The sequence below is a fragment of the Bradyrhizobium sp. 62B genome, assembly GCF_030272265.2.
GTDB lineage: Bacteria > Pseudomonadota > Alphaproteobacteria > Rhizobiales > Xanthobacteraceae > Bradyrhizobium.
Map to the genome: position 1 here is coordinate 5,161,579 of NZ_CP092841.2, position 110,584 is coordinate 5,272,162.

Genomic DNA, 110,584 nt, shown 5'->3' on the forward strand with positions numbered 1-110,584 from the left:
CGGCGAGGAGGTGGTGCTTGGCGTCGACGTCCGACTTCAACGCCTGCACTTGCGACAGCATACGATGAGGTGCAGCTCTACGCTTTCGACCTCCTGGCACTCGGCGGCGAGGATCTTCGGCAACTGCCCCTGACCATGCGCAAGACCAATCTATCGCGGCTGCTGCGCCGCCGGCCGGACGGCATGTTCGTCGCTCCGTTCGAGTCAGGCGAGATCGGTCCGGAGCTGTTTCACGCAGCGGTGCGCCGAGGCTTGGAGGGCCTCGTTTCCAAACGGCGCGATCGCCGTTATGGGGCTGGCCGCTCACAGGATTGGATCAAGGTCAAGAACCGCACGCACCCAGCGATGTCGTCGTCCAGGAAACCTTCTCCGCTCGTGATTAGATGGATAGAGATCACGCGCGGGGCATTGTTGCGAAATTCAGCCTTCTTATCGGTGGTAGACCGCCTGATCCGGAGGGCTGGGCATCGGAAGCCCATATTCGTGCGCGCGCTTGGCTGCCAACTTGCGATAGGACTGAGCTTGCGCGAGCAATTGATCCTTGAAGGTTGAGTCGATTTCACCGGCCGCCAGCCCTTCCAGTTGGACCGCGCGCTCAAGATATTCGGTAAGGAGCTTCACGCAATCAGTCCCCGCGAATTGCATTTGGATGCGGGCCACACGCAACAATCTCAGCGCGAAGCCTCGGTTCTTAACAGGTTTCCGATGGATGCAGGGGCGCCGGCATTCGGCTTAGCCAGCCAATTGTCTATCTGCGCTGCTTGCTCGGCCTGATGTACGCGCTTCATCAGGAGGTCGCGTTCGGTGCCCGGGGCCAGCTGATCAGCCGCTTCGCGAAATTAGGCGGCCTCTTCAATCAAACGGTCCTGGAACGTTTTTGCAGGCTTGATCCGAGTTCCGCTTTTTGACATTGCAGTCTCCCCATGAAACACCGCAAAATGATGCTGGCATCTTGACAGGGAACAATGACGAGGAACAAAGGTTCCTTTTGCAGGAACATACTTTGGACGGCGATGTCTCTGTCTGATCGTGTCATGTCAAATTTGGACGTGGTGCTGGAAGAAGTCTGCCGTGAGCTTCCGAGCGGTGGAGACCAGGAAGTTCGGAAGGTGATCGCGGAGCAGCTTTTGCACGCCGCCGAAGCGGGCCAACATTCTCTTGGAGAGCTACGCGCTATAGGGCTGCCCACCTTTGCAGCGGCGGCTAGGCGGTCGCAGCGCCATTAGCTACAAGGAAAAACCCATGGCATCCGTACTCTTGGTCGAGGACGAAGCTCTGATCCGAATGATGATCGCGGACATGCTAACGGAGCTTGGTCATAGCGTTGCGGGAGAGGCCCCCGATCTCACATCTGGACTGATGCTCGCCTCTGCACCGGGCGTCGATGCCGCAATCTTGGATCTGCAGCTCGGCAAAGATAGTTCTGAGCCCATTGCCATAGAGTTGGAAAAGCGCGGCATCCCATTTGCCTTTGCGAGCGGCTATGGGGCTGACGGCATGCCGCAGACCTTCAAGGATCATCCGGTTCTGCAAAAGCCCTTCCCAATGGACGAGCTTCAGCGCTGCATGGCGAAGCTGTTGGGCTAACAGCGTCCGGTAGTTTGCTCCAGGACACGGGCCAAGTCGTCTTCGGAGAATGGCGTTCGGATCAACGGAAATGCATCCCGGCGCCGTTCTCGACCGGAAAGCTGAAGCACTTTTAGGCTAGGCCGAAGTCGGGTTGCCCGTTCTGCTAACTCGTGCCCATCCATGACGGGCACATTGATGTCGGTGATCAGCATGGAAATTCCCTCATAACTTTTCAGCACGTCAGGAGCTTCGGCGCCGCTGTGTGCGCAGACTACTTCACACCCCAGGTCTTCGAGCATGCTTGCCATGACATCGGGGACATCAGCGTCATCATCAACAGCAAGTACCATGGAACGGGAACAGCTCTCACTGCCAAAGGTTCCCGAATCGCCCCTTTTTGGAACTTAACCTTCGCTGCGCTTGTCGATTATCGCCGCGCGGATCTTGGCCACTATCGGCGATGAGAACGCCGGCTCCGCCTAATGTTGGAAGGAGGCGCAAGGTGAACTCGTCGCGTAAAGAACGACTGCTTGAAGAGGGAGACAGTTGAGGGAATAGGCAGCTACTTCCCTACGGCCCCGTCCGACAGGCAACGCTGAAAAGAGCCCGACAAGCCGAAATAGCTGCACACATTGACTAGTGGCTTAGTTCGACCGGTTTGCAGCCGCCCAAAAAGAATGACCTTGCTCGCTCCAGTTGATCTACGATGCTTGAGCCGTTGAACATTTGACGACGATCGAGGCCTGCCCGAACCTATCGCCCACGCGCTGTGCGAGCCATAAGGGAACCACTAGCTATCTGAGGCGTTAAAAGTGGTTCGGTGGCCCAGCGGGGGAGCCGCCCTTCCCAACATGGTCTGACCCCTCGTTGGGTCGTTTCTCGCCCCGAGAGACGCTTTATGTCTAACGTCGAAGAATTTCCGCTCTCCGCCCGCCGCCAACCGACGGAGTTTGAGGCGCTGGTGGCTGCTGGCCAAACCGCGCTGGATGCCATCCCCGGCGCGGTTTACCTTTGCGACGCTGAGGGATGGTTGGTCGGTTATAATACCGAGGCGGTCAGACTATGGGGCCGGACCCCCGATCCCTCCCGGAAGGAACGTTTCTGCGGTTCGCACCAGCTATACCTCTTGGACGGCAGCCCTCTCGCCCATAGTGATTGTCCCATGGCCACCGCAGTCCAGTTGGGAACACCGACCCGGAACACCGAAGTCATAATGGGCCGACCGGATGGGTGTCGCTTTACAGCGTTGGTCAATATCCAGGCGTTGCGCGACCACTCAGGAGCCATCCAGGGCGCCATCAATTGCTTTCAGGACATCACAGAACGCAAGCGGATCGAAGAAGACGTCCGACAGAAGACTCAGGACCTAGAGGACTTTTTTGAGAATAGCGCGGTCGGCCTTCATATCGTTAGTAGTCAAGGCATCATCCTGCGCGCCAACAAGGCAGAGTTGGCGCTGCTCGGCTACAGCCCAGAGGAGTACATCGGCCGCCACATCGCAGAGTTTCATGCCGACGCGCCGGTGATCGGCGACATCCTTCAGCGTCTGTCGTGCGGCCAGCCGCTCGACCGTTATCCCGCACGGTTGAGGGCGCGTGATGGCTCATTGAAGCATGTCCTGATTACGTCAAACGGCCGGTTCGTGAACGGCAAGTTCGTGAACACGCGCTGCTTCACCGTAGATGTGACGGCCTTGCGACACGCCGATGAGGCAAGGCAAGCCAGTGATGCACGACTTGCGGCAACGTACGAGGCCGCCATGGTGGGCATATCCGAAGCGGACGAGAACGGCCGGCTCCTGCGGGTCAATAATTCTCTTTGTCGCATTACGGGGCGCTCACGCGAGGAACTGCTTGCAATGACCTTCCTCGACTACACCGATGAAGGTGACCGGACGAAGGACGCCGAGCTCTATGCGACTCAGGTGCGCGGCGAGATTGATAATTATACAATCCGGAAGACAACGTTGCGGCCTGATGGTTCTGTGCGGCATCTCGACATTTCGAGTTCATCGGTGCGCGATCCAAATGGTCGCTTTCTTTACGGCGTGCGTATTGCCCAAGACGTCACGGCTACCAAACAGTTGGAGGATCGTCTGCGCGAGGGCGAGCAGCGCATGCGCGATTTGCTTGAGGCGCTGCCGGCAGCGATCTACACCACCGATGCCGAGGGCCGTATCAACTTCTTCAATCGGGCCGCGGTGGAGATGGCGGGCAGAACTCCGCAGCCCGGCGACGAATGGTGCGTCACCTGGAAACTTTATTGGCCCGATGGCTCGCCTCTACCGCACGACCAATGTCCGATGGCGGTCGCGCTTCGTGAAAATCGTCCGATTCGTGGGGCCGAGGCAATCGCCGAACGTCCAGATGGCAGACGCGTGCCGTTCATTCCTTATCCGACTCCGCTGCGCGATGCGGAAGGAAAACTGGTCGGCGCCATCAACATGCTCGTCGACATCAGTGAGCGAAAGCAGGCAGAGAACGCACAAAAGGTGCTCATCGACGAATTGAATCACCGCGTCAAGAATACGCTTGCCACGGTGCAGTCCCTCGCGAGCCAGACCGCTCGCCATGCAGCCGATCTGCAGGAATTTCTGCCGACGTTCACAGGGCGGCTGATGGCCCTTGCTCGTGCTCATGACCTTCTCACGACCCGGCATTGGCAAAATGCGCCCTTGGAGCAACTGGTTCACGACATCGTCGCGCCGGTCTCCGGCGGACGGGTTTCCACAGCCGGGCCGCACGTCGATCTTGACGCGCGTATGGCGTTGAGTGTCACGATGGTTCTCAACGAGCTTTTGACCAATGCGGCCAAATACGGCTCATTGTCCGTGCCGGGCGGAACCGTCTCGCTCACCTGGAGGATCGTTGAGAGCGAACGGTCTCAATTCGTCCTACAATGCGAATGGATCGAACGCGGGGGTCCAACGGTTACGCCCCCCAAGCGGCGAGGATTCGGCACGCGGCTGATGGAACGTTGCGTCGAGCATGATCTTGCAGGCGAGTTCGATCTGCTGTTTGAGCCAGCGGGTACTCGGTGCCGCATCGTATTTCCGATCAGGCTGGCATCCGCCAATGTCTGAGGCGTCCGGCGCCAGGGTCCTCCTCGTTGAGGATGAAGGTTTGGTCGCTCTCATGATCGAAGACATGCTCGAGGAATTGGGCCTCAAGGTCGTTGCCTCTGCGGCTCATGTCAAAAAAGCATGCGACTTGGCGGCTACCGGCTCCTTTGATCTGGCGCTGTTGGATGTCAACTTAGCCGGAGAGTTTGTCTTCCCGGCGGCTCGCGTCCTTCGGGACCGCGGAATCCCCTTCCTGTTCAGCACGGGCTATGGCGCACCGCCCTTGGAGGACGAGTTCAAGGATGCGCCCGCGATTGGCAAGCCTTTCTCGGTAGACCAATTGAAGGAAAAACTGCTGACGCTTCTGTCGCTGCCTTGAGTAGATGGCAATCTAGAAGCGTTCAAACAGACAGAGGGTAAAGAATCCAAGCCATCACGGATGGATGAGGCCTGCGCGTTGTTGAGGAGCACGCCGCCGTGAACAGCAGGGCCGGTTCTGGACGGGGCTGCGAAGAAAGGAAACCCTTCAACGGAACGATATCGATGCGCTGATTCAGGGAATGCCCAAGGAAGGCTTGCGGGCGATTTGAGCAAGCGCCGGGCGCGCGGCGGTGATGGTGGCGAGAGCGGCTTCTACACGGCCCGCTTATTCCTAGGCTCTGCCAGAACCTCGATTTTCCTGCTCGGCGGCAAACCGTTCGAGATCACCGGTAGGCGATCCTCTTCGCTCTGCCGCACCTCCATTTCCAAGCCGGGATCGGCTTGCCTGGCACGCCATTCGATCCAGAGATGACCGGCCACCAACATCACGCCGGCGCAAAACAGCGCGAGGGCCGCGCTGACGAGATCACGATAATTATCCAACCACGAATCAAGCATAGGTGCAGACCGGCCGCTCAGGGAGCTCCGCATACCGCCCGCCTGCACGTAGCTAAAGTAGAATGGAGACGTCGCGGTTCAAGGGAGCCTGTGCGGCAGAGAAAGGCTTTCGCCGTGCGTGAGGGTGCGACGTCTTGGGAAATTCTCGCGCATTCATGCCGGAACATTCAGTCCGCTTTCAAATTTTAGAGGCATCACCGGCCTGAAAGCGTCCCTGATTGGGCTCAGCGGGTCAGGTTATCCGGTGGTTCTGACCATCTTGCTCCCCGGAGGATTTGGACATGAAGAAAGCCTGGACCCTAGTCGCGCCGCCTGCCAGCCCCGCCGCACGCGTGATCCTGCGCTCAATGCGTCAAGTCGCAGGGCGCGCCGGCTCTACCGCAACAACGTCGGTGAGGAGCGTACGATGTTAGCTATCTCGTCGCTTCCCGCGATTCATTCCGAACGACGGCTGTCCCGCTATCTGAATGAGGTCCGCCGATTTCCGCTGCTCGAAGCTAGGGACGAGATCGAATATGCGCGCCGCCTGCGTGATCGGGGCGACCCCGAGGCGGCCTACCGGCTGGTGACCAGCCATCTGCGGCTGGCGGCGAAATCGCGATCCAGTATCGCCGCTATGGCCTTGCCATCGCCGGCCTCATCTCCGAGGCCAATGTCGGCCTGATGTTGGCCGTCAAACGGTTCGATCCCGAAAGAGGCTTTCGGCTCGCAACTTATGCGACTTGGTGGATCAAAGCGGCCGTGCAGGAGTACATCCTCAGATCTTGGTCGCTGGTCAAGCTCGGCACCACCGCGGCGCAGAAGAAGCTGTTCTTCAACCTCCGCAAGCTGAAGAGCAGACTTGGTGTTCCGCATTGCACACGCTCCAAAACTTAACATGCCCGAATTCCCAAGGCGGGGAAAACCAGGTTAGAATAGACTTTCCCTTAAGGGGCAATTCATTTTCAACGCCGCAACCACCGCGCTTTTACGCGCCATTTTCGATGAAATCTGTGAAAGCGTCTCGCACCGCGAGATCGGGGCCCGTACCCACGTCCGAGTATCGGCCGAGGGCCTTAGGTAGGTTCGCCGCGACGCCCTCTCGCATGCGCCGACGATGTGGCGCTGATCGCAGGTGCTGGCGTGAACTTCCAGGTCACTGTTTTGAAGATCTTGGCGGCATACCCGGACGGGTTTGCCGTGACGGAAGACCTCAAGCGTGACATGGCTATCCTGGCGACGAGTGCCGCGACTGGACGGACAGGGCGAGGCGGCTCGCGGCCAAGGCGCCCGACCTGGACATCTGGTCACAAGGCCTGGTCGAGCGCCTAAGCGGGGGATGGAAGATCACAGCCAAAGGACGGGCAGTGCTCAAGGTCATGGAGGCCGCTCCAGCGACGTCGGAGACTGTCCACGTGCCTGCGGATGAAGATTCCATTGCGGCGTCCACACCGCCCGTTCCACCGCTGCGGTAGCTCGCCGATCGAGCCAACCGGCGCCGGGAGCGTCGCCGTGAGGCCCGTGAATGGGTAAGGGCGAACGCCTCCTGAGGAAGGTTGAACGAAAAAAGGTCGCCAGCGATGGCGGCTTGATAGTCCCGGCCCGTCGGTTGCCGTCCCAGCCCAAGCGTACCGCCGTTACCTTGTTTGCGGCCATGCCCCTCCGAGCTACCGAACACACTTTGATTTGGCTAGCGGGCCGCGGATGTATGCACGAGGCATTCTACCGAGCAGGCAAGGCCTAAATGTAGACCGGGGAGCCGAACCCGGGCGTGATGGCCAGCCGCGAACCGGTTTCGCTCGAATGACACCAAGTACCTCAAGCTAAACGGGGGGCCATTTCCGCCGAAGAGAGCACGTGCCGTACGATCGTGGTCGGCGCGGTCGTCCAAAAACTTGCCGCGGGCCTGCGATATTCCTACGTCATGGCGCGACAGTTCAGCGCGACATCGCTGGCGGCGACCCACGCCGGATCGTCCAGGGTTGCCGAATACTCCTTCCGCGGCTAGGCCTGGTCGGATCGAGATCCTGCGCCAGTCCTGCAGCGATCGGCGCTGCTTGTTCGCGTCAGCCGCAATCAGGCTCGCATCTCTCGGTGGCCAATTGCGCGCCCTGAAGTCAAATCCTTGGTTTGACCGCCGCATCATCGCCGGGCATCGATCGATGCGGTCCCGGGAGTGGGGCCGGCACTTTCAACAACTGGCCAGTATTGCAGGACCAAGACTTTCTATCGGGCGGGACTTCTCAGCGTGAGTCGGCTTATACCAAAGCAGAACTCGAGGGAGGCAAGGACAAGCTCAGCATCATCAGCAAGTCAGGCGACACGAGACCATATTCCACCCACTACTTTAGTTGCTCGCCTCTGTTTGCATGGCGACCTGCGCGCACTCGCATTGCTGCGTTTGTGACGGTAGGTGTAGCGTCGATGAAATCGCTCATTAGAAGCTAACAACAAAAACGGAGTGAAACGCAATGAAGTTCACAACTCAATTGCCACAGATCGCAGGTCTCCCGCGGTTCCTAGGGGCGTTCGCTCTGCTTGCTGCGACCACCGGCGCCGCGACGGCCGCGGATCTGATTAAGATCGGCGTGATCGCGGAGGCCCAGGCTATCGCCGGCGCTTCGATCCCACAGGCGGCTCAGCTCGCCGCCGAGGAAATAAATGCCGCAGGAGGCGTCGACGGGAGGACAATTCAGATCATCGGCTACGACAACCACTCCTCCTCGGCCGACTCGGTGCGAGCATTCCAGCGCGCGGTGAACGAGGACAAGGTCAATGCCGTCATCGCCAGCTATATAAGCGAGGTGGTACTGGCCCTGGAGCCCTGGGCCTCGCGCCTAAAGACGCCTTTCGTCACGCCAGGCGCGGCCTCCAATGAGATCAGCAAGAGCGTTCACGCCGACTACGAGAAGAACAAGTACACCTTCCACGGCTACCTGACCTCGGCGGCACTGGCGCTGTCGGTCTGCGACGCGGCCAAGGAGCTTCTCGTGGACAAGATGAAGATGAAGACGGCGGTTATCATGAGCGAAGACGCAGCTTGGACGAAGCCGCTTGACGTCGGCTACGAGGAATGCCTGCCCAAGGTCGGGCTGAAAGTGCTGGATCACATCCGCTTCTCGCCAGACACCACCGACTTCACGCCCATCTTCAACAAGATCGAAGGCTCCAAGCCCGACGTCATCATCACTGGCATTTCGCATGTCGGCGTGCAGCCGACGGTACAGTGGAAGAACCAGCAGGTTCCGATACCGATGTTCGGCATTGCCTCGCAGGCGACCAACGAGACGTTCGGCAAGGACACCAACCAGGCGGCTGAGGGCGTGCTTTACCAGGGCGTCTCCGGGCCGGGCGTAGCTGTGACGCCGAAATCGGTGCCGTTCGCGGAAAATTTCAAGAAGAAATTCGGCAACTATCCCTCCTATGCCGGCTACACCGCTTATGACGAAGTCTATTACATTGCAGACGCGGTGAAACGGGCCGGATCGACCGAGGCCGACAAGCTCGTCACCGCGCTGGAAGCGACAGATTGGGAAGGCACCATCGGCCGCGTCCAGTTCTACGGCAAGGACGATCCGTTCACGCACTCGATTAAATACGGCAAGGGCCTGATCACCGGCCTGATGCTGCAATGGCAGGACGGAAAGCAGAGCGCGGTCTGGCCTAAGGACGTCGCCAAGGTCGACATCAAGTTCCCGAGCTTCATCAAGCTCAGTAATTGATCGGCAGGGCTGCTCCCGGGAGCATTCCACATGCGGCGGACGCAGCACCTCCCTCACGGCGCGGCCGGACTGCCGCCATAGACCAGATTGCCAATCTCAGATGCGCGCATTCCAGATTCTGATTGATGGCTTCGCCATCAGTGCCCTCTACGCTCTCGGCGCCACCGGCTTCACCCTGATCTTCGGCGTTTCCGGCGTCCTCAACCTCTCTCACGGCGCTATCATGGTGGCCGCAGCGGTCGCTGCCTGGGCCGCCGCCAGCATTTTGGGCGTCGGTACTTATGCCGGCGCACTGATCGGAGTCGGCGTCGCGCTCATCACAGCGTTTGCCACCTACTTCGCGGTCGTGAAACCGATCCAGGATTCTCGGCGCATTCCCAACGAGGAAAAGGAGATCTTCGTCCTCACCGGCACGCTGCTCTGGGGCATCATGATCCAGGAGCTAATCGCCTATTTCTTCACCAACAACGCCAAGACGGTGCTGCCGATCGTCGAGGGTGTGGTCGATATCCTCGGCGTCCGCACCCCAAAGAACGAAATCTTCACTGCGATCGTCTGCTGCCTCGTCATCGCGCTGCTATGGCTGCTGGTGAATCGCACCCGCACCGGAAAGGCGGTCCTAGCGGCCTCGATGAACCCGCGCGGCGTCACTCTGCTCGGCCTCGAACTCACCAATATCTACATTGTGGTGTGGGCGATCTACGGCATCCTGGCCGGCATCGCCGGCGTGCTGCTCGGCATGTTCCTCGGCGTCAGTTCCTACAGCGTCGGTCCGCTGACGGCGAGCGCGTTCTCCATCGTCGTGCTCGGCGGCCTCGGCAGCGTTTCCGGCTCGCTGATCGCCGCCTTCGTGGTCGGTTTTCTCGAGACCTTGACGGCCTATCTGGTCTCGCCGGCCTACCGCACCATTCCGGCGCTGCTGCTCCTCGTGTTGGTCATGTACATCCGGCCTCAGGGTCTTCTGGGGAGGCGCTGAGATGTCCGGCTTTTTCACCTCGCGCCTGTTCGTTATCTCGCTGGCGCTGGTCGTGATCGCGGCAACCATGCCATTGTACGTCTCCGGCTACGTGCTTGGCCTCCTCACCGTCGCGTTCTATTTCGGCGTGTTCGCGATGGCCTGGGACCTGCTGTTCGGCTTCGCGGGCGAGGTCAATTTCGGTCCGACCTTCCTGATCGGCGTCGGCGCCTACACCGCCGGCATTCTGAACAACCAGTTCGGCTGGTCGGTCTATCTCTGCATCGTGATCGGCGCACTGGCTTCGGTCATCGCCGGTCTCGTGCTGGCATTGCCGGCCCTTCGAGTGCGCGGGCCCTATTTCGGCCTGACCACGCTGGTCGCGGTGCTGATGCTGCAGAACTTCATCGTGGTATTCGCCGACCTCACCGGAGGCGAAATCGGCCTCACCATTCCCGATGTCATCTCGATTGACGCCGGCGTCAACTACTGGATCGCGCTCGGCTTCATGACGATCTCGGCCGCGATCCTGTACGGTCTGTCGCAATCGCCGATCGGTCTCGTGCTGCAGGCCAGCGGCCAAGATCCGGTGCAAGCGGGCGCGCTCGGCTTCAACATCGTCAAGCACAAGCTCGCCGCCTTCATCGTCTCGGCGTTCTTCTCGGGGTTGTCGGGCGCGCTCCTAGTGTTCTACTTCGGCACCGCCTCGGTCGGCACCGTCGTCGACGTCGCGGTCGGCGTAAATGTCATCGTCTCAGCCGTGCTCGGCGGCCGGCGCACGGTGCTCGGCGCAGCGCTGGGCGCAATCTTCCTGATTGTTGCCGGCGAGTTTCTACGGCCTACCGGCGAACTCGCGACCCTCATCGTATCGGGGGTCGCCCTGCTCGTCGTGCTGTTCTTCCCCGGCGGCTTCCTCGGAGCGGCCCTCTCGCGGGAGGCGCGCTCGTGATGGATCGGATGGTTGAAAACCGACCCGTGCTGAAAGTACGCGGTCTGACCAAACGTTTCGGAGGCCTGACCGCCGTAAAGAATCTGGGTTTCGAGGTCAACGCCGGCGAGATCTTCGGCCTGATCGGGCCGAACGGTTCCGGCAAATCAACGGCCATGAAGAGCGTGATGGGGATCGAGCGCCCCACCGCGGGCGAGGTCGTGTTCGAGGGCCAGAACGTCGCCGGTCTGCCCGCGCACCAGATCGCGCGCAAGGGCTTCGGCATGGTGTTCCAGCACTCGCGGCCACTGAACCGGCAGACCGTGCTGGAAAACATCATGGTGGCGCTGCTGCCGGACAGCCTGTTCATGCTGTTTCCGGACAAAGCGCTGGTCGAGCGCGCCAAATGGATCGCCAATCGGGTGGGGCTTGGCAGCGTGATGACCCGGCGTCCGCCAACGCTGCCCTTCGCGGACCTCCGCCGGCTCGAGCTTGCCAAGGCCATCGCGCGCGATCCGAAAGTGGTGCTGGTCGACGAGCCCTTCGCGGGACTCACGCGTGCCGAGGTCGACGTCTTCTCGGAACTGATCCGCAGCTTCCGCGATGAGGGCCGCGCGGTGATGCTGGTCGACCACAACGTCAAGAGCGTCGCGGCGCTGGTCGACCGGGTGCTCGCGATGTATCTCGGGGAGGAGATCGTCACCGGCAAGGCCGATGACGTCATGAAGAATGAAACGGTGCGCCGAGTCTATCTCGGCGGCGCTATCGAGACCCATGCGCGGCCCGAGATCAGCTTCAAGGACAAGGTGCCGCTGCTGCAGATCGAGCATCTCAGCGTGCATTACGGCAAGGCGCAGGCGCTGGAAGACGTCTCGATCCACGTCCACGAGGGCGAGTTCGTCTCCGTCGTCGGCCTCAATGGTGCCGGAAAAACCACACTGTTCAACACCATTTCTGGTTTCTTGCCCTATAGCGGCGAAATTGTGCGTGGTGGCGAGAAGCTGCGCGGCACCAGCCCTGCAAAGATCGCCCGCAGCGGCCTCGTGCAGTGCCCGGAATCCCGTGAGCTATTCGGCGAGATGAGCGTGCGCGAAAATCTCGACCTCGGCGGCCAGCATCTTCCCGACGACAAACGCGCCGCGCAGCTCGCCTGGCTGTTCGAGCTGTTCCCGATCTTGAAGGAGCGTCAGGACCAGATGGCACAGACGCTGTCCGGTGGCGAACAGCAGATGCTGGCGATCGGCCGCGCGCTGATGATGCAGCCGCAGATCCTGATCCTCGACGAGCCGACGCTCGGCCTTGCCCCCGTGATCCTCGAGCAATTGTCGAAGGCGCTAGAGCGGATGCGGCGGACCACGTCAATCACGGTGCTGCTCGGCGAGCAGAACGTGACCTTCGCGCTTCCGCACGCCGACCGTGTCTACGTGCTCGAACATGCGCGGATCGTCTGGGAAGGCGATCCCAGCCGCTTCGCCGCTGAGGCCGGAGCCGACTTCCTGTAGCTCGCAAGTCTCAATAACGAACAGAAAGGGAAACGACCATGCGACCGTCGACAATGTTCAATTGCAGCGTTCTGACCTCCGCACTGGCGCTATGCCTTGGTTCGCCTGCCTTCGCGCAGTCGAACGCTCCGATCAAAATCGGTGTCATCGCCGAGGTACAGTCGATCGCCGGCGCCGCTACGCCGGGCGGCGCGCAGATCGCCGCCGACGAGATAAATGCCAAGGGCGGCGTTATGGGCCGCAAGATTGAAATCGTGACTTACGACAACAAAAGCTCGTCGGCCGACTCGGTGCGCGCCTTCCAGCGCGCGGCGAGCGAGGACAAGGTCTCGGCCGTGATCGCGAGCTACATCAGCGAGGTCGTGCTGGCGCTGGAGCCCTGGGCTGCCCGGTTGAAGATGCCGCTGATCACGCCGGGCGCCGCCTCGAACGAGATCACCAAGGCGATCCACAACGAATACGAGAAGAACAAGTACACCTTTCACGGCTATCTAACGTCGGCAGCCCAGGCCCAGCTGGTCTGCGACGCCGCAAAAGAGCTCCTAGTTGACCAGCTCAAGCTCAAGACCGTGGCCATCATGAGCGAGGACGCCGCTTGGACTAAGCCGCTCGATGTCGGCTACGAGGCCTGCCTGCCGAAGGCCGGGCTTAAGGTCGTAGAGCACGTCCGATTCTCGCCGGACACGACGGACTTCACGCCGATCTTCAACAACATGGAAGCGAAGAAGCCGGACGTAATCGTCACGGGCATCTCCCATGTCGGCGTGCAGCCGACCGTGCAGTGGAAGAACCAGCAGGTGCCGATCCCAATGTTCGGCATCAGCGCGCAGGCGCTGAGCCCAACCTTTTGGAAGGACACCAATGGTGCCGCCGACGGCGTGCCGTCGCTGGCAGTGGCAACGCCGGACGTTGCCGTGACCTCGAAGACAAAGCCGTTCGCGGCCGCTTTCAAGGCCAAGTACGGCGCGCCGCCGGCCTATACCGGCTACACCGCCTACGATGAGGTTTACATCATTGCCGAAGCAATCCAGCGTGCTGGCAGTACCGATCCTGACAAGATGGTAGCGGAGATGGAAAAGACCAACTTCGACGGCACGATCGGCCAGATCCAATTCTATGGCAAGGACGATGAGTTCACCCACGGCATCAAGTCCGGCCCGGGCACGGTGACAGGTCTGGTCTTCCAATGGCAGGACAGCAAGCAGGTCGTAGTCTGGCCGCAGAAGATCGCGGAAGGCAAGCTGAAGTTTCCGAACTTCGTGAAGCTGTCGCAGTAACCGTTTTCGGTCTCAGCAGGGCCCGTCGCCCACGGGCGGTGGGCCTTTTGCTTTGGCTGCGCCGCACTTCCTGCTGGCAATAGTGTAACAAGCCTAAACATCAATGTCTTTGATCACACGGCGGGTGCGGCGCAAGCTGGCCAACGTTCCGCTTGACTCCGCTGTCTTCCTTGTCGTCTGCCCCGCTGTCCAAAGGTATGCGCGGCGTTCGGGGATTGGCGATGGACTGCGCCTGCGCGGCGGCGAGCGCTTCCTGCGGCTTCTGTAGATGCGGCCGTTTTCGTGGACGGACAGCTCCGGCACAGCACGCTCGAGCTGATCGCGCGCGACGATCGCCTGCGGGAAGACTTCGCCAGTCTCCCATCGCCGTGGTCTTGTAGGCGGCGGGCGACACGGCGACGTCACCGGTCTTCATGCTCCATTCCGCCCCATGCATCGAGCATGCGTGCTGCGAATAGCGCCACTGCGTGGGCTCGGCTTCGATTTGTGGAGGTCGCGATCGACGAGCTGGGCTCGCAATTGGCGAGGTGCCTGGTCGAGAGGCCGGGATCCATGACGACCGCATCGGCTTCCTTTGCTTGATTGATCAGGCGGGCCAAATTCGATGGGTCGATCTCGCTGGTGCGGGTCCGGCGGCAGCCGATGATCATCGCTTCGGGCATAGCCATCCTGTGTTGGGAGACGTTGGATTTGCATGTCGATATATGAGAACTCTTTCCCCGGACCGCAGAGCGCCCAGTCCCGCCAAGAGGGCCCCGCTTGGCAATTCGACGCTTCCCGCGATGATCGACATGCGGCCGAGGGAATGCTTGTCCGGAGCGGTCAGTTGAGGACGCCCTCGCGCTCCGGGGGGCGCCACGAGATGCACTCTTCAGAACCAGCCCCGGTGGACTTACAGCCATTTCCGAGTCGTGTTCCATTACGGCTCAATTCGCGACGTCGGCCTTGGAATCGATCGCCCGAATGAGTCGTGGTCGGATACGTTGCCTGCTTCGGAACGCGGCCAGCAAGGCTTTCCAGTACCGCCCACTCTTCGGGGCGACCAACTAAGACTTCTCCCCAGAGAAACGGCGCGCCGTCAAGATGTCCGAGACACTACCGCGCCGTCTCTATACTGGCGCGGGTCATCATGGTGATCGTGATACTCTAAACCCAAGGGGCCAATAGCGGAAACCTGCGTGACGTATTCGCCCGACTTGGCCCAATGAAAATGCCAGGTCTCGCCGGGCAGCACCACGACGCTGCTAGGCGGATAAGCCTTCACCTTGTCGCCATCGAAACTCTCGCCAAGCCCGATGTAGAATACACCTGACATGACCGTGTAAATGCGGTCTTCCGGATGCTTGTGCGGCATCAGCTTGGTGCCACCGGGGACCTTCACCCGGACCACGTACGGTCCGGGTTCACTGGGGTGACCGACCATCACGGCGAGCTTCGCGCCTCGTGGAAACGCGGGGAACGGCTGCCATGCGATATCCTCGGGAAGGATCGCCCGAAACCTCTCTTCATCAGGCTGATGTTGGCGAGGCAGATCTTGACGGGTCATGGCAATACTCCCTGTGCTCGGTTAGGTCAGCTTGGCGTCGAGCGTGATGGCGGCGTTCAGCACCTTCGAGACTGGACAATTCTTCTTGGCCTCGCCAGCGATGCGGGCGAAGTCGGCCTCGCCGAGGTTCGGCACTTTCGCGCGCAGCGTCAGGGCCGACTTGCCGATCTTGAAGCCTTTGCCTTCGGGCTCGAGCGTAACGGCCGCTTCGGTCGAGAGCTCTCCTGGCGTGAAGCCCGCGAGCTGAAGGCCAAACGCGAGCGCCATGGTGAAGCAGCCTGCATGTGCCGCCGCGATCAATTCCTCGGGATTGGTGCCCTTCTCGTTCTCGAAGCGGGTCTTGAACGAATAAGGCGTTGCGGCGAGCACTCCGGATCCGCTCGACAATTGACCGGCGCCATCTCGGCCAGTGCCCTTCCAGACTGCTGTTGCCTTGCGGATCATCTGAGTTCTCCATGTTTGATTTCAGCACCGGCGCACGGTACCGAGGGACAGCGACATCGGCACGACCGCCTGTCCCCCTTCCAACCGGTTGCGCCGCGGCGATACTGTCAGCCACCGATCTGTCCGACGTGGAAGCCCAGCCGGTTCTCGACGTCGCCGGCGCGGTGGAAGCCGCGCGCCATCAGCGCCTTGATGCGGGTTTGGCTTGCGGGACGGCCGAGCGCGGCCAGGAACGCGTCCCACTCCGGTTTGATTTCGTCATCCGGCGGCAGGCTTGCGACGTCCACAAGACGCTTCGTTTCCGCGATGGCCTCCTTGTCGAACGAAGCGATGCGCATGGCCAGCGCCTCGACAAAGCCGTCAAGCTCGGCATCCCGCAACGACCGGTTCACATAGCCGTAACGTTCGGCGAGATCGCCGCGGATGTCGTCGGCGCTGAGCAAAACTTCGAGCGCGCGGCCGCGGCCCATCAGGCGCGGCAACCGCGCCATCGGCCCGCCGCCGGGCACCAGGCCCGCACCAACCTCCCATTGCGACAGGATCGCCTTTTCCCGGCTGGCAAAGCGCATATCGCTCGCGAGCGCCAGTTCGCTGCCGACGCCGGTCGCACGGCCCCTGATCGAGGCAATCGAAACGACCGGCGCGCGGCTGAGACGCACGAGCATGTCGGGCAGTGCCTGCAGGCCAGTCGGCCCAGGCGGGATACTAAGTGAATCCTCCAGGGGCGCGAGGAAGTCGTAATGCGTGATGAAGAAGCCTTCGACGGCGCTGTCGAACACCACGACCTTTACCTCAGGATCGGTCTCGATCGCCGTGACGACGTCGTCGAGAAGCGGAAGCTGCTGGGGGCCGAAGATATTGACCGGGGGCATGTCGAACGTGACACGCCAATACGACGGCAGCCGACGTTCCAAGCGGATTTGGCCAGTCGCGAAAGTGCGTTCGGGGCGGTTCATGATTGGATTCCTGATCTGTAGGAAATAAGGGAACGCGCGGAAGTGCGCGTCCCCGCAGGTCTCAGATGGACTGACGCAACGGTTGGAAAGCGGTGCGCATTTCCGCGCAGAACAATCCGGGCTGCTCCCAGGCCGCGAAATGGCCGCCCCTGTCGAGACGGTTGTAGTGCATCAGCTTCGGATAGGCCTTTTCGGTCCAGCTGCGCGGCGCGGCGTAAATCTCGTCCGGGAAGACGCTGACGGCGACCGGGATCTTGATGTGCTTAGGCTCGAAGAACACCAGCTTATTCTCCCAGTACAGCCGCGCGGACGACACCGCGGTATTGGTGAGCCAGTAGAGCGTGATGTTATCGATCACGTCGTCCCGCGACAGCCCTTCCGTCCTCCCGTCGAACACCCGAGCGATCATCGCAGCGCTGCGTGCATCATGGTCGAGCATCCAGGACGCGAGGCCCGCCGGCGAATCCACGAGGCCATAGAGCGTCTGGGGCCGGTTAGACATCTCAATCGCGTAGCCGAGGCCGTGCTTGTAGAAATCTTCAAGCTGGTCGAAGGCGGTGCGCTCGTCCGCCGAGAGGCCGGGCGGACGCGATCCGCCGGGTTGGAGCGCCTTGGCGATATCGTCGGGGACGGTAGCCGGCATGTTGGTGTGAATGCCGAGCAGCTCCGGCGGCGCAATTACTGCCATCTGCTCGGTGACGGCATTGCCCCAATCACCACCTTGCGCAACATAGCGGCGGTATCCGAGCCGCGTCATCAGCTCGATCCAGGCGCGCGCGATGCGCTGCGGATCCCAGCCCAGTTCCGTCGGCTTGCCGGAGAAGCCATGGCCTGGCAGCGAGGGGATCACTAGATCGAAGGCGTCTGCCGCCTTCGCGCCGTGGGCGGTGGGATCGGCCAGCGGTCCGATGATCTTCAGTTGCTCGATGATCGAGCCAGGCCAGCCATGCGTGACGATCATCGGCAGCGCATTCTCGTGCCGGGAGCGGACATGGATGAAGTGTATGTCTACGCCATCGATCTCGGTGACGAATTGCGGAAGCGCATTCAGCCGCGCTTCCACCTTGCGCCAGTCATAGTCGTGCTGCCAGTAGTGAACGAGCTGCTGCATCGTCGTCAGCTGCACACCCTGTGACTCGTCTGCAACAATCTCGCGATCGGGCCAGCGCGTCGCGGAGAGGCGACGACGGAGGTCACGCAGGTCCTCCTCGGAAACGTTCAAGCGGAACGGGCGGATCGCTCCGCCGGCAGCGGCTTTCGTCGGATGCAGCGGCAGCAGGCTTGCAACGCTAGCCGCAACCGCGGCCATGGCAGCTTGGCTCAGCAGTTGGCGGCGGTCGGGATTGAGGATGTCGGTGCGTGTCTCCGTATTCATCTTGGATCTCCTCTGTTTTTTGTCGGTCGGCGCCGTCGGCTTCGAAATCAACGTGCCGGGTTCGTGATGCACCGAGATTGGCGCAGGATCTGAATATTTGCTCGTTATGGGTTGTTAGGCTGCGTTAGCAGTTGCGTGTCTGAGCGATGAGAAGAGTGCGGCCAACGATGACAATGCAGGCGATAAAATGCGACACGGCGCGCGATAGCCAAGTCATCGCCTGCCGTGTCGACCGAAATCGGGAGGCACGTCAGCGTTTACTCAGGACGGCAGCGGCTGGCCAGCCTGCTCGCGAACGATGTAGTCGGCATACCAATCGGCCCAATTCTGGTCATGTCCGCCGGTCCGTTTCTCGTGCTCACCATGTGCCGCGGCCGCGCGCCGTACTGCGGCTGCGAGTTCTGTCGACGAAGCGAAATTCGTGCCCCCGCCTGCAATGCGCCCGGGCAATCGCGCGGTGACCTCCTGGAACAACCAGCCATTGCCATCGGGATCGCTGAACGAGGCGAACGAACTATAGCTGCCGCGTTTGGGATCGACGCCGCTGACCCTTACGGTGCCCGATAGATACGGCTCGTCCGGCCCGGCGTGAACATCGCCGCCACCATGGAATGGTTCGCTCACCGCGATGCCACGCTCGAGCAATTCCCGTCGTGCCGCCTCCAGATCGTGGACAATAAGGTACAGGCCTCGTGCCGAACCGGGTGCTGCGGCCGTCACTTTCGTGCCGAAGATCACCGAGCAGGCGGAGCCTGGGGGTGTGTACTGGATCACGCGCCAGTTGTCGCCGGAGGCAAAATCCGCGTCCAGTCGCCAGCCGAGGCGGGAGTAGAACGCCTTGGCGCGGTCGACATCGGACACGGGGATCACGACGACTTCGAGCTTCATATCACTGCCGCGTGATGGAAGAGGCCTATACGAAGACTTGGCGGCGGCTTCGCGGTCGATCTCAGTACTGACCATGTCGAACTCCCTGATGTGAGACGCGGGCTCGGGTCGATCCCGCCGTTTACACGAGCACACTTCGCGCAGACTGGGGACCATTGGGAGTTATGAGATGTTATGACTCGTCGCCGATCGCGGGTTGAGACCATCTTCACAGCGCTCGCAGGCAAACCTGCCGCCGCGCTCGCTCCTTTGGTGAGAGCGCTACCCAGCGGGCTCGCAGACCGGGGCTCCGCGCCGCAAGGGACTCTGAAGCCTTGATTTACGAGCATCTTGAAGGGGATATCACTATTCTGCATGCTCGCCACGTCATGATAACTATTAACACGGCCAGCGGCCTGCCCATGACAACTTCGGTAGCATCGTCGTGCCGACGCTTCGACGCACGCATTCGCTGCGGCTGACGGAAGGATGATTGCAGAGCACATGCTGATGGAGGTCGAGTCTTCGCCCTCTTCGAGTAGCGCCTGGAGAAGCCCGAGCGTCGGATAACACTCTCTCCCAACGCCTAACACTACATAACGAGCTAACAGACCCGGTTCAGTCCAGATTGCACTCACGAGCGGCGGACGACGTCAAGTGCTCGAACGAGAGATGGCTCTACGCTTCTCCACGGCGAGGAGCGCGTCATTCCACCTGCAATCAAGGGAAACGTGTCATGAAAATTTTGATGGTCATCACCTCGCACGACCAGCTCGGCAACACCGGACGCAAGACGGGCTTTTGGCTCGAAGAGCTTGCGGCCCCGTATTTCGTCTTCAAGGATGCGGGTGCGGAAATCACGCTCGCCTCGCCGAAGGGCGGCCGTCCGCCCCTAGACCCCGAACCCGGATTCCGCACCGACCTCACTCTGCGCTTTGAGGCGGATGCCGCCGCGCAGGCCCAGCTGAACGAGACGGTTCGCCTCGACAGCGTACGGCAGGAGGATTTCGACACCGTCTTCTATCCTGGCGGTCATGGCCCCATGTGGGACCTGGCCGAGGACAAGGGTTCGGTCAAGCTGATCGAATCCTTCCTAGCCGCCGGCAAGACCATTGCCGTGGTCTGCCATTCGACCGGAGCGCTGCGTCACGTCAAGACGCCGGACGGCAAGCCGCTGGTTCAGGGCAAGGAAGTCACCGGCTTCACCAATGGCGAGGAAGAGGCCGTAGGCCTCACCAAGGTGGTGCCGTTCCTTGTCGAGGACGAGATGCTCAAACTCGGCGCCGTCTTTTCGAAGACCGCGAACTGGGGCGTGCACGTTGTCGTCGACGGCCAGCTCATCACGGGGCAGAACCCGCATTCGTCGGGTGCGGCGGCGCAGACGCTCCTCGCCAGCCTGCAGGGCAAGCCGCTGGCGCACGCTTCGTAAATCCCGGCACGCTTTGACCTGAGAGGCGCTCGTGATTGCGCCTTTCAGTGCAGCTTACGAACGTCGTCTGCCGTGCGGCAGCTGCCGCCCGTAAAGGCGCCGGATTTGATGATCTGACAGTGGCTTAAAACAGGAGCGATCACATGAACTTCCCAGCCACGGTAGCCCTCTCGGCCGCCCTGGCCTGCACAACAATGCAGGCGTCGGCGGAAACTCTAGCGTCGAGCCGACGCTCGATCACCTATCACAGCGTCGATATCCAAGGCCTCAAGATCTTCTATCGTGAGGCCGGACCCGCGGACGCCCTCACCGTGATCCTGCTTCACGGCTTCCCGTCCTCGTCGCGGATGTGGGAGCCGCTGCTGCCCCTGCTCGCGGACAAGTATCACCTGATCGCGCCGGACTATCCCGGTTTCGGCAACAGCAGCGCACCGACGCCGTCGGATTTCAATTATACATTTGACAATATCGCGGGCGTGATGGGCGAGCTTACGAACAAGCTCGGCCTCACCAGCTACGTTCTGCTGATGCAAGACTACGGCGGCCCTGTTGGCTTCCGCATGGCACTCGCGCATCCCGAGCGCGTACGCGGCATCATCGTTCAGAACGCTGTTTCGCATGAGCAGGGACTGGGTCCACTCTGGGCGGCCCGGCGGAAGTATTGGGCCGACCCAACGCACGAGCTCGAGGCACTCAAGGCCAACTTCACCTCCTTGGAGGCGACACGCCAACGGCACCTCGGCACCAGCCCGCATCCGGAGCGATACGACCCTGATACATGGACGGATGAATACGCGTTTTTGACGCGTCCTGGGCAGCCCGAGATTCAAACCACCCTGTTCCTGGATTACCGCACCAACGTCGCGTCGTATCCGAAGTGGCAGGAGTGGCTGCGCACAGCGCGTCCGCCAACTCTGGTGGTCTGGGGCAAATACGATCCATCCTTCGCCGTCGCCGGCGCTGCAGCCTACCGCGACGATGTGCCCGACGCCGAGGTTCATTTCCTGGAGGCCGGCCATTTCGCACTCGACGAGGCGACGGACGAGATCGCCTCCCTCGTCCGTAACTTCCTTGCTCCGATCGACGGGCGCACGCGCTGAATACTGACAGGATGCGCCCGCACAATACCGCACACCAGACGACGACAACAGGAGCCAAACACATGTCCGACAACATCAATCGTGAACGCCGCCGCTTCTTCGGAGGCGCTGCCATGACCCTTGCGGCCGCCCAGCTTTCGTTGAGTGCGAAGGCCGCGGCCAAGCCGGCTAAGTCTGCCGGGCCGTCTGTCAAGACCGGGTCCAACACCTCGTTTGCGCCCTTGAAGCAGATCGAGGCCGGCCTCCTCAGCATCGGCTATGCCGAGGCGGGCCCCGCCGACGGTCCGCCCGTGATCCTGCTGCACGGCTGGCCCTACGACATCTACGCTTTCGTCGATGTGGCCCCGCTGCTCGCTGCCGCCGGGCGTCGCGTGATCATCCCCTATCTGCGTGGCTACGGAACTACCCGCTTCCTGTCGGAGGCGACGATGCGGAACGGACAGCCGTCGGCCATCGCGGCCGACATCGTCGCGCTGATGGATGCGCTCAAAATCGACAAGGCGACCATTGCCGGCTTCGACTGGGGTGCGCGCACGGCTAACATCATCGCCGCCCTGTGGCCGGAGCGGGTCAAGGCTACGGTCTCGGTGAGCGGCTATCTGATCGGCAGCCAGCAGGCCGGCAAGATGCCCCTGCCTCCCAAGGCCGAGCTGCAATGGTGGTACCAGTTCTATTTCGCGACCGAACGCGGCCGCGAGGGGTATGACAAGTATCGCCACGATTTCTCGAAGTTGATCTGGCAACTCGCGTCACCCCAGTGGCACTTCGACGATGCCACCTTCGATCGCAGCGCCCAGGCCTTCGACAATCCGGATCATGTGGCGATCGTGGTCCACAATTACCGCTGGCGGCTCGGCCTCGCCGATGGAGAGGCGCAATACGACGCGTACGAGGCGCGTCTGGCGCAGGCGCCCGTGATCGCCGTACCCACCATCACCATGGAGGGTGATGCCAACGGCGCACCGCATCCGGAGCCGTCGGCCTACGCCAAAAAGTTCTCCGGACGCTATTCGCACCGGACCATCAAGGGCGGCATCGGGCACAATCTGCCGCAGGAGGCGCCGAAGGCCTTTGCCGATGCGGTGCTGGACATCATGGCGGAAGCCTAGGCGCCGCGCTTCGACAACGGCACTTAACGACGCTTAACGGGCGGGCTGGTGCGCGTCGGGCTATTTCCAATCGGCAACACCGCGGATGTGAGAGGAAGAGTCGGATGATTCCGCTGCTGGCGAATGCGATCGAGGCCCATGGCGGCCTCGATCGATGGAATGCCCACAGTCTTCTCACCGCCACGATCGTGACGGGCGGCGATTTCTGGGCCTTGAAGGGTCTCGACCAGGACCAGGCGCCGCGAACGATGCGCATCGAGCTGCATCGCGAGCGCGCGTCGGTTGAGCCATTCGGCAAGCCCGGTCAGCGCACCGACTTCAGCCCGGAACGGATCGCCATTGTCGCTGCGGGAGAAAGGGTCGTGGCAGAGCGCAACAACCCGCGCGCTGCGTTCGCGGGACACGACATGCGGACGCACTGGGATCCGCTGCATCGCGCCTATTTCAACGGCTACGCGCTCTGGACCTACATGACCGCGCCTTTCCTGCTCGCGATGGACGGATTCGAGGTGCGCGAGATCGAACCGTGGCGCGAAGGCCCTGAAGTCTGGCGCGGATTGCGGGCCACTTATCCGGCGGCTATCGCCAGCCATAGCGACGAGCAGGACTTCTATTTCGGTCCTGATATGCTGATCCGCCGGCATGACTACCGAGTCGAGATCGCTGGCAATTTCGCGGCGGCTCATTACGTATCGGATCCCGTCAGCATCGACGGCATCATGATCCCGACGCGGCGGCGAGCCTATCTGCGCGGCGAGGATTTGGCGCCGATGCGCGACGAGCTGATGGTGTCAATCGACCTCTCGGAACTGCGATTTGACTGAGCGTTCTCAGGAAGCCTCGTCCAGCATGAGCCGCGCCGCTCTGAGATCGGCGGTCTCAAACCCTTCCGAGAACCGGGCCAGGGTTGCAGCGAGAGCGCGAAGCGAATTCTTCCTGCCGCGTTGCCGCGCCAACTGCACCAGCGACATTTCCGTCCGCAATTGCCAGGACAACGCGCCCTGCCGCTCCGCCAGTGCGAGCGACGCGGCGAGGCTCGCTCCCGCAGCATCGACAGCGCCGGTGCCCGCTTCGAGCTCACCGCGCCGCCGCAGGAGCTCCGGCATGTCAAAACCCCCGCCCCCCTGTTCGACCCGGTCGATCGTCTCGTGCAGGACCTGAAGCCCTTCTGGCAAGCGGCCAAGGGCCGCCAATCCTTGCGACAGGTCGGCAGCGAAGGCCGAGGCGTAGAGCTCGTAACGATCTGCATGCAGGCGCAGAAGCGCAGCCCGCATCAAATCGACGCCGCCAGTCACGTCGCCGCGGGCAATCATGGTCTGAGCACGAAATCCCGAGGCTACGGCTTCATAGGGCGCGAGCCCGTGCACATTCGCATGCGTTGCCAGGCGCCCCGTCATCGTCTCGACGGAGGCCCAGTCCCCGACCCAACCGAACACGGAAGCCGACCAGCACAGCGCGATGCAATGCATCACGACGTCGCGCGGCACCGCCGCGCCGATGAGCGGGCGGACGCAGTCGAGCGCCCGATCGGGAAAGCCGCGGAGCCACAACACCCGCGCGAGCGGAATCTGCGGGGTGCGTGAATAGGCGAAATGCCCGGGCTGCGTTCCGCGCAGCGCGGCATCATCCCGCACGCCTTCCTCGAGATGGGCCTGTGCCTCGGCCTGATTCCCGGCAAGATGATGGGACACTCCAAGAAGCGCCTTGCTGCCGGCGATGCCCGCGCTGTCGCCGATCAGCCGGGCAATCCGCTCGGCGCGGAGTGCGCTCGGCACCAGATGCCGGTAGTCTCCCGTACGGCGGTAGAACATGTTCAGTCGCGACAGCAGTCTGAACCCGTTTGCGTGGTCGTCCATCGCTTCAGCGATCTCCAACCCGCGCCGGAGCGCCCCCTCGGCCTGCTCGCTGTTGCGCTCGGTGAACATGAAGGCATGACCGAGCGTCGACTGGAGTTCGAGCTCCCATTTCCCGCCCTTTTCGGCGTCATCAAGCATCGCGAGCGCGCGGCCCGACCAGATGCGCGCCTCGTTCAGCAGATTGAGCTCGATGAACAACCTTGCGCAGCTGCCGGCAAGCGGCACGCGCAAAGAGGCGCCTTCATCGTTGGCATAGCTCCATTGCAGCGCCGCGCGGGCATCGGCGAGCAGGCTGGCGCGCTCCTGGAGGCGGGAGCCCTGATCGCGGCCCTGCTCCGCCATGCCGGCTTCGAGCGTCCGCTGGACATAGAAGGCGTGACGGCGCGCAATCACGTCCGCCTCGCCGCCGTCGGCCAGCTTCTGCATCGCGTAGGCGCGCGTGGCATCGAGCAGGCGATAGCGCCGCGAGGCACCGTCCGGCTGCGCCGACACCAGCGACTTGGCGACGAGCTGCTCCAGTGCGTCGACCTCTCGATCGCTCGGCGCGCCCTCCTCGGTCGCGACCACCATCGCAGCCTTGAGCGTGAAAGGGCCTGCGAAAATGGCAAGCCGCTGAAACACGATGCGCTCGCTTTCGCCGATCAAGCCGAAGCTCCAGTCAAGCGTTGCACCGAGCGTCTGTTGCCGGGGTGGCGCCGTACGCCGTCCGCGCCATTCGAGCTTGAGCCGGCTGTCCAGCAGCGCGGCCAGCTCGCGCAATCCGTGGACGCCGAGGCGCGCGGCAGCCAGCTCGATCGCCAGCGCGATGCCGTCGAGCTTGCCGCAGACTTCAGCAAGCACCTCCGCGTCCTCATCCGTGATATTTGCCCGATGCCCCGCCGCGGCAGCACGGTCGACGAACAACCGCGCGGCAGGATAGTCCAGCACTTCACCGGCGCTTAGGCTAACGCCTTGCGGCGGTCCCGGCAGCGGAACGAGTTCGAAGATCTGCTCGCCTTCGACCAGCAGCGACTCGCGACTGGTGGCGAGAATTGCGATGTCGGGCGCCTCGCGGTAGATGTTTTCCGCGAGGCGCGCGACCTCGTCGATCACGTGCTCACAACTGTCAAAGATCAGAAGCAGCCGCCGTCCCCGCAGGGAATTGATGATGCTGTCCGAGGGATCATCGTGATGCACCACGAGTCCCAATGCGGCCGCGACGGTGCTCGAGACCAGCGCGGCGTCTTTCAACGGACCGAATTCGAGAAAATGGACGCGGCCTTCGAACGTTCGCCACATGTCATGGGCGAGCGCGGTCGCGACGGTCGTCTTGCCGATGCCGCCGGGCCCTCGGAGCGTGACGAAGCGGTCGCTGAGCAGACGGGCGGACAGTTCGGCCACCACGTCGTCGCGCCCGATCATCCGGTCTAGCCGAGATGGCAGGCTGGGCGGGGGCGCTGCTTCGAGGGCACGCGATGCGGGCGCCGGATCAACGTTGGGTTCGCGGCGCTGCACGGGAGCGACGAAGCAATAACCGCGACTCGGAATGTTGGTGATGAAGCGGGCACCGTCCTTGCCGTCGCCGAGAACCTTGCGCAGTTCAGCGACATGCACCCGCAGGCTGATCTCCTCGACCGCCAGGCCCGCCCAAGCGTAGGCCAAAATCTCGTTCTTCGGCACCACTTCGCCGGCACGGCTGACGAGCAGGCGCAAAATATCCATCGCGCGGCTGCCGAGCTTGACCGGCGCGCCATCTCTCTCGAGCAACCGGGACCTCAGCGAAAACGGTCCGAACGAAACGGCGTCGAGATCCAGATTCAGTGGGGCGCCCTTGCCGGAGGAGCTATTTGCAGCCGAGAGCTCGTTCACATCTGCCCCATCTTGGCGACCACTGCATCCCAATGCGAGGCGCCCATTCTCTACGCCGGCAGCATACAAAGCTTATCGATCGAAAAGCGATCGAGGCCCTCTCCCCATATGCTACCGTTCTACGCAAATAATTGAAAAGCTGGAGAAAATCAAATCTCTGCGACGCGCGGCGCTCATTTTGAGCTCGCACACCGTCTGCCCCGTCCAAAACATCACACAGGGGCTTTTTTGTCCGGCTGTCGGCTATTTCCGGAGCAGGGAAGGTTTTGCCTTGATTTTGGCGGGCGCGTGAAATCTCTACCGGTCTTCAAGCGCGTCAGAGGCCAATCTCCCAGCATGCTGCCCCAAGAGCGAAAGGGCGTGCGCCAATATGCCTCGCCCCGTAGCCCTTCTGCCAGCAAGCACTGGGACTGCAGGCGCGCCGGGGTAATTGATGCGTCAAACCGGTGAACTACCAGATAATTGTTCTCAGCCCCGCCGGGAGACAGGCACGGCCCGCGGTCGCCAGGCGGGAACCTTGCCTCCCGGATGAGTAGAAATTTCCGATCTTGAATCCTAGAAGTCCGGTTACACCGACCGCTTTAGGATGTTGCTGTCGGCCGGCATCTTGCGCAGGCGCTTGCCAGTGGCAGCGAAGATCGCGTTGGCAATGGCTGGTACGATCAACGACGTGCCGGTTTCTCCCATCCCGCCTGGAGCCGCGAAGCTCTTGACGATATGGACATCGATGGCCGGCACTTCGTTCATGCGCATCATCTGGTAAGTGTCGAAGTTGGTCTGTTCGACGCGCCCATTCTTCAGCGTGATCTCACCATAAAGCGCTGCCGTCGCTCCGAAAACGATGCCACTCTGGACTTGCGCCTGCACCGTGTCGGGGTTAACGACCGTGCCGCAATCGATTGCGCACACCACCCGCACAACCCGCACATTGCCGTCCTTGGACACTTCGACCTCGACAACCTGTGCCATGTAGCTGCCGAATACAAATTGCAAGGCAACGCCTCGGCCCCGGCCTGTGGGCAAAGGATCTCCCCAGCTGGACTTTTCCGCGGCCAGATCGAGCACGGCCCTGGCGCGCGGATTGCGGTCGAGTAGCATCCGCCGGTACGCAACAGGGTCCTGCCGTGCTGCTGATGCAAGCTCGTCGACGAAGCTTTCGGTCACGAAAACATTGTGCGACGGCCCGACGCTGCGCCAGAACGCCGTCGGAATACCCGGAGGTTCCACGCGCACGAACTCTACGTGGAAGTTCGGCAGCTCGTACACGAGATCGATCGCGCCTTCGGTGGAGTCGGGATCAAGGCCGTCCTTGAAGGCCGGAGGTAGCCAGCGCGCGATCACCGAAGGACCGGCGAAGCGGTTCTTCCAGGCCACGGGCTTGCCCTGCTTGTCGAGCCCCGCGGAAATTCGGTCAAACCAATACGGTCGATACATATCATGCTGGATGTCTTCCTCCCGCGTCCATACGACCTTCACGGGACCATCGACGTGCTTGGCGATCTCGACAGCGCGGACCGCACCGTCGGCCTCCAGCCGGCGGCCAAACCCGCCGCCGATCAGATGATTGTGGACAATGACCTTCTCGGGCGGCAGACCAGCGGCCTCCGCCGCCATCCCCTGCACCCGCGCCACAGCCTGGCTGCCGATCCAGATCTCGCACTCATCCTTGCGAAGGTGCACGGTGCAATTCATGGGCTCCATCGTCGCGTGCGCCAGGAACGGAACCTGGTACATCGCGTCCACCTTGGTGACTGCACCCGCCAGCGCCTTGTCCACGTCACCGACGTTCTGGGCGACCGCGCCAGAACCAAGGGTAGCCTGCTCCAGCTCGCGAGCGATCTGCGTCGTGTCCACCCCCGAGTAAGGACCGTCGTCCCAATCTATGACGAGGGCCTTCAGGCCCTTCTTCGCCGCCCACATATGATCCGCCACGACAGCCACAGCATCATCGAGCCGGACGATCTGACGGACGCCGCGGACGGCTCTTGCGGCCCTATCGTCCAGACTCTTCAATCGGCCGCCAAACACCGGTGATTGCGCCAGCGTCGCTATCTTCACGTTCGGCGGGCGCGCGTCGATGCCGTAGCGGGCCGTCCCGTTGACCTTACCAGGCGCGTCGAGCCGCTTGGCGGACGTGCCGATCAGCTGAAAGTCTTCTGGCCGCTTCAGCGTCACCTTTTCCGGGACAGGCAGTAGCGCCGCATCAGCGGCAAGGTCCCCATATTTCAGTCGGCGACCTGTCGGCTCATGGATCACCTCGCCGTCGCGCGCGCAGCAGGCAGTCGGGTCAACGGCCCAACGCCGCGCGGCCGCGGCGACCAGCATGACCCGCGCTGTCGCGCCGGCCACTCGCAGCGGTTGCCAACCCCCGCGCATGGCATTTGAGTTTCCCGTGGCCTGCACGCCCAGCATCGGGTTGGCATAGAGCTTTTCATTCGGCGGCGCGTGCTCCAGATGCACTTGGGACAGGCTCACCTCGAGCTCCTCAGCGAGCAGCATCGGGATCGAGGTGTAGGTGCCCTGCCCCATTTCGACATAAGGCATGGTCAGGACGACCCGACCATTGCCGGCGATACGGATGAATGCGTTCGGAGTGAAGTCCTCCAGCGCCGCTGCCTTGGTTTGGCCGAATGGCAAGCTCAGACTCAGTATCAGACCGCCGCCAGCCGCGGCACTGCTGGAGAGGAAACTGCGACGCGACAGCTTGGTGTCGTTGGAGCGCGATGCAATACCGTCAAACATCATGTCACTCTCCCTTTGCGTTCGCTTGCGCAGCAAGCTTGATCGCCTCACGGATGCGCACGTAGGTCCCGCATCGGCAGATGTTTCCACTCATGGCTTCGTCAATGTCCGTATCGGTCGGATGCGGATTGCTGGCAAGTAACGCCGAAGCCGACATGATCTGACCTGATTGACAGTAGCCGCATTGGACGACCTCGTGGTCGAGCCAGGCCTTCTGAATGCTTGCGCCAGGCGCCGTCGCCCCGACGGCCTCAATCGTCGTGACAGTGGACTCTCCGATGCTATCGATCGAAGTGACGCATGACCTTGTGGCGACGCCATCGACATGCACCGTACAGGCGCCGCACAGCGCCGCGCCGCAGCCGAATTTCGTGCCGGTCATGCCGAGCACGTCGCGCAAGACCCACAGTAGCGGCGTATCGCCGTCTACATCGACGCTATGCCGGCTTCCGTTAATGCTGACCGTGAAGGCCATAGTGTCCTCTCATTTGTGTGAATGTATTTCCGAGATGCAGTTATCGACTGCGGCTACTCAGCCGCTGGCCGACCAAACTCGCTGCCGAGACTGCTGATGCGTTGCGGCTCGACCTCCTTGGTTCTGGGCGTTTGGGTGCTCGCCACGTAGTGCACATAGGTGCTTCCGACGATCAGTGCGGCCGTCGTCAAGGATCGTAGCGTCTTCACAAGATCCATCGTCCGAGCAGGCACGATCATGGCGGTATTTCGAGACGCGTCCGGCATGTTCATGACGATCTACTCCACGTTGGCGTTCTGCCGACCCGAGATCGAAATCGGCTGATTGCTGCGTCATGACCGTCGCGCAGCCGCGGGGAATTAGCTCGTTATGGGTTGTTAGACGCTGTTAGCTGTTGCGAGCAGTTCCGGCGGCTTTCTGGCCAACTGCGAGGCATGGCACCCCTCAGCCGCGCAAGGGCTAACGATCCATAACAACCCATAACGAGCAAAATCCGTCCGCCCGCTGCATTGTCGGTTTGAGACAAGTCGACGGCGCCCATGACGACGACCCCTGAAAGCCTCACCGCGGGTAGCCGAATGGGTCGTCAGGCCCTCGAACAAGACAAGCCTATAGCGCGCAGAGCAACCAGGAGACCGAAACATGACCACCAACCAGATCGTCGATTCCAGCTTCACGGCCATCATCAACGCACCAATCGAGAAGATCGATATTCCCTCCTGGTGCTTCAACCTCTCCGAGACCGAATATCAAGGCTGTTCGCCGGCACACATCGCGGCCGGCTTCACCACCGCACCTGACGGGCGACGGATGTCCATCAATGTCGAAATCATCGGCGGAAGCCTGATGGTGCAGCACTATGTCGAGACGCTGGGCGAGAAGGACCATCTTATCCTCGATTCGACCTCGGACGTCTTCACGCCGACCGGGCGGACCACCATCCATGTCACCTGGGAGTTGAGCGCCAGGGAAATCGAGCCCGGGAAGTGCGAATTCACCAACAGGGTGCGATCGAATGCGACGGACGAATTCATGACGTTCATCGGTAAGCAGGGGATTCCCTTCGACCTGTTCCGCTCTCAGCGCCAGCCTGCTTCGATCGCTCACAATCAAAGCGAAACGCCTCTTTTTGCAGCCAGCATCGAGCGAGCCGCCCTCAAGAAGAACTGAACACCAACCGCGGCTGCGTCGTGGCAACGGCGCGGCCGCTATGGAGAGCTTCCATGACTTACCCTTTGTTCGACAAGAGCGTCACCGGACTGCTGGTTATCGACCCTTACAACGACTTCATTTCCGAGGGAGGCAAGATCTGGCCGCGGATCAAGGCCGTTGCCGAAGCGAACAATTGCGTTCCGCACATGCAGCAGGTCCTGCATGCGGCGCGTGATGCCAAGGTTAGGGTTTTCTATGCCATGCATCACCGATACCGTGCGGGGGATTATGCCTCCTGGAAGTACATCGCACCCATCCAGCGAGCTGCATGGAAACGCCGTAGCTTTGAATTCAACACCTGGGGCGGCGAGTTCCGCGCTGAATTCGTTCCAGCCCCGGGCGACATCGTTGCGGACGAACACTGGTGCTCCAGCGGCTTTGCCAACACTGATTTAGACCTGCAACTCAAAAGGCACGGCATCCAACAACTCATCGTCATCGGATTGGTGGCGCATACGTGCGTCGAAGCGACCGTGCGCTTCGCCGCGGAGCTCGGATATGACGTCACCGTCGTCAAGGATGCGGTCGCCGACTACTCGGACGAGATGATGCGCGCCGCACTGGAAATCAACCTGCCGAATTATGCAAGCGCGATTGTGACCACAAAGGAGACCGTCGAAGCACTGTCCCCCACGCATGCGCCGGCGCTCGATCCGTCGGCATAAAGGTCCCATCCACATCCGTTCGCCCCTCGTAACAGCGTCTGCCGGACGACATGTATTCGCAGCCCGGCTGCCGGAGCGTAACTGAATAAACAAGCCAGCCGCTGCTGGCCCAGGTTCTCAAAGCCAACAAAAGGAGCACGTCATGGGTATCGAACAAAAGGTCGCCATCATCACTGGTGCATCGCAGGGCATCGGTGCCGCTTTAGTCCAGGGTTTTCGCGATCGCAACTACAGGATTGTTGCCACAGCGCGCACGATTAAGCCGTCGGGTGACGATAAGGTTCACGCCGTTGCCGGCGACATCGCCGAGCGGGGCACGGCCGAACGCGTGGTCGCGGGAGCCGTCGCCCGGTTTGGCCGCGTCGACACGCTGGTGAACAATGCCGGTATCTTCGTCGCAAAGCCGTTCACGCAGTACACCGCCGAGGACTATGCGGCGGTGATGGGCACTAACGTGGCGGGCTTCTTCAACATCACCCAGCTCGCCATCGCCGAGATGGAGAAGCAGCGTTCCGGCCACGTCGTGCAGATCACGACGACCCTCGTGGAGCAGGCCAACTCGAACGTTCCCTCGGTCCTGGCTTCGCTCAGCAAGGGCGGCTTAAGCGCCGCGACGAAATCGCTCGCGATCGAATACGCGAAGCGCGGGATCCGCGTGAACGCCGTGTCTCCCGGCATCATTAAGTCCCCAATGCACCCGGCCGAAACGCATGCCCAGCTCAGCGCCCTGCACCCGGTCGGCCACATGGGCGAGATGTCCGATATCGTTGAGGCCGTGCTCTATCTCGAAGGAGCCTCCTTCGTGACCGGCGAGATCCTGCATGTCGACGGCGGCCAGAGCGCCGGTCACTGAGCACGGGGAAACACGATGCCTATCGTCACCATTCAAGTGACCCGCGAGGGAACAACTCCGGGTACGGCGTCGATCACAGCCGATGAGAAGGCCGCACTGATAGAGGGGTCGAGCCAGCTCCTGCTCAACGTGCTCGGCAAGCCGCTCGATTCCACCTTCGTCGTGATCGAAGAAATCGACATTGATAACTGGGGCTGGGGCGGCCTCCCCGTGCAGGAATTCCGGCGTCGGCGCGGAGCCCAGATCGGATAGTCCGCGGGCCATCGTGCGCAGGAGGATGACATGACCAACGCGGATACGAAGCAACACGTCGACACCCGGCAGCATCCGCGGCCGGGATGGACATCACAGCAAACTACAAAGCGAACGTGGCGATATGCCGTGGCGGGATTGTCCGCTTCACTGGTTGGACTTGGCCTCGCCCGCTTTTCCTATACGCCGCTGATCCCGGCTCTGATCGCTGCGAAGTGGTTCAGCGCACCTGACGTTGTCTATCTCGGTGCTGCCAACCTTGCCGGCTATCTCGCCGGCGCGTTAGCGGCCCGCGCCGTTGCCGCCCGCATCGGCGCAGTCCGCGGGCTGAGGGCAATGATGCTGCTCGCCACGCTCTCCTTCTTTGCCAGCTCAACACCGGTCTCGTTCACCTGGTTCTTCGCCTGGCGCTTCCTGTCTGGCCTTACCGGCGGAATCATCATGGTGCTGGCGGCCTCGGTCATTCTGCCGCACACCTCACCTGGGAGGCGCGGCATCATCGGCGGCGTGATCTTTGCGGGCGTCGGGCTCGGCGTCGCCGCGTCGGGCTCGCTGGTGCCGCTGCTGCTCCAGCAGGGTTTGCAGAAAAGCTGGTATGGTCTCGGCGTGCTCTCGGCCGTGCTGACGCTCGTGAGCTGGTGGAACTGGCCCGCTGAGTCTAAGTCCGCTGCAGCGCCTTCGCATCACTCGAAGCACGATCGTGCCTCGCCCGCTGTCCGCGCCCTACTGGTCCAATACGGCCTCAATGCGGTGGCTCTGGTGCCGCACATGGTTTTCATCGTCGATTTCGTCGCGCGCGGCCTCGGGCAGGGCGTCGCGGCCGGCTCGCGCTATTGGGTGCTGTACGGCCTCGGCGCGATCGTCGGTCCGCTCGTCACCGGCCATCTCGGCGACCGATCGGGCTTCGGTCCGGCGCTTCGCTTAGCGTTCCTGATCGAGGCAGCCGCCGTTCTGCTCCCGACCGTCAGCAACGCTCCGATCTCGCTGATCGTCTCGAGCGTGGTGGTCGGCGGCTTCACGCCCGGTATCGTGCCGCTGGTGCTCGGACGCATCCATGAACTCATCCCGCACTCGACCGAACGGCAGCGGGCATGGAGCCACGTCACCACGAGTTTTGCGCTGTTCCAGGCAGTGGCGGCTTACGGCTTCTCCTGGATATATGCAAAGACTGGCGGGGACTATCTGGTGCTGTTCGGGTTGGGGGCTGCCGCCGTGGTGCTCGCCCTCGCCCTCGATTTCGCGATCGCGCTCACCACACGCGAAGCACAGTAACCCGTCAAGTTGACGCCGTTCACCCTGTGATCTCGCCGATCTAACGGAAGCCCGGAATCCCGGCTGCTTCCTCCAAAATGAGCTTCACTCGAACTGCCGATCTGACGGTCTGGAAAGGAAGTTTGGATTACGCCGCCCGCAGAACCTCTGCCGCGTAAAGAGCGGTGCCGGTGTGGTGCTTCGGGCCCAAATTAACGCCCTCAGCTCCCCGACTGCGGTAACAGTCCTTCGGAGCGCTCGCCGGTCCTGGGCAATTGGGCAGAAAGGGGGGTGGACCGATCGGATTTCATGGAGTGATCAAAATTGACCAGATTGTCGTGCGCCATCGTGAAATGCTCAGGCGATGGATACTTGGATAGAACACCTACGGTGCGCCCGTTGTGGCAAGACCGGCGACGCTGAGCTCATCGAGGTCAGTCAATTCAATAACGCCTTCCTCAAGGTCCCCGAGGGCTTCGAGGTCGTCACGAACAAGTTTGGTCGCACCTTCCACTGCGCAACCTGCGAAATACCAGTTGAGCCATAAAACTCTCAGGGCGAGATCAGTTCGCCACGCCCTTGAACAGTACGCCTATCCGCTAAGGATCGTCTGCTTCAACGCGATCGAGGGCTGGTCCCGCGATGCGACCTCGGACGTCGCGGACGCGTTGAGCGAGCGCATCGCCAACAGCGACGCCGAGGTCTCGCAGGCGCTGCAGGATTTTATCCAGGCCTACGGCACACGGCCATTCAACCTGCAGCTGGCGCTTCCGCTGCCGCTTCGCATCCTCGCGTGATGACGACTGAGGGCAAGCCGCTGCGCTGGACGCCGCGCGATGAGCGGGGACCATCTGGTCCGCTGTCCAGGCTGCGGGGAACTGATTGATATACGAGATCTTGCCGAGGCGCTCGAGGATCTGCACGGCGAGGAGATCGAGGAGGAAACCGTTGGCGCAATGAGGTTCTGCCCTGTGGCAACGCTCCACCGCCCGGCTGAAGCCTTTTGCGTTTCCGAATTTACCCTCGAGTCACATTTAGTATTGCCGGAACCGAATTTTTCGGGAAAACTCGGCAACGCCGGGGCTGATATTTCAATCCCGAACACGCATTTTAACCGGCAAGGGGCTGTCGCGAGACGGCCCCTTTCGCTTCTGACATTCGCAGAATTAAACACTCACGAGTCAAATGCGGACAGTACCGGTGGGTCTGCGAAAACCACACTGCAACCTGACGGATGCGAACGACCCCGACGACGTCCCAGAGATGCCGGACGGTTTTCGTTGAGGAGGCCAGCAGGACCTGACGGAGTCGCAATCCGGCGCTTGCCACACTATCTGGCAAGCATGCCCAACGCGTTCGAGTTCTGCCTGCCCACGGCCGCGAAGGTCGTGCCCGACGGCCCAGACTGGCTCCACGAAATCAAGTATGACGGCTATCGCCTGCGCGTCGAACGCAGCGGCAAGGACGTGCGGCTGCTGACCCGGAACGGGCACAACTGGACCAGCCGCTTCCCCTGGATCGTGGAGGCTGCGCTGAAGAACCGCGAGCAGCAATTCGTGGTCGACGGCGAAGCCGTGGTGCTCGGCGTCGACGGCGTCTCGGACTTCAATGCCCTGCACTCGCGCAAATGCGACCACGAGGTGCAGCTCTACGCCTTCGACATTCTCGCACTTGGCGGCGAAGACCGGCTGAACAGTCCTCCTCGGTCCAGCAATTTCGCAAAGAGTCGGCGCACGTCGGAAAGAAGCCGCACGTTCCTCGAACGAGGTCGATCGGGACGCTTGGATGAAGCTTGCGCGAGACTGGGAGGACTTGGCACTTGCTGCAGAACGAGGACAGATCTTCCGGAGGGGCTGAGACAAGCTTTCAAATACTAGGTCTTCTTGAGCGCCGAACTCGCTCGGATGATGCTCTCTTCGTGCAGATGTCATTAACGCAGCGAGCTACGACTGGAATAGCCAAGCTATCTGAAAAGAAAACAGGCCTGAACTCAGCGATGTTTGCCAATCTGGACGAGGTAAAGCTCGGTGAACTGAACACTACGCTCTTGGCATTTGCAAAGAATGTTCAGCTGGCCGCTGGGTTGCTGGCAATCGAAGCCGAGTAATCTTCAGACGTCGGAAAACACAAAGCCCTCGGCAGTCTCCCGCCGAGGGCTCTGAGGAACTCTCGGTGGCTTCCACCGAGAGCTCCAATTTTAGACCGAACTTACCAGTTGCGCTGAGCGCGGAGGAGCAGGGTGATGGTGTCCTGATCCTTGAGCTCGTACACAGCGGCCGGCTTGGCCGTCGTGCCGGCACCAGCGTAACCAACCGTACCGGAGTACTTCTGGTCGAGATGGGTCCAGTTCAGGTCAGCCGAGAACGTGAGGTTCTTGACCGGGGTCCAGCGGGTGATCACACCGACCTGCGCCACAGCGAAGTCAGGGTTACAACCGGTGACGCCGGCGAGGCCACCGAACACGCCGCCTGCACCGCCAGCGCCGCAAAGCGTGGTCTTGGCGAGCGAGCCGAACTGCGCCTGAGCGTAGGCACCGTACAGCGCGGTGTTCCAGTAGGGATCCCAGTTATGGGTGTATGCGCCGCGGAAGCCCCAGGTCTTCACAGTCTCCTGCGAGGAGCCGGTGACGAACACGGTGTCCGGAGCGATGGCGAAGCCGACGCTCTGGTAGGCAACGCCCGAGTTGCCGAACATCGAGTAGCTGCCGCCCGCCAGGTTCTGGAAGTTGTAGCGGGACGCGCCGTCGGTGTAGACGCCCGAAATGTTGATCACGTCACCCGCACCAGTCGGGATGTTCTTGATCGACAGAGCGAGCTGAACAGCCCAGCCCCACTTGTCGTCGGGGTGGCCAGTCGGCTCGGTGGCGCCGTAGTAGGCAACGTGGTTGTCGTGAGCAGCAACCGACGCCTGGAACAGACCCCAGGCCTGGTCGACGCGGACCATACCGACGAGGTTCGGCGAACGCGAGCCGCCGATGGCGTTGGAGCCATAGGAGCCGCCGATCATGCCAGCAGCCGAAGCGCCGGTCATGTTCAGGTTGCCGGCCTGATAGTAGGCCGTCGCGTCTTCAGCCGAGAACGACGCCGTCACGCCCTGACCGAAGTCAGCGGTGTAGGTGAACTGGTTGACACCAGTGACCGTGCCGGAACCGCCGACGAGGCTGTCGAAGTTGTTGCCGGGATAGTTGGTCCAGGGCGCGTCGAACTGCGACACGGCCTTACCCATGGTGAAGCCGGCGAACTGGATGAAGGCGTAGTACACGCCGAGCGAACCGCCCGAGGTATTGCCGTCGGTGGCGTTGATCGACGAACCAACGAGCGCCGGGGTGGCGCCGGAGGTGTTGAGCGCCAGCGTGCCGCTGTAGGCGGTGGCACCGGTCGCGCTGCCCGTGCCGGCGTAGTTGCCGGTGGTCCAGGAGAACACGCCGTCGAAGAAGGTACGGACGACGCCGTACTCGGTCGCGGTGCGCGTGTCGATGTTGAGATCTTCACGAGCGCGCATGGTGTAGTAGTTCGTCAGACGGTTGCGCGCGCCGTTGTTCGACGTCAGCTGACCGCTGAAGTCCGAGTTGGTGTTCAGCGCGACTTCAGCGCGCAGATAACCACCCAGCTTGATGCAGGTGTCGGTGCCCGGGATGTAGTAGAAACCCGCGCCGTACAGCGAGCAGATCTTCACGTATTCGACCGCCTTGGCCTTCACGGGGAGATCGGCTGCCTGCGCTCCGCCCACGGCGATCAGACCCGCCGCTGAGCCGAGCAAAAGGCTCTTAACCAACTTCATGTTAAACCTCCAAGTTGCTCTTCAGGGAAGGTCACTGACCGGACGGCCAATTCCCCAACCCCCTCTAAATCACCGCCTTGGCCCCCTTCGCGCCTTCGGACACACCCGCATGAACGCGAGGGACTTAAGCGAATGACCTAAACGGGACGACCTCGGGATGCCCCCCTCCGTCGCCCAGTCACCATGATCGATGCCCCACGCACACACAACAACAGAACAGCGCCAAACGGGCCCAATAAGCTTGTTTTCGGACAGGTGTTGCACAAAAATCACGCAGCAAGGCCTGGGCAATTCTTACTTAACCTATTGTTAGGTTTAACAATTCCACCACTCACAGCCGCGTGAGTGCTTCAGCGAAGAGCTGCCCTCTGCCGGGGGAACATGTGCTCTCAGTCGGCTTGAGGGTGGAATCGGTAAGCTCTCAGGCACGAATCGGGACACTGGATGGCGACGCAGCCATCTATTCTTGGGCCTAGGATCACCATGTCTAAAGCGAGCACCAAAAGGATCTCAGCGGCGCCAAGTTGGCTGGGCCTCACTCCAGACCGGTCGTCTTTCGTGTTCCTGCCGGATCGGGCCGAAATCGTGCGAAAGATCTTTCAACTCTCGACCGGCGGGATGGGCAGTTACGCCATCGCCAATTATCTTGATGAACTGAAGGTGCCGACCTTCACCGGATCCCTCAATTGGGACCATACCACCATTGACTCAATGCTCAGGAACCGGGCCACCTACGGTGAGTTCCAGCCGAAGTCTTTCGCCGCAGGCCATAAGAGGGGCATCCCGAGCGGCCCTCCCATTTCCAACTATTACCCTGCAGTCATAGACAAGGTCACGTTTGATGCTGCGCAGGTGGCACGTCAACAAAATCTGTCGCACCGCGGGCGCAAAGGGAATGATCTCGCCAATATCTTCGGTGACCTATGCTCGTGTGCCTATTGCGGCAGCAAAGTCATCTTCCATCGCATTTCGAATGTGCAGGTTTTGGTTTGCGAGCAGGTCTTCAACCACAGCGCCTGCAGCCGCACCGCCTGGACGTACAGAGATTTCGAAATCACCGTTCTGGCATTCTTGGCTCACCCGGCGTTAGTCGCCCAAGCAAGCGACGAACTGAAAGCTGCGCTGCTCGATCTTATCGAGGAGATCAAGGGCCTAGCTTCAGATCCAGAGCGACGTTTCGCTAGAAGAGTAAACATCACAGTCCTTGTGAAGCGAATTGTCGCTAGGCTCGTCGTCCACAGCGCGGGGGATCTGACGCGGCCGAGACAATCTTCGGCGCAGATCCGCAAGGACATCGCGGGAAGATTTCTCGAGATCCAGCTGCAAGCAGGGCCGTCTTACCCCTGCATCTCGGTAGCATGAGAAACTCAGAGACTTTCCCAAGGTTCTCGTGGAGCGCCAAGTCGGGCTCCGTGCCGTTACGCTTGAGGCGTTGCCGTGCGGGATTATGACCACATCATCGAGCAAGCCATGCCGACGATGCACAGGAACATCGCTGCGGTCGCGATCCAGCCCAACCAATAGACTGGCCCCGAAACCATGAGATCGCCCATGACCGACTTTCGCCTCACCAGCAGCATCATCACGGTCATGATCGGCGCCGCCAATATTCCATTGATGACGGCGCTCCAATAGAGCGCCTTTATCGGGTCGAGCGCCGTGAAGTTGAGACCAACGCCGAGCGCGACCGAAAGCGCGAGTACACTATAGAACGCGACGGCCTCCTTCGGCTTCCGCGACAGGCCGACCGGCCACTTGCGACCTTCTCCGATAGCGTAGGCCGTCGATCCGGCCAGCACCGGGATGGCAAGCAGGCCCGTTCCGATGATGCCGAGCGCAAAGATCAACTCAGCCATCGCGCCCGCGACGGGCCTCAAGGCTTCGGCCGCCTGGGCCGACGACTCGATGTCGGTCTTGCCGGACGCGTGCAACGTCGCCGCTGTAGTCATGATGATCGCGATCGCAATGACGTTCGACACTGCCATGCCGACGAGCGTGTCGATTCGGATCCTCTTGATCTCCTCGTCCTCCTTCTCCGGCTCGCGCTTAAGCGGCTTCTTGTCGGGATCGATCCGCTGCTCCTCCGCTTCCTGGGAGGACTGCCAGATGAACAGATAGGGCGAAATCGTCGTCCCAAGAATCGCGACTAAAGTCGTCAGAAAGGGCCCATTCCATTCGATCTTAGGAATCAGCAGTCCTTTCAGCGCCTCGCTCCAAGGCACCTTTGCGAGAAAAAGGGCGATGACATAGGCGAGCAAAACGAGCGTCAGCCATTTCAGGATCGCCACATAACGCTCATACTTGAAGAAGATCTGCGCGATGACAGAAATCGCGCCGAAGAAAACAACGTAAAGCGTGCCGGGTCCACCGATCAGAAGCTTGAGGGCATCGCCCATAGCCCCGAGGTCGGCGGCAACGTTGATCGTATTGGCAACGAAAAGCAGCACGATCATAGACCAGATGACGGGTGCGGGGAAATTTCGGCAGACGTTTCCGGCGATGCCGTGGCCCGTCACGCGGCCGATGCGGCCCGAGATCTCCTGGATCGCGGCCATCAACGGATAGGTGAACAACATGGTCCAACCAATGCCGAATCCTAGCTGGGCGCCCGCTTGGCTGTATGTGCCGATACCGGATGGATCGTCGTCGGAAGCGCCGGTGATGAGGCCGGGCCCCAAGCGCCGCAAGAAGCTGTCCTGATCCGGGTTCTCGACTGGCTTCTTGCGCGTTTTTCTGCTCGCCACCTCTTCGCTCCTCGTCGCTGCCATGGATCCGATTCCGGAACTCATAACGTCTGTGCAGGCCTCTTAGTTCGGAGTGTGCAGTTTTGACCACAGACCAAGTGGCATGGACGGCAAAGTTGACCACGTCCAAAACCTGCATCATGCTGTCATGGTTGGATGGATCCCATGCATCGCCTTTTGATTTTGCTTGGAGCATCACTGCTGTGTGGCGTCGCACTCGCTCAAGAGGACAAGAAGACCGACGACCTCAAGCCCGCTGATCCTGATACCGGCGAAAGCACCGTGCAGGAGACGACGCTGGGCTTGCTGCCCAACCCCTTCGAGAAACAGGGCATCAAGTTTGCGGTCACCTACATAGGCGAGGTTTTGGGGAATCCGTCCGGAGGCGCAAAACAGAGCGCCGTGTACGAGGATCGCATAAACTTCGCTTTCGACGCCGATCTCGAGAAGTTGGTAGGGCTTAAGCAGGTCACGTTCCACGCCAACGTCTTTCAGATAGACGGCGGCGGACTGTCCCGAGGTTCGCTGTTCAATTTCATGGACGTTAGCGGTATTGAGGCACTGCCGACGACCCGTCTCTATGAGGCTTGGTTCGAAAAGAAATGGGGCGAGAAGATCGCGTTCAGGGCGGGGCAGCTTGCCGCCGATACGGAATTCATGACGTCGAAGTACACGGACGTCTTCACGAACGCCTCTCTCGGTTGGCCGGCCGGTCTGTCGCTCAATCTCCCGAGCGGCGGTCCTTCGCCGCCGCTTGCCGCCATGGGAGCACGCCTGCGTGCCGTCTTGAGCGACAATCTCTCGGTGCTGGGCGCCGTATTCGACGGCAATGCGGCTGGCCCGGGCTTCAACGACCCGCAGCTACGCAATCGCTACGGCGTCAATTTCCGCGTGAATGATCCGCCTCTCGTTCTCTACGAAGCGCAATTGCAATGGAACGCGAAGAAGAGTGATCCCGGCCTCGACGGCAAGCTCAAGCTTGGCGGCTGGCGCCATTTCGGCAGCTTCACGGACCTGCGCTTCGATACGACAGGCCTTTCGCTGGCGGATCCAGCGAGTTCGGGAACGCCTGCCGGCATCGCAGGCGACTACGGCCTCTACGCCGTGTTCGAACAGAAGCTCTATCGCGTCGGCCGCGACGACGATCGCGGCATCGGCGTATTCGCTCGCGGGTCCTATGGACCGTCCGATCGCAATCTGATCGATATCTACGCCGACGGTGGCCTCGAGTTCATCGGGCTGTCCGACGCGCGTCCCCGGGACAAGTTCGGCATCGCGGCTGCTTACGCCCACGTGTCGCGTCGCGCGCAGGCACTTGATCGGGACTTCCAGTCGATCTCCGGGCTGCGATGGCCGCTGCGGACTTCAGAAGAGCTCCTGACGGCCGTCTACCAGTACGAAGTTCAAGCCGGTCTGACGATTCAGCCGAATGTCCAGTTCATCCGCCGTCCCGGTGGAGGCGCCACGGATCCCCTCGGGACATCGGCCGGGAGGCATCTCAAGAATGCGACCGTTGTCGGATTGCGGTCGGTCATCAAGTTCTGATAGTCTGTTTCGGCTGGGGGGCTCACCCAGAAATTCGGGAAAACTAGGCAGTGCTTGTACTGTTTTCCCGAACCCTTGTCATCATTCGCCGGGTTCTCGCATGCCGCATCTCTTATGCAGGCGAATTAGTAGGTCTGATTTCGTTCTACTGGCGTGTATTGGTAAGCGGCACACGCTGGGGTGTCCTGCTAGGACATTTGGTCGGGAAAGTGGATTTCGAATTGGTCGTTTTCGGTGTCACCAAATGCCAAGAGGGGTGCGGCTGGGTGAGCCCCGTCGCATAGAGCAAGTCGGCTCCCCCGAAGCATCGGATGTCCCACAACCTCTCGATTAGCCATTTGGAACCTTTGTTCCCTTTGGTACTTAAAAGCTTCGCATCACGGAGGTGAGTCGTGTCCGAGAGAAGGGAAACTGAGCCATCGTCGCCAGGGCGCCCGCCGCCCGGCCCGTCATGTCCGAAGTGCAATCTGCCTTCGCGCTACAGCATGTCCATCCTTGATATCAAGAGCGATAGATTGGTGCCGATTTATCGGTGCGACCAATGCCGCGAAGAAGTTTGGATGTAGAATAAGCCGCCCTGATCGCTTCATGACCGCCCTCACCCGCCGCCGCTCTGCCAATTCGCACCAAGAGAGCTGGGCGATCTACTTCGGCGACGTCCGGATCGGCCAGATCGGCATGCGCGCGGGGGTGCCGACCAGCGCACAACAATGGGCGTGGAGCCTCGGCTTCTATCCCAGCACCGACATCGGCAACCGAAGCCACGGCACCGCCGACACGTTCGAGCTCGCCCGCGATGCGTTCGATCGCGCATGGACGGAACTTGCGCCGACCATCACCGAGGCCGATTACGATCGCTGGCGCGAAGAACGCGACTTCACCGCATGGAAACAAAGGATGTGGGACATGAAGCTTCCGCTGCCGACCCAGGCAAGTGACGGCCACGCGCGCTGCTTCTGCGGCGATGCCATCGACATTTCCGGCATGCACGCGCACGTCGACAAGGGGGGCTGATGCTCCACAAGAGCGGCACCTATGTGAAACTGCTCACGCCGGGCGAGGATCTGCTGGCGAAATAGCACTTTGGCCTGTTGTTGCGGAACGACTTGTCGGGAGCAGCTTTTTACCGCCATGCCGAGATTCTTTTTCCACGTTACTCACGAACAAAAATACATCGACGACGAGGGCGAGGACCTCCCTGACAAGCACGCCGCTTGGAAGGAAGCGACCGTGACGGCCGGTCAGATGCTCCAGGGCATCGACGGTAAGCTAGCCCCCGGTCGGGACTGGCGAATGGAAGTCACCGACGAAGCGCAGAACAAGCTCTACGTTCTGCACATCCACGCCGAGAAGCCCGGCGCCTCTCGTTGATCTTTCCCAAGCACTATTCTGGAGGCCGCAGGCCGGGCGAGGTGATCCAGTCAGATAAGTGGGCGCCTGTTTCGGCAATCCGAGCCCTCTTAAGCAGGGCCTCGCGCTCTGGGCCTGCTGGTAACTCGCTGGCCTGTTCTTTGAGTTGGGCGGCCAGCTCTGCCATCCGTTGTTCGAGGGAGCGGGTTTGCTTCACTCTTCGGCGGTGCTGCGTCATGCCGATCCTCCCCAGGGCACTCACGCTCATAACGTTCCCGTCAAGGAACGGTTCCCAAGGCCATTAGGAACAGACACACTCGCTGATGCTTCTTCCTGTGCACCTGCCGGACAACAGGTGATCTCCTGTGGCGTGAGCGAGCCCCAGCCGTCCGGACAGCGGCTGGGGCTTTTTCGTTCGCGTTAGCTCACTTGATGCTTTCGCACTTCGCCAGGCTGCATGTTCAGCGCTGCGGCGTCATCTGCTCCCAGCTCTCGCCGAACCAGGCTGGCCGCCCACCCCTCAGGGATGACGTCGAGCACGGCGTCGATTGCTTTGTCCCGAGCGGTTGCGGCAAGCCAAATTTGGCGTTCGCCACTGTCAGTGATCACCCGGACAATATGCACGCGCTGCATCCTTCACCGTTTAATGCTCATGAGAGTTTTCCCGCTGCGCTTTCTCCGCCATGGCCATCCACTCTTCGCCCAGCTGCAGCCACGCTTCCTTGTCGGCAACACCAATCGCCCTCTGCGCCTCTTCAAGGCAGGCCTTCGCTTGGCGGAGGTATCTGTCAGCGTCATTGTCCATGAGCACCAAATGCAAGAGCAGGCCGAAGGTGCCTTAAAAAAACAACCGCGGGCGTGTTCTAGAACAGCGCCCGTGGCTGCGCCGCGACAGTCCGCACGAGTGGCGAGGAACTAAGCCGGCCGGCCCAGCTTGAATCCCGCCGGCTCGCCGCCGAGCTGGCCGAGCGGCCCCGACCGATATCCCCCGTAGCACCCCTGCGTGTCGGGGCCGTCTCTCCGCCTTTGTGTCGGAGTAAGCGTATGCGTTCCTCGCCCTCGATCGTGCCGGCCGACCGCCTCGACCGCGACATCTACCTGATCCTCGAGGATTTCGGCGCCCGTGCCGGCTGCACCTGGCGCGAGACCGACGAGGCCGATACGGACCTCGAGACCGTCCTAAGGGATATCCTGTCCGGCCAGTACGCCTATCCGCTAAGGATCGTCTGCTTCAACGCGATCGAGGGCTGGTCCCGCGATGCGACCTCGGACGTCGCGGACGCGTTGAGCGAGCGCATCGCCAACAGCGACGCCGAGGTCTCGCAGGCGCTGCAGGATTTTATCCAGGCCTACGGCACACGGCCATTCAATTTGCAGCTGGTGCTGCCGTTGCCGTTTCGCAGCGTCGCGTATGGCTGACGGTCGAGTTCCCGCGATCACCGGAGGTTAACCAGGCAAAACGTGCCAGCCGAGCCAGCGCTGCCGAGCAAGCGACAGAAAGCAAGCCCATCCAAAACACAGAGCGACCACGTGCGGCGCTGACGATCCGGATCGAACGTTTCCATGGGATTCACGCGGGATGTCCGGGGTCGACATCCTTCGGCGTCTTCTTCTCCCGCTGGGGCGTCATCTTCGTCGGACTTTCCCGTCCGGGGACCCCGCGGGGACCAAGCTGTTCACGCTGGATATCGTCTTCGGAGCGTTCGGGTTCAACGCCATTGATCGGCTTGTCGCGCATCATTCCATCCTCGCCTTGTCCTTCACGTCGCGGATCCAGTTCTCGGCCTCCTCCTTGGAGGTCACGATCTCCGGTTCATCGGGCAGCGCGATCGCGCTGAGCCTATTGAGTCGGCAAGCTGTTCCGCGGTACGCTTTTCCATTCTCGAGTCCTCGATCGCCTGCACGACGGCTTCGTCGTCGAGCACGTCCAGCAGCTGGTTGATGGTTTGCTCGCAATCTCTGGGGCCGGGCTCAACATGGCGGGCCAGAATGCCCTGAGCTTCCCGAAAGGCCTTCAGCACTCGTTTGTCCGGATCCATGACCGGTACTCCGCATACTCTGAGAGAAACGCAGCTATGAACGGCGCGTTCCTTTGCTCAGGCCCTTGAACGAGCTGGCCCGCAGAAGGCCTTCAGAGGTGATATCGCGGTACTCGATGTCCGCGTAGAACTTGGGCTCGACCCAGGTTGCCTTGGCTTTCTGATGGTCTTCGTCAGCTTCTGCTTCGGGCTAACGACGGTGTTGAGCGCCTTACGGATCTGCGCCGAGGTGGTTCGGCTCCATCCCGTGCCCACCTTGCCCATGTAGACAAGGTCTTTACCTTCCTTCTTGCCCAGATAGAGAGCTGCCACACCGGTCGGATCCTTGATGAAGCCGACCACAGGGAATTTGCCCTTCTGAACGACCTTGACCTTCTGCCAGGCCTCCACCCGATCCGATCGGTACGGTGCATCCACCCGCTTGGAGACGATGCCTTCGTAGTTCAACTTGCTGGTCGCCGCGAAGAGTGCCTGCCCCTCTCCCTCGTGGTGCACGCTATAAAGGATGGGATCGTTGAGGTGGTGTTCCTCGATCAGCTCCTTGAGCAGCCTCTTCCGTTTGGGAATCTTTGCGCAGGTCTACCTACCCTATTCACTACTCTCCAACGGGCCAAAGCATCCGGCGTTCCAGTTTTGGGGGCCGCTGAGCCCATTGGTGATCGTAGGTGCTGCGCTCTTTTGTTTCGGGTTGGCTTCGATCGATTGAGCGCCACGAGTTGGTCAGAGCCCATAGTTCACCAGCCGTAAGCACGCGCTCAAACAACTCGCCCTCAATGTTCACAAGTGAACCTGAGCTGGGCGTCGAACGCAGTATCATTGCCAGGCGTCGGAAGACCCAAAAGCCCCGCCCAGAGCAAACCAGACGTAATCTCATCCCGGTCGCCGTAGAGCATGATGCTCTCGGCCGCTTTCATGCCGGATTGTGCCCGCTCGAAGTCGCCAAATTTCGGATCGTTCGGTGTCCGCTGCCTGCGCCAGCGCCGATTCTTCAAGCTGATCTTAGCCCGCTTCTCGGCAATCGTGCGAAAGATCTTTCGACGGGCGGGATGGGCAGTTACACCATTGCAAATTATCTTGATGAACTGAAGGTGCCGACCTTCGCCGGATCCCTTAATTGGGACCATACCACCATTGACTCAATGCTGAGGAACCGAGCCACGTACGGTGAGTACCAGCCGAAGTCTTTCGCCGAAGGCCATAAGAGGCCATCCCGAGCGGCCCTCCCATCTCCAACTATTAGCCTGCAGTCATAGACAAGGCCACTTTTGATACTGCGCAGCTAGCACGCCAACAAAATCTGCCGCACCGCGGGCGCAAAGGAAATGATCTCGCCAATATCTTCGGTGACCTATACGTCCGCTGATCGGAGCGGCCCGGAAGCTTGTCCCTGATCGCCAAACCGACGCGATTGACCCAGAGCGGACTCTGGGAGACCGGTACGCAGCTCGCCTTTTGACCCGTCGCGGGCGACAGGCTTCGCCCGGCGCGCTTGCATGCAAGGCCCTCTTTCGCGCTAAGCAGCTACGCCGCTCGGCAAACAGCAGCCGAGTCGCCCGAAAGATTTTTTGCTCAGCCCCCTTGAACAGAAAATCACCCGCTCCTAGGTCGTTTTCCGCCCGGGGGCCGGTTCCGGACCCGGATTTTGGACATCGCTGAACCTATCAAGGAGGATGTGCATGCATTTCCGCCCGTTGCACGATCGTGTGCTCGTGCGCCGCATTGATGCCGAGGAGAAGACCGCCGGCGGCATCATCATTCCCGACACCGCAAAGGAGAAGCCGCAGCAGGGCGAAATCATCGCCGCCGGGTCAGGCGCGCGTAATGAGCAAGGCCAGCTCGTGCCGCTCGACGTCGAGGTCGGCGACTGGGTGCTGTTCGGAAAGTGGTCGGGCACCGAGGTCGAGATCGACGGCGAGGAGCTCTTGATCATGAAGGAAAGCGACCTTCTCGGCGTGGTCGAACAGGCCGGCGCGCTGAAGAAGGCGGCGTAACTGACAGTCATCGAACGGAAAGGAGTTTGCAACATGGCTGCCAAGGACGTGAAGTTCGCGACCGAAGCCCGCGAGCGCATGCTGCGGGGCGTCGACACACTGGCGAATGCGGTCAAGGTCACGCTCGGTCCGAAGGGACGCAACGTCGTCATCGAGAAATCGTTCGGCGCGCCGCGCATCACCAAGGATGGCGTCACCGTCGCCAAGGAGATCGAACTAGACGACAAATTCGAAAACATGGGCGCCCAGATGGTGCGCGAGGTCGCCTCAAAAACCAATGATCTCGCCGGCGACGGCACCACGACGGCGACCGTGTTAGCCCAGGCCATTGTCAAGGAAGGCACCAAGGCGGTGGCCGCCGGCATGAATCCGATGGACCTCAAGCGCGGCATAGACCTTGCCGTGGAGGCCATCGTGACCGACCTCAAATCGCACGCCAAGAAGGTCACCTCCAACGACGAAATCGCCCAGGTGGGCACCATCTCCGCTAATGGTGATACCGAGATCGGCCGCTTCCTCGCGGAGGCCATGCAGAAGGTCGGCAACGAGGGCGTGATTACGGTCGAGGAAGCCAAGAGCCTGCACACCGAGCTCGATGTGGTCGAAGGCATGCAGTTCGATCGCGGCTACGTCTCACCCTACTTCGTCACCAACGCGGAGAAGATGCGGGTCGAGCTCGAGGAGCCTTATGTGCTGCTTCACGAGAAGAAGCTGTCGGGTCTGCAGACGATGCTGCCGCTGCTCGAGCAGGTCGTGCAATCCGGCAAGCCGCTCCTGATCATCGCGGAGGAGGTCGAAGGCGAGGCGCTGGCGACGCTGGTCGTCAACCGCCTGCGCGGCGGCTTGAAGGTGGCCGCAGTCAAGGCGCCCGGCTTCGGCGATCGCCGCAAGGCGATGCTGGAGGACATCGCGATCCTCACCGGCGGCACCGTGATCTCCGAAGACCTCGGTATCAAGCTCGAGAACGTCACCGTGAAGATGCTTGGCCGTGCTAAGAAGGTCGTGATCGACAAGGAGAACACGACGATCGTGAACGGTGCCGGCGCCAAGAAGGACATCGAGGCGCGCAGCCAGCAGATCAGGGCGCAGATCGAGGAAACCACCTCGGACTATGACCGGGAGAAGCTGCAGGAGCGGCTGGCCAAGCTTGCCGGGGGCGTCGCGGTGATCCGGGTCGGTGGCGCGACCGAGGTTGAGGTCAAGGAGCGCAAGGACCGCGTGGACGACGCGCTGCATGCGACGCGGGCAGCCGTCGAGGAGGGCATCCTGCCCGGCGGCGGTGTGGCGCTGCTGCGCGCCGTCAAGGCGCTCGACGGGGTCAAGACCACCAATGCCGATCAGAAGGCGGGCGTGGACATCGTGCGTCGCGCGATCCAGGTGCCGGCCCGGCAGATTGTGCAGAATGCGGGCGAGGACGGCTCCGTCGTCGTCGGCAAGCTCCTCGAGAACGAGACCTATACGTGGGGCTTCAACGCGGCGACCGGGGAGTACCAGGACATGGTGCAGGCCGGCGTGATCGATCCCGCCAAGGTGGTGCGTACTGCCTTGCAGGACGCGGCCTCAGTCGCCTCGCTGCTCATCACGACCGAAGCGCTGGTGGCTGACAAGCCGAAAAAGACCGAAGCGGCGAACGCTCCTGCAATGGACTTCTGAGATGAACGAGCCCGGCGCTGCCGCCGGGCTCGCTTTCCCTTGTGTCACGACCACTGGATCCGTTTTCGAACGATTGGAGCATGGAGATGATCAAACATCTTACTTTCTCCGCTCGCGCGGAGAACAACCAAACGGGGCGGCACCTCGCGGCCTTGGCCGTTGCCGCCAGTCTCTCTCTCGTGCCCGTTGCGGGTTATGGCGCCGAGAATCTGGGTTCTGGAGCCAAGCCAGCAGACACTTTCGAAAGGTTGACGTTGCCTCCGATCCCATACCTGGACACGATGCCGTGGTCGGGGTGGGAGCGGACCAACGCCACCATCAAGGTGGATACGCTGCTCTCACCGGTTCTGGGGCCGTCGGGTATTCGTCTCGACGCGACCCCGCACGATCAAGGCCGGTCACTGCCGGCCATGAGCTGAAGCGTCGGAGCGGCCCGCGGGCCGCTCCGCTAGGACGAGCTCCGGCGCGAGCATCGCCGGAACACAACGGTGATCGGCCTCCTTGCTCGGAATGTTGAAGAGACTTCAAGCCAGGGAGACGGACTTTCCGCGCGGAGAGGCGCGCAGTTCGGCTGCGCCCGCCCGGGAGATCGCGACCGGCTCCGCTGCGGCCTCACGCAGCGAGATTGAGAAGCCGCGCCGCAATGGGCGCAGGAGCGCCAATTTTAGCGCCGACTTTTCGGCCGAGCGCATTGTCCCTGACATCTGCACCGGGTGCTGATCGGACTTTCGGCCGATCAGCGGTGCTCGTTCTCACGAGGTCGCGGCCGCGCGGGTCCGGCTCGGTCAAGAGCGCGCAGACATTTGCCTTGATCCGCTGCAGCGCGCGCTGCTCGATCTGCCGGATTCGCTCGCGCGAGATGCCGAACTGACCGGCAAGCTCTTCCAGCGTCTTTTGCTGCTCGTCGAGATGTCGTGCCCTGATGATGCTGCGCTCGCGTGGCGACAGCGCAGCAAGCGCCTCGGCGAGAGCAATCCTCTCTCGTTCGCGGTCACTCACCTCCACCAGAAAGCTCTCGGGATCGGGGGAGGGATCGACGAGGCGATCCTGCCACTCGCTTCCATCGGTGTCGGCGCTAAGCGGCACGTTGAGCGATATGTCGCCGCGCAGCCGGCCGTCCATCTCGATCACATCGCTCGCTCTCACCTTGAGGCTGCCGGCGATCTGCTTGAGCTGATCGGTACGCAGCTCACCATCCTCTGGGGCACCGAGTCTGCTCTTCAGCTTGCGGAGGTTGAAGAACAGCTTCTTCTGCGCAGCGGTGGTGCCGAGCTTGACCAGCGACCATGATCTCAAGATGTACTCCTGCACCGCCGCCTTGATCCACCAAGTCGCATAGGTCGCAAGCCGAAAGCCCATCTCGGGGTCGAACCGCTTGACGGCCAACATCAGCCCGACATTGGCTTCGGAAATGAGGTCGGCGATGGCGAGGCCATAGCGGCGATGCTGAAGCGCGATTTTTGCGGCCAGTCGCAGATGGCTGGTCACCAGCCGGTAGGCCGCCTCGGGGTCGCCGCGATCACGCAAGCGGCGCGCGTATTCGATTTCCTCCGGCGCCTCGAGCAATGGAAATCGATGGATCTCGTTCAAATAGCGGGACAGCCCGCGTTCGGAATGAATCGCGGGAAGCGAGGAGACAGGCAGCATCGCTCACTCCTCCTCGACATCATTTGCACAGAGCCGGAGCGCCCTGTTGCTTGAAGCGCTGGGCGCGGCTCGTCCTGCAGGCCGCGCAGTTTGGGCACAGGTCTTTCTCATGTCCAAATCTCCAGAGAGTAAGATGGTCAAAACCACCTGATCGCCTGACCCGTTGAGCCCAACCAGGCGCCCAAGCGCCTCAGGCCGGTGGTGCCCTTAGAATTTAATAAGGGGCTGAATGTTCCGGCGTGAATGAGCCGCAAGCAACGCCCTCTGGCTGTCCCTTGAACTGCAACGTCTTCGTTCTACCTTGATCCCTGCAGGCGGTTTGCGTGCACTCAGCGAGCAGCCGGACAGCACCCATGCTTGGTTTCGTGGGATGGACAATTATCGTGATCTCGTTAGCGCGGCCCTCACGCTGTTCTGCGCCGGCGTGATAATGGTCGCCGGTCACCTCTTCATCGAATGGCGCGCCAGGAATGGGGATTCCGGCCTGGAGATGGAGGCGCCCAAGAGCGAAAACCTCCTCCCTTTTCCGTTGATCTCGAATGGATCCCCCTCGAACAAGGAGATGATGGAACTTCCAGCCGAACTTCGGCGGAAGCGGGCCGCGTAGCCCGGGCTAGCCATGAGACATCGAGCGCCGACCGACTACAGATGAGGTCCGGCCGAACGGCCGGGCCTTATCTGAGGTCACCAGGGATATCAAAGGGGTAAGCGCGCGGATAATAGCGGACAGTCCGGTGGTACCAGGGTCCATAATAACGCTGGCGGTCCGTAGACCGGAGCGTAGTAGATCAGCGGGGCCGCAGCCGCGGCTAATGCTCCGGGATCGACGCGCCAGTTGCGATCGAGCCAGCTGCGCCAGGGGCCAATGCCGCCGCGCTTCGGCCAGTATTCCGCAAGCATCTGATAGCCGCCATGCATCCCATCAATGACGTCGCGATCGTCCCCGCGATCGTCCAGCAGATGGTCAATAAGGGATTGCCAGGAGGGCAGCCCCACCGCCATCGAAATGCCGGCGCCGACGAACAGGATTGCACAACGCCGCCTGATCGCAGCGGCCATGGTTTCGTGAGGCCGCTCCTCCGCTATGAGGTCCGCTGGTTGCTGGTTCATCTCACTTGAATGACCGGATCGGCGGCGCGTTCCTAAGCAGCCGTCATCCATCGAGGAAAGATCCGCCCTTCCCAGTCTGTGCCGCGAGGCGCACGATCAGCCGCCGGAGCTCGGCCTTGGGGACCACGCGGGCCGCTGTTTTGGCTGAAACCCAGATCGCCTCGCGTTCGCCCTTCTCGGGCCACCAGCGCTCCTGGCCATGCACCTTCATTGGAAACACCGCGACATTCATGGTCTGCTTGCGCTCGCCCTTGCGCTTGCGATGCTAAGCTACCCAACGCGCTTTGCGATCACACCGATGAGCCCGGCCTCCTCGTAGGCTTCGAGCGCAGCTGTACGGTGCGGCTCCGTATTGCGAATCAAGGAGCCCTTGGGGACACTCCACCTGCGTTTACGTCTCGTCGTGATCAGCATCACGTGAAGCTCGGATTTGTGCCGACGAAACGGCAGTGCGGCGAATTGCTTCTTGCCCATCAGGTATCTCCAACGGGTTGACAAGCAACGCCTAACCCTGTGGTTCCTGCAAAGAGAGCGGGCCCGGGTGCACCCATCAGAATTTCCGCTCCACCATTTTGAGGCGCAGCGCGGAAATGGCCTCGCCGGGATTGAGGCCTTTCGGGCAGGCTTTGGCGCAGTTGAGGATGGTATGGCATCGATAGATCCGGAAGGGGTCTTCGAGCCTGTCGAGGCGCTCACCGGTCGCCTCATCGCAGCTGTCCTTGATCCAGCGTGACGCCTGGATCAGGCTGCGGGACCGAGGAAGCGCTCGGAATTCCACCAATAGCTCGGACAGGATGTGGAGCAGCAGGCGCAAAGGATGCATTCGTACAGACCGTCCAGCCTGGCTCTGTCCTCATGGCTCTGTCGCCATTCCTTCTGCGGCGTCGGCGACGTCGTCTGTAGCCAGGGTTCGATCAAAGCAAGCTGTGCGTAGAAATTCGTCAGGTCCGACACCAGATCCTTCACCACCGGCTGATGCGGCAAGGGTAGCACGCGAAGCGGCTCACCGTCGGCAACGTCCTCGCTCATCGACTTCGTGCAAGCCAGCGTGTTTTGGCCGGCGATGTTCATCGAGCAGGTGCCACAGACGCCCTCGCGGCACGAGCGCCTGAGTCAGACTCGAGTCGATGTTGTTCTTGATCCAGATCAGTCGATCCAGGACCATCGGTCCGTGTCCACGAAGTAGGTATCGAGCCTGGGATTGCGGCCGTCATCGGGACTCCAGCGGTAAACGCGGAATTCACGCAGGGGCTTCCCCGGCGGCCTCGGCCCTACGCTCCCCTTTTCAAGGCGGGAGCCTTTCGGCAGCCTGAACTCGACCACAGTTCACCTCCGGCCCGTTAGAAGGCTTTCACGTCCGTCAAACTCAGACGGATCCGAAGCAGCGCAGCTGAAGCACATCGTCCAATGACAGCCCGAATAGAACAATACGGAAGGCGGGCGCCGTGGCGAGCACGAGCAGCAGCAGGAAGAGCGCGTAGACCAGCCCGGGCGGGGTTCTTTTAACGAGGCTGTAGACCGCCTTGCCCATGAACTTTCCCCTGCGCTCCGCGCACCAGACTGCCACCCATGACCAGCATCGCAGCTCCCCACAACAGAAAGCCGATATCCCAAAACACCCGCTGCGCTTCGGGCGCCGTCTCGTTAACCTGATGCAGCCGCAAAATCTGGTGATCGACGACGCCCTCGACCAGATTGAAGACGCCCCAACCGAGCAACATAGCGCCAAGACATTGCGCGTTCGACCAGTCAAATCCATCCTTCCGCGCCCGCTGCCACAGTAGGTAGAGGCCTGTGAGCAAGAGAACGTAGGCGGCGCTGTGGAATAGGCCGTCCCACAGCGTGTTGAGCCTGACGTTGTCGAGGGAGTTGAGAGGATACCAGCTACTCAACATATGATGCCATTGCAGCAGCTGGTGAAACACGATCCCATCGAAGAATGCGCCCAGCCCAAGCCCAAGGAGGATGCCTGCGGATGTCGGGAAGCGATTGGACTTCTCGTCTTGCATTTGATGCACTCACATAAAGGGCAAAAGATGCGGGGCAAGTCATCACGCTCTTCGGGCGTTCCTATGTTTTGCGCCTCTGCTTCGCTGATGCCCACGGATCGCAATCTGCACGCGCGGCGGCAATAACATGCGTTAACGCCGCGACTTCCCAAATACGGATCGCGATCGGATCTTTGGGAACAAAGGATGCGGCCAACGCGTCTGTTGCCCACATGTTGAAGGGGCAACATGGCGGGCCCCTTGGACGTCGCAGCACGCCCCGGCGGCTAACACCGGTGCCTACTTCAGCGGCCAAACAGAAGAGAGAGAGGTTGCCATGCCCTACGCCGTGTTCAAGGATGGTGAGAAGCTGAGCCGGACGTTCTCGACCAAACAGGAGACGCTCAAGAAGGCCGATGAGGCAGGGCCGAGCACGACGATGCGCGCCCCTTGCTTGAGGACGAGTTGAAGATCGAGCCGTGCGCTCCCGATCCTGAGCTTCACGATGACGCTGATCTCGATTGGATCCCGGCAAAGCCAACGCCGTGATATTCAACTGGTATCGCCGCAGCTCGTATCCGCTGGAACGACCGATTTCCTGGAGGGTTGGTCCCGCAGGCGAGAGCCCCTGCATTCCCATCCGAGTGAGGCAAAATGCCAAAGGCACCAAAGTCAGTCGAACATGATCCGAGAGAGACGCCGGCGGACGATCCGCGGCAGCAGACCGACATGCCTACGCACCGGCAAACCGACCGGCCCTGGCAGGGTAATCCAGAAAAGGATCAGATTGATCCAAACCGGCCTCCGATCGATCTCGAGAAATGGCAGAAATCGAATACCCATTAGCCGTCTCTAGCCAGCCGGTCCGAGCTTTCACGGATATCAATCAAGCGTGTGGATGACCGGCCGAAGCTCGCCCCCCTCGCCGATCTCAACGGTTGCAAGCGTGACCGGCAGCCTGAAGCGTCTCCGCCCGGCGCTGCCCGGATTGAGATAAAGGACGTCGTCGACCACCTTCACGCTCGCTCGGTGCGAGTGACCACAGATCACCGCAGTGATCCCGCTGGGCGCGGGCTTCGCGGCCAGCTCATTCAGATCATGCAATACATAAAAGCCATGTTCGCCGAGACGTACGGTCGTCGTCTCAGGATAATCGCGTGCCCAGGTGCCAACGTCGACATTGCCCCGGATGGCTGTCACCGGCGCTATCTGGCGCAACCCATCACATCGAGGATACGCGCGGCACCAATATCGCCGGCATGAATGATATGCGACGCGCCGGCGAGGCAGGGCGCCACCTCCGGCCTGAGCAGGCCATGCGTGTCCGAAATCACTCCAATCTTCAACGAGGCCCTCCTCTGGGCGGGCGGCAGATCCCGCGGGATTTGGAACCACCGTGACGCGCTTGCATTCAGCTTATCTAGCCGCAGTTCCCAATTGGGCAATAGCGGTGCGGCGGTAACCGCGCTCCCACGCGCTTGACCGGCCGATTCGGAAACGCAAAGCCGTCGACGTCGCAGCGACAGTCGGCAGGCCATCAAGACGAGATCACGAATGCTCGAAGATCTACAGGCCATCACGCAGCCCGGCGCGATCATCGCCGTCCTCCTCGTGCTGGCACTTATGGCAGCAGCCGACGCGGCCATCTTCATTGCGGCCAGGGGATGGCCGTTCTAGTCAGGCAGTCCGATGGTTGATGTTGGACATATCATCTTCCAAGGCTGGGCGCCGATCCTGCGAACCGCCATCGGCACGACCCTGACCTATGTCGCCCTCGTCATCATGCTCCGCGTCGCAGGCCCCGGACGCTTGCGAAATGGTACGCCTTCGACTTGATCGTCACCGTCGCGCTCGGCTCTACGTTCGCCAACCAATCATTGATCGGATTCTTCATCCTGATCGGTCTGCAATTCATCGTCGCCTTCTCGGTCGCGCACTGGAGCCAGTTGCGGGTCATAGTCAATCCGCAGCCGGCATTGCTCTTGCTTCGCGGAAAATTCGTTCACGATGCTATGCGCCGACAGCGCGTGGCCGAAGCAGACGTGCGGGCGGCTATTCGACACAAAGGCATTGACCGCGTTGAGGATGTCGGCGCGGTCGTGCTCGAGGCCGACGGCACGTTCAGCGTCATCAACCAGCTCGGATCCGGCGCCTCCGCGCTCGCCGATATCCCGGAGATGGGCGGCTCCAACTCCGCAAACCGCTCCGATGACGAATAGGAACCTTCATACGTTTGACCGGTTCGCCCTCCAACAGGGGAGCGCGGCGAACATCGATGCCTGTCCGGATGCGAACGGCTCTGGTGCCATTTGCGATGTTGCCGCTGGCCGCTTGCGCCGGCCGGCAGTCGGCGCTCGACCCGCAGGGACTTCAATCCAACCAGATCCTCCGGACTTTGTTCATCTTCCTAATTGTCGCAGCCGTGGTCTGGACCTCAGTCGTTGTCATGCTGGGCGTCGGGCTGCTGCGCCGGAAGCGCCATGCCGACCAGCCTCTTGCGCTGCACCAGGGCTTTGAGCGAACCAGCGGCCGCGTCGTCTTAGTGTTGGGGATCGCGACACTTGTCATCGTGCTCGGACTGTCGATCGTCAGCTATGCCGGTCAGCGTACCGTCTTCGCCAAGGATGAGCATGCGCTCACTCTCAAGATCATCGGGCATCAATGGTGGTGGGAAGTCCGCTACGAGGACGATAGCCCCGACAAGAGCTTCGTGACCGCGAACGAGATCCGGATTCCCACAGGCCTGCCGGTGAAAGTCGAGCTGGAATCCGCCGATGTGATCCACAGTTTTTGGGTGCCGAGCCTGACCGGAAAGATGGATCTGATCACCGGGCAGAAGAACGAGCTTCAATTCACGGCGAAAAATGCCGGCACCTATCGCGGCCAGTGTGCCGAGTTCTGCGGCCTTCAGCACGCCCATATGGCCTTCGCCGTCCTCGCGTTACCGTCCGATGAGTACGAGCGCTGGCGGGATCATGAAAACCGGAGCGCCACCAGCCCGGCGGACCCGCTCGGCAAGCAGGGCGAGCAGCTGTTTCGCGCAAGAGGCTGCGCACTCTGCCATACGATCCGCGGTACGCTCGCGGGCGGCCAGCTCGGCCCCGATCTCACGCATATCGGCAGCCGGACGACGATCGCAGCCGGAACGCTGCCGATGTCCTCGGCAACCCTCGGCGCCTGGATTGCCGACCCCCAGCACATCAAGCCCGGAAACAACATGCCGAAGATGCCGCTGCAGTCGAGCGAGCTGATCGCGATCATTCATTATCTGGAGCAGCTCAAGTGAACATGGTGGCCGAGCAACGCGGGCTGCGTGATGACGCGCTGAATGGCCTTCAGCTTTCGACGCGCATGGAAAGCATCTGGCGCACGCCATCCGGCTTTTTCGGCGCGCTAATGTCGGTGGACCACAAGGTCGTCGGTCGCCGCTACATCGTCACGGCATTCGCCTTCCTGCTGCTCGGCGGGCTTCTCGCGGTGCTCATGCGCGTCCAACTCGCCAAGCCCGAAAGCACGTTTCTGTCGGCCGACAAGTACAACCAGATCTTCACGATGCACGGCTCGACGATGATGTTCCTGTTCGCCGTGCCTGTCATGGAGGCCTTCGCCGTCTACCTCGTGCCGCTGATGGTCGGAACGCGCAACATTGCCTTCCCGCGCCTGAATGCCTTCAGCTACTGGATGTTTCTGTTCGGAGGCTGCTTCCTCTGGATTTCGTTTGCCCTTAACGTGGGACCCGATGTCGGCTGGTTCGCCTATGTCCCGCTGTCCTCGTTGCAGTACACGCCGACCAAACGGCCCGACGTCTGGGCGCAAATGATCACCTTCACCGAGGTGGCCGCGCTGGCGGTCTCGGTCGAGATCGTGGTGACCGTGTTTAAGCAGCGGGCGCCGGGCATGACGCTCGATCGTATCCCCCTCTTCGTCTGGGCGATGCTTGTCACGAGCTTCCTGGTCATGTTCGCGATGCCGTCCATCATGGTCGCGTCGACGTCGCTAATCCTCGACCGCCTCGTCAACACGCGCTTCTACGATTCCTCTTCCGGCGGGCATCCCCTGCTATGGCAGCATCTGTTCTGGTTTTTCGGCCATCCCGAGGTCTACATCATCTTCATCCCCGGCACCGGCATGGTCTCGGCGATCCTCGCGACGTTTGCCCGGCGTCCCGTCGTCGGCTACCCCGTAGTCATCCTCTCGCTGATCGCGACGGGCTTTTTGTCGTTCGGCCTGTGGGTGCACCATATGTTTGTCACGGGCTTGCCGCAGCTCGGCGCTGGCCTGTTCACGGCTTCCAGCATGCTGATCGCTGTGCCCAGCGGCTTGCAGATCTTCTGCTGGCTGGCGACGCTTTGGGACGGTCGGCCGGTCTACCGCACGCCGCTTCTGTTCGTGATTGGATTCATCGTGATCTTCGTCATGGGTGGATTGTCGGGCGTGATGGTCGCCTCGGTGCCGATCGACACCCAGGTGCATGACACCTATTTCGTCGTCGCCCATTTTCATTATGTTCTGATCGGCGGCGCCGTCTTCCCGCTGATCGGCGCTGTCTACTATTGGTTTCCCAAGATCACCGGCCGGATGCTGAGCGAGCGGCTCGGAGGCTGGAACTTCTGGCTGGCCTTTGTCGGCTTCAATGTCGCATTCTTCCCGATGCACATTCTCGGGCTGATCGGGATGCCGCGGCGTGTCTATACTTACACCGCGGACATGGATTGGGCGCATTTGAACCTGCTCTCGAGCGGCGGCGCTCTCATATTCGCGCTGAGCTTCGCGCTGCTGCTCGCCAACGTGATCCATAGCTTGCGGCGCGGCGCGCTTGCCGGCGACAACCCCTGGAACGCCTCGACGCTGGAATGGGCGACCGCCTCTCCCCCGCCCCCGCAGAACTTTGATCGCATTCCCGCCGTCAAGCACCGCGATCCCCTGTGGTTCGACAATGAAAGCTTGCCGGTGGTCGCAGGACTCAGCGCGGAGCGCCGCGAAGTGCTCTTGACGTCGCTGGCCGAAGCGGAGCCGCAAATTCGAGAGGCCTCGCCCGAACCGAGCATCTGGCCGCTGCTCACTGCGATCGCAACGACCGTATTCTTCGTTGGCTCGATCTTCACGCCCTGGGCTGTGCTGTGGGGGACGCCGCCGATGGCAATCGCCCTGATCGGCTGGTTCTGGCCAGCCGGCCACAAGGAGGACGAGGAGTGAGGCAAACCATCGTCCGCAATGTCGGCGACTTGCCGACCTATGGCTACGGTCCCCGAAGCGGTCCGTGGTGGGGCGCCATGGGTTTCATGGCGCTGGAAGGTATGGGCTTCGCTCTCGCCATTGGCGCCTATCTCTATCTCTACGCCGTCAATCCCACCTGGCCGATTGGCGCGACCCCGCCCGATCTCTGGCCGGGCACGGCCGAGACCATCATCTATCTCCTGAGCATCATCCCCAACGAAATGACCAACCGCGCGGCGCACCGGCAGGATCTTGCCAGGGTACGCACGGGCCTGGTCGTGATGTCGCTGATCGGCATCGCCCTGCTCGCGCTGCGCGGGTTCGAATTCGCCCATCTCAACACGCGCTGGGATAATTCCGCCTACGGATCGATCGTCTGGCTGATCCTCGGGCTGCACACGACCCATCTCGTCACCGATCTCGGCGATACCGTCGTGCTGACGGTGCTGATGTTCACGCGGCACGCAAAGCCACGCAGGTTCAGCGACGTCACCGACAACGTGTTCTACTGGAACTTCGTCGTGCTGGCCTGGCTGCCGCTCTACGCGCTGCTCGATTGGGTGCCCCGCCTATGACCGATAGCGAACAGCACACGAAACTACTCTATTGGGCGGGCGTCGCGCTCGGCCCCTTGGCCTGGGGCATCAACCTGCAGGGGATCTACGCGCTCGCTCATTTTTCATGCGAGACGACCAGGTTCAGCGCCGCGATCATGAGCGCGGTGCTCGCCGGCTCCGCCCTCGCGGGCACGGCAATATCCGCCCGTGCCGTCCGTCGTGGCGCCGGTGCCGAATGGCGCGATGCGCAAGGCGGCGGCCCTCGGACGTTCATGGCCTGGCTCGGCGTCGGCTCCGGCGTTCTGTTCGCGCTGGTCATCGCGAACCAGCTCGCGGCCTCGCTGATGATCAACCCATGCCTGCGCTGAGCTTCCTGGCAATCCTGCTCGGCCTGCTGGCAACGCCTGCGACAGCGCACGGCATCTCCGAGGTCGGCACGGGCTCGCTCTGGAGCTCTGATCCCTGGCTTCTAACGCCGCTCTACCTCGTCGGCATTTCCTTCTACATCGGCACGCAGCGGCTCTGGCGCCACGCCGGCGGCGGCCGCGGCGTCAGCTTCCGTCAGGTCGGCGCGTTCTGGACCGGATGGCTGGTCGTCGCGCTTGCCCTTACCTCGCCATTGCATTGGCTCGGCGAGCGACTGTTCACCGCGCATATGATCGAGCACGAGCTGCTCATGGTGGTCGGGGCACCACTGATGGCCTACGCTCGGATCAATGCGCCTATGCTGTGGAGCCTGCCTGCCTCGGTGCGGCCCGCGGCGGGCCGTCTTTTGAATCGGCCAATTGTGGCCCGGCCCTGGGCCGCCGTCAGTCACCCCGTCAGCGCGACCGCCCTGCACGGCCTGGCGCTCTGGGCCTGGCATGCCCCGCCGCTCTATGCGTGGGCACTCCAAAACACCGCCATTCACCGCCTCCAGCACATCAGCTTCTTTGCAACCGCGCTGCTGTTCTGGTGGGTGCTTTTCCACGGCCGCGGCGTCGGACGCAGCCTGCGGCTGCGGGACGGCATCGCCATTGGATGCCTATTCGTCACTGTCCTTCATTCCGGTGTGCTGGGAGCGCTCTTGACACTCTCAACTCGCACCTGGATTCCAGGCCAGGGCGCCCTTGCCAGCGAGTTCGACTTGTCTCCCCTGGAAGATCAGCAGCTCGCGGGCATTTTGATGTGGGTGCCCATGGGGATGCTCTACAACGGGGCTGCGCTGTTCTTCGCCTATCGGTGGCTCATCACGGTCCCTGCGCGCTCCCAGGTGCCGGCGGTTCGCCATGCCGGCTGAATGATTACGAGGAACGTAGGAACCGCAGGTGTGATGCAACGTTCGCCTGCTGACTTTCGACAATTTCGTGGAGGCCATATGGGCAAGCGAACCGTCGCGGCGACTGCCATCCTCGCAGCCGCCCTTGCGATGCCGCAAGGTGTGATCGCGCAGGACGAGCCGCGCCCGGGAATGTCATGTCCGGTCGACCATGATCAACTCGCCGACATTCTCAAGAAGAGCGTCAAGCCCGGCGGCGGCCCCAGCAATGGCGGCCTCGACAACAACGAATGGGCTGCCGTCGTCAATCGCCAGGGGGTGGTTTGCGCCGTCGCTTACAGCGGCAGCAAGGTCGACGATCAATGGCTCGGCAGCCGTGCGATCGCCGCCGAGAAGGCCAACACTGCGAATGCGTTCAGCCTGAAGGACAGGGCGATGGCGACCGCCAATCTCTACGCGGGTTCACAACCCGGCGGCTTTCTGTTCGGAGCGGCACTCAGCAATCCGCCCTCTCCGGAGGTCATCTATGCCGGCACACCCGACGAGTTCGGCACAGCAAAAGATCCGATGGTCGGCAAACCCGTTGGCGGCGTGATCGTGTTCGGCGGTGGGCTCGCGCTCTACGATGGCAGCGGCATCGCGGGTGCGCTCGGCGTCAGCGGCGACAGCTCGTGTGCGGACCACAACGTGGCTTGGCGCGTTCGCCACTTCCTCGGCCTCGATCATGTGCCGGCCGGCGTCAGCCCCAACATGAAGGACGCGATCATCTATGACATCGGACCGGACGGTAAAAGCCCCTCCGGCTTTGGTCATCCCAAGTGCAACGGCAAGGAGGATCAGATTGCCGTCGACCTCGGCGCCGGCGTATCGGGGAACGTTGTGAGATAGCTCCCGTCGCGACTAGGAACCAAGAACGCCTGCAACGTTTGTACGTTCGCAACCGGCCTGCAACGCGGCGAGGCCTCGTCAATGCCGTGGAGATCTTCACTTATGTTAAGTTCCGGCCTCAGGCAGTTGCTGTGGGGGGCATTGGGTGCGGTTTGCGCCTGCGGCGAATTGCTTTCGCCCGGGTTTGCCCAGACCGATCTCGCCAGTCGCATGAAGGATCCCGGCCAGTGGCCGATGGCGGCCCGCGATTACGGCAACACGCGCTACAGCGAACTCAATCAGATCAACGCCAGCAACGCCTCGCGCCTGCAGCTCGCCTGGACGTTTTCGGTCGGAGCCGATCGCGGCCAGGAGGCCGCCCCGTTGGTCGTCGACGGGACCATGTATGTGGTCAGTCCCTACGCCGGACCTTACCCAAATCGCGTATTCGCGCTGGATGCGACGACGGGGGAGCTGAAATGGTCCTACGCGCCGAAGCCTGAACCCGCCGCAGCGGGCGTTGCCTGTTGCGACGTCGTCAATCGCGGGCTCGCTTTCGACAACGGCAAGGTCTTCCTCAATACGCTGGACAATCATTCGGTTGCAATCGACGCCAAGACAGGCAAGGAGCTCTGGCACACGAAACTCGGCGAGATCAACAAGGGCGAGACCATCACGATGGCGCCCGTCGTCGTGAAGGGCAAGATTCTCATTGGCAACAGCGGCGGCGAGATGGGCGTGCGGGGCTGGGTCACCGCACTCGATGAGAACACCGGGGCCATCGCTTGGCGCGCCTACGCCACAGGCCCCGACAAGGACGTCTTGATCGGCGACGACTTCAAGCCGTTCTACGACAACCTCAAGGGCAAGGATCTCGGCATCAAGAGCTGGCCCGCCGACCGCTGGCAGGTCGGCGGCGGCACCATGTGGGGATGGATCTCCTACGATCCCGAGCTCAACATGATCTATTACGGCACCGCCAACCCCAGCCCGTGGAATGCGAACCAGCGCAGCGGCGACAATCTGTGGAGCACCACCATCTTCGCGCGGGACCCCGACAACGGCCATGCGAAATGGGCGTATCAAGTCAATCCGCACGATCTGTTCGACCATGACGAAATCAATGAGAACGTGCTGGTCGATCTCGAGCTGAATGGACAGCCGCGCAAGGTGCTGATCCACCCAGGCCGCAACGGCTACATGTACGTCATGGATCGGGCCACCGGCGAGGTGATCTCGGCAGATGCCTACGAATTCGTGAACGCCTATAAGGGCGTCGACCTCAAGACCGGCAAGATCATCCCGAATGAAGAGAAGACCCCTCTGGTCGGCAAGACGGTCGAGAACATCTGCCCCACGGCACCGGGCGCCAAGGACTGGCAGCCGTCCGCCTGGTCACCTCGCACCAAGCTTCTCTACGTTCCGCACCAGCATCTCTGCATGAACTTCAAGGCGTCGCAGGTCGGCTACATCGCCGGCACGCCCTATGTCGGCGCCGATGTCGATATGTATGCGGGCCCGGGAGGCCATCGCGGCGAGTTCATGGCGTGGGACCCGGTCGCTCGCAAGAAGGTCTGGGAGATCCACGAGAAGCTGCCGGTCTGGAGCGGGGCGCTGGTGACGGCCGGCGACGTCGCGTTTTATGGAACGATGGACCGCCTTTTCAAGGCAGTGGACGCGAAAACAGGCAAATTGCTCTGGCAGTTTCGCGCGGGCTCCGGGTTCATCGGCCAGCCGATCTCCTATCGGGGGTCCGATGGGCAGCAATACATCGCCATCCTCTCGGGTGTCGGCGGCTGGCCCGGCGCGGTGGCCAATGCAGAGGTCGATCAGCGCGTGCGCAACGGCGCGCTCGGCTTCACCGGTGCCATGCAGGACCTGCCATTCTACACGGCAGGCGGCAGTGAGCTTCTGGTGTTCAAGCTCAGTAGCACCAGCAATCAGGACGGCAGCCATGCGCCTCCGAAGTGATTGGGCCTCTCTTTCTGTTGCTCTCGTCCTTGCCGGCTGGGTCGGGATCGCGTCGCCGGCCGTCGCTGCCCCAAATGGTGAGCTACGTGTCTGCGCCGATCCGAACAATCTGCCATTTTCCAACGACACGGAAGCGGGCTTCGAGAACAAGCTCGCCTCGATGGTGGCCGAGGCGTTGGGGCGGTCGGTATCCTACACCTGGTGGGCACAGCGTCGGGGCTTCATCCGCAACACGCTCAAGGCCGAAAGATGCGATGTCGTGATGGGCGTGCCTGCCGGCTACGAACTCGTGGAGACTACAAAGCCCTATTACCGCTCGACCTACGTTTTCGTCAGCCGCCAGGGCGCGCATCTCGATCTCTCGTCGCTGCTCGATCCCCGCCTCCATCGCCTGACGATCGGCGTGCATCTCGTCGGCGATGACGGCAACAATCCGCCGCCGGCGCAGGTGCTTGGCCAGCTCGGCATTGTCGACAATGTCCGCGGGTACTCGATTTATGGCGACTATCGTCAGGCCGACCCGCCTGCACGCCTGATCGAAGCGGTCGAACACGGCAAGATCGACGTCGCCGCCGCCTGGGGTCCGCTGGGCGGCTATTTCGCCGCGCATTCCAAGGTGCCGCTGTCGGTCACCCCGATCCGGGACGGCGACCGCTTCGCACCCCAACAGTTCCAGTTCGCCATTTCGATGGGCGTTCGCAAGGGGGACCAAGCGCTACGCGACCAGCTGAACGCGTTCATCGACGCACATCGATCCGATATCGCTGCACTGCTGCGCAGCTACGGTGTGCCCCTGGTGGAGGAGCCCGTGACAGTTTCAGGAGGACCCGGCTGATGTCTGCAGTACCGCTGCGCACGAGCGTGTTATCGCTACTGCTGGCGGCGGTGCCGAACAGCGCCTTGCTTGCCCAGCAGACCCTGCCGCAGTCGCAGGAGGCGCAGATGCCGACGCTGGCGCCGCGGCCGAACTTTGGCGGCAGCGTCGGCAACGGCAGGCCGGGCGTATTCATGCAGGTGCCCTTGACTACGCTCTTCCCCGGCGCGCAGCCGGATGCGCCTGTAATCAAGAACCCGGTCCAGGGCGACCCCAATGCCGAGCAGCGCGGGATGACCTATTTCGTCAATTTCAATTGCGTCGGCTGCCACGCGCCGAATGGCGGCGGCGGCATGGGGCCGGCGCTGAGCAACAATCTCTTCACCTACGGCGCGCAGCCCGAAAACATCTATTTGTCGATCTACCAGGGACGGCCCAATGGCATGCCGGCCTGGGGCGGTGTGCTGCCCGACAGCGTGATCTGGGACCTCGTCACCTATATCGCCAAGATCAGCAACGAGCCGAGCCGGCAATGGGGCCGCACGTTCTCGGCGGACCCATTGTCGCCTGAGCTCGAGCAGGTTCCGAGCGAGCAGGTCTCGACGACCGACCCGTGGTCCGCCACCAAGTCCTTCAATTTCGGTCAAAAGCCCTGATTGAGGAGCGGAGCAGCCGATGATCAGTCCAATGATACGATTGCTGATCGGCTCGCTGCTCGCCATGACGGCTGCAGCTTGCGAGCCCGGTAAGGCGGCCGGCCCGGACAATTTTATGGGCGACGTACGTCGCGGCGCAGATCTCGTCAAGAATTACCATTGCGGCGGTTGCCATGACATTCCGGGCGTTGCCGGCGCCGACGGCAACGTCGGCCCTCCGCTGCATCGGATCGGCACGCGGACCTATATCGCAGGCTACATCCGAAACTCGCCGGACAACATGGCCGACTGGATCGAAGATCCGCAGCGTGCATTGCCCGGCAACGCCATGCCGAGAATGGGCATTTCGCAAAAGGACGCACGCGATATCGCGGCGTTTCTCTATACGCTGAAGTAGATCACATGAATCCCGCACCGCGCCCTGCAAACGTGTTCCGCGATGCGCCTTTGCTGGCCGTCACCATCGTGATGATCGCCATCATGGGATTGGGCCTCGTCGGGGGTGGTGCCTGGCTCGCGATGCTCGGAGGCTCCGTTTACTATCTCGTCGCCGGCATCATGCTGCTGCTCACGGCCTGGCTGCTGGTGCGACGTCGTGCCGAGGCTCTCTGGATCTACGCCGCGCTACTGCTTGGCACGATGGCGTGGGCGATCTGGGAAGCTGGCTTCGATTTCTGGTCACTGGCACCGCGAGGCGACATCCTTGTGCCACTCGGCGTCTGGCTGCTGTTGCCGTTCATAGCCCGACGTTTGGCGCCCAATTTGCGGGCCGCGCGCTGGGCGCTCGGGTTCGTCCTGGTCGTCGGGGCCGGCGTGCTCGGCGTCTCTCTGGCGCGCGATCGCCACGATCTAGCCGGCGCCATAGCGGAGAGCGAGACGACGGGCGCCATCGGCTCCGCGGATCAAGTTACGCCCACCGCGCGCGAGAATTGGACGGCACGCGCTACTTCTCGCTCGGCCAGATCACCACAACCAATGCGAAAGATCTCAAACTCGCGTGGGAATTCAGCACAGGGACCACAAGGGTCCTGACGACCCCGACGAGATCACGAGCCAGGCGACGCCGCTGAAGATCGGCGACCTGCTCTACACCTGTCGCCGCACCAGATCGTGTTCGCGCTCGACGCCAAGACCGGTCAGCTGCGCTGGAAATTCGACCCGCAGGTCCAGCACAACAAGACCTTCCAGCACATGACCTGCCGCGGTGTGTCCTATCACGGGAAGAAGCAGGGCGCGTTGACGGCCGACGGCACCCCAGCTCCAGGCGATTGTCCGGAACGCATCTTCGTGCCGACAAATGACGGCCGGATGTTTGCGCTGGACGCCCGCAGCGGAACGCCCTGCGTCAGCTTCGGTAACAAAGGCCAGATTGATCTCAAGGAGGGGAGCGAGATCCAGACGCTCGGCTTCTACGAGGGCACCTCGCCGCCCCTGGTGACCGACAAGGTCCTGATCGTGGGCGGCGCCGTCATCGACAATTATTCCGATCGCGTGCCGTCGGGCGTCATCCGCGGCTTCGACATCTATTCCGGACGACTGATCTGGGCCTTTGACGCCGGCAATTCCGATCCTAACGAGATGCCGTCGGCATCGCATCATTTCACAGCGGGATCCCTGAATTCGTGGAGCATCTCGGCCGCCGATGAAAAGCTGGGGCTCGTCTATGTCCCGCTCGGCTCGAGCTCGCCGGATATCTGGGGCGGCCGTTCGCCGGAGAAGGAGCGCTACGATTCAGCGTTGATCGCTCTGGATATCGCCACCGGAAAGCTGCGCTGGTCATTTCAGAACGTGCACCATGACCTCTGGGACATGGACATGCCCTCGCAGCCGAGCCTGGTCGATTTGCGTTCGAATGGCGGCACCACGCCGGCCGATCTACATTCTGGCAAAGACCGGCGACATTTTCGTGCTCGACCGCCGCGATGGCCATCAGCTGGTGCCTGCGCCTGAAAAACCTGTACCGCAGGGAGCTGCGCCCGGCGACCGATTGTCTTCCACCCAGCCCTTCTCGGAGTTGAGCTTCCGCCCGCCCGGCATGCTGACGGATGCGCAGATGTGGGGCAGCACGATGTTCGACCAGCTCGCCTGCCGCATCAAATTCAAGCGTCTGCGTTACGAAGGGCCGTTCACGCCACCCTCTGAGCAAGGCACGCTGGTCTTCCCCGGCGATTTCGGCATGTTCGAGTGGGGCGGCATCGCGAACGATCCTGGACGGCAGATTGCCATCGCCAATCCGCAGTCCATTCCGTTTATCTCCCGCCTCGTGCCGCGCGGAAAGGACAATCCAGCCGCGCCGAATGCGGCGCATCCCCCCGGCACCGAACTTGGCGTGCAGCCGATGTACGGCGCCCCCTATGGCGTCGATCTCGGCATCTTCCTGTCGCCGCTCGGCATACCCTGCCTCGCCCCGCCCTGGGGCAATATCGCCGCCGTCGACCTCAAGACCCACAAGGTGGTGTGGCAGCACCGCATCGGCACGATCCGCGACCAGGCGCCGCTCCCGCTGCCCTTCAAGCTCGGCGTTCCCATGCTGGGTGGCCCGATCGTGACCGCGAGTGGGGTCATTTTCATCACGGGGACGATGGACGACTACATCAGGGCGTTCGACGTTCGCGACGGCAGGCAGCTCTGGCAGGATCGCCTTCCCGCTGGGGGGCAATCCACGCCGATGACGTATGAGGCAGGTGGCAAACAATATGTCGTCACAGTCGATGGCGGCCACGGCTCGTTCGGCACGAAGCTCGGCGGCTACGTGCGGGCTTACGCGCTGCCTTGATCGGTCGGCGCGTCTATGTCCGGCGACGTCGGGTCCTGATCGGCCGGCGCGGGCGCGCCAGTGCTGAGGCCACGACGCCAGCACAGGCAGCGACCGCAAGGACAGCAATTCCTTTGCTGATGATCCCGGCGGGCGGAATCTGTTTCCGCACCAGCCAGCCTCCGTCGATCGACGTGCCCGGCGGCGATGCCTCGATCATGCTTCCCTTGCTGATCGGTGCGCGCCGCGCCCGCGACAGCAGGAACCGGAATGCGCTCCCCACCAGATCTTCGGTGAGTTTCGGCGCGATCGCATAGGCCATCTGACCCGCTCGGGCTGGCCAGCCGACAGCCACTTCATCGCGCGGCGTACGGACAAGGTTCAAAAAGGTCTGGGCAACGTCTGCTGATCGGATCGCTTCGATCGCTTTTCGGCGGGATGGTGGCCCCCGCGCCCTTCTTGATGGTAAGCTCTCTGATCCAATCAGGTGTCACAGCCACAGTCGGTAAGCAGCATTAACCCGACTCAGAGGAGACAATAGTTTCCCGGCAAGCCGCACGTCGTGACCCCGTCGGACTCAGCGGCAGCCGGAATGGCAGATCATTGGTATCGGCCTCTTCAATACCGGTCGACAGCTTGGCGGGCTTATCGGCGTCGCGGCCCTCCAAACCCTGATTGATCACAACATTGCAGGCAACGTAGCAGTGCTAGGGGCTAACCTGACGGCCGGCACTTTCGCTGTCGACGAGCGGCTGAAACTGACCGCTGCTATAATCGCTGGGAAAGGCATGGACGCGCTCGCCATGCAGGCATCGACTTTTCTTCTGGATGGTGCCCTCATTCGGCAATCAACAGTGATCGCCTTCGATACCGCCTTCAATGCGATCGCCCTGCTCTTTGTCATTGCAGCGCCGGTGCTGATCTCCCTCAAGGTCGCCCTGTCCAGGTACTCCAGGGAAGGCAAAGCGACGCGCGGCCATACAATCTAACACGACGGCCAGTCGCTCGCGATCAACGCGCGGCTTTGTCCGTAGCTCGTTCGCTGCAGACAGGCCTGCTTGTAACATCTTTTCAGAGACCAAGTACCGCATATCGGACGTGGAAGCCGATTTGGCATCCCGTGCAGGTATTGGTAATCTGGTTCGCATCATACCTGCCCATCCGGCGGAGACGAATGGAATCCTTTGTTGGAAAGCACGCTGAAGAGCTCGACCTGCACGCCCTTCGAGTGCTGGATGTCCTGTTTCGTGAACGCAGCATTACGCGCGCTGCGTCAGCGTTGAATACTCAACAGCCAGCGTTAAGCAAAACCTTGGCCCGGCTTCGACGCTACTTCGACGACCCGCTATTTGTCCGCGTGTCACTCCATATGGAGCCAACCGCGAAAGCCTTGGAGTTGGAGAAGCCGGTCCGCGCCGTGCTCGATGGCCTGCAACGATTGCGCAGCGAGCAAACCCGGTTTGAGGCGCCCGAATCCCGGCGTGTCTTCCGAGTGTTCACTCTCGATGCCGGAGTGATCGTGATCCTGCCTCCCATTATCAAGAACCTGCTCAGTTCCGCACCTGGAGTCCGGTTGCGCGCGGCTCAGGTTGGGTTACAAAATCTCCACCCCTCCCTGGAATCGGGGGACATCGATCTCGCGATCGGCGAGTTTCCGTTACTAATTCCTGGGATCCGCCGGCAGAAGCTGTTCTCAGGACAGCATATGTGCCTCTTCCAGAAGGATCATCCCCGCCTCCGCCAGACGCCATCGCTCGGTGAATTCATGGAGGAGCAGCATATATTCATTACTGCTGCGGGCACGGGTCATCCACACCAGGTCGCTGAACGATCGCTGGAACAGCAATTGCCAGCAAAGAACATCATTGCCCATGTGCCCACGTTCACTGCGGCAGCTATTCTCGCCAAGAGCACCAATGCAGTCGCAACCATGCCTGGCCCAGTGGCGGCAGTTCTCGCTCGTGAGCTGGACATGCAGTTAGCCAAACCTCCGCTCAAGTTACCAGCCTTCGAAATTGCCCAGTACTGGCACGAGCGCTTCGATCGGGACCCGGGCAATCAGTGGCTACGTACCGTCATCTATTCTCAATTCGGGGGAAAGCCACCGGCCCGGAAACGATAGAAGCTTATTTGCCACGGCGATGCGGACGGTACATCCAACGTCAGGTCTCGTTCCGATACTTTCAAAAGGCCCATTAGTCGATCCAACTCCACCCCACTCGTCAACGGCATTCCAGACCCCGGCCCCCCGTCCAAGGGTGCCGATTGCAGTGTTTCTCAGCCTTGCTGCGACGTTGCCCGACGGCCCATCTCGTGCCGTCGGGCTGCAGCAGACTTATATACGCGGATCAAGTACCGGCGCAGCCGGCTTGCGATCGCTACCCTGCCAAGCTTGTGCTGAATCCTGCGCACGCGCATAGGCCGTGGAAGACTGGTACTCGGTTTTGGCCGAGGATTTGACGTCGACGCCGCAGACTTGCCTTGCGAACTGAACGTATTCGCCATTGCCAGCAAACTCAGCACGTTGCATCGTCAACGCGCGGATCATCTGCAACGGCGTCCCGTTGAAATTCTCAAACATGAACAAGCGACCACCCCAGTCAGACAGGTACAGGTCACGGATCACACGACCAATCTTGAGCCGATCATGCGGCTCTCCATTCGGCCCCGTGTTAAGCCGCTTGAGCCAGGGACCGACCCGTGCATCCTGCCACTGTTTCTCTGTTGGAAACAGCAGAGCACTCCGCCCACACAAATCAAGCAGCTCGTGGATCAGCGCTGAAAAGTGCTCAAGATAGAACGCCCGGCCGAAATCATAGAGGAGAATGTTCGGCTTGTAGTGCCCGCCAGGCGTGAGAAAACCTAACTCCTCGGCGGCGACCACGTGAGCAATCATGGCTTGATGAAAACCGACGAATTTGGCGACGCGAACTTGTACCGGAGGGATCTTGCTCGTTCCGATATGTTCGGTGATGAGAATCGCTAATCCCGCCATCAGCTCGGCACGGACCATCTGCCGAATGATCGCATGATAGTGCAGCCAATCGAATACGCGCTGAGGGTACAGCTTTGCGTGATCCGGGTTTCCGATGTGGAAGACGTACTTCCAGGGAATGAAGACGTTGTCAAAAACGGTGATATTGTCGAGCTCGTCACCCGCGGCCGCCAACGGATGTTCAACCGAGTCCTCCTTTACGGTGCTCTCGCGGCATACCACTGTGACGCCCTTGGCGCTGACGGGGACCATCGCGTAGATAATCTGCTCGGCCGGAATTCCGGGACGGAAAAAGACACCGATGTGGATCCAGTCACCGAAGGCCGTTCCGGTACCAATGGCTTTAACGCCATCAACAACGATCCCCTCTTCGTCCGTTTTTATCAGGCGAAGCGCCGGCGATTTCGCCTGGGCGTCGGGCGATGAGCGATCGGCCTGTGGATCGACAAATTGGGGAGTGCAATTGAGATCGTGCTCCCTTGCAAACCGGAAGAAATCCACCGCGTTCTTTGCTAGGCCCCGCCCCTCGGCACCAATCGCCGCGTCCTCCCAAGGTTGCGGATCGTCAACATAGGTCAGAAGCGGATAATTGTTGGTATCAGGCAAGCGGGGGAACGATGTCCCGCCAATTTCTCGCATGACCGTCTCGTGATATTTTCGCTTGCGTCTTACCTCTTCCTTGTTCCGATGCCCGAACCACTGCATGGATCGCCGCTCTCCGTCTTCGTCGACGAACGTCATGACGTCCTGCAGATCGTTGCGGTGATGCAGGTCGTAGAATTCCGCGATTCGACGGGCATAATCGCGAGTCTTAGGGTGAGTGGCAACGTTGTCGATCTTTTCGTCTCCGACCCAGACGTTACGCCCGTCATTGAGTGCTTCGAGATATTGTGCGCCTGTTCGTAGCATTTCTTCTCCTATCGATTAGGTCACGTTTCGGATGGTTGCATAGCTGCGGCTGTGATAAATGAGAGGATCGCCTGGTATCGCGTGCAGGATGGCGAGCACCTCCGCGAAAATGACGCTATGGCTGCCTACGTCTCGGACATGAGCCACTCTACAGTCGAGCGCCACACGAGAGCTCTTGCAGTACGGCGCGCCAGTCGTGAGGATTCCCCAGTCTGCCTCGTTGAACCGGTCCGACATGGGCACCTTCCCGGCCCCGGAAAACAGCTGCGACAAGGCAATCTGGTCCGCAGACAAGCTGCTCACGCAGAGCACTCCGTTCGCTCTGATGATCGAGTTTGCAAAGCTTTTCCGATTTGAGCAGACCATCAGCGTTGGCGGGTCGTCTGTAATCGAGCATACGGCTGAGCATGTGAAACCCGCGATGCCATGCGCCCCGTTCGTTGCGACAATCGATACAGGAGTCGCCAGCTTAGAAAGTGCCTCGCGAAAATCGTCAGCTGACACATGGCCCGCGCAGGGACCTTCCGTCAGTCGCGCAGCGGCTAAGTCACTGGCCACAGTGTGGGTCTGCCCGAGCATTTTTCCTCTCCATGGTTTCCGGGCGCGGCTGGCCCCGCTCGGATGCATTTCTTAGAATTTTGTTGGCGAAGCCTCTCGCAACACGGTGCCGCCCGCCATCGGGCGCCGGGCTATTGGCAGTATTGCCCTGAAGGAATGGACGCCCCGCCGATTCTCGGGTCCGCTAGGAGGACCAAGTCTATCCGCCAGAATACTCAAGCCTGCTGTTATCGGAGCGGGCACACCGGCCGCGCTACCTTGCGCAACGCGCTGCGTTGATCGGCAGTGGAAGAGGAGAGCTACGATGCAGGATCCGCCAAATTGTCTCTTCCGGGATATCCGGGTTGAAGGACCTGCCCGGCCGCCGCTGGTCATGCAAATACGCAACAGCCTGCGTGCTGCAATTGAAAGCGGCGCTCTTCGGCCGGGTGCGAGACTACCGTCCTTGAGAGATCTGGCTGCGCAACTTGGCGTCGCGCGAGGAACAGTCGGGGCCGCATACGACGGGCTGCTCGAGGAGGGCTTAATTACTACGGCCGGCGCGGCCGGGACGTTTGTTTCGGACCGCCCGGCCAGAGCCGCGTCCTCCGCCAGCGTCACGATAGAACTTCCGGCGAACCCGATAGTCGGTGGTTTCGGCCTCCCGATCCTGCCGTTCCAGACCGGTGTACCTGCGCAGGACGCCTTTCCGGCCAAGCTCTGGGCTCGCATCCACGCTCGCGCAGTCCGGGCAGAGGCAAGTGCCCCTCCAAGCTACCCGGACCCTTGTGGGCACCATGAACTTAGACGGCAAGTCGCGACTTACCTCGGAATAGCCCGCGGCATCCGGTGCGTGCCGAACCAGATTATCATCACCAGCGGTTTTCGCGCTGGATTGGCGCTGGCACTTCTTGTTCTGGGCGCGCGCGGTCGAACCGCACTCATAGAAGATCCAGCCTTCCCTTTGATGAGAGTTGGATTGAAAGTGGCGGGCGTAGATGCGGTCGGGGTGCCTGTAGATCAACAAGGCATAGAAATCGGTGCCGCCACGCAGCGCTTTCCTGAGGCTTACCTTGCCGTCGTAACACCTGGCCAGCACGCACCAACAGGTGCCGTCATGTCTAGCAGAAGGCGGACCGATCTGCTGCAGTGGGCCCGCTCGGGCGATCGATGGATCATTGAGGACGACTACCTGAGCGAGCTTCAGCTGATCGGCCGGGTCGCGCCAGCGCTCGCATCAGAAGACGATCAGGGAAAAGTCATCCACATCGGCAGCTTCAGCAAGACCATGAAGCCCTCACTGGGCATCGGTTTCCTTGTCGCTCCCCCGAAGGTCGCCCCGAAGTTTGCAGAGGCTGCTGCCTGCTTTTTACCCTCACCTTCTATCGCCTCGCACATCGCGATGGCGCAATTCATCGCGGACGGCCACTATCTTCGGCATCTCAGGAAGATGAAGCGCCTGTACGGGATGCGGCTGAAGGCCCTGCTCGATGAAGTCAAGGATGAAGCCATAGATCCGGTCGCAGCGGGCCATGCGGTCCTGATACGCTGCGCGCCGGGGACCAGTGATATGGATGTGGCCCGCAGAGCCGCCGCATCCGGCCTGTCGCCGACGCCCTTGTCACCCTGGTTTGCTAATCCTGCAACGGCAGAACACGGCTTGATGCTAGGTGTGACGAATCTCCGGGAATCCTCTGCCAGACAATCCTGGCTCATGCTCAAGCCGCTCCTGAGAAGCTAACAGTCCCGTTTGTCGTGCAGGACATCCCTCTGCTCTTCGGAGATTGGCTTAGCGAAGAGAGTGCAGGTCGTCAGCCCAAGCGCCCCTCGTGTGAAAGCATGTCCCCTCGTCGCAGAATGATCCCCTGCGCCCTCTTGGTACAATAATTTTCCTACATCTTGGCACTATCGCCGCCAACACGGTTCGGTAAAAGCCGATTAGGCCGGAGCCCTGGCCTTCCGCACGCCAGCGGAACAATGCCGTCCACCAAGGATATTTGAATGAAGAGCCTCGCAGCACTTGCTGTAGGAGTAGCGCTGATCATTAGCAGCGCATCAGCCGACGACTCGCACCAGATCAAGACCGGTGGAGCTAACGTTTCACTCAATTCTGCCAGCGGAATTCCGAATCTTCCGGGGAAGTCGCTCAAGACGGTGCTGGTCAAGTATGAGCCCGGAGCTTCCTCACCGCCGCATACCCATGCAAAATCTGCTTTTATCCTTGCCTATGTGCTGGAAGGGGAAGTCACGATCGCCATCAATGGTCAACCCGCCCGCAACTATAGGCGCGGGGAATTCTGGACAGAGAACCCAGGAGACCATCATCAGGTAAGCGCTAACGCCAGCAAGACAAATCCCGCACAGATCCTGGCGATCTTTGTGGTCGATACTGCCGATACGGAGCTCACCATCTTCGCACGATAAATGCAGTCACTGATCACCTCCAAATTTGAAGGAACATCCAAATGAACCCCCGATCGAATATCTTCAAGTCCGCTCCTGACGTCGTGAAGGCTCTTATGGAAGTTGAAAAGACGCTGACAGCTGGCACAATCGAACCTCGCCTCGCGATGCTCATCAAGCTCCGCGCATCGCAGATCAACAGCTGCGCCTTCTGCGTCAACATGCATGTTAAGGAGGCGCTCAAGGCGGATACGAACATGCGGCTGCACATGCTAAGTGCGTGGCGTGAGTCGTCTCTCTTCTCGGAACGTGAGCGGGCAGCTCTGGCCTGGACCGAGGCGCTCACCAAAATTGCGGAAGCAGGTGCGCCCGATTCCGACTACGCAACGCTGCAAAGGCATTTCAGCGACCAGGAGATCAGCTATCTGACCCTTATGGTGGGTACAATCAATCTTTGGAATCGGACCCAGATAGGACTTCGTGCCGACCACCCTGTCGATGAGAGTGATCGTCCTGCACAGAAAGTCGCCTGACTCCCGAGCACTGTCGGCCCGACTATGTCGGGCCGGCCTTTTTAGTGCGAGGAAAGTTCGATGGGAGAGCGCCTGCTTCCAACTATAAGCCGTGCTGCTCTGGTTGCGGCACAACAAAATTACTTTGCGCTTCATACTAGCACCCGGGCTCATTGAGGCGCGGCAAAGCCTGATCGACCCGAGCGGCGCGTCGCCACCCAATGAGATTGTTTGGTCCTGTCGAAAACCCCGCTTTCGAGCCAACGACTGGTTAGACGCTTACGGTCAGAAGCGGACATCGGCCCACTCGACAATCCCTGTAAACCGTCGAAATTGACCCGAATGTATGGACCGGCTGCGTTTCGCAATAGAGATCGTGCGTGGGTTTCGGAAGTCGCTGATATGTATCCGGCCTGTTTGATCGGCTCGCGGGCCGTGGCCTTGATGGGAATACGCACGCATCGTTGGTCTTATTAGTGGACAGGTTGGCAAGCAACCATTTGGGTCACCAGACTCTGGATGCGTTCATTGATCCGTTCCATGCATCTCTCTGTCGCGAACTCGGGGTAGGGTTCAGATTGCGATCACTTCGTGATTTGGTGCGTCGAAGGTCTTCTCGTTGCGCAAGATGCTCCATGATATCCGCGCCAGCTTATTGGCCAGGGCCGTTGCCAGCTTGTTGCGGTGCAGCCGTGGAGCTGCGTTCTGCAGCCATGCTCCGAAGCTGAAGCGATTCCAATTATGCGGGCGCATCAGGATGACGTTTGCAGCCTGGATGAACAGGGTTCTGAGATACTTGCTTCCGCGCTTGGAGATGCGTCCCAGAATAGATCGGCCACCCGTACTGTACTGACGTGGCACGAGCCCAAGCCAAGCCAAAGTCTCGTCCGCGCTCGAATGCCTCACCAGTGCCAATGGCCGCCACGACGGCGGTCGAGATCAGCGGGCCGATGCCGGGGACGCTCATGAGGCGCTGGCAGTTGGCTTCCTTCTCGCCGATCTGGTCGATCTCGCTGGCAAGGGTCTCGATCCGCTCATCGATATGTATCCAGTCTTCGTAGAGACCTACGATCAGATCGCGCATTCGCGGCGATATCTGGTCCTGCCGATTCTCCAGGATTGCCAGAGCGAGTTCCGCAGAGCCGCCGCCCCAGTCCTGACCGCGATGCCTTGCTCGATCAGAAAGGCACGGATCTGATTGATGGTCGCCGTTCGCCGCGAGACCAGGCGGGAGCGAACCCGATGCAGAGCCTGGAGGTCGAGCTGGTCCTGTGTCTTCTCGCGTACCACGCGCAGGTTCGGCCGTAGGGCGGCCTCAGCAATAGCTTCGGCGTCGTTGTAGTCGTTCTTCTGTCCCTTCACGAACGGCTTCACATAGATCGCAGGGATGATCCTTGGCTGATGGCCAAGTTGGCGCAGCGCACGGCTGACAAAGTGCGCGCTGAGACAAGCCTCCATTGCCGACGATGCTGGGCGGCAGTAGTTTGAAGGCTTCAAGGAGCCCCAGTCTCTTGATCTTGCGACGGAAAGCGATCTTGCCGTCAGTGCCTAAACCGACGACGTGGAAGACTTCCTTGCCGATGTCGATGCCGATCGAGGCCAAAGGTTTGGTGGTCATGGGCTGCTTCTCCGGATGCTGCGGGGTAGTCTTTGCAGACTATCGCCGCGGGGGAAGCAGCCGGTCCAGCCCATTAACGGACGTTGTGGTTGCAGTTGTTCAATTAGTCCCGATTGGAAGAGTAACGATTGTTCTGCATCCACCATGCTGACTATCGCGCCGGATTTCGCCCTGCAATTGACGGCCAGGAGGCGCACCAAACGTGAGCCCATGCCTTGGGAGGGCTCGGGAGGGCAGCCTACCCCATCGTCCTCGACGACCAATTCGAGCCCGGAAGGCTGTCGGGACAAACTGATTTTGACCGTGCCTCCTCGATCTTCCGGAAAGGCATATTTGAAAGCATTGGTCGCAAGCTCATTGACGATCAGTCCCACCGAAACCGCATTGGACGAATTGACTTCTACCTTCGTCCGAATTGACCACGACGGCTATCGGGCGCACATCGCGAAGCATGTCGCCGAGCGTGCGGCAGAGATCTTCGAGATGGCCGCTCATCTCTACCGTGCCGCCATCCTTGTCGCCGCGTAGTCGCTCTTGTGCGCGGGCAATGACAGCAACTCGAGCCTGGGCATCAGACTAGGTGAGCCACACCGTACTTTCGCACCCTTGCCGAAGTACCTTTGAGTACGGACATACACGTTCGGTTTCCATGATCAGTTCGCGTGCAATCGTACGGTCGACGTCTGGAAGTGTGACCTCGGTATCAACCTTGAGCAGGAACAGACCATCAGACGGGTCTCTACCGAACGTCACACTGACCCGGATCGAGCAATCCCGTACCGGAATCCTATTCCGCGCCGCGATCAGATTCATCGCACCGTGAAAGCATGCAGCAAGACCAGCGGCAAACAGCTGCTCTGGATTCGTCCCCCCGCCGGTGCCGCCAAGCTCGCTTGGAAGTCGCAAATCAACGCAAAGCGCTCCGTCATCAGACTTCGCTACTCCTGACGCTCTTCCATGGCGTGCTTCACCGCCCGTCAGTCTCACCCAGCCGGTATAGAGCGGCTGAAATGCCTCCCCTGTGTACTTCTCGAGCAGACTGATCGGTGGTGTTTTGACAGAACTCATGACGGGCCCTTTCTAACCATATTGTCGATCACTTCCGTAATCACCAACAGATCCGGCAGGCGGCTGCCTGTGACCATCAAATGGCTCGCTGCTCAGAGCCGTAACGCTGACCAGAGCGACGACGCATCGCCGCTACGAAATTACGATAGTCGCGAGCCATGCTTTCCAAGATCTCTGATTGGAGAGGCACTTATGCGGACGGTTTAAAACACGATGACACTTGAGCCTCTGGTCGCCCTGTTCTCGACGTCTCTGTGAGCCTGAGCCAGTTGATCGAGCTTATAGATTTGACCGATCGGCACTTTGAGGCCGCTTTCCACTTTTGCGAAGAATGCCGCGGCGTACCGCAGGAGATCCTGTCTTTGGTGCGTGTAGTGAATGAACCGCGGACGAGTAAGATAGAGCGAGCCAAGCTGCGCCAGCTTCCCGACTTCGATGGATGGCGGGTCGCCCGAGGCGGAGCCGAAGCTCACCAGCATCCCGCGCATCGACAGGCTCCGGAGCGAGGTCTCGAAACTATCTGCACCTGTCGAATCGAACACCACATCCGCGCCACGCCCGCCAGTAAGCTCGCGAATCTGGTCCGCGACCTTTTCTGATGTGGAAACGACCACATACTTGCAACCATGCGATAACGCGTGAGATGCTTTTTCTTTCGAACCTACGACGCCGATCACTGTCGAACCGATTGTCCTCGCCCATTGACAAAGAATGGTGCCTACGCCGCCAGCGGCTGCATGAACGAGCACCACGTGCCCTCTTCGTACGGGGAAGACATCCTGGAGCAGGAACGCTGCAGTGATACCCTGCTGCAGGGCGGCCGCGGCCAGCTCAGGCTCGATCGTGGCGGGGAGCTTCACCAACCGGTCCGCCGCAACACTTCGCTCCTCAGCGTAGCTGCCTGGAGAAACGCCCGCGTACGCCACGATATCACCGACGGCAAGGTCCAAGCCTTCCGTTCTGATTTCCTTGATGATCCCGCAACCAGAAACACCGAGTCCTGTGGGGAGTGGCAATGGATAGTGCCCCTGCCGGTGACTTATATCGAGATAGTTCACCCCGGCCGCGATGTGGGCAACAAGAGCTTCGCCAGACTTCAGACTGCCGCGGGGCTCGGTCCGCATTTGCATCACCTCCGGTCCGCCGAAGCTGTCGATTTTGATAACCTTTGGCATATTCCGTACTGCTACAATCCTTTGACCGCGCCGCCATCAACCCGAATCATGCTTCCAGTTACGAAGCTCGCGCGTGTCGATGCGAGGAAGCAGACGACATCGGCAAACTCTTCGGGCCTGCCGTAGCGGCCAGCCGGGATTGAGGCCAGCATCGCTTCCGTTATTTCCGCAACTGTCCGGCCTTGCTGCCTGGCATTCGCCTTGTCGAGCTCACCAGTTCGGTCCGTTTGAATGCGTCCAGGCAGCACCATGTTGACCGTCACCTCGTCCTTTGCGACCTCTGTTGCCAGTGTCTTTGCCCACCCGGCCAAGGAAGACCTCAGCATGTTCGAGATCGCGAGATTTGGAATAGGCTGCACGATCGACGTCGATGCTACCAATATTATTCGTCCGAACCGTTGGGCTCGCATTCCTGGCAATGCCAGGCCGACCATTTGAACCAGCGGAAGGACCATCGACTCGAACTGGGCGGTTAACACCGCTCGATCCAGCTCAGCTGCCAGGCTGGCGGGCGGACCGCCTGTGTTGGCAACCAGAATATCGATTCCTCCAAGCAATTCTCTGGCTTCAGCGAATATCTCGTCCGCCGATTTGCCGAGGTCGCCAGCAACCGGAATTGCCCTGCCCTTACCTTTCTCGCTAATCGACTTTGCCAGGGTGGCAAGCTGCTCTTTGCTTCTCGCGGTAACCGCGACATTTGCACCCTCAGCAGCCAGCCCTTCGGCAATAGCACGGCCCAATCCGCGACTTGATGACAGCACAAGCGCGCGCTTTCCCTCTAGTCCAAGTTCCATGTCCGCTTCTCCCGTGAAAAGGCTTTGAGCTGCCGTTACGCCGGTTCAGAGGCAAGATCGCGACCGGTTGCTTCTGCCTCGGCGAGCTGCGCGATGATTTCGGCGCCGCGATTGGCGACAGGCATTCCGCCAAAGAGGTAGGCGAGGCTCACGACCGCATGCATCTCCTCCCACGAGGCGCCGGCCTTGCGGGCGGCGCGCGCATGTAACGAGGCTGCATCGAGCAACCCCATCACCAACATGCCGAAGAGCATGAGCTGAGATGTCTTCACGTCGAAGCAGGCCGGATACATTGCATGCCGGCGAATCTCCTCCTGAAGATCGAGAAGCTTGCAGTCGAGCGCACCCGTGACGTTCAGCCGCGCTGCAATGCGTGGAGGCACGAATCCGATGAGATCTTCGTACCGCTTGCCCCGCTCCTCAAGGCTCAGCCGATCGTCGCGGTATGGTCCGACTTCGCTTCGAACGCGCGAAAAGTCCAGGATGGATTTATTCATTGCATTTTCCTGATGGCTTTTGATGCAGTTAGCTTACGGCGTCACATTGACGCCGCGGTCGGATCGCCCGGACGAACCAGAGGAGCCGGCACGACCAAGCGTTCGACTGCTTCGACCCCGTAAAAGAGAACTACTCCCAGCGCAGTCAGGATTGTCAGTGCGGCGAATACACCGACGGTATCAAGCTGTCCGTTCGCGTAGAGCAAATAGTAGCCCAGCCCCCGCTCTGCCGCGACAAATTCGGCAACCACCGCACCGACCACCGCAAGGCTCATACCGATTTTCAGGCCAGCGAAAATGCTCGGCAGCGCAGTCGGCAGACGCAATTTGAAGAACGTATCGACTGAGCTGGCTCCCATCGAACGGAAAAGCCGCACCGTATCTCGTTCTACAGCGTCCAATCCTACCATGGTGGAAAGCGTGATCGGAAAGAACGCAATCAGGAAGGCAATGAGCACCTTGGCTTCGAGCCCGGTTCCGAACCAGATGATCAGCACGGGCGCAATCGCCACCTTGGGGATCATCTGAGACGAAACAAGGAGCGGATAGACCGTCTGCCGCGCGATGGAGCTGAACGACACCAGCACTGCGATCATCACACCAAGCAGACCGGCGCTGCAGAACCCCAACAGGATTTCCAGAAGCGTTGGAATGGTGAAGCTGGCGTACATCCCTCTCTTATCGATCAAGTTGAACGCAATATCCCGCGGCGACGGCAGGATCAGCTTCGGTATGGCGAGCATATCGACTACCGATTGCCAGAGCACCAGGGACAGGAGAATAGTCGTCAGCGGCCAGAATGCCTGGCGCACCATCGGGACCAGACGGCGCACTACGGGGGCTGAAGCCGACTCTTGGGAAACCTGAAGCGCTGCTTTCATGAGTGGTCCTTCAATACGCCATGTTCCATGAAGAGGTCTCGGACCCGGCCCGTGTACGCCGTAAATTCCGGTAGATCGCGCGAATGGATTGTCCGCGGGCGCGGGATGTTGATGTCGATGACATCGGCAATCCGGCCAGGTCGCGCGGTCATGACCATGACGCGATCACCAATAAACACGGCTTCATCCATGTTGTGGGTTATGAAGACGACTGTTCTCGTATCTGCCTTCACGATGTGCTGGAAATCGAGAGCGAGTTGATCCCGTGTGATTGCATCCAGCGCAGCAAAAGGCTCGTCCATCAGAAGCAGCCTGGGTTCGTGCAGCAGCGCCCGGCAAATCGAGACCCGCTGCCGCATTCCGCCCGAAAGCTCATGAGGGTAGTGACGCTCGAAGCCCTTCAGGCCGACCATTGCAAGCAGATCCAGGGCACGAGCGGTCACCGACCTCCGCGACATCCCGCGGACCTCCGCCTGAAGAAGGACATTATCAAGCGCATTGCGCCACGGGAGCAGGAGATCCTTTTGAAAGACGATACCAGCGTCCTTGTAGGGCTGGAGCAGCGGATCGCCATCGATCATCAGAGTGCCGCTTGACGCCCTCTCCAGACCTGAGACCAGCGAAAGCAAGGTTGATTTGCCACACCCCGAGGGACCGACGATTGTGACGATCTCACCATGTCGAAACTCGGCTGTTGTTGGCCGCAATGCGACCAGCGGCGGCGCTCCACTGACACGGGCCGGATAATGCTTGCTTACCTCGCTCAGTGTTACCAGAGCCGCAGCGTCCCTTGCTTCTGTAGCTGCATGAACCATCGACATTGCTGGGTCCCTCTACGCGAGGAAGTCGTTTGTGAAAAAGTCGCCCACGGGCCGCGCAATCGGCTGCCGGATGGCCTCAATCACCGCCGCGTAGGTGGCTGCCATCTTGACTGGATCGTGCGCACCAAAGCCCACGAGATCCCGGTCGTCTTTCTTGTTCAGGATACGAGCGATATCGAGCTCCTTGAGGGCATTGGCTCGATCAAGCTCGGGGGCACTCTTCACGATTGCTTCTACAGCTGCGGCGGGGTTTGCGAAGGCATCCGTATAGCCTCGCAGCGTCGCCTGAACGAAGGCCCTCGTCAGGTCGGGGTTGGCACGAACGAAGGCACCTGTGCTGATGATGCCGTCGCCGTAAATGTCGACCCCATGATCGCCAAAATTGAACACGCCAACTGTCTTACCTGCCGGAGCCCGGGCGGCCGTGCTGGGAAGCGCCGGCAGATACGTTGACACTGCATCGGCCTGACCTTGCAACATCAAAGCTGCTTTGGCATTTGCAGCCGCACTCTTCCACTCGATGGTACCTGCATCAAAGCCATTGGCCTGGGCCAGGAGCTTGATGAGTGCAGGCGTTGTGGATCCAGGTGAATCCACGATGGAGCGCCCGGCGAGATCCTTCGGTTTTTCGATCCCTCGGCCGTTCAAATAAAACAGCGAAAGCGGGATTCTGCCACAGACGACGGCAACGCTCTTCATCGCCGGCTCCGGCGTTGCGCCCTGCAGTTGAAGCATCTGGACGATATCGGCGTGCGCGAACTCCGCGTTTCCCGCTGAAAGCATCTGGAATGCAAAAGCGTTCCCAAGAACGTGCTTGATCGTCAAGTCGATGCCGGCTTGCGCATAATATCCCCGCTCCCGGGCGAGATAGTAGGGAGCAAAGTCGCCTCGCGGCACGAAAAGAATTGCCAGCGTCAGCTTTGCAGGTTGCGCCGAATTCACACGGCGCGGCACAGCCAGACGGGCCGCGATCAAACCGGCTGACGACAACAGTATACGACGCGAGGGCTTGATCAGCGGCAAGCGACACATGAGGCGCTCCTCCAGTGGGTACACGCACCTTTTAAGTCGACGATATCGGTGCAGTCAACTAAAATCGATTTTCTTAGCATCACCGATATTGACATGGGGAATTGATGAGATCTAATTAGTTGACCAGGCGGGCCTCCTTCTGATCCCGCAACACGGAGGTAGAGATGTCTGCAACTGCCAAACCCGCTGCCTCGTCGGCGCAGCCTTCAGCCTGGATGCGAGGTGAAATCCTGAAGGTCGACCATTTTTCGATCCGTGTTCCGGATATCGAGCGTGCGGCCGCCTGGTATTGCTCGGTGTTGGGGCTGCAGAATGCCGGGCGCGCCAACGGCCGCACATATCTGGCCGCGCCCCTTTCGGGTAAGATCACTGTAGCCTTGTCCCAGGGCGGCACTGGACTGGAGTACGTTAGTCTTCTAGTCAAAGATGACCACGCACTCGCAAATATCCGACGAAAACTCTCCGCGGCCGGAATCTCGCCGAAAGACTCCGGCGGCGATGCCCGGCCCGGCGCGGAGGCAGCTTCGCGTATTCAGCTTCCGATCGGTTCGGACATTGAATTCATGGTTGACCCTGCTGCGGACAAGCCGCGAGGCGGCGCCCGTCAGCCCCAGCTCGGCGCTTTCAACATTGTGGCGAGCCATGTTCAGCTGAGGACGCCTGACGTAGCTGGCCTAGCGGAATTCTTTCAGAAGGTCGGGTTCAGAATGACCGACTTCGCCAAACCGCCTGGCGGGGAAGACCTCTTTGCAGCATTCGTTCGGGCCAACGAATTTCATCATCAGTTTGCATTGTTCTCAGGTCGCGCTGGTCTCCACCACATCGCGCTGGAAATTGACGAGGTGGACTTTCTGAAGATCGGCGATCATTTCGCGCGGCTGGGAGTGACTGCAGAATACGGCCCCGGTCGGCACAAGCCGGCCAAAAGCATTTTCATCTACGTCCGGGATCCATTCGGAAATCGCATTGAAATCACCAGCCCCATGGAAATGGTTGGCCATGAACAGCCGCCTTCACAACTGACCGAGCCGTTCTCATTCCTTGTGAACATGTGGGGACCTCAGCCACCAGATTCCTGGATGAAGGACTGGACTTGAAAGAGGGGCTTGAAAGGATCGACGATGCCATTTGAGACCATTCTGACCAAGTCGCTCGGGCTGAAGGCCCCGATCATTGCAGCGCCCCTGGGGCGCGGTTCTAGTGCGGACTTCCTCGCGTCCGTCTCGCGCGCCGGGGGCTTCGGTTTCGTCGCACTCATGCATATGCCTGAGGACACCGTGGCAAGTGAGTTGAGCGCGATCAGCCGGGCGACGAACGGGCACTTCGGCGTCAACCTGACATTGATCGTTGACCAACGAAAGCGGCTCGACGCCGCTCTGGCCGCGGGCGTGAGACATTTCTCTATGTGGCACGGTGACCTTGCTGAACATATCCCGGCCATCAAAGAGGCCGGCGGCCAGGTGTTCTGGACCATCGGCTCGGTCGAGGATGCCAGACGTGCGCGGCAGCTCGGCGTGGACTGGATCGTTGCACAGGGGCGAGAAGCCGGCGGCCATCTGGTCGGCAGCGCACCGATCATGTCCCTGCTTCCCGCCATCGTGGATGCGGCAGACGGGCTCCCGGTAATCGCTGCTGGAGGGATTGCTGACGGTCGAGGTCTCCTCGCCGCCTTGTCGCTGGGCGCCTGTGGCGTCTGGATGGGAACACGGTTTGTTGCCAGTCGGGAGTCGGCGAACCACCCCGGCTACAAGGACAAGGTCGTCGAGGCGACGGCCGCAGATCTGGTCGAGACAAAATTGTTCGATTCCGGCTGGCAGAATTCACCGCACCGGGTCATTCGTAATTCGACCTACGAAAGCTGGATCAAGTCTGGCCAGCCTGCCAACGGGCGGCGGCCCGGAGAAGCAGACGTCATCTCCCGCTTCCCGAATGGCAAACCATTGCTCCGCTACGATGTTGCAGCCCCCTGGGCGGCAATGGAAGGCGAGTGGGAAGCCGGCCCCCTCTACGCAGGAGCATCTACACAGCTCGTTCACCAGATCCTGCCGGTTGATGATATCCTTGCGGGAATCGTAGACCAGGCGGAGCGGGAATTGGCTCGCGTTTCGCGACTGCACAAAGCCAGCTGACGAGCGGAGTCACAATGAGGAGCCGTGTGGAAGGAGACGAAAGTGCATCGGCGGGCGGCGCCGGCGGGAAAGCACATTCCTCGCGAGCTGCCGCTATCGGTCAGCGGCTCCGGTTGGACATTATCAATGGGAAGTTGCCGCCCGGGAGCAAACTTCATCTCGAGGAATTGCGGGAGGAACTCGGGGTCAGCCTGAGCCCCTTGAGAGAATCTCTGACTCGCCTCGTGGCTGAAGGATTGGTTACGTCCCAGGATCAACGCGGCTTCGCGGTGGCCCCTGTTTCAAAAGAGAATCTCCTCGAAGTGATCGATTTGCGAACCATTCTCGAAACGAAAGCGCTGAGAAGCGCGATCGAGAAGGGAGACGACGGATGGGAAGCTGAGATCATTTCCGCGCATCACGTCTTGAGCAAGCTCGACGACCAACGCTGGATAGAACCATACTTCGAGCAATGGGAGCAGCGCCACAAGGCTTTCCACGATGCGCTCATCCGGGCTTCGAATGCACCGCAGCTCCTGAGCTTCTGTCAAACCCTGTTCGACATGAGCCACCGGTATCGAAAACTGTTCGTACGAAGGAATCCGCCGCGCCGGGATATTGCAGCTGAGCACAAGGAGCTCCTTGCAGCGACCTTGAAGCGTGACGCCGATGCTGCGTGCCGCATCCTGGCTCGTCATATCGAGACCACTGGCAAGAATATCCTGCTGGCTATGAAAGCTGGCAGCCAGGGATACGCACGTTAGTGTACGGCGCCGCATTCGCCGCCTGGCGCTATCGCGCTAATGGTCCGGCGACAGCGACATTCGCCTATCAGCGGCTTTGTAGTTCGAGGGACGTTTGAGTTAACGAGGCCCTGAAGTCAAAGCTTCGATGTAAACAAACGCGATCAGTAAACTCGAGTTTTGTGAAGGCGGCTGACTGCCTGCCGTCCGCGAGTCGTGATCCTATGGGCGATGCTACAAAGGGAAAGAGCCGGAGGAGCCTTGCAAGCGCAATCAGCCTGCAACAGCTTCGATTGGCCGTAGTTGCGTGCGATTGTGGGAGCTTTAGGCGCGCTGCCGACGTGCTTTCAGTCAAACACACGGTGCTGAGTCGCTCCATAGGCCAGCTTGAGCATCTGATAGGCACTTCGTTGTTCGAGCGATCCAGTGGAGGTATCAAGCCTACGCTGGCAGGGCGGACAGTGCTTCGAATCGCTCGGCTCATTCTGGAACAGATCGACACGCTGGCCGAAGCAGCTCACGCCGGCGGCCGCGGCGGCCCTGGGCACTTTACCGTGGGTTTCTGCACGTCCATTTCCACAGGGCATTTGCGGGCGACCCTTAAGGAATTCAAGAGACAGTTTCCACATATCGAGCTCGCGACTGTCGAGCGCTCCCGCATTCGACTGATGACTGCGCTCCGAAACGGGACCGTCGATCTCGTCCTCAGCCCTGGACGATTGTTCTCCAAGGAGACCAAGGCATTGCCGCTCTGGAGTGAGCGTATCCTGATCTCGCTTCCAGAGGACCATGCATTTGCGGGGCGCGAGGTTATCCACTGGACCGATTTGCGGGAGCAAACCATACTCTTAAGCCAATATGACCCTGGACGAGAGCTTGAAGATCTCCTGATGGCGAAGCTACTGCTGCCTGAGGATCGTCCGAAGATCGAGCATCATGACGTGAGCCGTGGCATTATCAAGAGCCTGGTCAGCATGGGACTTGGGCTTAGCCTCGTCATGGAATCCGATATCGGAGCGAGCTTCGCGGGGCTGGTGTACCGGGAATTACAAGACGGACTGGGATCAAGCCGGCTGGATTTCTACGCTCATTGGCGTCATGACAGTGACAACCCCATTCTGCATCGCTTCCTCGACCTGCTGGCCGAGCGCTATCCCTCTCCGCCGCCGCCTCCCCTGGGCGAATGAGCGGCTCGCCGAATCCTCGCAAATCCCCGGTCTGTGGCCATGAATCGCAACAACATGGGGGCGATCAGCCTTTCCGGATCGGTGCGCTGCCCGCTTTCCCGTGCCACGGCCTCTGCATAGGCGACGAGATCCCGATGCACTGACGCCGGGAGCTCTATCGTGACCTTGACCGGTTTGTCGTCCGGCAGGGCTCCAATTTTTAGCTTGGCCATCCCTATCCTCCGTAAGGCGCCAGTATGAGGTCACGATTGACGAGAACGCGCACCGGGAAACCGGGTCGGACCGTCAGAGTTGGTTGGATGTTAAGGCTACGACGAACCACCTGCTGTCCCGTCTGGTTGAGTGAGTCCGAGGCGCCGTGCCGCAACGCCCGTATGATCGCGCTGTCGTTGCTGTTGCTGTCCGAGCCCGCTCCCAGTTCGGTACCGACAGCCAGAAGCGTGGACAATGCTGCAGCCTTGAACAGTTCACCCCAGTGGTTGTCGACCTGATCTTCCAGCCCTGCATAACCTGCGGTGTCAGTGCCAGGCTGCCGCTCGAGGACGATGGAACGTCCATTCGGCATGATCAGCCGGGTCCAGACGAGCAGAACGCGAGACTGGCCAAATGTGACCTGGCTATCGTAGCTCCCGATCAGGCGCGCCCCCTGCGGCACCAGCAAGAACCGACCAGTGGGCGTGTCGTAGATGTTTTCAGTGACCTGAGCGGTGATTTGGCCAGGAAGATCTGATCTGATTCCGGTGATCAAAGCTCCCGGTATGACGGTCCCAGCCTGCAGGATATATGGAGAAGCCGGCCTGGTGATGCGGTCAGGGCTGAGGGTGCGACGATCCACCGAGGCGTTCACGAACGCAAGCTTATGATCCTGGCCGCTCTGCGCAGAGCCATCTTCGCCGCTGCTGGTTGCGGTCAGCGGCCCGGCGCGGTCGCTTCCAACCGCGGAAGCGGTGGCCGGACGCATTTCTCTCCCATTGGTCGAAGCGAACAAATGGCTGATACGGGCTGCCTCAACCTCTTGATCCCGCCGCTGCTGTTCCGGATCTAGGCCGACAGGGGGTGACTGGCCTTGCGCGGCAAGGATAGGTCGACCTAGGTCCCCCGGAAGCGGCGGACCTAGCTGCGGGATCGGCTGGCGCGGAACGCCAGCATAGTCCTTTGGCAACGTCGCAATCCCGTCGGCGACGGTGTGATGATCGGTGCTGTAGAGCTCATCGGCCGCCTGGTTTCGGGGGCGATTGTTCTGTAGAGACCAAAGCACTGCTCCACCGATGACGAGCAATGCGAGACCGCTCCCGCCAGCCAGGACTTTCCGTGACAACCGTGTCACCCGTGGGTGCTCTGCTCTCAAACGGAAGCTCTCGGACGGCTCCGCTTGGGTCTCGGGCTGGACTTCTTGCGCACGATCCTCTCCATTCGTGCTCATGACGACGGTCTCCCGTCGGTCCGGACGATCCTGACCTTCTGCTGATACTCACCGCCGAGCCTGAGTTCGGCGGCAGCAAACAGCCGATCGACGATCAACGTATTGCCGTAAGCGCGATAGTTGACGAGTTCGGTTCTGCCATCAGGACCGATGACGAAGAGTGGAGGCATCTCGCCCTGCACGATGCCTTGCGGGAATTCGATGTAGACCTTGCGGCCATCGTCATATGCGGCGAGCGGCCGCCAGGGAGGGCTGTCTCCTTCGATGGCATAGCGAGAGATGCGCTGCGCCACATCCGGAAGGACGGGTTTCAGAGCAGCAAAATGCGATCGTTCGCGTACCGTTTCAGGATAGTACCAGGCAACGGAAGGCATGTATGGCCGCTCGCGGGAGCGGAGCTCGATCAGATAGGTCCGCCGGTCGGTATTGACGACGAGGTTTGTCTCGATCGATGCGCGGGTTGGCTTGACCAGGATATGGACCCGCCGGGTGTCGCCACTCCCGCTCTCGGTATCGCCAACGACCCAGCGTACGGTATCTCCGGCCGCGATCGGCCCCGATCCCGTCAACTGTTCTCCCTCCTCGAGCGCAATATCCGTGATCTGCCCTGGCGCTGCATAAATCTGATACAGCGCCCCCGGACTGTAGGCGTAGATCTGAGCTGCGTTGAAATATCCGCGCTTTCGCGGTTCGACCCGCGCTGCGATATTTGCGGTCTCAACCCGTCCCACCGGTTCAGCGTCCTCCTTCCCTCCCGGCTTGCCGCCGAGAGCCGGCTTCCAGAGCGGCGGCACGTGAAGCGGCCGCGACCTGATATCGGGAGCCGCTGGAGCCGCTGCCAATGGCGGGACTTCCGCGTCATAGCTGATCTCAGGTGGGATGTAGCTCGCGCAGCCGCCCAGCGCCGACGAACCAAGCAGAAGAACGGTCAACAACGTACGCCTAGTATTTCCGAACTCGGCCTTGGCCAAATGGAGCCTCTTTTGCGCATAGCGATACGTCGATCGAACGCGAGAAAACGTCTTGATCACTGATTGAGCTCCTTCGACCAGTTGATGGCGCGGACGTAGACGCCGAGGGGATTCTTGCGCAGGCGGTCTGCGTCGCGCGGCGTTTCGATCACGATGGTGAGAATGGCAGTCCAGCGTTCGGTCGAGCTCAGCGAACCGCTGTCGTAGGTGCGCTCGGTCCACGCAACCCGAAAGCTTTCAGGCGAGGCGCGAATGACGCTTGAGACATTGACGGAGATTTGCAGCCTTCCCAGCCTGGCAAACGGGTCATTGTTGCGCGCGAAGTTGTTGAGCGCAGCAGCCCCGCGATCGGTCGTAAAATCATAGGCGCGCAGCCAGTTTTGGCGCAGAACGATGCCGTCCGCCGGCAGGCCCCTGACATCTTCGATGAAGCGTGCCAGATGGTAAGCGATCTGGGCATCTGTCGGCTGATAGTCGACGTTGGCTGGTGCAACCCTCTGGGCCTGGCCGAGACGATCGACTTCGACCACCCAGGGTGTGATCGAGCCCTGGCTTGATTGCCACACAAGGCCGCCAGCGAGACCAGCCGACAACATCAGGCCGCCGAATGCCATCAGGCGCCAGTTCCTGGCTTGCACGCGTGCCGATCCAATGCGTTCGTCCCAAACCTGGGCCGCCTTCTGGTAAGGCGTGATTGGTTCGGGCATCCGCCCGTAATGTACGGAAGGTCTTTTGAACATCGACAATTGCCCCTGAGCTCTGGTGATACGTTTGAAGTGATGCCGCGGCCTGGCTAAGTCATTCCCGCACGGCAAGCGAAAGGCGCGCCGCCGGCCATTCAACGCTCTCCTTCCGACAGGTCGACCGAGGATCCGCTACCGCCATGATCGCCCGAGCGGACCGCATGTCCGGCTGCCGACGCACCATGTCGAATGGTTTGGGAACGCTTCATGCGGCGCGCCCAATCGGGCTGCTCTTCAGCCGAATTGTTCGCGGCCTGCCCACCGGCTTGCGGACCTCCGCTGAGTGTGGCTGCTGCGCGGCGCAATGGGCTCATGGCTGCCGAGGCGCCAGCCTCCGCAACGCCAGCAAGGCCGCCGCTTCTATAGGCGGCGGATGCTCCGCTCAAGACGGCGCCTCCACCGCGCGCGGCACCGGCAATCGCGCCGCCAGCAAGTCCAGCACCGCCGGCGGCGAGGCCAGCGCCCACAGCAATAATGCCGCCGGCGGCGATGCCTGTGCCAATCGCGGCACCGGCTCCCAGTTGGGGGCCTCCCGACACCAGGCCGTTTGCGATACCCGGACCGAAGATGCCGAGGCCGAGCAGCGAGAGCGCCGCAAGGACCAGGGTCATTGCGTCTTCGATGGTCGGCTGCGCGCCGCCAAAGCCTGCTGTGAATTGCGAGAACAGGGTCGAGCCTATGCCGACGATGACGGCCAGGACCAGGACCTTGATTCCGGAGGATACGACATTGCCCAGAACGCGCTCTGCTGCGAAGGCGGTCTTGCCGAACAAGCCGAAGGGAATGAGCACAAAGCCGGCAAGCGTCGTCAGCTTGAACTCGACCAAGGTGACGAAGAGTTGGATCGCCAGAATGAAGAAGGCGAGCAACACCACGATCCAGGCGAACAGGAGAACGACAATCTGGACAAAATTCTCGAAGAAGCTGATGTAGCCCATGAGATTGGAGATCGATTCGAGCAATGGCCGGCCGGCATCGAGCCCGACCTGCGCGATCTTTCCAGGCCGCAGGAAGTCCGAGGCAGAGAGGCCTGCAGCTGATCCTTTCAGCCCGAGGCCGGCAAAGCTTTCGAAGACAATGCGCGCCAGGCTGTTCCAATTGCCGATGAGGTAGGCAAAGATGCCGACGAAGAGCGTTTTCTTGACGAGGCGCGCCATGATGTCCTCGTCCGGACCCCAACTCCAGAACAACGCGGCGAGTGTGATGTCGATCGCGGCAAGCGTCGTTGCGAGATATCCGACGTCGCTGCCCAGCAGGCCGAACCCGTTGTCGATATATCGCGTGAACGTTTCCAGGAAGTGGTCGATGATCCCCGTACCGGTCATGGCTTGCCCCCCTCAGGTGTCGCCAGCGGCGAATATCCCGGCGGTATCCGGCTTTGATCCTTCGAGGCGGGCGGCAAGCTGGCGGCTGACTCATCGGGGCTGGGAGCTGCAGCACCGTCTTTCTTGCCAAAGAAGCGGCGCCGGTGTTCGTCCCAAACCCGCTTGCATTGCTGATAGCCTGCCGTGTCCTCCGAAGTGATGCTCCGGCAGCGCGAAAGGTCTGAGCTCGTTGCGCCGCTCGTCTGGTCTGCCTTCGGCGGCGAAGAATCCTCTCTGCCACGAAGCTGTATGGTGCAGGCAGCCACGGCGAATACGCCGATGATTCCAAGCAGTGACGACGCCTTGAGTGCCCCTACATCGCTCATCAGTGGAACATCCGTACGTCACGGGACTGGTAGCCTTGCCCGGGTGTCAGAAACCGCCTGAGCTGCTCGCGCCCCTGATCCTGGGCTGAAGTGCGCTGAGCTGCTTCGAGGCTCTGCGCCCTGCCCTGCGCCGCCACCGCAGCCGTAAGATCGGCGAGTTGTTGCGCCTGGAGCGCCAGGATCTGATTGCCGGCCTGAGTTGCCTGCAGAGCTCCACTGGCACCCTGGCTCGACGTAACGAGCGCCGACGTCTGGATGCGATTGGTATCGAGGTTGCCGACCACGCCGGCCTGGACGCGAAGGGAGTCCTGCAATGCAGCAACGGAGTTCTGCCACCGCGACTGAGCGTTGGTGATCAACACCTGGCTGGACTGGCTGCCGTTGACCGGCGCATAGCTGGTCGAGAACGCGCGATCGATCTGCTGGACGTCATAGGCAACGCGCTGGGCTTGGGCCAGCAATTGCTGGGTCCGCTGGATCGAGGATTGCAATTGCTGCAGCGACGAATACGGCAGGCTTGCCAGGTTCTTCGCCTGATTGATCAACATCTGCGCTTCGTTCTGCAACGAGGTGATCTGATTGCTGATCTGCTGGAGTTCGCGCGCGGCGGTCAGGACGTTCTGAACGTAGTTGTTTGGATCAAAGACGACCAGCGCTCGCGCGGGTGCGGTTACGCCGAGCACAAGCGCGACCGTGCCGGCAGCTACCAATAAGTCACGACGCCTCATTGCGATTTCTCCAGATTGACGAGACCGGGGATCAGGTCTGTGGCCCAGGCGACGCCACGGTGCTGGAGCCAGGCCGGCACGAAGCCGTCAGGTCCATGCTCGGCGAGGAGCTGTGCGATGGCAGCCTGGTCTGTCTTGGAAGACGCTGCGGTGAATGCGAGCGCAACCTCTCCAAGGCCGAGTTCGAACATCCGGTTGCCCCTGCGCGACTGGCAGTAATAGTCGCGCTTCGGGCTTGCCCGGCTCAGCATCTCGATCTGACGATCATTGAGGCCGAAGCGGCGATAGATAGAAGCGATCTGCGGCTCGATCGCCCGTTCGTTCGGCAGCAACAGACGCGTTGGACAGCTTTCGATGATCGCCGGCGCAATCGCAGAGCCGTCGATATCCGAGAGCGACTGGGTCGCGAAGATGACGGAGGCATTCTTCTTGCGCAGCGTCTTCAGCCATTCCCGCAGCTGCCCGGCAAAATCCCCATCATCCAAGGCAAGCCAACCCTCATCGACAATGAGGAGCGTGGGCCGCCCATCGAGCCGATCACCAATGCGATGGAAGAGGTACGCCAGAACGGCGGGCGCAGCGCTCGTTCCGATCAAACCTTCGGTCTCAAACGCCTGGACCGAAGATTCGCCAAGGCGCTCGAACTCGGCGTCAAGCAGCCGCCCGGCGGGTCCGCCCAGGCAAAAGGGTTGCAAGGCGCGTTTCAGCGCGTTCGATTGTAGCAGGACCGACAGGCCGGTCAGGGTGCGCTCAGGTAGCGGCGCAGAGGCAAGTGACGTCAGCGCGGACCACAGATGATCCTTCACCTCCGGTGTGATCTCGACCTTTTCCCGTGCCAGGATCGCGCCGATCCATTCCGTAGCCCATCCGCGCTCGGAAGGATCATCGATCCAGGCCAAGGGTTGCAGAGCGACCGGACTTTCCTCGCCTTCAGACAATGCGCCGCCGAGGTCGTGCCAGTCGCCACCCATGGCGAGCGCGGCCGCGCGGATCGAACCGCCGAAATCGAACGCAAAGATCTGCGCGTTTGGGTAACGCCGGAACTGTAGCGCCATCAGCGCTAGCAGGACTGACTTGCCGGCACCTGTTGGTCCAATCACCAGCGTATGGCCAACGTCGCCAACGTGCAGGGAGAACCGGAACGGGGTCGACCCCTCAGTCTTGCCAAACAGAAGCGGGGGACCATCGAAGTGCAGATCCCTCGCCTCGCCGGCCCAAACAGCCGACATTGGTATCATGTGAGCGAGGTTGAGCGTCGACAAGGGTGGCTGCCGCACATTTGCATAGACCTGCCCTGGCAGGCTGCCGAGCCAGGCTTCGACAGCGTTGACCGTCTCGATCATGCAGGTGAAGTCCCTGCCCTGGATGACCTTCTCGACCAGCCGCAGCTTTTCATCGGCTGCGCCCGGATCGCGGTCCCAGACGGTGATGGTCGCCGTGACAAAGGCCTGTCCGATCTGATCCGAGCCTAGCTCCTGCAACGCCGCGTCGGCGTCGAGTGCCTTGTTGTGGGCGTCGGTATCGAGCAGCGTCGATGCCTCGTTAGTCATGACCTCCTTGAGGATCGCCCCCACGGACTTTCGCTTGGCGAACCATTGCCGCCGAATCCTGGTCAGCAGCTTGGTGGCGTCGGTCTTGTCGAGCAAGATCGCCCGGGTCGTCCAACGATACGCGAATGACAGGCGATTCAGATCGTCGAGGATTCCCGGGCTCGTTGCGCCTGGAAAGCCTACGAGGGTCAGAACGCGAAGATTGGTCGAGCCGAGCATCGGCTCGAGCCCGCCGGTCAGGGGCTGGTCGGCCAACAGCGCATCGATGTACATGGGAATTTCAGGCATGCGAACACGATGCCGCCTGGTCGATACCGTCGAGTGCAGGTAGGTCAGCGTGTCCTGATCATCGAGCCAGGCACATTCCGGCATGAAGCCCTCGAAGAGCTGCAGCACCCGGCTGGTTTGATCGACAAACCCGCGCAGCAGCTCGCGGGCGTCTGCGCCAACAGACCGATCGCGGCCTTCATAGAGCAGGCGCTCTGCCCTGGCGGCTCCCTCTTCCGGCGGCAGATAGAGGAAGGTCAGGTAATAACTGGACTCGTAGTGGGCACCGGCCTCCTCGAACTGGGCTCTGCGCTCGGCATCTACCAGTGCGGAGGCAACGTCCGGAAAAGTGCCCGGCGGATAGGCCCCGGCAAAGTGGCGCTGCGCTTCGACGAATACGGCCCACCCTGATCCCAGGCGGCGCAGTGCGTTGTTCATACGGCCGGCGACCGCCACCAGTTCGGCCGGCACCGCACTGTCGAGATCTGGTCCTCGGAACTTCGCCGTCCGCTGGAAGGAGCCGTCCTTGTTGAGGATGACGCCCCTGTCGACCACGGCTGCCCAAGGCAGAAAGTCAGCGAGCCGCACGTTGGCGCGACGGTATTCGGCAAGATTCATCATGATGGAGAGCTCAGGTATCGAGATGGGTGGGGATGCGCAGATGCCGGCGCACCACATCGACGAAGGCTGGATCGCGCTTGGCGGCCCAGACGGCGGCCATGTGTCCGATGAACCAGAGGACGAGACCCGCGATCCACAGGCGCAGTCCAAGCCCAAGGGCTGCCGCCAACGTGCCGTTGACGATCGCGACCGACCGTGGTGCCCCACCCATCAGGATCGGCTCGGTGAGCGCGCGGTGAACGGGCACGACAAAGCCTTCGACTGGCTCATGCATCAGATCACCACACCGCCGCCGAAGGAGAAGAACGAAAGGAAGAAGCTTGAGGCGGCGAACGCGATCGACAGACCGAACACGATCTGGATCAGCCTACGAAAGCCACCTGATGAATCTCCAAACGCGAGCGTGAGCCCGGTCACGATGATGATGATGACGGCGATGATCTTGGCGACCGGACCTTCAACCGACTGCAAGATCTGGTTGAGCGGCTGCTCCCACGGCATGTTCGAGCCAGCCGCCCATGCCGGCGCTGCTGCCGAAAGCACAGTGCCGAAGACGGCCAAGGAGGCGTCTCTAAGAAAGCGAAATCGCTGACGCATGTCAGTCTCCTGTTTTTGAAAGGATGTAGTCGCCGGCAGCGCCAAGCCCCGAAACCACGGCGAGCTCGGTCAAGCGACGATCGGCGCCGCGGCCGGTCAGGACGGCGACGAGGTTGATGGTCTCGGCGATCAGGGCGCGCGGAACCGTGATGACGGCTTCCTGAATGAGTTGCTCTAGCCGCCGCAGCGCACCGAGCGCGCTTCCAGCATGAATGGTGCCGATGCCGCCGGGATGGCCTGTTCCCCAGGCCTTGAGCAGGTCGAGCGCTTCGGCCCCGCGAACTTCGCCGATTGGAATACGGTCAGGACGCAATCGGAGCGAGGAGCGAACGAGGTCCGATAGCGTGGCCACCCCGTCCTTGGTCCGCAAAGCCACGAGATTGGGCGCTTTGCACTGCAGCTCGCGCGTGTCTTCGATCAGCACGACCCGATCCGAGCTCTTTGCTACTTCCGCCAGGAGCGCATTTGTCAATGTCGTCTTGCCGGTCGATGTCCCACCGGCGACCAGGATGTTCTTCCGTGCAGAGACCGCGCTTCTCAGGACCCTGGCCTGCTCCGAGCTCATGATCTCCTTGGCGACGTAATCCTCCAGCGTGAACACGGCGACCGCGGGCTTGCGGATAGCAAAGGCCGGCGCTGCAACGACTGGAGGCAACAGACCTTCGAAACGCTCACCGGTTCCAGGCAGTTCAGCCGACACCCGTGGCGCGCCGGTATGCACCTCGGAGCCGACGTGATGGGCGACCAGGCGAACGATGCGCTCACCATCCGCCGCCGATAGGGTTTCGCCCGTGTCGATCAAGCCATTGGACAACCGGTCAATCCACAGCCGTCCATCCGGGTTCAGCATGACCTCGATGACCGCTTCGTCTTCGAGGTAGCCGGCGATCGCTGGCCCAAGGGCGCTACGCAGCATCCGCGCACTACGCAAACTCGCTTCCGATTGAACGGAGTGCATAGCCATTCTTCGCCCCCACCGAGTGAGGACGTCAGAAGAGCGTCCTCAGATGGGGATGATTAGAAAAGGCAGCGATGGACTTGATGCAACAAGCGCTTTCGTTGGTCGTAGAGTGGCGTACAAAAAGGAATGAGCGGGACGAAGGCTCTTCCGCTCTCCGCTCAGGTCCCGCCGTCTGGATCTGGACTGCGGATATCTTGCGGAATTTCGCCGAGAAAGCTTTGTCCCTTCTGCAGGCGCCGCCCGAGCGCCTCGACGAATCCTTCGAAACGCTCCCTGCCCTTGGCTTGCGCGGCCGCCTGCGCATCGCTGGGCAGCGGCGGCGTGATCGTCAACCAGAAACGGATGAACAGAGCCAAGGTCTCGGCCGTCAACCCAACGTCCCGCTCCAGCCTCTGCATCTGTCGTGACAGCCGATCCAGGCGTCGGGCAAATGCAGCTTCTCGCCTGTCCGCACCATCTGGCGACAGAAACGAGGCGACCGCCGCTTCCACGATCGCGGACCGGGACAGCTTCTTGCGATCGGCGAGCTCTGAGATTTGCTTCAGCAGCTCCGGCGGAAAATACACGTTCATGCGGTCGCGCATATTGCCTCAGAGCTCCAAGCCGTCGTTCGGGTCCATAACGACCTGGCGCGCAACGCCCCGCATCTGCTGGCGTATCAGCCGGGACTGGCGGACAGCATCATCATCGTCGTCAAGAACAGCGGCAAATTCTTCTGCCGGCGTCGGCTCGGTCGTCTCCTTGGCGATCGCGACATGATCGGGGAGTTCGGGCTCACGGCGGAGCCCGCTGTTCGCCACGTCTTCTTCTGCCTCGCCGGCTCGGTCAGTTGAAGGTGCCGTCGAAGTCAGCAACCGTGACCATGCGTCCGCTCGCGATGATCGGCCCGCGCTCGCAGGATCAGGCGGCGGCAGAACCCGCTCGCTGAACCGCGGATCCTCGTAGTAGCGGACCTTCTTCGCCCGGATCGGGGCAGTGCCCGCCACCATGACGATCTCGTCCACCGGTGGCAGCTGCATGACTTCGCCTGGGGTCAGCAGCGGCCTTGCCGTCTCCTGCCGCGAGACCATCAGATGCCCCAGCCATGGGTTAAGCCTGTGACCGGCATAGTTCTTCATCGCCCGCATCTCCGTCGCCGTGCCCAGCGCGTCCGACACCCGCTTGGCGGTCCGCTCGTCGTTGGTCGCGAAGCTGACGCGGACGTGACAGTTGTCCAGTATGGCGTTGTTGGGCCCGTAGGCTTTCTCGATCTGATTGAGCGATTGTGCGATCAAAAAGCTCTTGATGCCGTAGCCTGCCATGAAGGCGAGCGCGGACTCGAAGAAGTCGAGCCGCCCAAGTGCGGGGAATTCGTCGAGCATCATCAGAACGCGATGCTTGCGATCGCGGGCGTGCAAGTCCTCGGTCAGGCGCCGTCCGATCTGGTTCAGCACCAGGCGGATCAAAGGCTTGGTCCGCGAGATATCGGAGGGCGGCACGACGAGGTAGAGCGTTGTCGGGCAGCCATCTGCGATCAGATCGGCGATCCGCCAGTCGCAGCGACGCGTCACCTGGGCCACGACGGGATCGCGGTAGAGCCCAAGAAAAGACATCGCAGTGGACAAGACGCCGGAGCGCTCATTCTCGGATTTGTTAAGGAGCTCCCGCGCGGTCGAGGCGACCACGGGATGGGCGCCATGCTCGCCGAGGTGCTGCGTGGTCATCATCGCCTTGAGCGACGCCTCGATTGGCCGCTTCGGGTCGGACAGGAACGAGGCAACGCCGGCCAAAGTCTTGTCCGCCTCGGCATAGAGGACATGGAGGATGGCGCCGACCAGGAGCGAATGACTGGTCTTTTCCCAGTGGTTCCGCTTGTCAAGCGAGCCTTCGGGATCAACCAGGACGTCGGCGACGTTTTGGACGTCACGAACCTCCCATTCCCCTCGGCGGACCTCGAGCAGCGGATTGTAAGCGGAAGATCTGGGGTTGGTGGGGTCGAACAACAGAACGCGGCCATGCCGCGAGCGAAAGCCCGCGGTCAGCTGCCAGTTCTCACCCTTGATGTCATGGACGATCGCTGATCCGGGCCAAGCCAGGAGTGAGGGAACAACAAGTCCGACGCCTTTGCCGGACCGGGTCGGTGCAAAACACAAGACGTGCTCCGGTCCATCATGGCGAAGGTAATCGCGCTCAAGCTTGCCGAGCACCACGCCATCAGGACCAAGAAGTCCGGCCTTCCGGACCTCCTCCAGGCCCGCCCAGCGCGCCGAGCCATAAGTCTCGACATTCTTGGCTTCACGCGCCCGCCACACCGACATGCCGATGGCCACGGCGATCGAAACGAAAGTCCCCGACGCCGCTATGAAAGCGCCCTCGACAAAGACCTGCGGCGCATAAGCATCAAAGACGAACCACCACCAGAAGAAGACGGGTGGATAGTAAATCTTGAAGCCTGCCAGCTCGAACCAGGGCCGACCAAGCTCCGGTTGCCAGGCGAGCCGCCAAGCCGTCCACTCGGTTGCTCCCCAGATGGCCAGCAAAACGATGAGGCCGACAACGATCATCTGCCCCCAGAGGATCTTGGTTCCGGACATCGGGAACGCCCTTCCGCATTGCTACAGGCCAAGGTCGCGCTTGCGACCAAAGCCCCACTCGATACCCCCGCCATCCTTCACGATGCCGGTGACATGTTGGCCGAGCCGATTTTCGAGCTCACGCGACCAAGGGACGAGCTGGAAGCCATGCCCATTGTCAATCATGGCGAAGCGTCCAGAGGCGAGTGTTAGACGCTGGCGATACGTACCCGCCACGTGCTCCCCGGCGTCAGGCTTTACGTAAGGGAGCCGGGTCTCGGCCGAGACTTTTGCGGCCACCTCGTCCAGTTCACGCCGGCGCAATGTATTCAAGAGGTCGCGCTGCAAGATGATGCGTTGGCCCTGCCGCCGCGCCAGGCCCTCCTGAACCAGATGCTCGGTACGGGCCTCCATGGCGTCGCGGGTCTCGCCGCCAAATCCGCCTAGCGCGAGCGGCATGGGGTCGCGTTCGACCAGCCTGTGGTCGAGCCAGGTTGCTCCTTTTGCAGTGACCTGATCGGCAAGATCAAGATCGGAACGGCTCGCCAGCACCATTGTCGGCCGCGGATCGCCGGCTTGGCCGAATCGTCGGACTTCCACGATGCCCCCAATCGGCGGCGCGTGCTCAAGAACGTCGACGCCTCGGAAGCGCACATGGTGCGCACGTCCGTCTGTTCCGTCGATCAGGGCGTAGGCCTCGCCGGTCAGTTCGTCATGCAATCCACGGCCGACCAGCCGTCCGATAATCTGGGACGTTGGCTCGCCACCTTCGATGATATAGTCGGCAATGCCGCGCACTTCCCCACGTTCGGTGAAGGCACGGTGCATGGTCTTAATGATATCGCCGCGCATGCCGAGATCGCGCAAGCTACGCTCGGCTTCGAGCGCGACCATCCACTCTCCCGGCGCGGCGGATACGGCAAGGCCCATCTTCTCCAGGTGCTGGAGCCGGCCAACCATCAAGCGCCGGGTCTCTGGATCCGACTTCCCGGAATTCTCTGGGCGAAGATCGATAGTGCCGGTCTCATCTGCAGCCAGCCGGATCTCGCGATCGAGCCGCGTCCATCGCTCAGCCGTGACTTCCTTCTCCAGCGAATTGCGGATCTCGTGCTCCGGCTTTGGCCCGAGTTCAATGCCGACCAGTTCCTCGGCACGGGAGCGCAGGCCCTGGCTGATGTAGTCGCGAGAGACCACGAGATCCGCCCCTTCCTGATCTATGCCCCGAACGAGAAGATGGACGTGAGGATTGTCGGTATTCCAATGATCGACGGCCACCCAGTCGAGCCGCGTGCCGAGATCGGTCTCCATCTGCCGGGCAAGATCCCGGGTGAAGGCCTTCAGGTCGGTCATGTCGCCGGCGTCCTCGGGCGAGACGATGAACCGGAAATGATGGCGGTCGTCCTTGCAGCGTTCCGCGAAAGCCGCGCTGTCGGCGCGATCGCGGCCGTCATCGAACATCTCGGCCCGCTCACCACTCCGGCTCACGCCGTCGCGCTTCAGATATGAGAGGTGAGCGGTCAGTGGCGCTAAACGGAAGGCTCGTCCCTTGTGCCGGACGACACGTGCCTTCACCACAACGCGCCGTGTCGGGCTGAACAATCTGGCGCGGCTAAAGGCGAGGCGCCCGCGGCCAAACGTCGAGCGCCCATAGGCCGCAGAACGCCTGCCAGCCGCGGCCTGGCCCGTGGTGTGTCCTGCTTTCTTCGCGGCACGTAGCACCTGGTTGATGAAACTCTTTTGCTTCGGCGCGCGAGTGCTGCGGATGCGCCCGGGCCGAATGCGCAGGTCGCTGTCACCCGCGCTCACGGCGGGTCTCCGAACCATCAAAAGCGCACAGGGTGCCGAAAATGCCTTTGATTGCATTCGTCAAAATGCAAAGCGCGGCACGCGCCCCGACCGACCGGCACCCCAGAACCCAAGCCATGTCAATGGCTTGCGGTTCGACCGGCGAGCCCCTTTTATCTCGCCGTCCTGCCGTCGTTGTCTCCCGGTCGCCGGATACCGAAAGAGCCGCCGCAACCTGGGGGCCAACTCGAGAAGCCCCGACTGCTTCCGAGCGCTTGCGATAGCAATCGTTACCCGAAAGGCCGAGACACCCGAAGGGTGGCTCGGTGAGGAGCGAGGCGACGAGTAGAGCGCGGGCCGAAGGCATCGCCCGTAAACCATCGGCACATATCACTGGCATGGTGAACACATCAAGGCTTGCAAACCCGCACCCTTGATCATTGCGGTGCTCCCGAATTTCGGCGAGAGACGAATACGCCAACAGGCAGTGGAATCATGGGCGAAACACCGGGCGCGACGCTTCCGGTCATGACACCATGCGACGGCATGAACGCCGGCAACCGATCCCGCCTTGTCATGGGATCAGATCGCGAGACGAACAGCATCGCAGCTGCTGGTGACTGTCCGCTGGACGTCCATCTCGGTGGCAGTTCGCTGGCAACAAGATTTGCAAGCTTGGCGACATAGGCTCGCGTCTCATCCGGCAAAGAGCCGCCAGCGAGATACTCTTCATAGCGCGATGGACCTGCATTGTACGCGGCAAACACGCCAGGCGAGCCATACCGATCGAGCAGTTCGCGCAAGTACGCCGTACCGGCCAGAATGTTGTCGTGCGGGTCGTAGGGGTCGTCCCCGAGATTGTAGCGCTCGCGCAGCTCCGCCCACGTCGCCGGCATGATTTGCATCAAGCCCATTGCGCCTTTCGGCGATCTGGCGCGGACGTCTCCAGCGCTTTCGACGTTGATGACCGAGCCGATCCAGTCCACCGGAACTGAGAAGCCCTCCGAGGCTTCTTTGATGATAGCAGCGAATGGCTTGCTCGTTTGAGTGGCCGCGCGAACCGCGGCCGCTCCGCTCTCGGCGGCAGCAGCACCATCCGGCACAGGGCAGATGAGCAGCAGCGAAGAGATAGCCCAAACACCCAAGCCCAACCGAGCCAAGCATGCCTCTATGCTCACCCACGACCAGGGTGATGCTGCTTCGCGCCGGCCCTTTGGCCGCCCTGGACTGTCGCTGCGCACGCCGGCCTTGCAGACCTTGATCGGGACGGAGGAATGATCGCGCAATCGATCGAACAGACGAACGGTTGAGGGAACACAGGGACTACGCACGATCACTCCTCCCACGTCCATACCGGCATCGCACGACCAATCACGCTCGATGCCGGAAGAAAACCGAAATAGCGCCCATCGAGAGAATCGCCCGACTGCCAATTCATCAGAAAGAGCTCGCCGTCGCCGACGACGCGGCAGCCCTGCCATTTCGGCAGCGGCCGGCCGCGTCCGTCGCGATCCCGCGCCTCGCCCACTGCAATCTCGTCAACCAACATCGTGAGGCCCGTTCTGCAAACACTCTGCCCGGTAAGGGCGAGCACGCGCTTCAGCATCGGGACGCCGATGGGCAGATAGCCGTTAAGCTCGAGGAATGTCGCAAGCGGCTCCGGAGGCCGCACGGCGACCAAGTCAGTAACCTGGAGCTGGTCCGCTGGCCGCAGCCGGTATAGACCGACCGGCACGCTCCCCGATGCATTCCAAATGTAGAGCGGGAGCGGTTCCAGGACGATCGTCGCGATGAGCGCAGCAGCGACCCCAATCGTCACGGCCAGCATCATGAAGCGGCCGGTCATCGCATCACCTTTTGGCGATGAAGCCAGGCCTGATGGCGCGCTTTCGTATAAGGACGCGGATTCTCGTTGACGGACAGACGGTTATGAACGTGATGCCAATGATCAGGCGCAACATCAGCGGGATCGATACCGAGGGCCTCGACGGCATCGACCATCTGCAGCACTCGTTCGACCTTTGGCCAACCAGACAGCCGCAGCAATATCTGTCCGCCGGGCTTCACGTACGGTACAGTCGAGCAGCGCTGTCCCGGCGCGACCGCGCGCAAGATGTCGATCCGAGAAATGATTGTCCCAAAGTCGTTGGAGGTCCAACGGACGAAGGCAAAGATGCTGCCGGGCGCAAATGACAGGACACGCCGGTGGCGATCGATCTTGCGTTCCTGGACAACGCGGCCGAACCGAATGCGGTTTTCGATACGCTTCTCGAGCCACAGCACTTCCACGTCCGTGAGATCGCTCATGCGGCGGCTCCCTGACGCTGGAGCAGGCAGCCATGAGCTTGAGGCTCGGCGGAGAGTGTGCGTGGCCCGCAAGGGCCAGCTAGACTGACGGACCGCCGTTTCCAGCCGCCGCCAACGCGGCTTTCCGCCTGGTCCGTTAGAAGAAATCCGAAGGATTTCTGGTTAGTAGAGTTAGAGCGGCCGAAAAGCGCGGAAAAACAAGCGCTTAAGTCCGATTGCGGTCCCCGGTAGCACGAGGATCGGGTCCCCGATAGCACGAGGATTGAGGTCCTCGATAGCACGAGCTGATTCACAGGTTGCCTTCCGAATTTAGGATGAGACCGCGCCGGCGCAAGCGGGCCGTTAAGGGATCAACAGTCAAAGGCGCGAAGTTCAGCCGCTCGGCGCCGTTCCGGTCTCGCGTGAGTACAAGCTGATAGCCGGGCAATGTCTGGCGCTGGACGATCTGGCGGATGTCGTAAGCAAAGTGCTTGAGCGGCGAGATGATGCCGGACTTGGCATGGAGGTGTACAAGATCGAAACTCCAGCCGCCGTCTTGCCGAACACCGTGCTTGCGCACGAGCCGGTAGAGCCACCGCTCAAGCCCGCCCGTAAGCTCGAAATAAGCGCGGTCGATCGTCAGCACGAGCGCGTCATCGATGACCCCGGCATAGAACCAATCCGGCAGAATCAACTCGATCCCAAAGGGACGGCCATTTGCATCGGCCGTCTCCTTCCATTCGTTGATCCAGGAGAAACGATGCCGTCGCCGTTCTGCGCGCTGGCGGATCGACGTCAGCACGGTCGTTGACTGAAGTCTGTCGAGACCCGCCTTCAGGCGGTCATAGTCACGTGCGCTGGTGCCGCGGCCGACGAATGTCAAAATCTCGTAAGGCGTTGCAGCCATCAGGCGCGAGGTTTTCAGGCCGGCGTCGCGGGCTTCGACGATCTGAGACGCGGCCCAGATCAGGACGTCGGCATCCCAGATGGTCGCCATGCCGTGTTCCGGCACGGCCTCGACCCGAATTGCGATCGCACCGGCACGGAAATCGATCGGCACGACCCGCTTGCTCTTTGCCAGCGAGAAGAACGGATAGGCCATCAGATCCTGCGCATCGCGGGGCGCGAGATCTCCGGGCAGTGCCCGAAAGAGCTCGAGCTGGTCGCGCTCGGAATGGAGCTTGCGCCGCATGGTCACTGCTCTTTCGCGGCAATCAGCGACGTTCCTGGCCCGCATACGGGCGCAGCGCGGGATGCTTCTTGGCAGGCAGTACGGTCCCCTTACCGGGGTCGGAGGTCGACGTCTTGGCGCCGCGATCGGCCCACGCTTTCAGGTCATCGACGGCGTAGACAACACGTCCGCCGATTTTCCGATAAGTGGGCCCAGTACCGTACGTGCGGTGCTTCTCCAGCGTGCGGCCGGACAGGCCAAGATAGCGCGCCGCCTCAGGTGTACGCAGGAATCGCGGGGGAAGACCGGCCATCGGATCGGGCATTTGAGAACTCCAGGAAGACAGCGCACTACGCCTGGCTAGGCCGGGGTGGGTGCGGTCATCATGGAGAAGCGCGATCTCGGAGGGGGATGCCGAATATGGAGGGGGCGATTTTCGGCACCCCTTGGCAACTGACGCTATTCGTCCTGGCGCCCGGGCCGCAGGAGTTTGCGGTAACCACCGCGCATCAACGTGAGGCCGCCTTGCACCAAGCGGATTGTCCGATTGCGCAGATCATGCGTCTTCCAGGCGTGATCGGGGATGCGCCTTTTGCCGAACAGCGCTTCGGCGATAACGCGATAACTGCCGCCGGCGCTATGCGCATCGAGCGCACGGATCGCAGCGCCCAAGCGTTCGCGCCGCTGTTTAGATAGTTGGTGAAATGCAGGACCGGGCGCGCGTCCACTCATCGCCCGCCATAGCCGTCGGGCCGCATAGGCACGCGCGCTGAAATCGAAGTCAAACGGCAGTTCGGCTGCGTATGACGCGCCGAGCACCGGCGGCTCTTTGGACCAAGCACGGTGATCCACCGCACCGATGCGCAGCACGGCATGCCAGCCGTCGACGGCGCGGCGCACCTGGCCAGCTGTAAGGTCGAGCAGTGGCTGAGACGGCGCCATGCCGGAGTCGGCCACTGCGATCTTGACCGGAACGACCGCCGCTAGAACCTCAGGCGCCCAAAAGATCGTTTGCTCGTCGAAGGACCTCTGCGGGTCATGGGCGAAAGCAGATGCCCCATTTCCTCCTGAATTCGTCAGTCACTTCGCCGTTCGGACTGTTGGCAATCATCACCTCGTACTCACGCCGATAGTCGGCGTTGCGGCGGAGACATTCCCAGGCGATGTCGGTGACTTCCGCGTCTTGTAGGCTCTTGTAGGATTCCGGCGACCGCCAGTCGAATTCAGGCATTGCTTCCGCCCCATTGCACACAACTAACAACGATTGCGCCGCAATAGGTATGAACGAGGCGGTTGTAGGAAGCCCCTAGTTTGGCACCACGTGGTGCTGCGGATTGACCACTCGTTCTTGCGAGAAGATTGTTCGCTTATCCAACTGGAACACGACAATTTCCTTCTATTTAAAGCCGTCGCTACGCAATAGCCGACCCCGTTCGGTCAGCCACTTGGCGCGCGCGAGGTGACTCTGGTATGCGCGGCGCGCGCGATCCGGCTCCCGCTCCGGGTCAATATGCAGTACTACCCGAGCGACTTCCGTCCAATCAGCCCCCTCACCGTCAGCTTGCAGGAGGCGCATGTAGGTGACGACATGCTGTTCGTCGTAGGCCGTCAGAATCTGGTCTGTCGGCGCAGCGTCGGCGACGTCGGGATCGATCGGCGGATTCTTCATAAACTCCATGCCTTAGATTAGACAATTTCTAACACGCAGGCCGGAAGAGGATTAAGCGTCAATATTTGATCACGACACCGTACGTGAGTTGTTTTGTCGAGAATACTCCGTGGTGAAATACTCTTCAAGGACATGCCCTCTCGCGTATGGACATACGCGAGGTACTTGCAATCAATTTGCGGAAGCTCCGGCAGGCGCGCGGCTTGTCGCAGGAGGAGTTGGCACACAGGGCGGATATTGACCGCACCTATATCAGTGCTCTCGAGCGAAGCGTCTATGCGGCGGGTATCGACGTCGTCGATCGGTTGGCGCACAGCCTGGGCGTCGAGGCGGCCGACCTGCTGACTCGCCCACCTACAATAACCCCCAGGCGAAAGACGCGGGGGCAGGCCGAATAGCCCATGCGAGCCGTTCGATCCTTCGGCGAGCGTCGGCTAATGCGCACCAGTTTGAGAAGCCCCGCCCAGCGGGCCGGACGGGGCTTGACGGAGAGTCTACTCGCCGTTCTTGCGGGGCCGCGACCATAGCAGGGTGTAGCCCTCGCCGCCTTCGTCATCAAAGAGGTTCGCGTAGATCGGCGCGATGAAGGAGGGATCGTCGAGCTTGAGCGCGAGGTAGTCACGTCCCTCTTCGGAGCGCTTCGACCAGGCTGCCCCGATCTCCGACCGGCCAAGATAGATTCGATGACTGGGCGCGTTGTCGTTGGAGCGGTTGATCTCGGCGATGCGGACACCCCTGACCTGCAGGCTCAGGGTGATGATCTCGCCTTGGAAATCGTTGCCAATTTTCTTGAATGCACCGATGTTAGCCATGTCGCTTCTCCTGTTGTGTTTCGGGCCTGCGACCACCGCGGCCTCGATGGCGATCTAAGTGCCGAGGACGATCGGCGACGCACCGGCTCGCGGGCCAGAGCGCAGCGGAGGACGCCATTGGAGCGACTTTCTTGACTCGCGAGGAATGGGCGCATGCCCAGGGGAAGAAAGTCGCTTCGACGGCGTTGCGGCTCAGACGATCGAGGTGCAGCCGGTCTTCGGCCAGATCAAGCCATCAAAGAGGCCACGTGCGTCCGCGTGCTGAACCGCAATCTCAAGGAGAAGACTTGGTGAATTCTGATTGCGCTGAACAAGAGGTCGGTACGCTTCGGCGCACAAAGAGAAACAATCAGCCGTAAAAGGCGGTTTCGTCACGAAAGGAATGATAAAGCCCGGCGCGCCGCTCTACCGCAGCTATGTAACCAAGACCGCGATTAGTGGGGCTTGATTAAAGCTCTCCGAGGAGAAGTGCGGTTACCTGGCGCTCAAACTCGACGTCCCCTGGTTCAACATGTCCCCTGTTCGGTTCGATCAATGTTGATGACGAGCCTCATCGCTCATGCGTGACGGCTGTAAGAACTGGTCGAGCCATATTTTCCACCGGCCCCACCGACTCAGACGGGAGAGTCCTTGCGAAAACGTCAGACGCGCCTATGCCGTGCCTCGACGCAAACCGCACTTACTCGGGAAGGCCTCACGCCACGCCAGCGAAGGCACCCCGATCCGCGATAGGGGCAAGCACGACATGATAGCCAGCGATCGCCGCGGGCACGGCGAATGCGACTCCGATCACGGCACGACTAACGGCGACAGCGACATGACGAGCGGCAGGCGTCAGCGCGCCAAAAGTAATTCCGATAAGCAGTGCGCCGACGACGCCAGCGCCATCGAATACCGGCATCCCTACGCTGAGAGCGATAATTGAGGCTCTGCAGCAACGAACGGTGCATGATGACTTTTCGCGGATTGCTCTTTCAGTACCAGCTTGTCAGGCGGAATGCCGCGCGAAGGCGACAGGTTGATTTTTAGCGCAGCCTTTGTCATCTTGATTCTCCATGACCGATGGCCGAGAGCCTCTCTCTCTGATTACAACCCGCCGCGGAAAACCGCGCCCCCTTGCACCATTCTCTCCCATCCCGCGCCGCTCGTGGCCAACATGTCGATCGCGAGCTGCGGTAAGAGAAGGAGCTAGTGGCATGCCCTCTACCTTGCCAATAAGCTCGAGCTCCCATTATTGTCATCAAAGGCTGCTGTATCACTGCTACGGAAGTATCGGGGTCTGCATCATCTGCGATGCAGATTGCCGGCCTCCCATTCATTTTTGATGTGGTTGAGGTGCCTTCGCCCGTGGCCGGACGCGTGCCAACGGCACGTCGCCTCAATGGAAATGGCACCCGGAGAGCGTGAGCATAGCGACCCGAAGGGGCACGCGGGTCCGAGTGCGGCGACGAGACCGGTTCAATAGCGGCCCCCGGGAACGGGGCAGTGATAGCGATCGCCGCAGGCGAGCCCCTTTCCCGAGTGCCCCCGGCGAGGAGCACCGATTCTTTGCGAGAGGGATCGACGCCGCCGGCCGAGATGCGAAACGGCTCGGTTTCACAAGAGCCCGGTGCGGCAGCATCCGCACGTACGCATGCGAAGCATCCGCTGCTCCCCACCGCTTCGTTCTTCAAATCGTGATCTGAAGCATGGGTGTCTTAGTTCACCTCACCGACACAGACGTCGGTTCTTGGTCGCAACTCGAGTCCGAATTGGCCGAAGCTCCAAGCTGTGGGAGGCGTCGAATTCACACCCAGCCTAGGCTGAGAGGAAGCTTGGAATGTCCGGGTGAATTGGAAAGCGAGCGGACGAGCATGTGCTCGAATCTGTCCTGCGGCCGACAAAAGCGACGTTCTCGCGCTGGGCGCAACTCCAAATTCGGACACCGGATAGCGCGCGGATATCTTCAATACAGGTTTGCCGGCGAATCTGTCGGAAAGTCACTTGATGATCCATCCAAAGCAGTTGACTGCCTGCTAGTGGTCCTTCGCCTGCGGAAATGCAAAGCCACGCCCGCTTCTGCGTATCACCGTTGAATTGCTCCTTCTCGATTATGGCACGCTAGACTATCTTTTCCGCGCGCTATTCTGGCCGAACTCCGCTAATCCGCGCTGTTCAGTAGAGGCGACAGCTCTTTAAACTTATAAGCCTGCCTTAAGACGACGCGGCCTTGCTCCAGCGCTCTCGAGGAGACGTCAATACAGATCATCCGGGTCGGACGTCATCTAGTGAACTTAGCTCTTGTTGACACCAGTGAAACCAGACCGCCCATTTTCGCCACGCGCCGCGATACCTGCTCGCTACCCACCCGCCGGAACTTGGCCCGCAATGATGAGAGCGGATATGGCGGCCGCCTACCTGGACTTTGAAGACACGATCGAACTCGCGCGCGCGATCCGGCGAGGAGACGCACCGTCCCCAGTATGCTGTCGCGGAACGGGACGGCTTCGACAGCCAGTATGGTCAAAGTCGGCAATGGACCACTTCGCAGCGCCTGCTCGAACAGGGGACACTAGGGAACGTGAGGATCTCTTATGTCTGGTGTGATCTCAGTTCATACTGCACCAAAACTGCCTCGATATTGTCAGCGAAAACTGTTGGCGAATAACAGGCTAGCCTATTATTTTGCGCCCCCAACCTGGGCTCGCAAGCAAGGCTGCGAGTTAAACACTGAGGCTTTGGGGACGGATTATCTCCGTGCTGTCGAGCGAGTTGAGAAAATCCTGTTGCCCGCATTTGAGAGTTGGCGCTCACGTGGGTTAAGCGATATGACGCCGGTTACCCCTGAACTCGGCACATTCGATTGGCTCATCGGCATCTACCAAGCTCACCAAAAGTGGAGTGAACTCGAAAGCACCACGCAGCGCCAATACACTAAAAGTCTCGCACTCTTTGCCAATCACGAATTGAAAGATGGAAGCCGCGTTGGGTCGAAGCAATTGTCTGATTTCACGAAGGCCTTTGTCGACGCGGTCTATGGAAAGCTGCTGGTCGTAAAAATAGTTACAAAAAATGGAGACGTCGTCGTCCGCGAGCGTCGTCGCTATGCAAATGTCGCCATGGCAAGCTGCCGGCGCGCCTGGTTCGTTGGCCAGCGTGCCCAAGAACAAATAGTACCAGCTAGCAATCCATTTTCACGGATGGGACTGAAATACCGGGCGCCCGGCCAGCCGATACGGCCCACGCCAACGGCAACTTGGGATGAACTCGTCGCCTTCAGGGCTGCCGCGAAGAGGCTTGACTACCGCTCGATCGCAACAGCAGCGTTATTGTCATGGGAATGGCTGCAGCGCGAGCAGCACGTGTTTGGCGCTTTCGATATCTCGCACTACCGACCTGTCGAGCGGCCAAACAGCGTTAGGATTGTGCATCCTAAGAACGGAGAAGAGGCGTGGTGGCCGCTGTTTGACGAAACGGGCGTCCCCCTTTTTCCTGAACTTACGGCCGAGCTCGACGAGATTAAGAAGACTTCGCTCCCGGGTTTGGTATTCCGGCGCACCCATGCCCATCGTAGCTCGGCAATCCCGCTTCCATGGATTACCCCGCGCAAGGACCTGCGTTATTTGCGGAGCGTTGTAAAGATGATTGTTGCGGAGGCCGGTATTCGCCGGGAACTTTCCTTCACCTCCTTCCGGCATGGAGGTT

The 110,584-nt window shown here is 61.2% G+C and carries 116 protein-coding genes and 9 pseudogenes (1 of these 125 cut by a window edge); 59 read left to right on the forward strand and 66 right to left on the reverse strand.

The annotated features are described in order from the left end of the window. The first annotated feature begins 69 nt into the window (after positions 1-69). Together ML401_RS24615 and ML401_RS24620 are read left to right on the forward strand one after the other, a co-directional pair. Entirely contained in the window at positions 70-552 is a 483-nt protein-coding gene (locus ML401_RS24615) for a hypothetical protein (RefSeq protein ID WP_376717297.1), read from the forward strand. Between the two features lie 690 nt (positions 553-1,242). Next, positions 1,243-1,587 (forward strand): response regulator, encoded by a 345-nt coding sequence (locus tag ML401_RS24620; RefSeq protein WP_285807225.1) that lies wholly within the window; start codon positions 1,243-1,245, stop codon positions 1,585-1,587. On the opposite strand, the gene ML401_RS24625 is transcribed toward ML401_RS24620, so the two are convergent. Continuing rightward, a complete protein-coding gene (locus ML401_RS24625) occupies positions 1,584-1,919 on the reverse strand; it encodes a response regulator (protein WP_285807226.1) in 336 nt (111 codons plus the stop codon). The two genes, ML401_RS24620 and ML401_RS24625, sit on opposite strands and share 4 nt — an antisense overlap. A 548-nt stretch (positions 1,920-2,467) precedes the next feature. Here ML401_RS24625 and ML401_RS24630 point away from each other — a divergent pair. Further along, on the forward strand, positions 2,468-4,651 hold the full coding sequence (locus ML401_RS24630) for a PAS domain S-box protein (RefSeq protein ID WP_285807227.1): 2,184 nt from the start codon (positions 2,468-2,470) through the stop codon (positions 4,649-4,651). Between the two features lie 52 nt (positions 4,652-4,703). Beyond that, the gene (locus tag ML401_RS24635) at positions 4,704-5,009 is read left to right on the forward strand and encodes a response regulator (RefSeq protein ID WP_376717298.1); all 306 of its coding nucleotides are present in this window, start codon (positions 4,704-4,706) and stop codon (positions 5,007-5,009) included. Positions 5,010-5,263: 254 nt separating this feature from the next. Here ML401_RS24635 and ML401_RS24640 read toward each other — a convergent pair whose 3' ends face one another. Next, positions 5,264-5,509, reverse strand: a complete 246-nt coding sequence (locus ML401_RS24640; protein ID WP_285807229.1) for a hypothetical protein — start codon at positions 5,507-5,509, stop codon at positions 5,264-5,266. Between the two features lie 406 nt (positions 5,510-5,915). On the opposite strand from ML401_RS24640, the pseudogene ML401_RS24645 reads away from it, so the two are divergent. The 7 genes and pseudogenes from ML401_RS24645 to ML401_RS24675 form a co-directional block, all read left to right on the forward strand. Then, positions 5,916-6,352: pseudogene (locus ML401_RS24645) on the forward strand (sigma-70 family RNA polymerase sigma factor); the annotation flags it as partial. 279 nt (positions 6,353-6,631) lie between these two features. Continuing rightward, a pseudogene (locus ML401_RS24650) lies at positions 6,632-7,038 on the forward strand (hypothetical protein). A gap of 921 nt (positions 7,039-7,959) precedes the next feature. Continuing rightward, entirely contained in the window at positions 7,960-9,210 is a 1,251-nt protein-coding gene (locus ML401_RS24655; RefSeq protein WP_285807230.1) for an ABC transporter substrate-binding protein, read from the forward strand. Positions 9,211-9,310: 100 nt separating this feature from the next. Continuing rightward, positions 9,311-10,186 (forward strand): branched-chain amino acid ABC transporter permease, encoded by an 876-nt coding sequence (locus tag ML401_RS24660; RefSeq protein ID WP_285807231.1) that lies wholly within the window; start codon positions 9,311-9,313, stop codon positions 10,184-10,186. 1 nt (position 10,187) lies between these two features. Further along, positions 10,188-11,114 carry a branched-chain amino acid ABC transporter permease gene (locus ML401_RS24665; protein WP_285807232.1) on the forward strand — a complete coding sequence of 309 codons (927 nt, stop codon included), beginning with the start codon at positions 10,188-10,190 and terminating at the stop codon, positions 11,112-11,114. Further along, entirely contained in the window at positions 11,114-12,595 is a 1,482-nt protein-coding gene (locus ML401_RS24670) for an ATP-binding cassette domain-containing protein (RefSeq protein ID WP_285807233.1), read from the forward strand. The genes ML401_RS24665 and ML401_RS24670 overlap by 1 nt, the downstream gene beginning before the upstream one ends. A 38-nt stretch (positions 12,596-12,633) precedes the next feature. Further along, positions 12,634-13,872, forward strand: coding sequence for an ABC transporter substrate-binding protein (locus tag ML401_RS24675; protein WP_285807234.1), 1,239 nt, complete (start codon positions 12,634-12,636; stop codon positions 13,870-13,872). 401 nt (positions 13,873-14,273) lie between these two features. Here ML401_RS24675 and ML401_RS24680 read toward each other — a convergent pair whose 3' ends face one another. The 6 genes from ML401_RS24680 to ML401_RS24705 all read right to left on the reverse strand — a co-directional run bounded on the left by ML401_RS24680 (position 14,274) and on the right by ML401_RS24705 (position 19,156). Then, a complete protein-coding gene (locus ML401_RS24680) occupies positions 14,274-14,534 on the reverse strand; it encodes a hypothetical protein (protein WP_285807235.1) in 261 nt (86 codons plus the stop codon). 416 nt (positions 14,535-14,950) lie between these two features. Further along, the gene (locus ML401_RS24685) at positions 14,951-15,418 is read right to left on the reverse strand and encodes a cupin domain-containing protein (RefSeq protein WP_285807236.1); all 468 of its coding nucleotides are present in this window, start codon (positions 15,416-15,418) and stop codon (positions 14,951-14,953) included. A gap of 21 nt (positions 15,419-15,439) precedes the next feature. Next, the gene (locus ML401_RS24690; RefSeq protein WP_285807237.1) at positions 15,440-15,862 is read right to left on the reverse strand and encodes an OsmC family protein; all 423 of its coding nucleotides are present in this window, start codon (positions 15,860-15,862) and stop codon (positions 15,440-15,442) included. A gap of 107 nt (positions 15,863-15,969) precedes the next feature. Beyond that, the gene (locus tag ML401_RS24695) at positions 15,970-16,818 is read right to left on the reverse strand and encodes an enoyl-CoA hydratase/isomerase family protein (RefSeq protein WP_285807238.1); all 849 of its coding nucleotides are present in this window, start codon (positions 16,816-16,818) and stop codon (positions 15,970-15,972) included. 61 nt (positions 16,819-16,879) lie between these two features. Continuing rightward, entirely contained in the window at positions 16,880-18,193 is a 1,314-nt protein-coding gene (locus tag ML401_RS24700; protein ID WP_285807239.1) for an epoxide hydrolase family protein, read from the reverse strand. Positions 18,194-18,454: 261 nt separating this feature from the next. After that, positions 18,455-19,156 carry a VOC family protein gene (locus tag ML401_RS24705; RefSeq protein WP_285807240.1) on the reverse strand — a complete coding sequence of 234 codons (702 nt, stop codon included), beginning with the start codon at positions 19,154-19,156 and terminating at the stop codon, positions 18,455-18,457. A 640-nt stretch (positions 19,157-19,796) separates the two neighbouring features. Here ML401_RS24705 and ML401_RS24710 point away from each other — a divergent pair. From ML401_RS24710 to ML401_RS24725, 4 genes are all read left to right on the forward strand, one after another. After that, the gene (locus tag ML401_RS24710) at positions 19,797-20,489 is read left to right on the forward strand and encodes a type 1 glutamine amidotransferase domain-containing protein (RefSeq protein ID WP_285807241.1); all 693 of its coding nucleotides are present in this window, start codon (positions 19,797-19,799) and stop codon (positions 20,487-20,489) included. Positions 20,490-20,632: 143 nt separating this feature from the next. Next, a complete protein-coding gene (locus tag ML401_RS24715; protein WP_285807242.1) occupies positions 20,633-21,589 on the forward strand; it encodes an alpha/beta fold hydrolase in 957 nt (318 codons plus the stop codon). 62 nt (positions 21,590-21,651) lie between these two features. Next, entirely contained in the window at positions 21,652-22,698 is a 1,047-nt protein-coding gene (locus tag ML401_RS24720) for an alpha/beta fold hydrolase (RefSeq protein ID WP_285807243.1), read from the forward strand. A gap of 104 nt (positions 22,699-22,802) precedes the next feature. Further along, on the forward strand, positions 22,803-23,522 hold the full coding sequence (locus ML401_RS24725) for a hypothetical protein (RefSeq protein ID WP_285807244.1): 720 nt from the start codon (positions 22,803-22,805) through the stop codon (positions 23,520-23,522). Between the two features lie 6 nt (positions 23,523-23,528). On the opposite strand, the gene ML401_RS24730 is transcribed toward ML401_RS24725, so the two are convergent. The 4 genes from ML401_RS24730 to ML401_RS24745 form a co-directional block, all read right to left on the reverse strand. Next, the gene (locus ML401_RS24730; RefSeq protein ID WP_376717382.1) at positions 23,529-26,402 is read right to left on the reverse strand and encodes a winged helix-turn-helix domain-containing protein; all 2,874 of its coding nucleotides are present in this window, start codon (positions 26,400-26,402) and stop codon (positions 23,529-23,531) included. 567 nt (positions 26,403-26,969) lie between these two features. Then, the gene (locus ML401_RS24735; protein WP_285807246.1) at positions 26,970-29,147 is read right to left on the reverse strand and encodes a xanthine dehydrogenase family protein molybdopterin-binding subunit; all 2,178 of its coding nucleotides are present in this window, start codon (positions 29,145-29,147) and stop codon (positions 26,970-26,972) included. A 1-nt stretch (position 29,148) separates the two neighbouring features. Next, positions 29,149-29,619 (reverse strand): (2Fe-2S)-binding protein, encoded by a 471-nt coding sequence (locus tag ML401_RS24740; RefSeq protein WP_285807247.1) that lies wholly within the window; start codon positions 29,617-29,619, stop codon positions 29,149-29,151. A gap of 53 nt (positions 29,620-29,672) precedes the next feature. Then, positions 29,673-29,891, reverse strand: coding sequence for a hypothetical protein (locus tag ML401_RS24745; protein ID WP_285807248.1), 219 nt, complete (start codon positions 29,889-29,891; stop codon positions 29,673-29,675). A 370-nt stretch (positions 29,892-30,261) separates the two neighbouring features. On the opposite strand from ML401_RS24745, the gene ML401_RS24750 reads away from it, so the two are divergent. The 8 genes from ML401_RS24750 (at position 30,262) to ML401_RS24785 (ending at position 35,959) form a co-directional block, all read left to right on the forward strand. Then, positions 30,262-30,789 carry a hypothetical protein gene (locus ML401_RS24750; RefSeq protein ID WP_285807249.1) on the forward strand — a complete coding sequence of 176 codons (528 nt, stop codon included), beginning with the start codon at positions 30,262-30,264 and terminating at the stop codon, positions 30,787-30,789. Between the two features lie 53 nt (positions 30,790-30,842). Then, positions 30,843-31,496: an isochorismatase family cysteine hydrolase gene (locus ML401_RS24755; RefSeq protein ID WP_285807250.1), complete on the forward strand. Its 654-nt coding sequence runs from the start codon at positions 30,843-30,845 to the stop codon at positions 31,494-31,496. Positions 31,497-31,638: 142 nt separating this feature from the next. Continuing rightward, positions 31,639-32,349: an SDR family NAD(P)-dependent oxidoreductase gene (locus ML401_RS24760; RefSeq protein ID WP_285807251.1), complete on the forward strand. Its 711-nt coding sequence runs from the start codon at positions 31,639-31,641 to the stop codon at positions 32,347-32,349. Positions 32,350-32,364: 15 nt separating this feature from the next. Then, entirely contained in the window at positions 32,365-32,601 is a 237-nt protein-coding gene (locus ML401_RS24765; RefSeq protein ID WP_285807252.1) for a 4-oxalocrotonate tautomerase family protein, read from the forward strand. A 30-nt stretch (positions 32,602-32,631) separates the two neighbouring features. After that, positions 32,632-33,873, forward strand: coding sequence for an MFS transporter (locus ML401_RS24770; protein WP_285807253.1), 1,242 nt, complete (start codon positions 32,632-32,634; stop codon positions 33,871-33,873). A 515-nt stretch (positions 33,874-34,388) separates the two neighbouring features. Beyond that, the gene (locus ML401_RS24775) at positions 34,389-34,649 is read left to right on the forward strand and encodes a hypothetical protein (protein ID WP_285812734.1); all 261 of its coding nucleotides are present in this window, start codon (positions 34,389-34,391) and stop codon (positions 34,647-34,649) included. A 39-nt stretch (positions 34,650-34,688) separates the two neighbouring features. Continuing rightward, positions 34,689-35,729 (forward strand): hypothetical protein, encoded by a 1,041-nt coding sequence (locus ML401_RS24780; RefSeq protein ID WP_376717299.1) that lies wholly within the window; start codon positions 34,689-34,691, stop codon positions 35,727-35,729. Positions 35,730-35,770: 41 nt separating this feature from the next. Beyond that, positions 35,771-35,959 carry a hypothetical protein gene (locus ML401_RS24785; RefSeq protein ID WP_285807254.1) on the forward strand — a complete coding sequence of 63 codons (189 nt, stop codon included), beginning with the start codon at positions 35,771-35,773 and terminating at the stop codon, positions 35,957-35,959. Positions 35,960-36,060: 101 nt separating this feature from the next. Here ML401_RS24785 and ML401_RS24790 read toward each other — a convergent pair whose 3' ends face one another. Beyond that, the gene (locus ML401_RS24790; RefSeq protein WP_285807255.1) at positions 36,061-37,632 is read right to left on the reverse strand and encodes a porin; all 1,572 of its coding nucleotides are present in this window, start codon (positions 37,630-37,632) and stop codon (positions 36,061-36,063) included. A 483-nt stretch (positions 37,633-38,115) separates the two neighbouring features. Here ML401_RS24790 and ML401_RS24795 point away from each other — a divergent pair, with 483 nt between their 5' ends. Further along, entirely contained in the window at positions 38,116-38,994 is an 879-nt protein-coding gene (locus ML401_RS24795) for a recombinase family protein (RefSeq protein ID WP_285807256.1), read from the forward strand. Between the two features lie 83 nt (positions 38,995-39,077). Here ML401_RS24795 and ML401_RS24800 read toward each other — a convergent pair whose 3' ends face one another. Then, positions 39,078-40,421 (reverse strand): Nramp family divalent metal transporter, encoded by a 1,344-nt coding sequence (locus ML401_RS24800; protein ID WP_285807257.1) that lies wholly within the window; start codon positions 40,419-40,421, stop codon positions 39,078-39,080. 111 nt (positions 40,422-40,532) lie between these two features. On the opposite strand from ML401_RS24800, the gene ML401_RS24805 reads away from it, so the two are divergent. From ML401_RS24805 to ML401_RS24815, 3 genes are all read left to right on the forward strand, one after another. After that, positions 40,533-41,921 (forward strand): carbohydrate porin, encoded by a 1,389-nt coding sequence (locus tag ML401_RS24805; RefSeq protein WP_376717300.1) that lies wholly within the window; start codon positions 40,533-40,535, stop codon positions 41,919-41,921. A 588-nt stretch (positions 41,922-42,509) separates the two neighbouring features. After that, positions 42,510-42,935, forward strand: a complete 426-nt coding sequence (locus tag ML401_RS24810; RefSeq protein WP_285807259.1) for a hypothetical protein — start codon at positions 42,510-42,512, stop codon at positions 42,933-42,935. Between the two features lie 117 nt (positions 42,936-43,052). Further along, positions 43,053-43,292 carry a DUF6894 family protein gene (locus ML401_RS24815; RefSeq protein ID WP_285807260.1) on the forward strand — a complete coding sequence of 80 codons (240 nt, stop codon included), beginning with the start codon at positions 43,053-43,055 and terminating at the stop codon, positions 43,290-43,292. A gap of 622 nt (positions 43,293-43,914) precedes the next feature. Here ML401_RS24815 and ML401_RS24820 read toward each other — a convergent pair. Further along, complete coding sequence (locus ML401_RS24820) at positions 43,915-44,076, reverse strand: hypothetical protein (protein ID WP_285807262.1); 162 nt, start codon at positions 44,074-44,076, stop codon at positions 43,915-43,917. Positions 44,077-44,315: 239 nt separating this feature from the next. Here ML401_RS24820 and ML401_RS24825 point away from each other — a divergent pair, with 239 nt between their 5' ends. Further along, positions 44,316-44,690, forward strand: coding sequence for a hypothetical protein (locus ML401_RS24825; RefSeq protein WP_285807263.1), 375 nt, complete (start codon positions 44,316-44,318; stop codon positions 44,688-44,690). Between the two features lie 151 nt (positions 44,691-44,841). Here ML401_RS24825 and ML401_RS24830 read toward each other — a convergent pair whose 3' ends face one another. From ML401_RS24830 to ML401_RS24845, 4 genes and pseudogenes are all read right to left on the reverse strand, one after another. Continuing rightward, positions 44,842-45,012 (reverse strand): hypothetical protein, encoded by a 171-nt coding sequence (locus tag ML401_RS24830; RefSeq protein WP_285807264.1) that lies wholly within the window; start codon positions 45,010-45,012, stop codon positions 44,842-44,844. Positions 45,013-45,070: 58 nt separating this feature from the next. Further along, positions 45,071-45,310, reverse strand: coding sequence for a hypothetical protein (locus ML401_RS24835; protein WP_285807265.1), 240 nt, complete (start codon positions 45,308-45,310; stop codon positions 45,071-45,073). Between the two features lie 34 nt (positions 45,311-45,344). Continuing rightward, positions 45,345-45,574, reverse strand: a pseudogene (locus tag ML401_RS24840) (hypothetical protein). Positions 45,575-46,080: 506 nt separating this feature from the next. Beyond that, entirely contained in the window at positions 46,081-46,434 is a 354-nt protein-coding gene (locus ML401_RS24845) for a hypothetical protein (RefSeq protein ID WP_285812814.1), read from the reverse strand. Between ML401_RS24845 and ML401_RS24850 the strand changes: the two genes are divergently transcribed. The 4 genes from ML401_RS24850 (at position 46,357) to ML401_RS24865 (ending at position 49,373) form a co-directional block, all read left to right on the forward strand. After that, positions 46,357-46,563 (forward strand): recombinase family protein, encoded by a 207-nt coding sequence (locus ML401_RS24850; RefSeq protein WP_285812735.1) that lies wholly within the window; start codon positions 46,357-46,359, stop codon positions 46,561-46,563. The genes ML401_RS24845 and ML401_RS24850 overlap by 78 nt on opposite strands. Before the next feature lie 423 nt (positions 46,564-46,986). Then, on the forward strand, positions 46,987-47,301 hold the full coding sequence (gene groES / locus ML401_RS24855) for a co-chaperone GroES (RefSeq protein ID WP_285807267.1): 315 nt from the start codon (positions 46,987-46,989) through the stop codon (positions 47,299-47,301). 33 nt (positions 47,302-47,334) lie between these two features. Then, positions 47,335-48,954, forward strand: coding sequence for a chaperonin GroEL (groL, locus tag ML401_RS24860; protein ID WP_285807268.1), 1,620 nt, complete (start codon positions 47,335-47,337; stop codon positions 48,952-48,954). Positions 48,955-49,034: 80 nt separating this feature from the next. Continuing rightward, positions 49,035-49,373 (forward strand): hypothetical protein, encoded by a 339-nt coding sequence (locus tag ML401_RS24865; protein WP_285807269.1) that lies wholly within the window; start codon positions 49,035-49,037, stop codon positions 49,371-49,373. 193 nt (positions 49,374-49,566) lie between these two features. Here ML401_RS24865 and rpoH read toward each other — a convergent pair whose 3' ends face one another. Next, positions 49,567-50,601 carry an RNA polymerase sigma factor RpoH gene (gene rpoH / locus ML401_RS24870; RefSeq protein WP_285807270.1) on the reverse strand — a complete coding sequence of 345 codons (1,035 nt, stop codon included), beginning with the start codon at positions 50,599-50,601 and terminating at the stop codon, positions 49,567-49,569. 370 nt (positions 50,602-50,971) lie between these two features. Here rpoH and ML401_RS24875 point away from each other — a divergent pair, with 370 nt between their 5' ends. After that, on the forward strand, positions 50,972-51,208 hold the full coding sequence (locus tag ML401_RS24875; protein ID WP_285807271.1) for a hypothetical protein: 237 nt from the start codon (positions 50,972-50,974) through the stop codon (positions 51,206-51,208). A gap of 89 nt (positions 51,209-51,297) precedes the next feature. On the opposite strand, the gene ML401_RS24880 is transcribed toward ML401_RS24875, so the two are convergent. The 6 genes and pseudogenes from ML401_RS24880 to ML401_RS24905 form a co-directional block, all read right to left on the reverse strand. Next, the gene (locus ML401_RS24880; RefSeq protein ID WP_285807272.1) at positions 51,298-51,660 is read right to left on the reverse strand and encodes a hypothetical protein; all 363 of its coding nucleotides are present in this window, start codon (positions 51,658-51,660) and stop codon (positions 51,298-51,300) included. A gap of 94 nt (positions 51,661-51,754) precedes the next feature. Continuing rightward, positions 51,755-51,922, reverse strand: a complete 168-nt coding sequence (locus ML401_RS24885) for a hypothetical protein (protein WP_376717301.1) — start codon at positions 51,920-51,922, stop codon at positions 51,755-51,757. A 59-nt stretch (positions 51,923-51,981) separates the two neighbouring features. Continuing rightward, positions 51,982-52,185, reverse strand: coding sequence for a hypothetical protein (locus ML401_RS24890; protein WP_376717302.1), 204 nt, complete (start codon positions 52,183-52,185; stop codon positions 51,982-51,984). 76 nt (positions 52,186-52,261) lie between these two features. Beyond that, positions 52,262-53,034, reverse strand: a pseudogene (locus tag ML401_RS24895) (succinate dehydrogenase iron-sulfur subunit). 43 nt (positions 53,035-53,077) lie between these two features. Then, complete coding sequence (locus ML401_RS24900) at positions 53,078-53,242, reverse strand: hypothetical protein (RefSeq protein WP_207889029.1); 165 nt, start codon at positions 53,240-53,242, stop codon at positions 53,078-53,080. Next, entirely contained in the window at positions 53,214-53,720 is a 507-nt protein-coding gene (locus ML401_RS24905; RefSeq protein ID WP_285807273.1) for a DUF2243 domain-containing protein, read from the reverse strand. Before ML401_RS24905 ends, ML401_RS24900 begins: the two co-directional genes overlap by 29 nt. A 316-nt stretch (positions 53,721-54,036) precedes the next feature. On the opposite strand from ML401_RS24905, the gene ML401_RS24910 reads away from it, so the two are divergent. Further along, positions 54,037-54,168, forward strand: coding sequence for a hypothetical protein (locus ML401_RS24910; protein WP_285807274.1), 132 nt, complete (start codon positions 54,037-54,039; stop codon positions 54,166-54,168). A 413-nt stretch (positions 54,169-54,581) separates the two neighbouring features. On the opposite strand, the pseudogene ML401_RS24915 reads toward ML401_RS24910, so the two are convergent. Continuing rightward, positions 54,582-55,045: pseudogene (locus ML401_RS24915) on the reverse strand (metallophosphoesterase family protein). A 208-nt stretch (positions 55,046-55,253) separates the two neighbouring features. Between ML401_RS24915 and ML401_RS24920 the strand changes: the two are divergent. From ML401_RS24920 to ML401_RS24980, 13 genes and pseudogenes are all read left to right on the forward strand, one after another. Continuing rightward, positions 55,254-55,376 carry a hypothetical protein gene (locus ML401_RS24920; RefSeq protein ID WP_285807276.1) on the forward strand — a complete coding sequence of 41 codons (123 nt, stop codon included), beginning with the start codon at positions 55,254-55,256 and terminating at the stop codon, positions 55,374-55,376. 155 nt (positions 55,377-55,531) lie between these two features. Continuing rightward, positions 55,532-55,918, forward strand: coding sequence for a DUF421 domain-containing protein (locus ML401_RS24925; RefSeq protein ID WP_285807277.1), 387 nt, complete (start codon positions 55,532-55,534; stop codon positions 55,916-55,918). 56 nt (positions 55,919-55,974) lie between these two features. Continuing rightward, positions 55,975-56,985 (forward strand): cytochrome c oxidase subunit II, encoded by a 1,011-nt coding sequence (coxB, locus tag ML401_RS24930; protein WP_285807278.1) that lies wholly within the window; start codon positions 55,975-55,977, stop codon positions 56,983-56,985. 2 nt (positions 56,986-56,987) lie between these two features. After that, a complete protein-coding gene (gene ctaD / locus ML401_RS24935; RefSeq protein WP_376717383.1) occupies positions 56,988-58,895 on the forward strand; it encodes a cytochrome c oxidase subunit I in 1,908 nt (635 codons plus the stop codon). Further along, positions 58,892-59,491: a cytochrome c oxidase subunit 3 gene (locus ML401_RS24940; RefSeq protein ID WP_285807280.1), complete on the forward strand. Its 600-nt coding sequence runs from the start codon at positions 58,892-58,894 to the stop codon at positions 59,489-59,491. Before ctaD ends, ML401_RS24940 begins: the two co-directional genes overlap by 4 nt. Further along, positions 59,488-59,841: a hypothetical protein gene (locus ML401_RS24945; RefSeq protein ID WP_285807281.1), complete on the forward strand. Its 354-nt coding sequence runs from the start codon at positions 59,488-59,490 to the stop codon at positions 59,839-59,841. Before ML401_RS24940 ends, ML401_RS24945 begins: the two co-directional genes overlap by 4 nt. Then, positions 59,829-60,752 (forward strand): cytochrome c oxidase assembly protein, encoded by a 924-nt coding sequence (locus ML401_RS24950; protein ID WP_285807282.1) that lies wholly within the window; start codon positions 59,829-59,831, stop codon positions 60,750-60,752. The genes ML401_RS24945 and ML401_RS24950 overlap by 13 nt, the downstream gene beginning before the upstream one ends. 78 nt (positions 60,753-60,830) lie before the next feature. Further along, the gene (locus ML401_RS24955) at positions 60,831-61,619 is read left to right on the forward strand and encodes a heme-binding protein (RefSeq protein WP_285807283.1); all 789 of its coding nucleotides are present in this window, start codon (positions 60,831-60,833) and stop codon (positions 61,617-61,619) included. Between the two features lie 102 nt (positions 61,620-61,721). Continuing rightward, complete coding sequence (locus ML401_RS24960; RefSeq protein WP_285807284.1) at positions 61,722-63,569, forward strand: methanol/ethanol family PQQ-dependent dehydrogenase; 1,848 nt, start codon at positions 61,722-61,724, stop codon at positions 63,567-63,569. After that, positions 63,553-64,404 (forward strand): substrate-binding domain-containing protein, encoded by an 852-nt coding sequence (locus ML401_RS24965; protein ID WP_285807285.1) that lies wholly within the window; start codon positions 63,553-63,555, stop codon positions 64,402-64,404. The genes ML401_RS24960 and ML401_RS24965 overlap by 17 nt, the downstream gene beginning before the upstream one ends. Then, positions 64,404-65,039 (forward strand): cytochrome c, encoded by a 636-nt coding sequence (locus ML401_RS24970; protein ID WP_285807286.1) that lies wholly within the window; start codon positions 64,404-64,406, stop codon positions 65,037-65,039. The genes ML401_RS24965 and ML401_RS24970 overlap by 1 nt, the downstream gene beginning before the upstream one ends. A 19-nt stretch (positions 65,040-65,058) precedes the next feature. Next, positions 65,059-65,436, forward strand: a complete 378-nt coding sequence (locus tag ML401_RS24975) for a cytochrome c family protein (protein ID WP_285807287.1) — start codon at positions 65,059-65,061, stop codon at positions 65,434-65,436. Positions 65,437-65,441: 5 nt separating this feature from the next. Continuing rightward, positions 65,442-67,815 (forward strand): annotated as a pseudogene (locus ML401_RS24980) (membrane-bound PQQ-dependent dehydrogenase, glucose/quinate/shikimate family). A 13-nt stretch (positions 67,816-67,828) separates the two neighbouring features. On the opposite strand, the gene ML401_RS24985 reads toward ML401_RS24980, so the two are convergent. Both ML401_RS24985 and ML401_RS24990 read right to left on the reverse strand, forming a co-directional pair. Then, a complete protein-coding gene (locus ML401_RS24985; RefSeq protein ID WP_285807288.1) occupies positions 67,829-68,116 on the reverse strand; it encodes a hypothetical protein in 288 nt (95 codons plus the stop codon). Between the two features lie 37 nt (positions 68,117-68,153). Next, positions 68,154-68,405: pseudogene (locus ML401_RS24990) on the reverse strand (IS5/IS1182 family transposase); the annotation flags it as partial. On the opposite strand from ML401_RS24990, the pseudogene ML401_RS24995 reads away from it, so the two are divergent. Further along, positions 68,400-68,783 (forward strand): annotated as a pseudogene (locus tag ML401_RS24995) (MFS transporter); the annotation flags it as partial. The pseudogenes ML401_RS24990 and ML401_RS24995 overlap by 6 nt on opposite strands. A gap of 185 nt (positions 68,784-68,968) precedes the next feature. Then, positions 68,969-69,916 (forward strand): LysR family transcriptional regulator, encoded by a 948-nt coding sequence (locus ML401_RS25000; protein ID WP_285807289.1) that lies wholly within the window; start codon positions 68,969-68,971, stop codon positions 69,914-69,916. A gap of 213 nt (positions 69,917-70,129) precedes the next feature. On the opposite strand, the gene ML401_RS25005 is transcribed toward ML401_RS25000, so the two are convergent. After that, on the reverse strand, positions 70,130-71,698 hold the full coding sequence (locus ML401_RS25005) for a 4-hydroxyphenylacetate 3-hydroxylase N-terminal domain-containing protein (RefSeq protein WP_285807290.1): 1,569 nt from the start codon (positions 71,696-71,698) through the stop codon (positions 70,130-70,132). Between the two features lie 15 nt (positions 71,699-71,713). Next, positions 71,714-72,325: a flavin reductase gene (locus tag ML401_RS25010; protein WP_376717303.1), complete on the reverse strand. Its 612-nt coding sequence runs from the start codon at positions 72,323-72,325 to the stop codon at positions 71,714-71,716. A gap of 235 nt (positions 72,326-72,560) precedes the next feature. Between ML401_RS25010 and ML401_RS25015 the strand changes: the two genes are divergently transcribed. The 3 genes from ML401_RS25015 to ML401_RS25025 all read left to right on the forward strand — a co-directional run bounded on the left by ML401_RS25015 (position 72,561) and on the right by ML401_RS25025 (position 75,171). Further along, positions 72,561-73,976 carry a PLP-dependent aminotransferase family protein gene (locus ML401_RS25015; protein ID WP_285807291.1) on the forward strand — a complete coding sequence of 472 codons (1,416 nt, stop codon included), beginning with the start codon at positions 72,561-72,563 and terminating at the stop codon, positions 73,974-73,976. A 260-nt stretch (positions 73,977-74,236) separates the two neighbouring features. After that, positions 74,237-74,659 (forward strand): cupin domain-containing protein, encoded by a 423-nt coding sequence (locus ML401_RS25020; protein ID WP_285807292.1) that lies wholly within the window; start codon positions 74,237-74,239, stop codon positions 74,657-74,659. A gap of 41 nt (positions 74,660-74,700) precedes the next feature. Continuing rightward, positions 74,701-75,171, forward strand: coding sequence for a carboxymuconolactone decarboxylase family protein (locus ML401_RS25025; RefSeq protein WP_285807293.1), 471 nt, complete (start codon positions 74,701-74,703; stop codon positions 75,169-75,171). A gap of 552 nt (positions 75,172-75,723) precedes the next feature. Here the strand turns inward: ML401_RS25025 and ML401_RS25030 are convergent. The 4 genes and pseudogenes from ML401_RS25030 to ML401_RS25045 form a co-directional block, all read right to left on the reverse strand. Then, a pseudogene (locus ML401_RS25030) lies at positions 75,724-76,234 on the reverse strand (transposase). Beyond that, positions 76,222-76,569, reverse strand: coding sequence for a transposase (locus ML401_RS25035; protein WP_376717384.1), 348 nt, complete (start codon positions 76,567-76,569; stop codon positions 76,222-76,224). Before ML401_RS25035 ends, ML401_RS25030 begins: the two are co-directional and overlap by 13 nt. Next, a complete protein-coding gene (locus tag ML401_RS25040) occupies positions 76,466-76,768 on the reverse strand; it encodes a hypothetical protein (RefSeq protein ID WP_376717409.1) in 303 nt (100 codons plus the stop codon). Before ML401_RS25040 ends, ML401_RS25035 begins: the two co-directional genes overlap by 104 nt. After that, the gene (locus ML401_RS25045) at positions 76,765-77,142 is read right to left on the reverse strand and encodes an ATP-binding protein (protein ID WP_376717304.1); all 378 of its coding nucleotides are present in this window, start codon (positions 77,140-77,142) and stop codon (positions 76,765-76,767) included. The genes ML401_RS25040 and ML401_RS25045 overlap by 4 nt, the downstream gene beginning before the upstream one ends. Before the next feature lie 10 nt (positions 77,143-77,152). On the opposite strand from ML401_RS25045, the gene ML401_RS25050 reads away from it, so the two are divergent. Beyond that, on the forward strand, positions 77,153-77,296 hold the full coding sequence (locus ML401_RS25050; RefSeq protein WP_376717305.1) for a hypothetical protein: 144 nt from the start codon (positions 77,153-77,155) through the stop codon (positions 77,294-77,296). 48 nt (positions 77,297-77,344) lie between these two features. Here the strand turns inward: ML401_RS25050 and ML401_RS25055 are convergent, their stop codons facing one another. The 7 genes from ML401_RS25055 to ML401_RS25085 all read right to left on the reverse strand — a co-directional run bounded on the left by ML401_RS25055 (position 77,345) and on the right by ML401_RS25085 (position 83,036). Continuing rightward, positions 77,345-77,836, reverse strand: coding sequence for an Ohr family peroxiredoxin (locus tag ML401_RS25055; protein WP_285807295.1), 492 nt, complete (start codon positions 77,834-77,836; stop codon positions 77,345-77,347). 203 nt (positions 77,837-78,039) lie between these two features. Further along, positions 78,040-79,011, reverse strand: coding sequence for a quinone oxidoreductase (locus tag ML401_RS25060; RefSeq protein ID WP_285807296.1), 972 nt, complete (start codon positions 79,009-79,011; stop codon positions 78,040-78,042). Between the two features lie 11 nt (positions 79,012-79,022). Further along, on the reverse strand, positions 79,023-79,805 hold the full coding sequence (locus ML401_RS25065) for an SDR family oxidoreductase (protein WP_285807297.1): 783 nt from the start codon (positions 79,803-79,805) through the stop codon (positions 79,023-79,025). 35 nt (positions 79,806-79,840) lie between these two features. Continuing rightward, positions 79,841-80,302, reverse strand: a complete 462-nt coding sequence (locus ML401_RS25070; RefSeq protein ID WP_285807298.1) for a carboxymuconolactone decarboxylase family protein — start codon at positions 80,300-80,302, stop codon at positions 79,841-79,843. Positions 80,303-80,343: 41 nt separating this feature from the next. Then, the gene (locus tag ML401_RS25075; protein ID WP_285807299.1) at positions 80,344-81,183 is read right to left on the reverse strand and encodes an ABC transporter permease; all 840 of its coding nucleotides are present in this window, start codon (positions 81,181-81,183) and stop codon (positions 80,344-80,346) included. Continuing rightward, the gene (locus ML401_RS25080) at positions 81,180-82,004 is read right to left on the reverse strand and encodes an ABC transporter ATP-binding protein (protein ID WP_285807300.1); all 825 of its coding nucleotides are present in this window, start codon (positions 82,002-82,004) and stop codon (positions 81,180-81,182) included. Before ML401_RS25080 ends, ML401_RS25075 begins: the two co-directional genes overlap by 4 nt. Positions 82,005-82,016: 12 nt before the next feature. Then, positions 82,017-83,036 (reverse strand): ABC transporter substrate-binding protein, encoded by a 1,020-nt coding sequence (locus tag ML401_RS25085; protein ID WP_285807301.1) that lies wholly within the window; start codon positions 83,034-83,036, stop codon positions 82,017-82,019. Positions 83,037-83,200: 164 nt separating this feature from the next. On the opposite strand from ML401_RS25085, the gene ML401_RS25090 reads away from it, so the two are divergent. From ML401_RS25090 to ML401_RS25105, 4 genes are all read left to right on the forward strand, one after another. Further along, complete coding sequence (locus ML401_RS25090) at positions 83,201-84,133, forward strand: VOC family protein (RefSeq protein ID WP_285807302.1); 933 nt, start codon at positions 83,201-83,203, stop codon at positions 84,131-84,133. 24 nt (positions 84,134-84,157) lie between these two features. Next, positions 84,158-85,165: a nitronate monooxygenase family protein gene (locus tag ML401_RS25095; protein WP_285807303.1), complete on the forward strand. Its 1,008-nt coding sequence runs from the start codon at positions 84,158-84,160 to the stop codon at positions 85,163-85,165. A gap of 14 nt (positions 85,166-85,179) precedes the next feature. Continuing rightward, complete coding sequence (locus ML401_RS25100) at positions 85,180-85,908, forward strand: GntR family transcriptional regulator (RefSeq protein WP_285807304.1); 729 nt, start codon at positions 85,180-85,182, stop codon at positions 85,906-85,908. A 203-nt stretch (positions 85,909-86,111) separates the two neighbouring features. Continuing rightward, entirely contained in the window at positions 86,112-87,074 is a 963-nt protein-coding gene (locus ML401_RS25105) for a LysR family transcriptional regulator (protein ID WP_285807305.1), read from the forward strand. Here ML401_RS25105 and ML401_RS25110 read toward each other — a convergent pair. The 22 genes from ML401_RS25110 to ML401_RS25215 all read right to left on the reverse strand — a co-directional run bounded on the left by ML401_RS25110 (position 87,038) and on the right by ML401_RS25215 (position 106,088). Continuing rightward, the gene (locus tag ML401_RS25110) at positions 87,038-87,286 is read right to left on the reverse strand and encodes a DUF2274 domain-containing protein (protein WP_285807306.1); all 249 of its coding nucleotides are present in this window, start codon (positions 87,284-87,286) and stop codon (positions 87,038-87,040) included. The two genes, ML401_RS25105 and ML401_RS25110, sit on opposite strands and share 37 nt — an antisense overlap. Positions 87,287-87,288: 2 nt before the next feature. Continuing rightward, complete coding sequence (locus ML401_RS25115) at positions 87,289-88,497, reverse strand: TrbI/VirB10 family protein (RefSeq protein ID WP_285807307.1); 1,209 nt, start codon at positions 88,495-88,497, stop codon at positions 87,289-87,291. After that, positions 88,494-89,468, reverse strand: coding sequence for a P-type conjugative transfer protein TrbG (trbG, locus tag ML401_RS25120; RefSeq protein ID WP_285812736.1), 975 nt, complete (start codon positions 89,466-89,468; stop codon positions 88,494-88,496). Before trbG ends, ML401_RS25115 begins: the two co-directional genes overlap by 4 nt. Before the next feature lie 56 nt (positions 89,469-89,524). Then, complete coding sequence (gene trbF, locus ML401_RS25125; RefSeq protein ID WP_285812737.1) at positions 89,525-90,208, reverse strand: conjugal transfer protein TrbF; 684 nt, start codon at positions 90,206-90,208, stop codon at positions 89,525-89,527. 98 nt (positions 90,209-90,306) lie between these two features. After that, on the reverse strand, positions 90,307-91,536 hold the full coding sequence (gene trbL / locus ML401_RS25130; protein ID WP_285807308.1) for a P-type conjugative transfer protein TrbL: 1,230 nt from the start codon (positions 91,534-91,536) through the stop codon (positions 90,307-90,309). Then, positions 91,533-91,901, reverse strand: coding sequence for a putative entry exclusion protein TrbK-alt (trbK-alt, locus tag ML401_RS25135; protein ID WP_285807309.1), 369 nt, complete (start codon positions 91,899-91,901; stop codon positions 91,533-91,535). Before trbK-alt ends, trbL begins: the two co-directional genes overlap by 4 nt. Further along, the gene (gene trbJ / locus ML401_RS25140; protein ID WP_285807310.1) at positions 91,901-92,629 is read right to left on the reverse strand and encodes a P-type conjugative transfer protein TrbJ; all 729 of its coding nucleotides are present in this window, start codon (positions 92,627-92,629) and stop codon (positions 91,901-91,903) included. The genes trbK-alt and trbJ overlap by 1 nt, the downstream gene beginning before the upstream one ends. Continuing rightward, positions 92,626-95,067, reverse strand: coding sequence for a conjugal transfer protein TrbE (trbE, locus tag ML401_RS25145; RefSeq protein WP_285807311.1), 2,442 nt, complete (start codon positions 95,065-95,067; stop codon positions 92,626-92,628). The genes trbJ and trbE overlap by 4 nt, the downstream gene beginning before the upstream one ends. Positions 95,068-95,077: 10 nt before the next feature. After that, positions 95,078-95,341 (reverse strand): VirB3 family type IV secretion system protein, encoded by a 264-nt coding sequence (locus tag ML401_RS25150; protein WP_285807312.1) that lies wholly within the window; start codon positions 95,339-95,341, stop codon positions 95,078-95,080. Next, positions 95,341-95,664, reverse strand: coding sequence for a TrbC/VirB2 family protein (locus ML401_RS25155; protein ID WP_285807313.1), 324 nt, complete (start codon positions 95,662-95,664; stop codon positions 95,341-95,343). The genes ML401_RS25150 and ML401_RS25155 overlap by 1 nt, the downstream gene beginning before the upstream one ends. Before the next feature lies 1 nt (position 95,665). Continuing rightward, complete coding sequence (gene trbB / locus ML401_RS25160) at positions 95,666-96,628, reverse strand: P-type conjugative transfer ATPase TrbB (protein WP_285807314.1); 963 nt, start codon at positions 96,626-96,628, stop codon at positions 95,666-95,668. Between the two features lie 155 nt (positions 96,629-96,783). Beyond that, the gene (locus ML401_RS25165; RefSeq protein ID WP_285807315.1) at positions 96,784-97,209 is read right to left on the reverse strand and encodes a CopG family transcriptional regulator; all 426 of its coding nucleotides are present in this window, start codon (positions 97,207-97,209) and stop codon (positions 96,784-96,786) included. A 6-nt stretch (positions 97,210-97,215) separates the two neighbouring features. Beyond that, positions 97,216-99,198: a conjugal transfer protein TraG gene (locus ML401_RS25170; protein ID WP_285807316.1), complete on the reverse strand. Its 1,983-nt coding sequence runs from the start codon at positions 99,196-99,198 to the stop codon at positions 97,216-97,218. A 21-nt stretch (positions 99,199-99,219) separates the two neighbouring features. Beyond that, entirely contained in the window at positions 99,220-100,983 is a 1,764-nt protein-coding gene (locus tag ML401_RS25175; RefSeq protein WP_285807317.1) for a DUF3363 domain-containing protein, read from the reverse strand. Between the two features lie 416 nt (positions 100,984-101,399). Beyond that, entirely contained in the window at positions 101,400-102,122 is a 723-nt protein-coding gene (locus tag ML401_RS25180) for a lytic transglycosylase domain-containing protein (protein WP_285807318.1), read from the reverse strand. A gap of 173 nt (positions 102,123-102,295) precedes the next feature. Next, positions 102,296-102,808, reverse strand: coding sequence for a S26 family signal peptidase (locus tag ML401_RS25185; RefSeq protein ID WP_285807319.1), 513 nt, complete (start codon positions 102,806-102,808; stop codon positions 102,296-102,298). Next, positions 102,805-103,269 (reverse strand): DUF2840 domain-containing protein, encoded by a 465-nt coding sequence (locus ML401_RS25190; protein WP_285807320.1) that lies wholly within the window; start codon positions 103,267-103,269, stop codon positions 102,805-102,807. The genes ML401_RS25185 and ML401_RS25190 overlap by 4 nt, the downstream gene beginning before the upstream one ends. A gap of 289 nt (positions 103,270-103,558) precedes the next feature. Then, positions 103,559-104,440 (reverse strand): replication initiator protein A, encoded by an 882-nt coding sequence (locus ML401_RS25195; RefSeq protein ID WP_285807321.1) that lies wholly within the window; start codon positions 104,438-104,440, stop codon positions 103,559-103,561. 22 nt (positions 104,441-104,462) lie between these two features. Further along, positions 104,463-104,744, reverse strand: a complete 282-nt coding sequence (locus tag ML401_RS25200; protein ID WP_008561544.1) for an AlpA family transcriptional regulator — start codon at positions 104,742-104,744, stop codon at positions 104,463-104,465. Positions 104,745-104,878: 134 nt separating this feature from the next. Beyond that, positions 104,879-105,376 carry a DUF2285 domain-containing protein gene (locus tag ML401_RS25205; protein WP_285807322.1) on the reverse strand — a complete coding sequence of 166 codons (498 nt, stop codon included), beginning with the start codon at positions 105,374-105,376 and terminating at the stop codon, positions 104,879-104,881. A 79-nt stretch (positions 105,377-105,455) separates the two neighbouring features. Next, positions 105,456-105,650, reverse strand: coding sequence for a transcriptional regulator domain-containing protein (locus ML401_RS25210; protein ID WP_271525174.1), 195 nt, complete (start codon positions 105,648-105,650; stop codon positions 105,456-105,458). A gap of 165 nt (positions 105,651-105,815) precedes the next feature. Next, entirely contained in the window at positions 105,816-106,088 is a 273-nt protein-coding gene (locus ML401_RS25215; protein ID WP_285812738.1) for a DUF2285 domain-containing protein, read from the reverse strand. A gap of 146 nt (positions 106,089-106,234) precedes the next feature. On the opposite strand from ML401_RS25215, the gene ML401_RS25220 reads away from it, so the two are divergent. Further along, a complete protein-coding gene (locus ML401_RS25220) occupies positions 106,235-106,486 on the forward strand; it encodes a helix-turn-helix domain-containing protein (RefSeq protein WP_285807323.1) in 252 nt (83 codons plus the stop codon). 96 nt (positions 106,487-106,582) lie between these two features. Here ML401_RS25220 and ML401_RS25225 read toward each other — a convergent pair whose 3' ends face one another. Next, the gene (locus ML401_RS25225) at positions 106,583-106,900 is read right to left on the reverse strand and encodes a DUF736 domain-containing protein (RefSeq protein WP_285807324.1); all 318 of its coding nucleotides are present in this window, start codon (positions 106,898-106,900) and stop codon (positions 106,583-106,585) included. 903 nt (positions 106,901-107,803) lie between these two features. Beyond that, positions 107,804-107,944, reverse strand: coding sequence for a hypothetical protein (locus ML401_RS25230; RefSeq protein ID WP_285807325.1), 141 nt, complete (start codon positions 107,942-107,944; stop codon positions 107,804-107,806). A gap of 1,529 nt (positions 107,945-109,473) precedes the next feature. Between ML401_RS25230 and ML401_RS25235 the strand changes: the two genes are divergently transcribed. Then, a protein-coding gene (locus ML401_RS25235; protein WP_285807326.1) for a hypothetical protein crosses the window boundary here: on the forward strand, positions 109,474-110,584 show its 5' portion. 191 nt of this gene lie beyond the right edge of the window; the window shows 1,111 of its 1,302 coding nt (coding positions 1-1,111); it begins with the start codon at positions 109,474-109,476; its stop codon lies beyond the right edge, outside the window.

What these genes read in the sequence shown, in the direction of transcription:
- ML401_RS24845 (WP_285812814.1), bottom strand. Translation starts at nt 46,434, where the DNA reads ATGGTCCCAATTAAGGGATCCGGCGAAGGTCGGCACCTTCAGTTCATC.
- ML401_RS24885 (WP_376717301.1), bottom strand. Translation starts at nt 51,922, where the DNA reads ATGAAGGTGCATGGCCAGGAGCGCTGGTGGCCCGAGAAGGGCGAACGC.
- ML401_RS25115 (WP_285807307.1), bottom strand. Translation starts at nt 88,497, where the DNA reads ATGAGCACGAATGGAGAGGATCGTGCGCAAGAAGTCCAGCCCGAGACC.
- ML401_RS24680 (WP_285807235.1), bottom strand. Translation starts at nt 14,534, where the DNA reads ATGCCCGAAGCGATGATCATCGGCTGCCGCCGGACCCGCACCAGCGAG.
- trbL (WP_285807308.1), bottom strand. Translation starts at nt 91,536, where the DNA reads ATGACCGGTACGGGGATCATCGACCACTTCCTGGAAACGTTCACGCGA.
- ML401_RS24825 (WP_285807263.1), top strand. Translation starts at nt 44,316, where the DNA reads ATGCGTTCCTCGCCCTCGATCGTGCCGGCCGACCGCCTCGACCGCGAC.
- ML401_RS25215 (WP_285812738.1), bottom strand. Translation starts at nt 106,088, where the DNA reads ATGAAGAATCCGCCGATCGATCCCGACGTCGCCGACGCTGCGCCGACA.
- ML401_RS25095 (WP_285807303.1), top strand. Translation starts at nt 84,158, where the DNA reads ATGCCATTTGAGACCATTCTGACCAAGTCGCTCGGGCTGAAGGCCCCG.
- ML401_RS24865 (WP_285807269.1), top strand. Translation starts at nt 49,035, where the DNA reads ATGGAGATGATCAAACATCTTACTTTCTCCGCTCGCGCGGAGAACAAC.
- ML401_RS24800 (WP_285807257.1), bottom strand. Translation starts at nt 40,421, where the DNA reads ATGAGTTCCGGAATCGGATCCATGGCAGCGACGAGGAGCGAAGAGGTG.
- ML401_RS24625 (WP_285807226.1), bottom strand. Translation starts at nt 1,919, where the DNA reads ATGGTACTTGCTGTTGATGATGACGCTGATGTCCCCGATGTCATGGCA.
- ML401_RS24945 (WP_285807281.1), top strand. Translation starts at nt 59,488, where the DNA reads ATGACCGATAGCGAACAGCACACGAAACTACTCTATTGGGCGGGCGTC.
- ML401_RS24965 (WP_285807285.1), top strand. Translation starts at nt 63,553, where the DNA reads ATGCGCCTCCGAAGTGATTGGGCCTCTCTTTCTGTTGCTCTCGTCCTT.
- ML401_RS24795 (WP_285807256.1), top strand. Translation starts at nt 38,116, where the DNA reads ATGTCTAAAGCGAGCACCAAAAGGATCTCAGCGGCGCCAAGTTGGCTG.
- ML401_RS25020 (WP_285807292.1), top strand. Translation starts at nt 74,237, where the DNA reads ATGAAGAGCCTCGCAGCACTTGCTGTAGGAGTAGCGCTGATCATTAGC.
- ML401_RS24630 (WP_285807227.1), top strand. Translation starts at nt 2,468, where the DNA reads ATGTCTAACGTCGAAGAATTTCCGCTCTCCGCCCGCCGCCAACCGACG.
- ML401_RS24700 (WP_285807239.1), bottom strand. Translation starts at nt 18,193, where the DNA reads ATGAATACGGAGACACGCACCGACATCCTCAATCCCGACCGCCGCCAA.
- ML401_RS25085 (WP_285807301.1), bottom strand. Translation starts at nt 83,036, where the DNA reads ATGTGTCGCTTGCCGCTGATCAAGCCCTCGCGTCGTATACTGTTGTCG.
- ML401_RS25150 (WP_285807312.1), bottom strand. Translation starts at nt 95,341, where the DNA reads ATGCATGAGCCAGTCGAAGGCTTTGTCGTGCCCGTTCACCGCGCGCTC.
- ML401_RS24955 (WP_285807283.1), top strand. Translation starts at nt 60,831, where the DNA reads ATGGGCAAGCGAACCGTCGCGGCGACTGCCATCCTCGCAGCCGCCCTT.
- ML401_RS25090 (WP_285807302.1), top strand. Translation starts at nt 83,201, where the DNA reads ATGTCTGCAACTGCCAAACCCGCTGCCTCGTCGGCGCAGCCTTCAGCC.
- ML401_RS24780 (WP_376717299.1), top strand. Translation starts at nt 34,689, where the DNA reads ATGAGCGGGGACCATCTGGTCCGCTGTCCAGGCTGCGGGGAACTGATT.
- ML401_RS24880 (WP_285807272.1), bottom strand. Translation starts at nt 51,660, where the DNA reads ATGGCCGCTGCGATCAGGCGGCGTTGTGCAATCCTGTTCGTCGGCGCC.
- ML401_RS25230 (WP_285807325.1), bottom strand. Translation starts at nt 107,944, where the DNA reads ATGACAAAGGCTGCGCTAAAAATCAACCTGTCGCCTTCGCGCGGCATT.
- ML401_RS24725 (WP_285807244.1), top strand. Translation starts at nt 22,803, where the DNA reads ATGATTCCGCTGCTGGCGAATGCGATCGAGGCCCATGGCGGCCTCGAT.
- ML401_RS24970 (WP_285807286.1), top strand. Translation starts at nt 64,404, where the DNA reads ATGTCTGCAGTACCGCTGCGCACGAGCGTGTTATCGCTACTGCTGGCG.
- ML401_RS25195 (WP_285807321.1), bottom strand. Translation starts at nt 104,440, where the DNA reads ATGCGGCGCAAGCTCCATTCCGAGCGCGACCAGCTCGAGCTCTTTCGG.
- ML401_RS24905 (WP_285807273.1), bottom strand. Translation starts at nt 53,720, where the DNA reads ATGCAAGACGAGAAGTCCAATCGCTTCCCGACATCCGCAGGCATCCTC.
- trbK-alt (WP_285807309.1), bottom strand. Translation starts at nt 91,901, where the DNA reads ATGAGCGATGTAGGGGCACTCAAGGCGTCGTCACTGCTTGGAATCATC.
- ML401_RS25170 (WP_285807316.1), bottom strand. Translation starts at nt 99,198, where the DNA reads ATGTCCGGAACCAAGATCCTCTGGGGGCAGATGATCGTTGTCGGCCTC.
- ML401_RS24810 (WP_285807259.1), top strand. Translation starts at nt 42,510, where the DNA reads ATGACCGCCCTCACCCGCCGCCGCTCTGCCAATTCGCACCAAGAGAGC.
- ML401_RS25185 (WP_285807319.1), bottom strand. Translation starts at nt 102,808, where the DNA reads ATGACCGGCCGCTTCATGATGCTGGCCGTGACGATTGGGGTCGCTGCT.
- ML401_RS24660 (WP_285807231.1), top strand. Translation starts at nt 9,311, where the DNA reads ATGCGCGCATTCCAGATTCTGATTGATGGCTTCGCCATCAGTGCCCTC.
- ML401_RS24790 (WP_285807255.1), bottom strand. Translation starts at nt 37,632, where the DNA reads ATGAAGTTGGTTAAGAGCCTTTTGCTCGGCTCAGCGGCGGGTCTGATC.
- ML401_RS24805 (WP_376717300.1), top strand. Translation starts at nt 40,533, where the DNA reads ATGGATCCCATGCATCGCCTTTTGATTTTGCTTGGAGCATCACTGCTG.
- ML401_RS24675 (WP_285807234.1), top strand. Translation starts at nt 12,634, where the DNA reads ATGCGACCGTCGACAATGTTCAATTGCAGCGTTCTGACCTCCGCACTG.
- ML401_RS24695 (WP_285807238.1), bottom strand. Translation starts at nt 16,818, where the DNA reads ATGAACCGCCCCGAACGCACTTTCGCGACTGGCCAAATCCGCTTGGAA.
- ML401_RS24710 (WP_285807241.1), top strand. Translation starts at nt 19,797, where the DNA reads ATGAAAATTTTGATGGTCATCACCTCGCACGACCAGCTCGGCAACACC.
- trbJ (WP_285807310.1), bottom strand. Translation starts at nt 92,629, where the DNA reads ATGAGGCGTCGTGACTTATTGGTAGCTGCCGGCACGGTCGCGCTTGTG.
- ML401_RS24705 (WP_285807240.1), bottom strand. Translation starts at nt 19,156, where the DNA reads ATGGTCAGTACTGAGATCGACCGCGAAGCCGCCGCCAAGTCTTCGTAT.
- ML401_RS24875 (WP_285807271.1), top strand. Translation starts at nt 50,972, where the DNA reads ATGGACAATTATCGTGATCTCGTTAGCGCGGCCCTCACGCTGTTCTGC.
- ML401_RS24620 (WP_285807225.1), top strand. Translation starts at nt 1,243, where the DNA reads ATGGCATCCGTACTCTTGGTCGAGGACGAAGCTCTGATCCGAATGATG.
- ML401_RS25080 (WP_285807300.1), bottom strand. Translation starts at nt 82,004, where the DNA reads ATGTCGATGGTTCATGCAGCTACAGAAGCAAGGGACGCTGCGGCTCTG.
- ML401_RS25060 (WP_285807296.1), bottom strand. Translation starts at nt 79,011, where the DNA reads ATGCCAAAGGTTATCAAAATCGACAGCTTCGGCGGACCGGAGGTGATG.
- ML401_RS24670 (WP_285807233.1), top strand. Translation starts at nt 11,114, where the DNA reads ATGGATCGGATGGTTGAAAACCGACCCGTGCTGAAAGTACGCGGTCTG.
- ML401_RS24830 (WP_285807264.1), bottom strand. Translation starts at nt 45,012, where the DNA reads ATGATGCGCGACAAGCCGATCAATGGCGTTGAACCCGAACGCTCCGAA.
- ML401_RS25105 (WP_285807305.1), top strand. Translation starts at nt 86,112, where the DNA reads ATGGGCGATGCTACAAAGGGAAAGAGCCGGAGGAGCCTTGCAAGCGCA.
- ML401_RS24760 (WP_285807251.1), top strand. Translation starts at nt 31,639, where the DNA reads ATGGGTATCGAACAAAAGGTCGCCATCATCACTGGTGCATCGCAGGGC.
- ML401_RS25025 (WP_285807293.1), top strand. Translation starts at nt 74,701, where the DNA reads ATGAACCCCCGATCGAATATCTTCAAGTCCGCTCCTGACGTCGTGAAG.
- trbF (WP_285812737.1), bottom strand. Translation starts at nt 90,208, where the DNA reads ATGTTCAAAAGACCTTCCGTACATTACGGGCGGATGCCCGAACCAATC.
- ML401_RS24685 (WP_285807236.1), bottom strand. Translation starts at nt 15,418, where the DNA reads ATGACCCGTCAAGATCTGCCTCGCCAACATCAGCCTGATGAAGAGAGG.
- ML401_RS24720 (WP_285807243.1), top strand. Translation starts at nt 21,652, where the DNA reads ATGTCCGACAACATCAATCGTGAACGCCGCCGCTTCTTCGGAGGCGCT.
- ML401_RS24960 (WP_285807284.1), top strand. Translation starts at nt 61,722, where the DNA reads ATGTTAAGTTCCGGCCTCAGGCAGTTGCTGTGGGGGGCATTGGGTGCG.
- ML401_RS24740 (WP_285807247.1), bottom strand. Translation starts at nt 29,619, where the DNA reads ATGGCCTTCACGGTCAGCATTAACGGAAGCCGGCATAGCGTCGATGTA.
- ML401_RS24690 (WP_285807237.1), bottom strand. Translation starts at nt 15,862, where the DNA reads ATGATCCGCAAGGCAACAGCAGTCTGGAAGGGCACTGGCCGAGATGGC.
- ML401_RS24750 (WP_285807249.1), top strand. Translation starts at nt 30,262, where the DNA reads ATGACCACCAACCAGATCGTCGATTCCAGCTTCACGGCCATCATCAAC.
- ML401_RS25165 (WP_285807315.1), bottom strand. Translation starts at nt 97,209, where the DNA reads ATGCGCGACCGCATGAACGTGTATTTTCCGCCGGAGCTGCTGAAGCAA.
- ML401_RS25040 (WP_376717409.1), bottom strand. Translation starts at nt 76,768, where the DNA reads ATGACCACCAAACCTTTGGCCTCGATCGGCATCGACATCGGCAAGGAA.
- ML401_RS25155 (WP_285807313.1), bottom strand. Translation starts at nt 95,664, where the DNA reads ATGCGTCAGCGATTTCGCTTTCTTAGAGACGCCTCCTTGGCCGTCTTC.
- ML401_RS24950 (WP_285807282.1), top strand. Translation starts at nt 59,829, where the DNA reads ATGCCTGCGCTGAGCTTCCTGGCAATCCTGCTCGGCCTGCTGGCAACG.
- ML401_RS25220 (WP_285807323.1), top strand. Translation starts at nt 106,235, where the DNA reads ATGGACATACGCGAGGTACTTGCAATCAATTTGCGGAAGCTCCGGCAG.
- ML401_RS25015 (WP_285807291.1), top strand. Translation starts at nt 72,561, where the DNA reads ATGCAGGATCCGCCAAATTGTCTCTTCCGGGATATCCGGGTTGAAGGA.
- coxB (WP_285807278.1), top strand. Translation starts at nt 55,975, where the DNA reads ATGCCTGTCCGGATGCGAACGGCTCTGGTGCCATTTGCGATGTTGCCG.
- ML401_RS24985 (WP_285807288.1), bottom strand. Translation starts at nt 68,116, where the DNA reads ATGGCCTATGCGATCGCGCCGAAACTCACCGAAGATCTGGTGGGGAGC.
- ML401_RS24735 (WP_285807246.1), bottom strand. Translation starts at nt 29,147, where the DNA reads ATGATGTTTGACGGTATTGCATCGCGCTCCAACGACACCAAGCTGTCG.
- ML401_RS25005 (WP_285807290.1), bottom strand. Translation starts at nt 71,698, where the DNA reads ATGCTACGAACAGGCGCACAATATCTCGAAGCACTCAATGACGGGCGT.
- ML401_RS24755 (WP_285807250.1), top strand. Translation starts at nt 30,843, where the DNA reads ATGACTTACCCTTTGTTCGACAAGAGCGTCACCGGACTGCTGGTTATC.
- ML401_RS24910 (WP_285807274.1), top strand. Translation starts at nt 54,037, where the DNA reads ATGCCCTACGCCGTGTTCAAGGATGGTGAGAAGCTGAGCCGGACGTTC.
- ML401_RS25190 (WP_285807320.1), bottom strand. Translation starts at nt 103,269, where the DNA reads ATGAGCGATCTCACGGACGTGGAAGTGCTGTGGCTCGAGAAGCGTATC.
- groES (WP_285807267.1), top strand. Translation starts at nt 46,987, where the DNA reads ATGCATTTCCGCCCGTTGCACGATCGTGTGCTCGTGCGCCGCATTGAT.
- ML401_RS24770 (WP_285807253.1), top strand. Translation starts at nt 32,632, where the DNA reads ATGACCAACGCGGATACGAAGCAACACGTCGACACCCGGCAGCATCCG.
- ML401_RS25065 (WP_285807297.1), bottom strand. Translation starts at nt 79,805, where the DNA reads ATGGAACTTGGACTAGAGGGAAAGCGCGCGCTTGTGCTGTCATCAAGT.
- ML401_RS24815 (WP_285807260.1), top strand. Translation starts at nt 43,053, where the DNA reads ATGCCGAGATTCTTTTTCCACGTTACTCACGAACAAAAATACATCGAC.
- ML401_RS24665 (WP_285807232.1), top strand. Translation starts at nt 10,188, where the DNA reads ATGTCCGGCTTTTTCACCTCGCGCCTGTTCGTTATCTCGCTGGCGCTG.
- ML401_RS24920 (WP_285807276.1), top strand. Translation starts at nt 55,254, where the DNA reads ATGCTCGAAGATCTACAGGCCATCACGCAGCCCGGCGCGATCATCGCC.
- ML401_RS25000 (WP_285807289.1), top strand. Translation starts at nt 68,969, where the DNA reads ATGGAATCCTTTGTTGGAAAGCACGCTGAAGAGCTCGACCTGCACGCC.
- trbB (WP_285807314.1), bottom strand. Translation starts at nt 96,628, where the DNA reads ATGGCTATGCACTCCGTTCAATCGGAAGCGAGTTTGCGTAGTGCGCGG.
- ML401_RS24640 (WP_285807229.1), bottom strand. Translation starts at nt 5,509, where the DNA reads ATGCTTGATTCGTGGTTGGATAATTATCGTGATCTCGTCAGCGCGGCC.
- trbE (WP_285807311.1), bottom strand. Translation starts at nt 95,067, where the DNA reads ATGATGAATCTTGCCGAATACCGTCGCGCCAACGTGCGGCTCGCTGAC.
- ML401_RS24655 (WP_285807230.1), top strand. Translation starts at nt 7,960, where the DNA reads ATGAAGTTCACAACTCAATTGCCACAGATCGCAGGTCTCCCGCGGTTC.
- ML401_RS24975 (WP_285807287.1), top strand. Translation starts at nt 65,059, where the DNA reads ATGATCAGTCCAATGATACGATTGCTGATCGGCTCGCTGCTCGCCATG.
- ML401_RS24635 (WP_376717298.1), top strand. Translation starts at nt 4,704, where the DNA reads ATGATCGAAGACATGCTCGAGGAATTGGGCCTCAAGGTCGTTGCCTCT.
- ML401_RS25075 (WP_285807299.1), bottom strand. Translation starts at nt 81,183, where the DNA reads ATGAAAGCAGCGCTTCAGGTTTCCCAAGAGTCGGCTTCAGCCCCCGTA.
- ML401_RS25100 (WP_285807304.1), top strand. Translation starts at nt 85,180, where the DNA reads ATGAGGAGCCGTGTGGAAGGAGACGAAAGTGCATCGGCGGGCGGCGCC.
- ML401_RS24745 (WP_285807248.1), bottom strand. Translation starts at nt 29,891, where the DNA reads ATGAACATGCCGGACGCGTCTCGAAATACCGCCATGATCGTGCCTGCT.
- ML401_RS24820 (WP_285807262.1), bottom strand. Translation starts at nt 44,076, where the DNA reads ATGGACAATGACGCTGACAGATACCTCCGCCAAGCGAAGGCCTGCCTT.
- ML401_RS24765 (WP_285807252.1), top strand. Translation starts at nt 32,365, where the DNA reads ATGCCTATCGTCACCATTCAAGTGACCCGCGAGGGAACAACTCCGGGT.
- ML401_RS24850 (WP_285812735.1), top strand. Translation starts at nt 46,357, where the DNA reads ATGGGCAGTTACACCATTGCAAATTATCTTGATGAACTGAAGGTGCCG.
- ML401_RS25225 (WP_285807324.1), bottom strand. Translation starts at nt 106,900, where the DNA reads ATGGCTAACATCGGTGCATTCAAGAAAATTGGCAACGATTTCCAAGGC.
- ctaD (WP_376717383.1), top strand. Translation starts at nt 56,988, where the DNA reads ATGGTGGCCGAGCAACGCGGGCTGCGTGATGACGCGCTGAATGGCCTT.
- rpoH (WP_285807270.1), bottom strand. Translation starts at nt 50,601, where the DNA reads ATGCTGCCTGTCTCCTCGCTTCCCGCGATTCATTCCGAACGCGGGCTG.
- ML401_RS24890 (WP_376717302.1), bottom strand. Translation starts at nt 52,185, where the DNA reads ATGGGCAAGAAGCAATTCGCCGCACTGCCGTTTCGTCGGCACAAATCC.
- ML401_RS25200 (WP_008561544.1), bottom strand. Translation starts at nt 104,744, where the DNA reads ATGCCCGATCCGATGGCCGGTCTTCCCCCGCGATTCCTGCGTACACCT.
- ML401_RS25110 (WP_285807306.1), bottom strand. Translation starts at nt 87,286, where the DNA reads ATGGCCAAGCTAAAAATTGGAGCCCTGCCGGACGACAAACCGGTCAAG.
- ML401_RS24900 (WP_207889029.1), bottom strand. Translation starts at nt 53,242, where the DNA reads ATGGGCAAGGCGGTCTACAGCCTCGTTAAAAGAACCCCGCCCGGGCTG.
- ML401_RS25055 (WP_285807295.1), bottom strand. Translation starts at nt 77,836, where the DNA reads ATGAGTTCTGTCAAAACACCACCGATCAGTCTGCTCGAGAAGTACACA.
- ML401_RS24715 (WP_285807242.1), top strand. Translation starts at nt 20,633, where the DNA reads ATGAACTTCCCAGCCACGGTAGCCCTCTCGGCCGCCCTGGCCTGCACA.
- groL (WP_285807268.1), top strand. Translation starts at nt 47,335, where the DNA reads ATGGCTGCCAAGGACGTGAAGTTCGCGACCGAAGCCCGCGAGCGCATG.
- ML401_RS25070 (WP_285807298.1), bottom strand. Translation starts at nt 80,302, where the DNA reads ATGAATAAATCCATCCTGGACTTTTCGCGCGTTCGAAGCGAAGTCGGA.
- ML401_RS25210 (WP_271525174.1), bottom strand. Translation starts at nt 105,650, where the DNA reads ATGCCTGAATTCGACTGGCGGTCGCCGGAATCCTACAAGAGCCTACAA.
- ML401_RS24835 (WP_285807265.1), bottom strand. Translation starts at nt 45,310, where the DNA reads ATGGATCCGGACAAACGAGTGCTGAAGGCCTTTCGGGAAGCTCAGGGC.
- ML401_RS25010 (WP_376717303.1), bottom strand. Translation starts at nt 72,325, where the DNA reads ATGCATCCGAGCGGGGCCAGCCGCGCCCGGAAACCATGGAGAGGAAAA.